General features: G+C 67.6%; 105 protein-coding genes (2 of these 105 cut by a window edge). 49 read left to right on the forward strand and 56 right to left on the reverse strand.

Features of this window, described 5'->3' with window-relative positions:
- The 8 genes from moaA to ACN6PJ_RS14555 all read right to left on the reverse strand — a co-directional run.
- Window positions 1–752, reverse strand: partial view of a GTP 3',8-cyclase MoaA gene (gene moaA, locus ACN6PJ_RS14520; protein WP_427996565.1) — the 5' portion only. 247 nt of this gene lie to the left of the window's left edge; 752 of the gene's 999 nt are visible here — the first part of the coding sequence; its start codon is at window positions 750–752; its stop codon lies beyond the left edge, outside the window.
- Window positions 749–1,510 (reverse strand): peptidylprolyl isomerase, encoded by a 762-nt coding sequence (locus tag ACN6PJ_RS14525; protein ID WP_427996566.1) that lies wholly within the window; start codon window positions 1,508–1,510, stop codon window positions 749–751. Before ACN6PJ_RS14525 ends, moaA begins: the two co-directional genes overlap by 4 nt.
- Before the next feature lie 22 nt (window positions 1,511–1,532).
- Entirely contained in the window at window positions 1,533–2,216 is a 684-nt protein-coding gene (narI, locus tag ACN6PJ_RS14530) for a respiratory nitrate reductase subunit gamma (RefSeq protein WP_427996567.1), read from the reverse strand.
- A gap of 18 nt (window positions 2,217–2,234) precedes the next feature.
- Window positions 2,235–2,876 (reverse strand): nitrate reductase molybdenum cofactor assembly chaperone, encoded by a 642-nt coding sequence (gene narJ / locus ACN6PJ_RS14535; protein ID WP_427996568.1) that lies wholly within the window; start codon window positions 2,874–2,876, stop codon window positions 2,235–2,237.
- A gap of 14 nt (window positions 2,877–2,890) precedes the next feature.
- Entirely contained in the window at window positions 2,891–4,456 is a 1,566-nt protein-coding gene (gene narH / locus ACN6PJ_RS14540; protein ID WP_427996569.1) for a nitrate reductase subunit beta, read from the reverse strand.
- Complete coding sequence (locus ACN6PJ_RS14545; protein ID WP_427996570.1) at window positions 4,453–8,193, reverse strand: nitrate reductase subunit alpha; 3,741 nt, start codon at window positions 8,191–8,193, stop codon at window positions 4,453–4,455. Before ACN6PJ_RS14545 ends, narH begins: the two co-directional genes overlap by 4 nt.
- A gap of 153 nt (window positions 8,194–8,346) precedes the next feature.
- The gene (locus tag ACN6PJ_RS14550; RefSeq protein WP_427996571.1) at window positions 8,347–9,732 is read right to left on the reverse strand and encodes a NarK family nitrate/nitrite MFS transporter; all 1,386 of its coding nucleotides are present in this window, start codon (window positions 9,730–9,732) and stop codon (window positions 8,347–8,349) included.
- A 26-nt stretch (window positions 9,733–9,758) separates the two neighbouring features.
- Window positions 9,759–11,018, reverse strand: a complete 1,260-nt coding sequence (locus tag ACN6PJ_RS14555) for an MFS transporter (RefSeq protein ID WP_427996572.1) — start codon at window positions 11,016–11,018, stop codon at window positions 9,759–9,761.
- A 304-nt stretch (window positions 11,019–11,322) separates the two neighbouring features.
- Between ACN6PJ_RS14555 and ACN6PJ_RS14560 the strand changes: the two genes are divergently transcribed.
- Window positions 11,323–12,573, forward strand: a complete 1,251-nt coding sequence (locus ACN6PJ_RS14560) for an NnrS family protein (protein ID WP_427996573.1) — start codon at window positions 11,323–11,325, stop codon at window positions 12,571–12,573.
- 15 nt (window positions 12,574–12,588) lie between these two features.
- On the opposite strand, the gene ACN6PJ_RS14565 is transcribed toward ACN6PJ_RS14560, so the two are convergent.
- Together ACN6PJ_RS14565 and ACN6PJ_RS14570 are read right to left on the reverse strand one after the other, a co-directional pair.
- Complete coding sequence (locus ACN6PJ_RS14565) at window positions 12,589–13,290, reverse strand: hypothetical protein (protein ID WP_427996574.1); 702 nt, start codon at window positions 13,288–13,290, stop codon at window positions 12,589–12,591.
- Window positions 13,291–13,381: 91 nt separating this feature from the next.
- On the reverse strand, window positions 13,382–14,296 hold the full coding sequence (locus tag ACN6PJ_RS14570; protein ID WP_427996575.1) for a LysR family transcriptional regulator: 915 nt from the start codon (window positions 14,294–14,296) through the stop codon (window positions 13,382–13,384).
- 113 nt (window positions 14,297–14,409) lie between these two features.
- Between ACN6PJ_RS14570 and ACN6PJ_RS14575 the strand changes: the two genes are divergently transcribed.
- Window positions 14,410–15,828 (forward strand): M20 family metallopeptidase, encoded by a 1,419-nt coding sequence (locus ACN6PJ_RS14575; RefSeq protein ID WP_427996576.1) that lies wholly within the window; start codon window positions 14,410–14,412, stop codon window positions 15,826–15,828.
- A 13-nt stretch (window positions 15,829–15,841) separates the two neighbouring features.
- Window positions 15,842–16,822, forward strand: coding sequence for a Bug family tripartite tricarboxylate transporter substrate binding protein (locus ACN6PJ_RS14580; RefSeq protein ID WP_427996577.1), 981 nt, complete (start codon window positions 15,842–15,844; stop codon window positions 16,820–16,822).
- A gap of 39 nt (window positions 16,823–16,861) precedes the next feature.
- On the opposite strand, the gene ACN6PJ_RS14585 is transcribed toward ACN6PJ_RS14580, so the two are convergent.
- From ACN6PJ_RS14585 to ACN6PJ_RS14595, 3 genes are all read right to left on the reverse strand, one after another.
- Entirely contained in the window at window positions 16,862–17,440 is a 579-nt protein-coding gene (locus tag ACN6PJ_RS14585; protein ID WP_427996578.1) for a YSC84-related protein, read from the reverse strand.
- A 112-nt stretch (window positions 17,441–17,552) separates the two neighbouring features.
- The gene (locus ACN6PJ_RS14590; RefSeq protein WP_427996579.1) at window positions 17,553–19,943 is read right to left on the reverse strand and encodes a catalase; all 2,391 of its coding nucleotides are present in this window, start codon (window positions 19,941–19,943) and stop codon (window positions 17,553–17,555) included.
- Window positions 19,944–19,953: 10 nt separating this feature from the next.
- Entirely contained in the window at window positions 19,954–20,568 is a 615-nt protein-coding gene (locus tag ACN6PJ_RS14595) for a hypothetical protein (protein ID WP_427996580.1), read from the reverse strand.
- Between the two features lie 299 nt (window positions 20,569–20,867).
- On the opposite strand from ACN6PJ_RS14595, the gene ACN6PJ_RS14600 reads away from it, so the two are divergent.
- The 5 genes from ACN6PJ_RS14600 (at window position 20,868) to ACN6PJ_RS14620 (ending at window position 25,973) form a co-directional block, all read left to right on the forward strand.
- Window positions 20,868–22,475 carry a PepSY-associated TM helix domain-containing protein gene (locus ACN6PJ_RS14600; RefSeq protein WP_427996581.1) on the forward strand — a complete coding sequence of 536 codons (1,608 nt, stop codon included), beginning with the start codon at window positions 20,868–20,870 and terminating at the stop codon, window positions 22,473–22,475.
- Complete coding sequence (locus ACN6PJ_RS14605; protein WP_427996582.1) at window positions 22,472–22,822, forward strand: DUF3325 domain-containing protein; 351 nt, start codon at window positions 22,472–22,474, stop codon at window positions 22,820–22,822. Before ACN6PJ_RS14600 ends, ACN6PJ_RS14605 begins: the two co-directional genes overlap by 4 nt.
- A 147-nt stretch (window positions 22,823–22,969) precedes the next feature.
- Complete coding sequence (locus ACN6PJ_RS14610) at window positions 22,970–24,964, forward strand: ribonucleoside triphosphate reductase (RefSeq protein ID WP_427996583.1); 1,995 nt, start codon at window positions 22,970–22,972, stop codon at window positions 24,962–24,964.
- 48 nt (window positions 24,965–25,012) lie between these two features.
- A complete protein-coding gene (gene nrdD, locus ACN6PJ_RS14615; RefSeq protein ID WP_427996584.1) occupies window positions 25,013–25,195 on the forward strand; it encodes an anaerobic ribonucleoside-triphosphate reductase in 183 nt (60 codons plus the stop codon).
- Window positions 25,161–25,973 carry an anaerobic ribonucleoside-triphosphate reductase activating protein gene (locus tag ACN6PJ_RS14620; RefSeq protein WP_427996585.1) on the forward strand — a complete coding sequence of 271 codons (813 nt, stop codon included), beginning with the start codon at window positions 25,161–25,163 and terminating at the stop codon, window positions 25,971–25,973. Before nrdD ends, ACN6PJ_RS14620 begins: the two co-directional genes overlap by 35 nt.
- Here the strand turns inward: ACN6PJ_RS14620 and ACN6PJ_RS14625 are convergent.
- On the reverse strand, window positions 25,964–27,382 hold the full coding sequence (locus ACN6PJ_RS14625) for a PLP-dependent aminotransferase family protein (RefSeq protein WP_427996586.1): 1,419 nt from the start codon (window positions 27,380–27,382) through the stop codon (window positions 25,964–25,966). The two genes, ACN6PJ_RS14620 and ACN6PJ_RS14625, sit on opposite strands and share 10 nt — an antisense overlap.
- 129 nt (window positions 27,383–27,511) lie before the next feature.
- On the opposite strand from ACN6PJ_RS14625, the gene ACN6PJ_RS14630 reads away from it, so the two are divergent.
- The 6 genes from ACN6PJ_RS14630 to ACN6PJ_RS14655 all read left to right on the forward strand — a co-directional run bounded on the left by ACN6PJ_RS14630 (window position 27,512) and on the right by ACN6PJ_RS14655 (window position 35,424).
- Entirely contained in the window at window positions 27,512–28,816 is a 1,305-nt protein-coding gene (locus tag ACN6PJ_RS14630; RefSeq protein ID WP_427996726.1) for a hydroxymethylglutaryl-CoA reductase, degradative, read from the forward strand.
- Between the two features lie 141 nt (window positions 28,817–28,957).
- A complete protein-coding gene (locus ACN6PJ_RS14635; RefSeq protein ID WP_427996587.1) occupies window positions 28,958–29,443 on the forward strand; it encodes a hypothetical protein in 486 nt (161 codons plus the stop codon).
- The gene (locus ACN6PJ_RS14640; protein WP_043548319.1) at window positions 29,440–30,828 is read left to right on the forward strand and encodes a tripartite tricarboxylate transporter permease; all 1,389 of its coding nucleotides are present in this window, start codon (window positions 29,440–29,442) and stop codon (window positions 30,826–30,828) included. The genes ACN6PJ_RS14635 and ACN6PJ_RS14640 overlap by 4 nt, the downstream gene beginning before the upstream one ends.
- Window positions 30,829–31,030: 202 nt before the next feature.
- Window positions 31,031–32,188, forward strand: coding sequence for an NAD(P)H-dependent flavin oxidoreductase (locus ACN6PJ_RS14645; protein ID WP_427996588.1), 1,158 nt, complete (start codon window positions 31,031–31,033; stop codon window positions 32,186–32,188).
- A gap of 84 nt (window positions 32,189–32,272) precedes the next feature.
- Window positions 32,273–32,923 carry a TetR/AcrR family transcriptional regulator gene (locus tag ACN6PJ_RS14650; RefSeq protein ID WP_427996589.1) on the forward strand — a complete coding sequence of 217 codons (651 nt, stop codon included), beginning with the start codon at window positions 32,273–32,275 and terminating at the stop codon, window positions 32,921–32,923.
- Window positions 32,920–35,424, forward strand: a complete 2,505-nt coding sequence (locus tag ACN6PJ_RS14655) for a PEP/pyruvate-binding domain-containing protein (RefSeq protein ID WP_427996590.1) — start codon at window positions 32,920–32,922, stop codon at window positions 35,422–35,424. Before ACN6PJ_RS14650 ends, ACN6PJ_RS14655 begins: the two co-directional genes overlap by 4 nt.
- Window positions 35,425–35,448: 24 nt before the next feature.
- Here the strand turns inward: ACN6PJ_RS14655 and ACN6PJ_RS14660 are convergent, their stop codons facing one another.
- Together ACN6PJ_RS14660 and ACN6PJ_RS14665 are read right to left on the reverse strand one after the other, a co-directional pair.
- Window positions 35,449–36,927, reverse strand: a complete 1,479-nt coding sequence (locus ACN6PJ_RS14660) for a sensor histidine kinase (protein WP_427996591.1) — start codon at window positions 36,925–36,927, stop codon at window positions 35,449–35,451.
- Window positions 36,924–37,652, reverse strand: a complete 729-nt coding sequence (locus ACN6PJ_RS14665; RefSeq protein ID WP_427996592.1) for a response regulator transcription factor — start codon at window positions 37,650–37,652, stop codon at window positions 36,924–36,926. Before ACN6PJ_RS14665 ends, ACN6PJ_RS14660 begins: the two co-directional genes overlap by 4 nt.
- A gap of 147 nt (window positions 37,653–37,799) precedes the next feature.
- Here ACN6PJ_RS14665 and ACN6PJ_RS14670 point away from each other — a divergent pair, with 147 nt between their 5' ends.
- The 6 genes from ACN6PJ_RS14670 (at window position 37,800) to glaH (ending at window position 41,884) form a co-directional block, all read left to right on the forward strand.
- Window positions 37,800–38,432 carry a cytochrome b/b6 domain-containing protein gene (locus ACN6PJ_RS14670; protein WP_427996593.1) on the forward strand — a complete coding sequence of 211 codons (633 nt, stop codon included), beginning with the start codon at window positions 37,800–37,802 and terminating at the stop codon, window positions 38,430–38,432.
- 16 nt (window positions 38,433–38,448) lie between these two features.
- Window positions 38,449–39,234 carry a molybdopterin-dependent oxidoreductase gene (locus ACN6PJ_RS14675; protein WP_427996727.1) on the forward strand — a complete coding sequence of 262 codons (786 nt, stop codon included), beginning with the start codon at window positions 38,449–38,451 and terminating at the stop codon, window positions 39,232–39,234.
- Window positions 39,235–39,266: 32 nt separating this feature from the next.
- Entirely contained in the window at window positions 39,267–39,563 is a 297-nt protein-coding gene (locus tag ACN6PJ_RS14680) for a pentapeptide MXKDX repeat protein (RefSeq protein ID WP_427996594.1), read from the forward strand.
- Window positions 39,564–39,596: 33 nt separating this feature from the next.
- A complete protein-coding gene (gene msrB, locus ACN6PJ_RS14685; protein ID WP_427996595.1) occupies window positions 39,597–40,097 on the forward strand; it encodes a peptide-methionine (R)-S-oxide reductase MsrB in 501 nt (166 codons plus the stop codon).
- 33 nt (window positions 40,098–40,130) lie between these two features.
- Window positions 40,131–40,835, forward strand: coding sequence for a peptide-methionine (S)-S-oxide reductase MsrA (msrA, locus tag ACN6PJ_RS14690; RefSeq protein WP_427996596.1), 705 nt, complete (start codon window positions 40,131–40,133; stop codon window positions 40,833–40,835).
- Between the two features lie 125 nt (window positions 40,836–40,960).
- Window positions 40,961–41,884, forward strand: a complete 924-nt coding sequence (glaH, locus tag ACN6PJ_RS14695; protein ID WP_427996597.1) for a glutarate dioxygenase GlaH — start codon at window positions 40,961–40,963, stop codon at window positions 41,882–41,884.
- A gap of 48 nt (window positions 41,885–41,932) precedes the next feature.
- On the opposite strand, the gene ACN6PJ_RS14700 is transcribed toward glaH, so the two are convergent.
- From ACN6PJ_RS14700 to ACN6PJ_RS14725, 6 genes are read right to left on the reverse strand one after another with little or no spacing between them, the layout of a single operon-like run.
- On the reverse strand, window positions 41,933–42,865 hold the full coding sequence (locus ACN6PJ_RS14700; protein WP_427996598.1) for a carbon-nitrogen hydrolase family protein: 933 nt from the start codon (window positions 42,863–42,865) through the stop codon (window positions 41,933–41,935).
- The gene (locus tag ACN6PJ_RS14705) at window positions 42,862–43,533 is read right to left on the reverse strand and encodes an ABC transporter ATP-binding protein (RefSeq protein WP_427996599.1); all 672 of its coding nucleotides are present in this window, start codon (window positions 43,531–43,533) and stop codon (window positions 42,862–42,864) included. The genes ACN6PJ_RS14700 and ACN6PJ_RS14705 overlap by 4 nt, the downstream gene beginning before the upstream one ends.
- The gene (locus ACN6PJ_RS14710; protein WP_427996600.1) at window positions 43,530–44,279 is read right to left on the reverse strand and encodes an ABC transporter ATP-binding protein; all 750 of its coding nucleotides are present in this window, start codon (window positions 44,277–44,279) and stop codon (window positions 43,530–43,532) included. Before ACN6PJ_RS14710 ends, ACN6PJ_RS14705 begins: the two co-directional genes overlap by 4 nt.
- Entirely contained in the window at window positions 44,276–45,226 is a 951-nt protein-coding gene (locus tag ACN6PJ_RS14715) for a branched-chain amino acid ABC transporter permease (protein ID WP_427996601.1), read from the reverse strand. Before ACN6PJ_RS14715 ends, ACN6PJ_RS14710 begins: the two co-directional genes overlap by 4 nt.
- Window positions 45,227–45,228: 2 nt before the next feature.
- Window positions 45,229–46,128 (reverse strand): branched-chain amino acid ABC transporter permease, encoded by a 900-nt coding sequence (locus ACN6PJ_RS14720; protein WP_427996602.1) that lies wholly within the window; start codon window positions 46,126–46,128, stop codon window positions 45,229–45,231.
- Window positions 46,129–46,139: 11 nt separating this feature from the next.
- Window positions 46,140–47,423: an ABC transporter substrate-binding protein gene (locus ACN6PJ_RS14725; RefSeq protein WP_427996603.1), complete on the reverse strand. Its 1,284-nt coding sequence runs from the start codon at window positions 47,421–47,423 to the stop codon at window positions 46,140–46,142.
- 365 nt (window positions 47,424–47,788) lie between these two features.
- Here ACN6PJ_RS14725 and ACN6PJ_RS14730 point away from each other — a divergent pair, with 365 nt between their 5' ends.
- Both ACN6PJ_RS14730 and ACN6PJ_RS14735 read left to right on the forward strand, forming a co-directional pair.
- Entirely contained in the window at window positions 47,789–48,526 is a 738-nt protein-coding gene (locus ACN6PJ_RS14730; protein WP_427996604.1) for a TrmB family transcriptional regulator, read from the forward strand.
- Between the two features lie 64 nt (window positions 48,527–48,590).
- The gene (locus ACN6PJ_RS14735; protein WP_427996605.1) at window positions 48,591–49,490 is read left to right on the forward strand and encodes a LysR family transcriptional regulator; all 900 of its coding nucleotides are present in this window, start codon (window positions 48,591–48,593) and stop codon (window positions 49,488–49,490) included.
- A gap of 10 nt (window positions 49,491–49,500) precedes the next feature.
- On the opposite strand, the gene ACN6PJ_RS14740 is transcribed toward ACN6PJ_RS14735, so the two are convergent.
- The gene (locus tag ACN6PJ_RS14740) at window positions 49,501–50,052 is read right to left on the reverse strand and encodes a Dps family protein (RefSeq protein WP_427996606.1); all 552 of its coding nucleotides are present in this window, start codon (window positions 50,050–50,052) and stop codon (window positions 49,501–49,503) included.
- Between the two features lie 194 nt (window positions 50,053–50,246).
- Between ACN6PJ_RS14740 and ACN6PJ_RS14745 the strand changes: the two genes are divergently transcribed.
- Window positions 50,247–51,437 (forward strand): MFS transporter, encoded by a 1,191-nt coding sequence (locus ACN6PJ_RS14745; protein ID WP_427996607.1) that lies wholly within the window; start codon window positions 50,247–50,249, stop codon window positions 51,435–51,437.
- Window positions 51,438–51,456: 19 nt separating this feature from the next.
- Here ACN6PJ_RS14745 and ACN6PJ_RS14750 read toward each other — a convergent pair whose 3' ends face one another.
- Entirely contained in the window at window positions 51,457–52,074 is a 618-nt protein-coding gene (locus ACN6PJ_RS14750; RefSeq protein ID WP_427996608.1) for a TetR/AcrR family transcriptional regulator, read from the reverse strand.
- 100 nt (window positions 52,075–52,174) lie between these two features.
- Between ACN6PJ_RS14750 and ACN6PJ_RS14755 the strand changes: the two genes are divergently transcribed.
- A complete protein-coding gene (locus ACN6PJ_RS14755) occupies window positions 52,175–53,647 on the forward strand; it encodes an MFS transporter (protein WP_427996609.1) in 1,473 nt (490 codons plus the stop codon).
- Window positions 53,648–53,703: 56 nt separating this feature from the next.
- Here the strand turns inward: ACN6PJ_RS14755 and ACN6PJ_RS14760 are convergent, their stop codons facing one another.
- Both ACN6PJ_RS14760 and ACN6PJ_RS14765 read right to left on the reverse strand, forming a co-directional pair.
- Window positions 53,704–53,916: a YbdD/YjiX family protein gene (locus ACN6PJ_RS14760; RefSeq protein ID WP_427996610.1), complete on the reverse strand. Its 213-nt coding sequence runs from the start codon at window positions 53,914–53,916 to the stop codon at window positions 53,704–53,706.
- A 19-nt stretch (window positions 53,917–53,935) separates the two neighbouring features.
- Window positions 53,936–56,023, reverse strand: coding sequence for a carbon starvation CstA family protein (locus ACN6PJ_RS14765; RefSeq protein WP_427996611.1), 2,088 nt, complete (start codon window positions 56,021–56,023; stop codon window positions 53,936–53,938).
- A 335-nt stretch (window positions 56,024–56,358) separates the two neighbouring features.
- Between ACN6PJ_RS14765 and ACN6PJ_RS14770 the strand changes: the two genes are divergently transcribed.
- The 7 genes from ACN6PJ_RS14770 (at window position 56,359) to ACN6PJ_RS14800 (ending at window position 64,124) form a co-directional block, all read left to right on the forward strand.
- Window positions 56,359–57,777, forward strand: coding sequence for a cache domain-containing protein (locus ACN6PJ_RS14770; protein ID WP_427996612.1), 1,419 nt, complete (start codon window positions 56,359–56,361; stop codon window positions 57,775–57,777).
- A complete protein-coding gene (locus tag ACN6PJ_RS14775; RefSeq protein WP_427996613.1) occupies window positions 57,774–58,430 on the forward strand; it encodes a response regulator in 657 nt (218 codons plus the stop codon). Before ACN6PJ_RS14770 ends, ACN6PJ_RS14775 begins: the two co-directional genes overlap by 4 nt.
- 272 nt (window positions 58,431–58,702) lie before the next feature.
- Window positions 58,703–59,248, forward strand: a complete 546-nt coding sequence (gene folE, locus ACN6PJ_RS14780) for a GTP cyclohydrolase I FolE (protein WP_427996614.1) — start codon at window positions 58,703–58,705, stop codon at window positions 59,246–59,248.
- A gap of 373 nt (window positions 59,249–59,621) precedes the next feature.
- The gene (tauA, locus tag ACN6PJ_RS14785) at window positions 59,622–60,650 is read left to right on the forward strand and encodes a taurine ABC transporter substrate-binding protein (RefSeq protein ID WP_427996615.1); all 1,029 of its coding nucleotides are present in this window, start codon (window positions 59,622–59,624) and stop codon (window positions 60,648–60,650) included.
- Between the two features lie 88 nt (window positions 60,651–60,738).
- Complete coding sequence (locus ACN6PJ_RS14790; RefSeq protein WP_427996616.1) at window positions 60,739–61,578, forward strand: taurine ABC transporter ATP-binding protein; 840 nt, start codon at window positions 60,739–60,741, stop codon at window positions 61,576–61,578.
- The gene (locus ACN6PJ_RS14795; protein WP_427996617.1) at window positions 61,571–62,401 is read left to right on the forward strand and encodes an ABC transporter permease subunit; all 831 of its coding nucleotides are present in this window, start codon (window positions 61,571–61,573) and stop codon (window positions 62,399–62,401) included. Before ACN6PJ_RS14790 ends, ACN6PJ_RS14795 begins: the two co-directional genes overlap by 8 nt.
- Before the next feature lie 145 nt (window positions 62,402–62,546).
- Window positions 62,547–64,124: a PLP-dependent aminotransferase family protein gene (locus tag ACN6PJ_RS14800; protein WP_427996618.1), complete on the forward strand. Its 1,578-nt coding sequence runs from the start codon at window positions 62,547–62,549 to the stop codon at window positions 64,122–64,124.
- Here ACN6PJ_RS14800 and ACN6PJ_RS14805 read toward each other — a convergent pair.
- The 11 genes from ACN6PJ_RS14805 to xsc all read right to left on the reverse strand — a co-directional run bounded on the left by ACN6PJ_RS14805 (window position 64,104) and on the right by xsc (window position 77,162).
- Window positions 64,104–65,519 carry an NAD(P)/FAD-dependent oxidoreductase gene (locus ACN6PJ_RS14805; protein WP_427996619.1) on the reverse strand — a complete coding sequence of 472 codons (1,416 nt, stop codon included), beginning with the start codon at window positions 65,517–65,519 and terminating at the stop codon, window positions 64,104–64,106. The two genes, ACN6PJ_RS14800 and ACN6PJ_RS14805, sit on opposite strands and share 21 nt — an antisense overlap.
- Window positions 65,520–65,553: 34 nt before the next feature.
- A complete protein-coding gene (locus ACN6PJ_RS14810) occupies window positions 65,554–65,946 on the reverse strand; it encodes a nuclear transport factor 2 family protein (protein ID WP_427996620.1) in 393 nt (130 codons plus the stop codon).
- Between the two features lie 135 nt (window positions 65,947–66,081).
- Window positions 66,082–67,059, reverse strand: coding sequence for a CobW family GTP-binding protein (locus tag ACN6PJ_RS14815; protein ID WP_427996621.1), 978 nt, complete (start codon window positions 67,057–67,059; stop codon window positions 66,082–66,084).
- A 1-nt stretch (window position 67,060) separates the two neighbouring features.
- Window positions 67,061–68,710, reverse strand: a complete 1,650-nt coding sequence (locus ACN6PJ_RS14820; protein WP_427996622.1) for an amidohydrolase — start codon at window positions 68,708–68,710, stop codon at window positions 67,061–67,063.
- A 25-nt stretch (window positions 68,711–68,735) separates the two neighbouring features.
- Window positions 68,736–69,758 (reverse strand): ABC transporter ATP-binding protein, encoded by a 1,023-nt coding sequence (locus ACN6PJ_RS14825; RefSeq protein ID WP_427996623.1) that lies wholly within the window; start codon window positions 69,756–69,758, stop codon window positions 68,736–68,738.
- Window positions 69,755–70,756: an ABC transporter ATP-binding protein gene (locus ACN6PJ_RS14830; RefSeq protein WP_427996624.1), complete on the reverse strand. Its 1,002-nt coding sequence runs from the start codon at window positions 70,754–70,756 to the stop codon at window positions 69,755–69,757. The genes ACN6PJ_RS14825 and ACN6PJ_RS14830 overlap by 4 nt, the downstream gene beginning before the upstream one ends.
- Window positions 70,753–71,655: an ABC transporter permease gene (locus tag ACN6PJ_RS14835; RefSeq protein WP_427996625.1), complete on the reverse strand. Its 903-nt coding sequence runs from the start codon at window positions 71,653–71,655 to the stop codon at window positions 70,753–70,755. The genes ACN6PJ_RS14830 and ACN6PJ_RS14835 overlap by 4 nt, the downstream gene beginning before the upstream one ends.
- Window positions 71,652–72,620, reverse strand: coding sequence for an ABC transporter permease (locus tag ACN6PJ_RS14840; protein WP_427996626.1), 969 nt, complete (start codon window positions 72,618–72,620; stop codon window positions 71,652–71,654). The genes ACN6PJ_RS14835 and ACN6PJ_RS14840 overlap by 4 nt, the downstream gene beginning before the upstream one ends.
- 9 nt (window positions 72,621–72,629) lie before the next feature.
- Window positions 72,630–74,207: an ABC transporter substrate-binding protein gene (locus ACN6PJ_RS14845; protein ID WP_427996627.1), complete on the reverse strand. Its 1,578-nt coding sequence runs from the start codon at window positions 74,205–74,207 to the stop codon at window positions 72,630–72,632.
- 138 nt (window positions 74,208–74,345) lie between these two features.
- Window positions 74,346–75,266 carry a bifunctional enoyl-CoA hydratase/phosphate acetyltransferase gene (locus tag ACN6PJ_RS14850; RefSeq protein WP_427996628.1) on the reverse strand — a complete coding sequence of 307 codons (921 nt, stop codon included), beginning with the start codon at window positions 75,264–75,266 and terminating at the stop codon, window positions 74,346–74,348.
- A gap of 84 nt (window positions 75,267–75,350) precedes the next feature.
- Window positions 75,351–77,162, reverse strand: coding sequence for a sulfoacetaldehyde acetyltransferase (gene xsc, locus ACN6PJ_RS14855; RefSeq protein ID WP_427996629.1), 1,812 nt, complete (start codon window positions 77,160–77,162; stop codon window positions 75,351–75,353).
- A 161-nt stretch (window positions 77,163–77,323) separates the two neighbouring features.
- Between xsc and ACN6PJ_RS14860 the strand changes: the two genes are divergently transcribed.
- From ACN6PJ_RS14860 to ACN6PJ_RS14885, 6 genes are all read left to right on the forward strand, one after another.
- Entirely contained in the window at window positions 77,324–78,106 is a 783-nt protein-coding gene (locus ACN6PJ_RS14860) for an IclR family transcriptional regulator (protein ID WP_427996630.1), read from the forward strand.
- Between the two features lie 73 nt (window positions 78,107–78,179).
- Window positions 78,180–79,568: an ATP-dependent RNA helicase DbpA gene (dbpA, locus tag ACN6PJ_RS14865; protein WP_427996631.1), complete on the forward strand. Its 1,389-nt coding sequence runs from the start codon at window positions 78,180–78,182 to the stop codon at window positions 79,566–79,568.
- A 204-nt stretch (window positions 79,569–79,772) separates the two neighbouring features.
- Window positions 79,773–80,180 (forward strand): DoxX family protein, encoded by a 408-nt coding sequence (locus tag ACN6PJ_RS14870; RefSeq protein ID WP_427996632.1) that lies wholly within the window; start codon window positions 79,773–79,775, stop codon window positions 80,178–80,180.
- Window positions 80,181–80,751: 571 nt separating this feature from the next.
- The gene (locus tag ACN6PJ_RS14875; RefSeq protein WP_427996633.1) at window positions 80,752–80,916 is read left to right on the forward strand and encodes a hypothetical protein; all 165 of its coding nucleotides are present in this window, start codon (window positions 80,752–80,754) and stop codon (window positions 80,914–80,916) included.
- Window positions 80,917–80,946: 30 nt separating this feature from the next.
- Window positions 80,947–82,329 carry an adenylate cyclase gene (locus ACN6PJ_RS14880; RefSeq protein WP_427996634.1) on the forward strand — a complete coding sequence of 461 codons (1,383 nt, stop codon included), beginning with the start codon at window positions 80,947–80,949 and terminating at the stop codon, window positions 82,327–82,329.
- 95 nt (window positions 82,330–82,424) lie between these two features.
- Entirely contained in the window at window positions 82,425–82,967 is a 543-nt protein-coding gene (locus ACN6PJ_RS14885; protein WP_427996635.1) for a peroxiredoxin, read from the forward strand.
- Between the two features lie 38 nt (window positions 82,968–83,005).
- Here ACN6PJ_RS14885 and ACN6PJ_RS14890 read toward each other — a convergent pair whose 3' ends face one another.
- Window positions 83,006–84,451: a CoA transferase gene (locus ACN6PJ_RS14890; protein ID WP_427996636.1), complete on the reverse strand. Its 1,446-nt coding sequence runs from the start codon at window positions 84,449–84,451 to the stop codon at window positions 83,006–83,008.
- A gap of 246 nt (window positions 84,452–84,697) precedes the next feature.
- On the opposite strand from ACN6PJ_RS14890, the gene phrB reads away from it, so the two are divergent.
- Window positions 84,698–86,131, forward strand: a complete 1,434-nt coding sequence (gene phrB, locus ACN6PJ_RS14895; RefSeq protein WP_427996637.1) for a deoxyribodipyrimidine photo-lyase — start codon at window positions 84,698–84,700, stop codon at window positions 86,129–86,131.
- Between the two features lie 6 nt (window positions 86,132–86,137).
- Here the strand turns inward: phrB and ACN6PJ_RS14900 are convergent, their stop codons facing one another.
- The gene (locus ACN6PJ_RS14900) at window positions 86,138–86,470 is read right to left on the reverse strand and encodes a hypothetical protein (protein ID WP_427996638.1); all 333 of its coding nucleotides are present in this window, start codon (window positions 86,468–86,470) and stop codon (window positions 86,138–86,140) included.
- A gap of 211 nt (window positions 86,471–86,681) precedes the next feature.
- On the opposite strand from ACN6PJ_RS14900, the gene ACN6PJ_RS14905 reads away from it, so the two are divergent.
- From ACN6PJ_RS14905 to ACN6PJ_RS14920, 4 genes are all read left to right on the forward strand, one after another.
- Complete coding sequence (locus ACN6PJ_RS14905) at window positions 86,682–88,220, forward strand: DUF1800 domain-containing protein (RefSeq protein WP_427996639.1); 1,539 nt, start codon at window positions 86,682–86,684, stop codon at window positions 88,218–88,220.
- Between the two features lie 47 nt (window positions 88,221–88,267).
- Complete coding sequence (locus ACN6PJ_RS14910; RefSeq protein ID WP_427996640.1) at window positions 88,268–89,464, forward strand: DUF1501 domain-containing protein; 1,197 nt, start codon at window positions 88,268–88,270, stop codon at window positions 89,462–89,464.
- 155 nt (window positions 89,465–89,619) lie between these two features.
- A complete protein-coding gene (locus ACN6PJ_RS14915; RefSeq protein ID WP_427996641.1) occupies window positions 89,620–90,822 on the forward strand; it encodes an MFS transporter in 1,203 nt (400 codons plus the stop codon).
- 13 nt (window positions 90,823–90,835) lie between these two features.
- A complete protein-coding gene (locus ACN6PJ_RS14920; RefSeq protein WP_427996642.1) occupies window positions 90,836–91,327 on the forward strand; it encodes a glutathione peroxidase in 492 nt (163 codons plus the stop codon).
- A gap of 19 nt (window positions 91,328–91,346) precedes the next feature.
- Here the strand turns inward: ACN6PJ_RS14920 and ACN6PJ_RS14925 are convergent, their stop codons facing one another.
- On the reverse strand, window positions 91,347–91,814 hold the full coding sequence (locus ACN6PJ_RS14925) for an Lrp/AsnC family transcriptional regulator (RefSeq protein ID WP_427996643.1): 468 nt from the start codon (window positions 91,812–91,814) through the stop codon (window positions 91,347–91,349).
- Window positions 91,815–91,938: 124 nt separating this feature from the next.
- On the opposite strand from ACN6PJ_RS14925, the gene ACN6PJ_RS14930 reads away from it, so the two are divergent.
- The 6 genes from ACN6PJ_RS14930 (at window position 91,939) to ACN6PJ_RS14955 (ending at window position 96,084) form a co-directional block, all read left to right on the forward strand.
- Window positions 91,939–92,844, forward strand: a complete 906-nt coding sequence (locus ACN6PJ_RS14930) for a DMT family transporter (protein ID WP_427996644.1) — start codon at window positions 91,939–91,941, stop codon at window positions 92,842–92,844.
- Window positions 92,845–92,968: 124 nt separating this feature from the next.
- Entirely contained in the window at window positions 92,969–93,670 is a 702-nt protein-coding gene (locus ACN6PJ_RS14935; protein ID WP_427996646.1) for a glutathione binding-like protein, read from the forward strand.
- Window positions 93,671–93,680: 10 nt separating this feature from the next.
- Window positions 93,681–94,145, forward strand: a complete 465-nt coding sequence (locus ACN6PJ_RS14940) for an N-acetyltransferase family protein (RefSeq protein WP_427996647.1) — start codon at window positions 93,681–93,683, stop codon at window positions 94,143–94,145.
- 38 nt (window positions 94,146–94,183) lie between these two features.
- Window positions 94,184–94,459: a lipoate protein ligase C-terminal domain-containing protein gene (locus ACN6PJ_RS14945; RefSeq protein ID WP_043542792.1), complete on the forward strand. Its 276-nt coding sequence runs from the start codon at window positions 94,184–94,186 to the stop codon at window positions 94,457–94,459.
- Window positions 94,456–95,232: a lipoate--protein ligase family protein gene (locus ACN6PJ_RS14950; protein ID WP_427996648.1), complete on the forward strand. Its 777-nt coding sequence runs from the start codon at window positions 94,456–94,458 to the stop codon at window positions 95,230–95,232. Before ACN6PJ_RS14945 ends, ACN6PJ_RS14950 begins: the two co-directional genes overlap by 4 nt.
- A 33-nt stretch (window positions 95,233–95,265) precedes the next feature.
- Window positions 95,266–96,084 carry a DUF3298 domain-containing protein gene (locus ACN6PJ_RS14955; protein ID WP_427996649.1) on the forward strand — a complete coding sequence of 273 codons (819 nt, stop codon included), beginning with the start codon at window positions 95,266–95,268 and terminating at the stop codon, window positions 96,082–96,084.
- A gap of 182 nt (window positions 96,085–96,266) precedes the next feature.
- Here ACN6PJ_RS14955 and ACN6PJ_RS14960 read toward each other — a convergent pair whose 3' ends face one another.
- The 12 genes from ACN6PJ_RS14960 to mltG all read right to left on the reverse strand — a co-directional run bounded on the left by ACN6PJ_RS14960 (window position 96,267) and on the right by mltG (window position 108,042).
- Window positions 96,267–97,376, reverse strand: coding sequence for a porin (locus ACN6PJ_RS14960; protein ID WP_427996650.1), 1,110 nt, complete (start codon window positions 97,374–97,376; stop codon window positions 96,267–96,269).
- A 343-nt stretch (window positions 97,377–97,719) separates the two neighbouring features.
- A complete protein-coding gene (locus tag ACN6PJ_RS14965; RefSeq protein ID WP_427996651.1) occupies window positions 97,720–99,009 on the reverse strand; it encodes a Glu/Leu/Phe/Val family dehydrogenase in 1,290 nt (429 codons plus the stop codon).
- 271 nt (window positions 99,010–99,280) lie between these two features.
- Window positions 99,281–100,228: a formimidoylglutamase gene (gene hutG / locus ACN6PJ_RS14970; RefSeq protein WP_427996652.1), complete on the reverse strand. Its 948-nt coding sequence runs from the start codon at window positions 100,226–100,228 to the stop codon at window positions 99,281–99,283.
- Window positions 100,225–100,986, reverse strand: a complete 762-nt coding sequence (locus ACN6PJ_RS14975) for an amino acid ABC transporter ATP-binding protein (protein ID WP_427996728.1) — start codon at window positions 100,984–100,986, stop codon at window positions 100,225–100,227. The genes hutG and ACN6PJ_RS14975 overlap by 4 nt, the downstream gene beginning before the upstream one ends.
- 35 nt (window positions 100,987–101,021) lie before the next feature.
- Window positions 101,022–101,690 carry an amino acid ABC transporter permease gene (locus ACN6PJ_RS14980; protein WP_427996653.1) on the reverse strand — a complete coding sequence of 223 codons (669 nt, stop codon included), beginning with the start codon at window positions 101,688–101,690 and terminating at the stop codon, window positions 101,022–101,024.
- Window positions 101,687–102,430 (reverse strand): transporter substrate-binding domain-containing protein, encoded by a 744-nt coding sequence (locus tag ACN6PJ_RS14985; protein WP_427996654.1) that lies wholly within the window; start codon window positions 102,428–102,430, stop codon window positions 101,687–101,689. Before ACN6PJ_RS14985 ends, ACN6PJ_RS14980 begins: the two co-directional genes overlap by 4 nt.
- 92 nt (window positions 102,431–102,522) lie before the next feature.
- A complete protein-coding gene (locus tag ACN6PJ_RS14990) occupies window positions 102,523–103,269 on the reverse strand; it encodes an IclR family transcriptional regulator (protein WP_427996729.1) in 747 nt (248 codons plus the stop codon).
- Between the two features lie 181 nt (window positions 103,270–103,450).
- Window positions 103,451–104,314, reverse strand: a complete 864-nt coding sequence (locus ACN6PJ_RS14995) for an ankyrin repeat domain-containing protein (RefSeq protein ID WP_427996655.1) — start codon at window positions 104,312–104,314, stop codon at window positions 103,451–103,453.
- Window positions 104,315–104,352: 38 nt separating this feature from the next.
- Window positions 104,353–105,123 carry a TatD family hydrolase gene (locus tag ACN6PJ_RS15000; RefSeq protein WP_427996656.1) on the reverse strand — a complete coding sequence of 257 codons (771 nt, stop codon included), beginning with the start codon at window positions 105,121–105,123 and terminating at the stop codon, window positions 104,353–104,355.
- A 68-nt stretch (window positions 105,124–105,191) separates the two neighbouring features.
- The gene (gene holB, locus ACN6PJ_RS15005) at window positions 105,192–106,295 is read right to left on the reverse strand and encodes a DNA polymerase III subunit delta' (RefSeq protein ID WP_427996657.1); all 1,104 of its coding nucleotides are present in this window, start codon (window positions 106,293–106,295) and stop codon (window positions 105,192–105,194) included.
- The gene (gene tmk, locus ACN6PJ_RS15010; protein WP_427996658.1) at window positions 106,292–106,915 is read right to left on the reverse strand and encodes a dTMP kinase; all 624 of its coding nucleotides are present in this window, start codon (window positions 106,913–106,915) and stop codon (window positions 106,292–106,294) included. Before tmk ends, holB begins: the two co-directional genes overlap by 4 nt.
- Window positions 106,912–108,042 carry an endolytic transglycosylase MltG gene (gene mltG, locus ACN6PJ_RS15015; RefSeq protein ID WP_427996659.1) on the reverse strand — a complete coding sequence of 377 codons (1,131 nt, stop codon included), beginning with the start codon at window positions 108,040–108,042 and terminating at the stop codon, window positions 106,912–106,914. Before mltG ends, tmk begins: the two co-directional genes overlap by 4 nt.
- A 153-nt stretch (window positions 108,043–108,195) precedes the next feature.
- Between mltG and ACN6PJ_RS15020 the strand changes: the two genes are divergently transcribed.
- Window positions 108,196–109,197 carry a YgfZ/GcvT domain-containing protein gene (locus tag ACN6PJ_RS15020; protein ID WP_427996660.1) on the forward strand — a complete coding sequence of 334 codons (1,002 nt, stop codon included), beginning with the start codon at window positions 108,196–108,198 and terminating at the stop codon, window positions 109,195–109,197.
- 46 nt (window positions 109,198–109,243) lie between these two features.
- Here the strand turns inward: ACN6PJ_RS15020 and ACN6PJ_RS15025 are convergent, their stop codons facing one another.
- From ACN6PJ_RS15025 to ACN6PJ_RS15040, 4 genes are all read right to left on the reverse strand, one after another.
- A complete protein-coding gene (locus ACN6PJ_RS15025) occupies window positions 109,244–109,933 on the reverse strand; it encodes a VIT1/CCC1 transporter family protein (RefSeq protein WP_427996661.1) in 690 nt (229 codons plus the stop codon).
- 77 nt (window positions 109,934–110,010) lie between these two features.
- A complete protein-coding gene (locus ACN6PJ_RS15030; protein ID WP_427996662.1) occupies window positions 110,011–110,448 on the reverse strand; it encodes a PaaI family thioesterase in 438 nt (145 codons plus the stop codon).
- Window position 110,449: 1 nt separating this feature from the next.
- Entirely contained in the window at window positions 110,450–111,340 is an 891-nt protein-coding gene (gene mmsB, locus ACN6PJ_RS15035) for a 3-hydroxyisobutyrate dehydrogenase (RefSeq protein WP_427996663.1), read from the reverse strand.
- An 83-nt stretch (window positions 111,341–111,423) separates the two neighbouring features.
- A protein-coding gene (locus ACN6PJ_RS15040; RefSeq protein WP_427996664.1) for an enoyl-CoA hydratase/isomerase family protein crosses the window boundary here: on the reverse strand, window positions 111,424–111,895 show its 3' portion. Its footprint extends 704 nt past the window's final position; the window shows 472 of its 1,176 coding nt (coding positions 705–1,176); the start codon falls outside the window, past its right edge; the stop codon is at window positions 111,424–111,426.

The following is a 111,895-nucleotide window of genomic DNA, read 5'->3' on the forward strand; positions in this document are numbered from 1 at the left end:
ACGCCCAGCACCGGAATCCCGCGGCCCGTCGTCCAATAGCGGGCGGGACCGCCGCCCGAACCCGCCACCGCGGGCACCAGGCCGGCCTCGGCGGCCAGGGCCGCGCCCATGTCGTTCAGGTCGACATGGGAGAAATTCCTGCCGCAATCGCCCACCGGCATAGGCTCGATCAGGCGCAGCACGAAGCCCTGCGCCAGCGCATAGTCCAACAGCCTTCGCACCCCCGCCCTGGGCGTGGCGGCGTGGACGACGCTGTTGAGCTTGATGGGCGCGAAGCCCGCGCGCCTGGCCGCGGCCAGCCCGGCCAGCACCGACTCCAGGCAATCCCTGCCGGTGATCTTGCCGAAGGCGGCCGCGTCCAGCGTATCCAGGCTGACGTTCAGTCGGTCCACGCCTGCCGCGCGCAGGTCCCCCGCATGGCGGGCGAGTTGCGTGCCGTTGGTGGATACGGACAGGTCCTTCAGCCCCGGCATGGCGGCGATGGCCGCCGCCAAACCGGCAACGCCGCGGCGCAGCAGCGGCTCGCCTCCGGTCAGCCGGACCTTGCTGACCCCCAGCGCCACGAACAGGCCGACGAGCCTGGCCGTCTCCTCGTGGCTCAGCCAGTTGGATGGCGTCTCGAAGCCCTTGAAATCCTTGGGCAGACAATAGCTGCAGCGCAGGTCGCAGCGGTCGGTGACGGAGACGCGCAGATAGTCGATGCGGCGTCCGAAGCCGTCCTTCAGTGGTCCAGCAGCCGGCGCTTCCATCATGCGGCGCTTCCGCTGAAAACGCGCTCGGGTTCGCCGTCCTCCAGATCGATGCCCTGGATCCGGGCGCGGCCGACGAGCACCTTGACATATTGCCGCCACGCGATATCGCGGCTCATGGCGGTCAGCGCCGAGGCGATCTGGCCGGCCACGTGCTCGTACGGCAGCAGGCGCCCTTCGATGCGGCGCGTCACCCGGACGATATGCAGGCCATGGCGGGTCTGCAGCAACTGGGGCAGCAGCCCTCCGGCGGGCAGCGCGAAGACGGCGCTTTCGAATTCCGGCACCGTGTCGCCCCGGCCCAGCTGACCCAGGCTGCCGCCCACCGCGGCGGACGGGCAGTTGGACTGCTCGCGCGCCACCTCGGCGAAGCGCGACGGGTCTTCCAGCAGTTCGGCCAGCACCACGTTGGCGTGCGCCCGCAACATGTCCAGGTTGACGCTGGGGGTCACCTGGAAGAGGATGTGGTCGGCCTCCACCAGTTCGCCCGCCATGAAGCGCTCCGGATGCATCTGGTAGAAGCGGCGGCAGGCGGCCTCGTCGGCCTCCGGCGCGGCCGCCTCCCGGGCCAGCAGGTCGCCGATGGCGCCCTCCTCGTCCGTGGCGTCCAGGCCCTGCCGGCTGGCTTCGTCCAGCAGCACGCGGCGCAGCACCAGCGCCGTGACCGCCTCGCGCATGGGATTGCCGGCCTGCTCATGCAGCGGCAGTTCGCGTTCCAGGTCCGCGTCGCTCAGTTCGACGCCATTGACGATGACAGGCATGTTCGGCTCCTTGGGTCAGCGTTCAGCGCGGGCGGACCAATTGCCAGGCGCGGCCCAGGTAGCCGACCGAGGCGAACCCGCTCCAGACGTGGACCAGGCGGGTGAACGGGAAGATCACGAACAGCGTCAGGCCCATGAACAGGTGCGCCTTGAAGAGCAGCGGCACGTCGGCGACATGGCTGGCGGCGTCGCCCTGGAAGGTGACGATGTGCTGCGCCCAGGTCATCAGGCGCACCATCATTTCACCGTCCATGTGACCGGCCGACAGCGCGATGGTGGACAGCCCCAGCAGCAGCGTCGCCAGGATCCACAACAGCAGCAGCTTGTCGCCCGGCCGCGTGGTGGCGCGGATCCGCGGGTCGCTCAGGCGACGGTGGATCAGGATCAGCAGGCCGATCAGGCACAGGCCGCCCATGACGCCGCCGGCCACCATGGCCACGGTCTGCTTCAGCGTGTGCGACACGCCCAGGGTGTCCCAGACCACCACCGGCGTCAGCAGCCCGGCCAGATGTCCGAAGAAGAGACCCAGGATGCCCACGTGGAACAGGATATTGCCCAGCCGCAGCTGGCCGCGATGCAGCAGCTGCGAACTGTCCGACTTCCAGGTGTATTGCTCGCGCTCGAAGCGCACCAGGCTGCCCAGCAGGAATATCGTCAGCGCGATATAGGGGTAGATGCCGAAGAAGAACTGATTCAGGGAGTTCATGTTGCGTCGTCCTGAAGATTAATGGGCCGCGCGGGGATAGAAGCGCACGGTTTGCGCGCCGTCGCCCGAGAACGGCCGCAGCAGCGGTTCCACGCCGTCCGGGCCGGCGCCGAACGTCTCCATCGCCTCGTCCATGTCGCGCACGGGGGCCTCGGTCTGTTCGCGCGGAACCACCCGCGACTGCGCGCGCAGCGCCGCGAAGATGCAGGCATAGGGGCTGCCGTTGCTGGCCAGGCGCGCGCCGATGGCCGCCAGGACGTGGATGGCGTCGTCCAGCAACTCCTGGGCCTGGCCGGCTTCGATCACGCCCAGGAACTCCAGGAACAGCGGCACGTGGTCGGGCAGCTCCGACACGACCGGCTCGAACCCATGCTGGCGGTACGTGTCCAGCAGGTCCACCATGGCCTGGCCGCGGTCCCGGCTTTCGCCGTGCACATGCTCGAACAGGTGCAGCGAGTGCGAGCGGTTCCGGTCGAACGTGGCCACGTAGTTCTCCTGCAGCGAGATCAGGTCGTGAGTGGCCAGGTACTCCATCAGGGGCTGCAGGGTTTCCTCGGCATCCGGGTAGGCGCCCAGCGCGGTCTCCACCTCGCCCAGCGCATCGAGGAGCTCGGCCTCGGGATAGCACAGCAAGGCGGAAAGCAGGCGGTACGGATTCATGGTTTTCTCCTTTCCTAGACCGAAGCGGCCTTCTTGCGGGATTTCGGCATCTCGATGAAGATCTCGCTGCCCTTGGGCTTGCTTCCGAACAGCGTGCCTTCCGACACCCCGCCCGAGCAGCCGTTGCCGAAGGTGAAGCCGCAGCTGCCCTTCTCGTTGAAGCTGTCCTCGACCACTTCCTTGTGACTGCTGGGCACCACGAAGCGGTCTTCGTAGTCGGCGATGGCCATGATCTTGTACATGTCCTGCACCGTGGCCTCCGACAGCCCGACCTGGTCCAGCAAGGCCGTGTCCCGCTCGCCGTGCACCGATTCCGAACGCTTGAAGGCGCGCATGGCCAGCATCCGCTCCAGGGCCTGCACCACCGGGGCCTCCTTGCCCGCCGTCAGCAGGTTGGCCAGGTAGCGCACGGGAATGCGCAGGCTGGAAACGTCCGGGATCATGGCGCTCTTGCCGACGGTGCGCTGCGGCATCTGGCCCGATTCGGCGGCCGACTGGATGGGCGACAGTGGCGGGATGTACCAGACCATCGGCAGCGTGCGGTACTCCGGATGCAGCGGAAAGGCGACGCGCCACTGCACCGCCATCTTGTAGACGGGCGACTTGCGGGCGGCTTCGAGCCACGATTCCGGGATGCCCTGCTCCCGCGCGGCCGCGATCACCTCGGGCGAATGCGGATCCAGGAAGAGATCCAGCTGCGACTGGTACAGGTCCTGTTCATTGGCGGTGGACGCCGCGGCCTCGATCTGGTCGGCGTCGTACAGCATCACGCCCAGGTAGCGGATGCGGCCCACGCAGGTTTCCGAACACACGGTCGGCTGGCCGGCCTCGATGCGCGGATAGCAGAACGTGCACTTCTCGGCCTTGCCGCTGTTCCAGTTGTAGTAGATCTTCTTGTACGGGCAGCCCGAGATGCACATGCGCCAGCCGCGGCACTTGTCCTGGTCGACCAGCACGATGCCGTCGTCCTCGCGCTTGTAGATCGAGCCCGACGGGCAGCTGGCGACACAGGCCGGGTTCAGGCAGTGTTCGCACAGGCGCGGCAGGTACATCATGAAGGTGTTCTCGAAGGTCGAGTACATCTCTTTCTGCACGCCTTCGAAGAGGGCATCGCGGCTGCGCGAGCTGAATTCGCCGCCCAGGTCGTCTTCCCAGTTCGGGCCCCAATGGATCTTGTCCATCTTCTTGCCCGTCAGCACCGACACCGGACGCGCGGTGGGCGGCGTCTGCGACAGCGGCGCGTTCTTCAGGTGCTCGTAGTCGTAGGTGAACGGCTCGTAGTAGTCGTCGATGGCGGGCAGGTTCGGGTTGGCGAACAGGTTGGCCAGGATGCGCAGCTTGCCGCCTTGACGCGGTTCCAGCTTGCCGGCGGCCGTGCGGCTCCAGCCGCCCTTCCACTTTTCCTGGTTTTCCCATTCCTTCGGATAGCCGATGCCGGGCTTGGTTTCCACGTTGTTGAACCAGGCATACTCGACACCGTCGCGGCTGGTCCAGACGTTCTTGCAGGTGACCGAGCAAGTGTGGCAGCCAATGCACTTGTCCAGGTTCAGCACCATGCCGATTTGCGCGCGTATCCTCATGATTGCTTCTCTTCTTGTTGCGTTTCGACCAGCGGACCTTCGAGCCAGTCCACCTTCTTCATCTTGCGCAGCACCACGAACTCGTCGCGGTTGGCGCCCACCGTGCCGTAATAGTTGAAGCCATAGGCCTGCTGGGCGTAGCCGCCGATCATGTGCGTGGGCTTGAGCACCGTGCGCGTCACCGAGTTGTGGATGCCGCCGCGCTTGCCGCTGGTTTCGGCGCCGGGCACGTTCACGATCTTTTCCTGGGCGTGGTACATCAGGCACATGCCCACCGGAACGCGCTGGCTGACCACCACGCGGGCGGTCAGCGTGCCGTTCACGTTGAACACCTCGACCCAGTCGTTGTCGACCAGCCCGGCCTGCCTGGCCTCGGCTTCCGACACCCAGACGTGGGGGCCGCCGCGGCTCAGCGTCAGCATGCGCAGGTTGTCCGAGTACGTGCTGTGGATGCCCCACTTCTGGTGCGGCGTCAGCCAGTTCAGGACCAGCTCCTTCTCGCCGTTCGGATAGCGTCCCAGCATGGGCGCCACCGTCTTGGTGTCGATGGCCGGCTTGTACACGCAGAAGCCTTCGCCGAAATCCAGCATCCAGCGGTGGTCCTGGTAGAACTGCTGGCGGCCGGTCAGCGTGCGCCATGGGATCAGTTCGTGCACGTTGGTGTAGCCGGCGTTGTAGCTGACCTCTTCGCTTTCCAGCCCCGACCAGGTCGGCGCCGAGATGATCTTGCGCGGCTGCGCCTGGATGTCGCGGAAGCGGATCTTGTCGTGCTCGCGGCCCACCGCCAGGTGGGTATGGTCCCGGCCCGTGATCTTGCCCAACGCTTCCCATGCCTTGACGGACACATGGCCGTTGGTTTCGGGCGCGAAGGTCAGGATCATCTCTGCCGCGTCGATGGCCGTGTCCAGGCGCGGGCGCCCCTGGCTCACGCCGGCGTCCGTCACGCTATCGTTGATCCCGGCAAGCTCATGCACTTCATGCTCGGTGTTCCAGCTGATGCCCTTGCCGCCGTTGCCCAGCTTGTCCAGCAAGGGCCCCACCGAGGTGAACTTGCGGTAGATATCGTTGTAGTCGCGCTCCACCACCGTCATGGACGGAGCGGTCTTGCCCGGAATCAGGTCGCATTCGCCCAGCTTCCAGTCGCGCGGCTCGAAGGCCTGCCCCAGCTCTCCCGGCGTGTCGTGCATCAGCGGCGTCAGCACCAGGTCGCGGCGCTTGCCCAGGTAGGGTCCGCCGATTTCGCTGAAGCGCTTGGCGAGCAGCTTGTAGATCTCCCAGTCGGTCTTGCTCTCCCACAACGGCTGCACCGCTTCGCTCAACGGGTGGATGAACGGGTGCATGTCCGACGTATTGAGGTCGTCCTTCTCGTACCAGGTCGCCGTGGGCAGCACGATATCGCCGTACAGGCAGGTCGTGCTCATGCGGAAGTCCAGCACCGTCAGCAGGTCGAGCTTGCCTTCGGCGGCATCGTCCTCGTACGTGACCTCCGTGGGCTTGATCGCGGCCGCCTCGTCGCCGAACACGGCGTTCTGCGTGCCCAGCAGATACTTCAGGAAATACTCGTGGCCCTTGCCGCTGGAACCCAGGATGTTGGAGCGCCAGACGAACATGTTGCGCGGGAAGTTGGCCGGATCGTCCGGGTTCTCGCACGCCATGCGCACCTCGCCCGACTTCAGCTTTTCGACGGCGTGCGCGATCGGATCCTTGCCGGCGGCGTCCGCCTCGGCGACCAGGTCCAGCGGGTTGGCGCGCAGCTGCGGCGCCGACGGCAGCCAGCCCATGCGCTCGGCGCGGGCGTTCAGGTCGATCATGCTGAGATCGCCGTACTTGGCGCGGTCGGCGGTGGGGCCCAGCACTTCCTGAACGTTCAGCTTTTCATGGCGCCACTGGCTGGTGTGGGCATAGAAGAAGGACGTGCCGTTCATCTGGCGCGGCGGGCGCACCCAGTCGGCGGCAAACGCCAGCGGGGCCCAGCCGAACTGCGGACGCAGCTTCTCCTGGCCCACGTAGTGGGCCCAGCCGCCGCCGCTCTTGCCCACGCAGCCGCACATCATCAGCATATTGATGATGCCGCGGTAGATCATGTCCATGTGGTACCAGTGGTTCAGGCCGGCGCCGACGATGACCATGGACTTGCCTTCGGTGTCGTGGGCGTTCTGCGCGAACTCGCGCGCCACCTGGATGACCTGCGCGCGCGGCACGCCGGTGTGCTTTTCCTGCCAGGCGGGCGTATAGGGCACGTCGTCGTCGTAGGAGCTGGCGACGTTGCCGCCGCCCAGGCCCCGGTCCAGGCCGTAGTTGGCCATCTGCAGGTCGTACACCGTGGCCACCAGGGCCTCGCTGCCGTCGGCCAGGCGGATACGCCGCGCCGGCACGTTGCGCGCCTGCACCTCGCCGTGCTCGCTGCCGAAGTACGGGAAGCCAACGGCCACCACGGCGTCCGACTTGCCCAGCAGGGTCAGCTCGGGCTCGATCTCGCGGCCGCTGCCTCCGTCCTTCGATTCCAGGTTCCAGCGGCCGACCTTTTCGCCGCCGTTGACCGCGCCCTCGCCCCAGCGGAAGCCAATGCTGCCGTTGGGCGCGACCAGGTCGCCGGTCCTGGCGTCCAGCACCAGTGTCTTCCAGTCGGGGTTGTTCTGCTCGCCCAGCGCGCCGTCCAGATGCGATGCGCGCAGGAAGTGATCGGGCGCGTAGAAGCCGTCGCGCGCTTTCAGCTGCACCAGCATCGGCATGTCGGTATAGCGGCGCACGTAGTCGCGGAAGTAGGCCGACGCGCCCGACAGGTGGAATTCCTTCAGGATCACGTGGCCCATCGCCATCGCCAGCGCCGCGTCGGTGCCCTGCTTGGGCGCCAGCCAGATGTCGCCGAACTTGACCATTTCGCCGAAGTCGCTGGACACGGCCACCGTCTTGGTGCCCTTGTAGCGGACCTCGGTATAGAAGTGCGCGTCGGGGGTGCGGGTCTGGGGCACGTTGGAGCCCCACACCATCAGGTAGGTCGAGTTGTACCAGTCGGCCGATTCCGGCACGTCGGTCTGTTCGCCCCACACTTGCGGGCTTGCGGGGGGCAAGTCGCAGTACCAGTCGTAGAAGCTCAGGCAGGCGCCGCCCAGCAGGCTCAGGTAGCGCGCTCCGGCGGCGTAGCTGACCATGGACATGGCTGGGATCGGAGAAAAGCCGATCAGGCGGTCCGGTCCGAATTTCTTGATCGTGAACGCATTGGCCGCGGCGATGATTTCGGTCGCCGTGTCCCAGTCGGCGCGCACGAAGCCGCCCAGGCCGCGCACGGACTTGTAGCGCCTGGCCCGCGCCGGATCCTGGCTGATCCATTCCCAGGCGGCGATCGGGTCCATCGTCTTGCGGGCCTCGCGCCACATCTCGATCAGGCGCCCGCGGATCATCGGATACTTCACGCGCTGCGCCGAATACACGTACCAGCTGTAGGAGGCGCCGCGCGGACAGCCGCGGGGCTCGTGGTTGGGCAGGTCCGGCCGCGTGCGCGGATAATCGGTCTGCTGGGTTTCCCAGGTGATCAGCCCGTTCTTGACATACACCTTCCAGGAGCAGGAGCCCGTGCAGTTCACGCCGTGGGTCGAACGCACCACCTTGTCATGCTGCCAGCGCGCCCGGTAGGCGTTTTCCCACTTGCGGTCCTCGTTGACCGTCTCGCCATGGCCGTCCGCGAAGGTGGACTTCACCCGCGACATGAACTTCAAGCGGTCCAGAAAATGGCTCATTCTCTATTCTCCAAGAGCGCCGGCCCCGCCGGCGCGTACTGCGATCGATGCTGTTGAAACCACTTTAGGCGCGGCCCTCTTCCAGGACCATTCCCCGGTGGCATAGGCCGGGCGCGGCAGAATGACTAGTCACCCCGGCCAGGCCCCGCCGCGTCAGCACGGCACCGGCGCGTTGCGGCGCCCGTAATACCACCAGGTGATCACCAGGCAGGTGGCGTAAAAGCCGATGAAGCAATACAGCGCGGCCTGCACGCTGCCCGTCATCTCCAGCGAAGTGCCGAAGCTGCGCGGAATGAAGAAGCCCCCGTACGCGCCGATCGCGCCCGAAAAGCCCAGCACCGCCGCCGATTCCTTGGCGGCGTCCGCCAGGGCCTGCTTCTGCGCGGCCGCGTCCTTGCCCTTGGCCGCCTGCGTGCGTTCGCGCAGGAAGATCACGGGAATCATCCGGAACGTGGAGCCGTTGCCCAGGCCCGTCAACGCGAACAGCACGATGAACATGGCCAGGAATCCGTTGAAATCGCCCGGCCGGCCGGCGACCGGCAGGAAGGCCATCACGCCCAGCACGGCGGCGATCATGCCCGCGAAGGTGAACAGGGTGACCCGCGCGCCGCCCAGCTTGTCCGAGACCCAGCCGCCCACGGGACGCGTCAGCGAGCCCACCAGCGGCCCCAGGAACGCGTAGGTCATGGGATCGACCTGCGGAAACAGCGTCTTGGTCAGCATGGCGAAGCCCGCCGAGAAGCCGATGAAGGAGCCGAACGTGCCCACGTACAGCCAGCACATCAGCCAGTTGTGCTTGCGCTTGAAGATGACGGCCTGGTCCGCGAAGGAAGCGCGGGCGTCGGCGATGTCGTTCATGCCGAACCACGCGGCGATCGAGGCCACCGCTATCGGTATCACCCAGATGAAGCCAGCGTTCTGCAGCCACAGGTTCTGCTGCGTCCCGTTCACGGTCACCCCCTGCGGCGCGCCGCCCGCGACGCCGAAGACGCCGATGGAGATCACCACGGGCACGACGAACTGCACCAGCGACACCCCCAGGTTGCCGATGCCGGCGTTCAGGCCCGTCGCCAGTCCCTTCTTCTCCTTCGGAAAGAAAAAGCTGATGTTGGCCATGCTGGAACTGAAATTGCCGCCGCCCAGGCCGCAAAGCAGCGCCAGGATCAGCAGGGTCGGAAACGTCGTGGTGGGATCGCGCAGCGCGAAACCCATGCCCAGCGCCGGGATCAGCAGCGAGGCCGTGGAGATGGCCGTCCATTTGCGCCCGCCGAAGACCGGCACCAGGAAGGAATAGAAGATGCGCAGCGTGGCGCCGGACAATGCCGGCAGCGCCGTCAGCCAGAACATCTGGTTCTTGGACAGCATGAAGCCGGCGCGGTCCAGGTTGACCACCACGACGCTCCACAGCATCCAGATGCTGAACGCCAGCATCAGCGCCGGAATGGAGATCCAGAGATTGCGATTGGCGACGCGCGCGCCGGTCTGCTTCCAGAAGCCGGGATTATCCGGTTCCCAGCGCGCAAGGACTTGAGTGGACATAGGATTCTCTCAGGATGTAAGGAGGATCAGGCGGCGTGCTGCCGGGCGATGGCCGCGCTTTCCGGCCGGAAACTGAAGTGCATGAAAATCAGGGAGACGCAGACGGTGCCGTAGAGCAGCATGAAGGCGCTGGACCGGATGCCCGTGATGTCCAGCAGCACCCCGAACAGGATCGGCAGCACGAACCCGCCCAGGCCGCCGGCCAGGCCGACGATGCCGGAGACGGCGCCGATGTTCTCGCCGAACTCGTCGGAGATGAACTTGAAGACGGAGGCCTTGCCGATGGCCATCGCGATACCCACGACGAACAGCAGGATGGTGAAACTGACGGGCCCCAGGGCGATGTCGAAGCTGCGCGGGCCGCCGGCCGTCAACACCGTGAAATGCGTCTGCGGATAGCTGAGGATGAAAAACGCCACCCAGCACACCCACATGACCCACCAGGTCGTCTTGTAGGCGCCGTAGCGGTCCGAGATCCAGCCGCCCAGGGCGCGCAGCACGCCGCCCGGCAACGAGAAGCATGCGGCCAGCAGCGCGGCCAGCTTCATGTCGAATCCGTATTCGCCGATGTAGTACTTGGTCATCCACAACGCCAGCGCCACATAGCCGCCGAACACCACCGAGTAGTACTGGCAATAGCGCCAGACACGAGGATCCTTGAGCATGGCCAACTGCGCGGACAGGCTGGCGCCGCTCTTCACGCGATGCGAGGGATCCGACGCCGAGAACAGCCAGAACAGGATGGCCGTGACCAGCAACGCCACGGCATAGACCTGCGGCACGATGACCCAGGCGCCGCCCGCCGCCGCGATCAGCGCCGGCGCGACGAACTTGGTGATGGCGGAGCCCGAGTTGCCGGCGCCGAACACGCCCATGGCCAGGCCCTGCTTGTTGCGGGGGAACCAGCGCGCCACGTAGGGCGTGCCGACCGAGAACGAACCGCCGGTCAACCCCACGAACAGCGCCAGCACCAGGAACTGCCAGTACTGCGTCGCATACGACATCAGCCAGATGGGCACGACGGCAAGCAGCATCAGGACGAAGAACACCGGGCGGCCGCCGTAGCGGTCCGTCCAGATGCCCAGCGGCACGCGCACCAGCGAACCGGTCAGCACCGGCATGGCGGCCAACAGGCCGAATTGGGTTTCGGACAGGCCCAGCTGCGTCTTGATGGGTATGCCCAGCACGGCGAAGATCATCCACACCGCAAAACAGATGGTGAAGGCGAACGTACTGGATATCAGGACCCGCATCGGCGCGCCGGCCGAGGAATGACTTGCTGCCATGGTTATTCTCGCTTTGCTCACGAAGACATCTCACATGGCGTTAGCCTAGGGACCGCGCGCCCTGGCGGCCATTCGCCGGCCGACCAGAACTCCCATGCCGATGTGACTAGTCACCCCGGTCTTCGGGCCGGGCTTGCGCTGGATCAAGCGCAGGGCGGCCGGCGCTGGCGACGGGCGGCTGGGCGTATTAATATGTATTTGAAATACACCTTTTAAAATCGCGGGCCGCAAACCGCAGGCCCCATGAGCACGCCGGGCCGCCCCAAGGGGCGAATACCGGAATGCGCAGATCAAGGTAATCCCAGTGAGCACGCTGCTGACCATCGAAGAACCTGACGCGGCCTCGCGCCGCGCCCGCCCGCAATGGCGCGCCTTCACCGAAATGGGCTTTCGCCCGCTGTACCTGGCCGGCTGCTTCTGGGCGCTGGCGTCCGTGCTGCTGTGGGTGCACGCCCCGTCCCTGCTGACGGGCGTGCTAGGCGGCATGCCCTGGCATGCGCACGAAATGCTGTGGGGCTTCGTGGCCACTATCGCCGTGGGCTTCCTGCTGACGGCCGGCGCCAACTGGACGGGCAAGAATCCGCTGCGCGGCAACGCCCTGGCCGCGCTGTGCCTGGTGTGGATCGTGGCGCGCGCGGGCTATCTCGTCCCCGGACGGGCGGCATTCCTGGCGGCCGCCGCGGCCGACCTGCTGTTTTTCCTGTGGGCCGCCGCCGCGCTGGGCCGCGCCGTCGCCGTCACGCGCAACCGCCGCAACTATGGCGTTCCGCTGCTTCTGCTGGCGCTGGGCCTCACCAATGCGCTCTATCTCTGGGCCACGGTCCAGGGCGACTATTTCGCGCTGATGCGCTACTTCAACGCGGGCCTGCTGAGCATGGCCGTGCTGACCCTGCTGATCGCCCGCCGCATCATCCCCTTCTTCGCGAAGCGCGCCGTGGCAGGCCTGGACATCCCGCCGCATACCCGCAGCGGCCACTGGCAATTGGGCACGGGCGTCGTCGCCATCGCCTGCCTGCTGGCGGGCCGGCCGCAAGTGGCCGCGGCGGCGCTGGCCGCGACCGGGGCGATCGCGCTGGCGCAATGGATTTCCTGGAAGCCCTGGGCGGTGCGCCGCGTGCCGCTGCTGTGGATTCTGTACGCGGGCTACGGCGGGCTGGGAATCGGCCTGCTCGTCGGCGCGGCGCAGTTGGCCGGCTACGTGCTGCGGACCGCATGGCCCGCGCACGTGATCGGCGTGGCCGGCTTCTCGGGGCTCATCATCGGCATGGTGACGCGCACGGCGCTGGGCCACCTGGGCCGGCCGCTGCAGACGGACCGCAGCATGGTCGCCAGCTATGCGCTGGTGATCGTGGCGGCGCTGCTGCGCCTGGCCGCCCTGCTGCCCACCACGGCCGTGCTCGGGCTGCTGCATGCTTCGGCCACCGCCTGGGCGCTGGCGTTCGCCTTGTACCTGTGGCGCTTTTTCCCCTTGATGATCCGTCCGCGGGCGGACGCGGGCAAGGCGGCGGCGCCTGCGATGCGCGTGGTGCAGGCCGCCCGGCGCCCGGCGCAATAGGCGCCTTCCGCCGCGCTACTGCCGCGCTTCGCGCCGGCGCGTGGCCGCCAGTTGCTGCTTCATGGCCTTGAGCCAGGCCTTGACCTGCTGGATATCCACGAACTGCGACAGCTCGAATTCGAGTTCGCCGATGTACTCCTCGGCATCGGCGATTTCGGCGGCCAGGTCTTCCATCAGATCGGCGGGATCGATCGCTTGGTCCGGATCGAAGTGGTAGCGGGCCATGAAGCGCTGCTCCACCGCCGCCAGCTCCCGCTTGGCCGCGGCCAGTTGTGCGGCCGTATCCGGCCCCGGATCGGGCGCTTCCGGCACGGCGGCGGCACTGGCTGCCGCCATCGCCGCCATCTCCGCGAGTTCATCCGCGACCTCGGCGTCGAAGTCCGATCCGCCGTGCTTGCGGTAAAGCGCTTTCAGACGCTCCACGTCGCATTCCGCCGGCGTGCCGTCAAGCACGAGGGCAAACAGCGTCTCCTGCGCCAGTTGCGCCGCCAGTTCCGACGCCAGTTCGCGCTCCGCCTTCGTCAGCTCCTTTTGCTTGCAGGCGTGGTCGAAACACAGCACCAGCTTCGCCTTCAGCTCGACTTCCATGGTTTCCAGCGGCGCCAGCGCCTCTTCATACCGCTTCTGGTAGACGGGCTCCACTTCGCGCCACAGGCGCAGCCTGGCGCGTTCGGTGTCCAGCTCGCGCGCGAGCGCCTCGTGTGTGTTCTCTTGCATGGATGAAACCTGGTGGAGCGGCGCGGCGCGCTGCGGAAGAATCGGAAGCGCATTTTATCCTTGCCGCGGCGGAGGCCGCCGGGCTTGGCGTCTATTCCTCCGTCTCCGGCGCCTTCGGCGCCATGGTCAGTCTCGCGGCCATGAATTCCAGGAATTCCCTGGCCAGGGGCGGCAGCGTGCGGCCCTGCAGCGTCAGCACCTGGATGCTCCGCTGCCGCATTTCGGGGTTGCTGAATGGCACCGCCACCAGCCTGGCCTCTTCCTGTCCCATCACGGTAAGGTAGCCCGACAGCGCCACGATGGAACTGCCCGGCAGCATGGGCAGGAAGGCCGCCGAATGGTTCGATACGTATGCGGGTTCGATGTGCAGGCCCGCGTTGGCGCAGGCCGCGTCGAACAACTGCCTGACGGTCGTGCCATGATCGCCCACCGACAGCGGCACCTTGGCCAGGTCGCGCATGCCGACGCTCCGCCGGCCGGCCAGCGGATGCATGCGGCACATGACGGCATAGACCGGCGCGCGGACCAGCAGCTCGGTCTTCAGCCGATCGTCCTGCGCCGTGGTGTAGCGTAGCGCCATCTGCGAGAGCCCTTCCAGCACCTGGCGGCTGACCTCCTCGGGCCGCTCCACGCGCAGGTGGAAGCGCGCCTCCGGCCGGATCCGCTTGAAGTCGGCCATGCTCATGGGCAGGAAGCGGTGGGCGAAGCCTTCGGTGCAGGCCAGCCGTATCGTCACGTCGCCCAGTTGTCCGCGCTGGCGGATCTCGGTGGTGACGCGCTCGGCCTCCAGCGCGGCGGCGTTGGCGTAGGCGGCCAGCTGGAGGCCGGCCTCGCTGAGTTCCATGCCGCGCGCCTGCCTTTCGAACAGAACGACGCCAAGCCCGTCCTCCAGCTTCGAGATCTGCCGGCTGACGGCGGAAGCCGCCACGTGCTGCGCGGCGGCCGCGCCGGCGATGGAGCCGCAGCGCGCGACCTCCAGGAAGTACCTCAAGCCCAACGAAATCATGCATGCCCCTCATATCCATGCCTTTTAGGCAATTCTTGGATGCCAATTATCTAATTGTGGCACGCGATGAAGCGTAATAACTTTGTGCCTCTCCACATTCATGCAACCATGACGTGATCCGCGAACAAGCCCTCCTCCTCGCCCTGGACTCCTACGACAGCGGCGCGCTCCAGGCCGCGCTGGCCCGGCGCGTTGCCTACGCGACCGAAAGCGAAGTGCCCGAACAGGCGCCCGCGCAGCATGCCTACCTGAACGAAGAGCTGGTTCCCCGGTTGCGCGAGCTGGGCTTCGCCTGCCGGGTCCATGCCAATCCGGCCGGCGTGGACCTGCCCATCCTGCTGGCGCGCCGCGAAGAGGCCCCGGGGCTGCCCACCGTGCTGATGTATGGGCATGGCGACGTGGTGCGCGGCAACGCCGCCAAGTGGGACGCGGGCCGCGATCCCTGGCGCCTGCAGGTCGAGGGCGACCGCTGGTACGGACGCGGCACCGCCGACAACAAGGGGCAGCACAGCATCAACCTGGAAGCCCTGCGGCAGGTGATCGCCGCGCGCGGCGGCAAGCTGGGTTTCAACACCATCTGGCTCATCGAAACGGGCGAGGAAGCCGGCTCGCCCGGACTGGCGGCCTTCTGCGAGGCCCAGCGCGAAGCATTGTCGGCCGACGTGTTCATCGCCAGCGACGGGCCGCGCCTGAACGCGCAGCGCCCCACGCTTTTCATGGGTTCGCGCGGCGCGGTGAATTTCGAGCTCAAGCTGCGGGCGCGCGAACGCGGCTACCACTCGGGCAACTGGGGCGGCCTGCTGGCCAATCCGGCCATCGTGCTGGCGCACGCGATCGCCACGCTGGTCGACGCGCGCGGCCGCATCGCCGTCCCAGGGCTGCGCCCGCCCCCCATTCCCGAGGCGGTGGCCGCCGCGCTGGCCGACCTGGAAGTGGGCGGCGGCGAGGACGATCCCCGGATCGACGCGCATTGGGGCGAACCCGGACTGACCGCCCCCGAAAAGGTGTTCGGGTGGAACAGCCTGGACGTGTTGACCTTCGGCGCCGGCGATCCGGCCAAGCCCGTCAATGCGATCCCGCCCGACGCCTCGGCCTGGTGCCAACTGCGCTTTGTCGTCGGCACCGACTGGCGGGCGTTGGAAACGCACGTAAGGGAACATCTGCGGGCCGGCGGCTTCGACGGCATCGAGGTCCGCGTGGGGATGCAGGCCGGCGCCACCCGCCTGTCGCCCGACAACCCGTGGGTGCGCTGGGCCGCCGCCTCGCTGGAGCGCACGACCGGCAAGCGGCCCGCGCTGCTGCCCAACCTGGGGGGTTCCCTGCCCAACGATATTTTCGCGGACCTGCTCGGCCTGCCCACTCTGTGGGTGCCGCACTCATACCCCGCCTGCGCCCAGCATGCGCCGAACGAGCACCTGCTGGGCAGCGTCGCGCGCGAGGGCCTGGCGATCATGGCCGGCCTGTTCTGGGATCTGGGCGACCAAGGCGCCGCCCTGCGCCAGGCGGCCGCGCCGGCCTCCACTCCAACCTGACCGGACTCCCGTCATGACCGTCAAATTGCGTGCCGCCGCGGCGGCGTTCTCCCTGTCTCTTGCGACGCTCGCGGGCGCCGCGCAAGCGGCCTATCCGGAGCAGGCGATCAAGATCGTCGTGCCCTTCACGCCAGGCGGGGCGACGGACGCGGTAGCCCGCCTGTTGGCCAACAAGTTGTCGGGCAAGCTGGGCCAGGCCGTCATCGTCGAAAACCGGCCGGGCGCGTCCACCGTGATCGGGGCGGAGGCCGCGGCGCGCGCCCAGCCGGACGGCTACACGCTGATGCTGTCGGGCAGCACGACCTACACCGTGCTGCCGGCCCTCAAGGCCAGCCTGCCCTACGATCCGGAACGCAGCTACGCACACATCGCCATCGTCGCCATGGCGCCCGTGGTGCTGCTGGCAAAAAATGGCCTGGAAGCCGGCACCGTGCAGGAAGCCGCCGCGCTGGCGCGGCAGCGCAGCGCCAAGGGCGAACTGATGTACGGCACCTTCGGCGCCGGATCCGCGCCCCACCTGGCCGGAGAGATGTTCGCCGAGGCCGCGGGCGCCAAGATGATGCCGGTGCCCTACAAGGGCAGCGCCCAGCTGGTCACCGCCATGATCGGCGGCGAAGTCGACCTGGGCGTGGACACGGTGTCGTCCGCCGCGCCGCAGGCCCGCGCCGGCAAAGTGCGCGCGCTGGCGGTAACGGGCGAACGCCGCATGCCGCAATTGCCCGACGTGCCGACGTTCGCGGAAGCCGGCATGCCGGACGTCTCCTTCGTCGGCTGGTACGGCCTGGTCGCCCCGGCGCGCACCCCCGCCCCGGTCGTGCAGACGCTGAGCCGCGCCGTGTCGGAGATCATGGAGGACCCGCAAGTGCGCAAATCGGTCGCGGACCTGGCATTGGATCCCGTCTATCTGCCCGCGCCGGCCTTCCAGGCGCAGATCGCGAAAGAACTGCGCACCTTTGGCGACGTGGCCGCGCGCGCCGGCATCACGCTGGACTGACGCCGGCGCCGGGCCCGCATGCGCCGGGCGCCGCGGGAATCAGCTGGGATCGGCCTGGCTGATCTTGGATCCTTCCAGGCCCACGCCGGCCATCAGCCCCTGCTCGCCGAAGGGCACGGCGTAGACGTCCTGGGTCAGGGTGGTGGTGGTAATGCTGGCCGCATAGCCCTCGTCCACCATGACCAGGGTCGGGCCCGATCCCAGCGACCAGCCGTCGCTCTGGTCCAGGAACGTCAGGGCCGCCTCGTTCATGAAGAAGAGCGCATAGCCGAACTTCTGCGCGCCCGCCTGCAGGCCAAACGACACCGCCGATATCGTGTAGTAGGCGCTGGCCTTGCCGCGCCGCAGGAGCGCGCCGTCGCCATGCTCCGCGCCGACCAGCAGCCCGCCTTTCAGGATGCTGGGAAATACCAGCACCGCGACCGCCTTCTCCCCCAGCATCCGCGTCTTGGGCTCCTGGTGGTACAGCCGTTCCAGCGCGGCCTGGGCTTCGCGGCCGATCTGGGCGGCCGAGTCCGCGCGGGCCTGGGCCGCCAGACCGAACGACGCCGCCCATAAAAAAAGGCTGGCCCACAGCCAACCGTGAATCTTGCATGGCAAAGCGGATACGCGACGCATACAGCCTCCTGGTTTGAGGACGGCAAGCGCCACGCGCGCTCGCCCCGACTTGCCAGGGCAAGTATTGGCACGCGGCCCCGCCTTGTCAATATGCGCAGACGGGCGCCCGCCCCTACACCGCGGGCGGGCTGGACTCCCGTTGGGGATGGCGGTGGCGGGCCAGCGCCTCGATAAACATGGGCGCGCTGTCGCCCGGCGCTCCGTCCACCAGCAAGAGGCCGGCGTCGGCCTCGTCCGGCTCGATGCCGGCCGCGGCGAACAGCTGCTTGCCTTCGCCCATGCCCATCAGCGTCTTGCCGTGGCGGTAAGCATCGCGCAGGAACTCCAGCGCCCGCCCGTCGGCGCGCAAGCGCTCGGCGGCCGGCCCGCCGCCGGGCACGACCGCCCCGTCGAACAATGCCGACGGCTGGTTGTCCAGCGACGCGTCGGCGTCCAGCGTCGAGCCTCCTTCCGCCGCCAGGGGCCCGATCCGCTGGCCCACCAGTCTGACGACCGCGCCCGCGCCGATCAACGCATCGGCAACGGCCGACACGGCCTTGGCGTCCACGCCCTGCGCCACCAGGATGGCGATCTTGCGCGTGGCGACGCCGCCGTCCCCGGGCCTTGCCGTCAGGGACAGGGCGGGAGAAACGTCGACCTCCGGCTTGGGCGGGCGGGCGATCGCGCGCGGCAATGGATCCGGCAACTCCATGCCCAGCCCATCCGCCACGCTCCGCGCCAGCCCGTCGTCCACATTGCGCAGTGAGGCGACCATGCGCCGCCTCACGGCGGGAACGGTCACCTTGCTGAGTTCAAAGGCGAACGCGCTGGCGATGTGGCGCCGCTCCCAATCTGTCTGGCTGGCATAGAACAGGGTGGCCTGGTTGTAGTGCTCGGCGAATTTCTCCGGGTGGCCGCGCAGCTCGTCGCCCGCCACCGGCTCGGGGAAGGACACGAAGCCGTCCGTGCCGGCCTGAAAAGGACAGCCTCCCGCCAACGAGTTCGGCTCGTACGCCACCCGGCCGCGATGGATGGCCTGGCGATGCATGCCGTCGCGCTGGTTGTTCTGCACGGGAGCCAGCGGCGCGTTGATCGGGATCTCGTGGAAATTCGGGCCGCCCAGCCGCGATATCTGCGTGTCCACGTAGGAATGGATGCGTCCGGCCAGCAAGGGGTCGTTGGTGAAATCCAGCCCCGGGATCACGTGCGCCGCGCAGAAGGCGACCTGCTCCGTCTCGGCGAAAAAATTGTCGGGATTGCGGTCCAGCACCATCCTGCCGACGGGCACCACCGGCACCAGTTCCTCCGGCACGATCTTGGTGGGGTCCAGCACGTCGAAGCTGAACCGCTCCGCCTCCTCCTCGGTGAAGACCTGCACGCCCAGCTCCCATTGCGGGCCATTGCCCGCATCGATGGCTTCCCAGAGGTCGCGCCGGTGGAAATCGGGATCGGCGCCGGACACCTTGACCGCCTCGTCCCATACCTGGGAATGCGTCCCCAGCACCGGGTTCCAGTGGAACTTCACCAGCCGCGATTCGCCGGCGGCGTTCACAAACCGGAAAGTATGCACGCCGAAGCCCTGCATCATCCGGAAGCTGCGCGGAATGGCGCGATCCGACATGAGCCACATGAGCATGTGGGTGGATTCCGGCATCAGCGACACGAAATCCCAGAACGTGTCGTGCGCGGAGGCGGCCTGCGGCATGCCATGATGGGGCTCCGGCTTGACGGCGTGCACCAGGTCCGGGAATTTCATCGCATCCTGGATGAAGAACACCGGCATATTGTTGCCGACCAGATCCCAATTGCCCTCTTCGGTATAGAACTTCACGGCGAAGCCGCGGACGTCGCGCGCGGTGTCCTTGGAACCGCGCTCCCCGGCCACGGTCGAGAAGCGCACGAAGACCGGCGTGCGCTTGCCCTTCTCGGCGAACGGCGCCGCAACGGTCAGGTCGGCAAGCGGACGCAGGCATTCGAAATAGCCATGCGCCGCGGAGCCGCGGGCGTGCACGATGCGCTCCGGGATGCGTTCATGGTCGAAGTGGGTGATCTTCTCGCGCAGGACGAAGTCCTTCAGCAGGGCCGGCCCCCGCAAGCCCGCCTTGAGCGTGTGCTGGTTGTCGCTGACCCGCACGCCCTGGTTCGTGGTCAGCGCCTGGCCGGTGGCGTCCGCGCGCACGCGCTCCAACCGGCCGTCCGCGGCATTCACACCGGGCGCCGCGGGGCCGTTGGTCTTCCCGGACGCCTCGCCTTCGGACAGGGAGCTGGCCCCGACGGAAGGATCCGGCGCCGGCGCCACCGTGCCGGCATAGGGGCGGCGGGCGGCTTCCTCGCCATACTCCGCCGCCTTGCCGGCGTTATGCGGGATGGCGCCGGCCGTGGCTTGCACGGACGCGGCCCGCTTCAACGCCGGACGCCGCGCGGCGCCTGCCGGCCCCGAAGCGGGCCCGCTATCGGTATTCAGATAGGCGGTCTCCACGGCGGAAGCCGCGGCAGGCTTTCCTGCGGATTTCTTGCTGGGCATGGCGGGTCTCCTAGTGGCTGAGCATCTTGTCGCGCGCCTGCTCGGCGCGGGACGCGCCGATCGCTGACTCCACCTGCTTGACCTCTTCGGGAGGCGGCAGCACGGCGGGGAAACCCAGGGCGTCGATCCACAGTTCCCGGGACCAGCCTTTCGTGTGATAAAGATGGTGTTCCTCGTCGGTGACGACAGCGTCATAGGCCTGTTTGAGTACCTTGCCCTCCACGCCGCCGTGCTGGTCGGCGATCACGCCGATCAGCGTCCAGTTCGCGTGGTCCTTCGTTTCGGCCAGCACCACGCATTCGGCCGCGACCAGTTGGGCGGCGTTGGCATCGCCCGCGGCGATCGCCATCCTCATCGCCTTGACCAGCGACTCGCCGATATGGCGCACCACTTCCCTGCCTGGCGGCTGGCGCTCCGGATCCAGGCCCAGTTGCTCGAACACGGTCAGCAGAACGCGGCGGTGCGTGCGCGTTTCCTCCAGGTATTCCAGCCATTCCTTCTTCAGGTCCTCGTTGACCGCGCAGGACACCGCGGTCTCGTACACGTTCAATCCCCCTATCTCGGTTTCCAGGGCCTGGTACAGCAATTCCTCGATCTGCGGGGCATTTCCGGCTTTGCGTTTCATTGGGCGCTCCTTCTCCATGGGTCATATCGCGACACCGCCGCCGCGAGCCGGCGGCCTTGCGGCTTGGAACGGCTGCCCAGCAACCCTCGTGCCCGGCCCGGCTCCCGGGCGAGCCGCCCGCGGCGTCGCCGCCAGGCGCCGGCCGGCGCGTGCAGAAAATACAAAGACCGTGTCGCGCCCACCTCCCCGCGCCCATTTAGATTAGAATCAGAACCATTCTCAATAAAACCAGACTGCCCGGCTAACGCGGCGGCATCACAAGAAAGAGGCTCGCCCTGAAATCCGGTTTCCGCCTGTCCATGGCCTGGCTCCACACCTGGGTCGGCCTGTGGTTCTCCTGGCTGCTGTTCGCCGTATTCCTTACCGGTTCGCTCGCCGTTTTTTCCGAACCCATCACGCACTGGATGACGCCCGAGCACCATGAAGCGGAGGCGCTGGCCGCGCAGCAGGAAGGCGCGCCAGTGGACCGGGCGCGGCGCCTGGAGCTGGCGGTGGACTACATGGCCCGCCACCATGCCGGCGAGGGCATGTGGGAAATCTGGCCCGTCAACCGCTCCCACGGCAACGGCCTGACGGCGTACTGGTTCGACAAGAACGGCATGTACGCGGACGCCGAGCTGGATCCGGCCACCGGCGCCGAACTGGACGAACACCACGAGGAGGAAGGCCGGGCCACGCTCGGCGGGCAGCATTTCGTCGACTTCCACTACACCCTGCACGACGCCGGGCTGGGCCTGTGGATCGTCGCCTTCGCCACCATGGCGATGCTGGTCGCCCTGATTACGGGCGTGGTCACGCACAAGCGCATCTTCAAGGATTTCTTCACGTTCCGCGCCGGCAAGGGCCAGCGTTCATGGCTGGACGCGCACAACGCGGTGGCGGTGCTGACCCTGCCCTTCCAGTTCATGATCGCCTACACCGGCATCGTGATCTCCAGTTCCACGCTGATGCCCGCCCCTATCGCCGCGACCTACGGCGCCGGCCCCGAAGCCTTCCGCCACTACCTGATGGAAATGGAAGGCGAGGAAAAGCTCGCGCGCAGCGGGGTGGCGCAGGCGATGCCAGCGCTGGAACCCATCGTGGCGCATGGCGAACGCCTGATGGGGCAGACGGCCCGCGCCATCGTCATCCGCAACCCGGAAGACAGTTCCATGCGGATCGGCGTCTATGGCTGGAACGAAGACGCGGACACCTTCCGCAACATCAGCGCCACCACCGGGATGGCGGAGTTTTCCGCCAGCGGCGAATTGCTGCGCCTGCGGCCGTCCGGCGACGTGCTGGGCGGTGCGCCCGCCCTGACGCGCCAGGTGATGGGCGACCTGCACATGGCGAAGTTCGGCGGACTGGCCATCCAGTGGCTGTACTTCATCTGCGGCCTGGCCGGCGCCGCCATCATGGGCACCGGCGCGGTGCTGTTCATGGTCAAGCGCCGGGCCAAGCTCGGCGGCGAGTTCGGCGGCGCCACGGCGCGGGTCTACCGTCTGATCGAAGGGCTCAACGTGGCCGCGCTGGCCGGGCTCTCCATCGCCTGCATCGGCTACTTCTGGGCCAACCGCCTGCTGCCCGTCGGCCTGGAGAACCGCGCCGCATGGGAACTGCGCTGCTTCTTCCTGGTCTGGGCGCTGACCCTGGCCCATGCCTGGCTGTGCAGCCCGCGCCGGGCGTGGATCACGCAACTGGCCGTGCTGTCCGCGCTGTGCCTGCTGCTGCCGTTGCTGTCGTACGCCACCCTGGGCGACCATCCCTATGCGCAGATCGCGCGCGGCGACTGGGAAAGCGCGGGCGTCGAACTGAGCGCCATCGCTTTCGGCGTACTATCGGGCTGGGCGGCCCTCCGTTTGTGGAAGCGGCCCGCATCGGCGCAGCCCCAGCGCAAATCCCGCTCGAACGAAAGGGCAGCGGCATGAATTCCAACGACCTTTACGCCATTTCCATGGCCCTGCTGCTGACGTATTCGGGCATGGCCTGCCTGAGCCTGGCCATGCCGCGCCACTACGACCAGGTCTGGGGCCGCGACCCGTCCTCGGGCCATACCCGGGTGCTGCGCGGAGGCGGCGTGCTCTTGCTGGCGCTGGCCCTGCTGCCCTGCGTCGCCCTGTGGGGCAATACCGTGGGGGTCGTGGCCTGGCTGGGCTGGCTGTCCGCCGGCGCCCTGCTGTGGGTCGGAATGCTGTCGTGGGCGCCGCGCCCGGCGGCGCGCGCCGCCGCGCTGGCCGTGGCGATATCGCTGGCCGGAATCGGCATCGGCTTCTAGGGCCGGTTGCCGGGCAAGGGCCCGGCACAAGCCCCGCCCGCGAGTTTGACACGCATCAATCCAGGCTGAGATCTCGCCGTCGAGGCGCGTCTGAATCACCATATGTGGTGGTAGAGTTTTCAAACCCTACTACATATGGTGTCAGTCATGCATATCCAGCACATTCTCAAGCGCGACGGCCGCGTCGCGGCGTTCGACCGCGACAAGATCGCCCAGGCCATGGCGGCGGCGGGACAAAGCACCGGGGAACTGGACCTGGCGGGCGCGCGCGCGCTGACCGATGCCGTCATTGCCTCGTTGGCGGACCAGCCTTGCCCAGGCGTGGAAACCATCCAGAACCGCGTCGAGGAAATCCTCGTTCAGGCAGGCCACTGGCGCACCGCGCGCGCCTACATCGTGTACCGCGAGCAGCACGCCCGGCTGCGCTCGCTGCGCCATACGCTGGTCGACGTGGAAAGCGCCATGGAGGAATACCTGGAGCAGCGCGACTGGCGCGTCAACGCCAACGCCAACCAGGGCTACAGCCTGGGCGGCCTGATCCTGAACGTGGCCGGCAAGGTCACCGCCAACTATTGGCTGTCGAACGTGTTCGCGCCCGAGGCCGGGCACGCCCACCGCGAGGGCGACATCCACATCCATGACCTGGACATGCTCAGCGGCTACTGCGCGGGCTGGTCGCTGCGCCAACTGCTGACCGAAGGCTTCAACGGCATTCCCGGCAAGGTGGAAGCCACGCCGCCGCGCCATATGTCCGCCGCCATCGGCCAGATCGTCAACTTCCTGGGCACGCTGCAGAACGAATGGGCCGGCGCGCAGGCCTTCAGTTCCTTCGACACCTACATGGCTCCCTTCATCCGCCGCGACGCGATGACCTACGCGGACGTAAAGCAGGCCATGCAGGAACTCATCTATAACCTGAACGTGCCCAGCCGCTGGGGCACGCAGACGCCCTTCACCAACCTCACCTTCGACTGGACCTGCCCGGCCGACCTCAAAGAACAGATCCCCTATGTGGGCGGCGAGGAAATGCCGTTTTCCTATGGCGAGCTCCAGGCCGAGATGGACATGATCAACCGCGCCTACATCGAGGTCATGATGGCGGGCGATGCGAAGGGCCGCGTCTTCACCTTCCCCATTCCCACCTACAACATCACGCCCGACTTCGATTGGGACCATCCCAACACCGAACGCCTCTTCGAGATGACGGCGCGCTACGGGCTGCCCTACTTCCAGAACTTCCTGAACTCCGACCTGGAGCCGCATATGGTGCGCTCCATGTGCTGCCGCCTGCAGCTGGACCTGCGCGAGCTGCTAAAGCGCGGCAACGGCCTGTTCGGATCGGCCGAGCAGACCGGCTCGGTGGGCGTGGTCACCGTGAATTGCGCCCGCCTGGGCTATACCTGCCGCGGCGACGAGGCCAGGCTGATGCAACGGCTGGACCACCTGCTGGAACTGGGCCGCGACGTGCTGGAAACCAAGCGCAAGGTGGTGCAGCGCTACATCGACCAGGGGCTGTATCCCTACACCCGCCGCTACCTGGGCACGCTGCGCAACCACTTCAGCACCCTGGGCGTGAACGGCATCAACGAAATGATCCGCAACTTCACGGACGACGCCGAAGACATCACCACGGCGGCGGGCCACGCCATGGCGGTCAGGCTGCTCGACCGCGTGCGCGCGCGCATGACCGAATTCCAGGAACAGACGGGTCACCTGTACAACCTGGAGGCCACGCCCGCCGAAGGCACCACCTACCGCTTCGCCCGCGAAGACAGGAAGCGCTATCCCGCCATCCTGCAGGCCGGCAGCGAATCGCAACCCTATTACACGAACTCCAGCCAGCTGCCGGTGGGCCATACCGACGATCCGTTCCATGCGCTGGAACTGCAGGAAACGCTGCAGGGCAAGTACACCGGCGGCACGGTGCTGCACCTGTACATGAACGAAGCCGTGTCGTCCGCCGGCGCCTGCAAGGAGCTGGTGCGCCGCGCGCTGTCGAACTTCCGCCTGCCCTACATCACGATCACGCCCACGTTCTCCATCTGCCCCAACCATGGCTACCTGGCGGGACGCCACGAGTTCTGCCCCAAATGCGATGCCGAGCTGCTCGCCAAGCAATCGGCATGCTGCGCCCCGGCCTAGCGCCGACCCGCCGGGCCTGCGCCCGGCTCCCTCTCAAAAGGAACCTCCATGCAAACCTTGATCGCTCCCGACGTCGCCGCCGCTTCCGCCCCGAAGCTGGACGACAGCCAACGCGTGCGCTGCGAGATCTGGACCCGCGTCATGGGCTACCACCGCCCCGTCGCCTCCTTCAACACCGGCAAACAAGGCGAATTCAATGAACGCCGCTTCTTCGTCGAACGCCGCGCCTGAGGGTGCGCAACCCGCCCCGGCCCCCGGGCCGGGGGCCGCTGCGGCCACGCGCCGGCAGGCCGCCAGGCCCGCCTACGCGGCGCCGCCGCAGCCGGTCGCCCAGCCCCTGCCCCGGCACGCCCACGCCGTGGGCGGGCTGGTGCCCTTTTCCACCGTGGACTGGCCCGGGAAACTGGCCGCCGTCGTCTTCATCGCCGGCTGCCCCTGGCGCTGCCACTACTGCCACAACACCGAACTTCAGACCCGCGCCGCCCGCTACGACTGGCGCGACATGCGCGCCTTCCTGGAAACCCGCAAGGGCCTGCTCGACGCGGTCGTTTTCTCCGGCGGCGAACCCCTGAGCGAGCCGCGCCTGCCGCAAATGATCCGCGACGTCCGGCGCATGGGCTACCGGGTCGGCCTGCATACCGCGGGGATCTACCCCCTGAGACTGGCCGATGTGCTGCGCCACCTGGACTGGGTCGGGCTGGACATCAAGGCCGATTCCCAGGGCTACGACGACATTACCGGCCGCCGCGACTCCGAACGCCCCGCCCAGGCCTGCCTGTCGCAATTGCTGTCCGCGGGCCGGGATTTCGAATGCCGGATCACCTGGCATCCCGACTGGCTGGACGAAACCCGGCTGCTTGCCCTGGCGCGCGAACTCGCCCGCCGCGGCGTGCGCCGCTTCGCCGTGCAGGGCGCGCGCCGCTCGCCCGACTCGCCGCCGGTGCGCAACCTGAGCGCGCAGGCCGAAGCCCTGATGCGGCAATGGTTCGAAGCGTTCGACTATCGCTGAGCCAGGCGCCGCTGCAACGTCGCGTGGAACCGCGGCGATCCGATGGCCCCGACGTTGCACCGCGACCAGGGCGATACCGCCGTCGGGTCCACGTTGAATACCCGGCCGGGCGCCATGATGATCTTCTCCGGCATGAGTTCGGCGGCCAGGGCAAGCGTATCGTCCACTCCCGGGAACGCCGTCCACAGGTACAGCGAACTGGTCGGGCGCGTGAACACCTTGGCGCCCAGCGCATCCAGCACCTGCAGCGCCTGGCCGGTAGCGGCCTCCAGCCGCTGGCGCAGCCTGACCAGGTGCCGCTCGTAATGGCCCTCGCGCAACATCACGTCCACCATGCGTTCGCAGTATTCGGAGCTGCTGACGTGCACCAGCGCCTTGAGGTCGGCCAGGTCGCTCGCCAGCGCGGCGTTGCAGGCGATGAAGCCCACGCGCAGCGCCGCGGAGAATGACTTGGAAAAACTGCCGATGTAGATGGTGCGTTCGAGCTGGTCCAGCGCCGACAGGCGCACGGCGGAAGTCGGCTTGAAATCGGCCAGCGGGTCGTTCTCGACCACCGTCAGATTGTGGCGCTCCGCCAGTTGCAGCACTTTGTAGGCCTTGGCGGGCGAGATGTCCGAGCCCGTGGGATTGTGCGCCAGCGACTGGGTGAAGAACAGGCGCGGCTTTTCCGTTTGCAGCAACGCTTCGAGCGCGGCGATGTCGGGCCCGTCGGACAAACGCGGCACGCCCAGCATGCGCGCCCCCGCCAGCTTCAGCTTGCCGAACAGCGGATAGTAGCCCGGGTTGTCCACGAGCACCGAGGCGCCCGGCGGCACGAAATAGCGGATCACCAGGTCCATGGCCTCGTTCGCGCCATGCGTCAGCACCAGTTGCGGCGGCGCTGCGTTGATCCCCACGTCGCCCAGCTTGCGCACCAGGCTTTCCCGCAACGGCGCATAGCCGAAACGGCTGCCGTAGCGGAACAAGGCCCCCAGGCCCGTGCGCACGACCTTCTGATGGTAGCGATCCATGCGCATGTCGGCCAGCCATTCCACCGGTGGAAAGCCATCGCCGACCGCAACCGCGTCAGGCTGCGTCTTCAACTGCTCGCGCATCAGCCACACGATATCCATGGCCCGGCTCAGTTGCCCAGGCTCCTCTTCCGCCGCCTGGCGCGTCCCGCCCGTCTCCAGCACGAAAAAGCCGGATCCCCGGCGCGGCTCCACCAGGCCCTGCGCGACCAGCATTTCAAACGCAACCACCACCGTGTTCTTCGCGTACCGGTGCAACTGCGCCAATTCGCGCAGGGACGGCAGTTTGTCTCCGGGACGGTAGACGCCGTCGGCGATCTGCTGGCCGATCAGCCTGGCCAGGCTTTCGGCTATCGGGGCGGCGCGTTGCGGCCTGCCGCGAAGTAATGCTTGTTCCATGCGGGAAGTCCTGCCGGGCATCATCGAAATTGGTGCAGTGCAATGGTACTGTTTGCCCAAACTGTACCTCTCAATAGCGGTACAGTTTACCTAGAATCAGGCCACTTGATTCTGATATGGAGACACGCCATCGTGGCCGATTCACGCCTGCCCAACTTCCGCGCCCTCACCCCCGCCCAGCGCCTGTCCGCCATCGCGGACAACGTCGGACTCACCCCCGAGGAACGCCAGCTGCTGGCCGCTCCCGGCGCGCTCGGCATGGACCGGGCGGACGGCATGATCGAGAACGTCATCGGCTCGTTCGAGCTGCCGCTGGGCGTGGCCGGCAACTTCCAGGTGAACGGCCGCGACGTGCTGGTGCCCATGGCGGTCGAAGAACCCTCCGTGGTCGCCGCCGCATCCTATATGGCCAAGCTGGCGCGCGAATGCGGCGGCTTCGAAACGTCCAGCACCCGTCCGTTGATGCGGGCGCAGGTGCAGGTGCTGGGCCTGAGCGATCCGCACGGCGCGCGCCTCGCCCTGCTGCGAGAACGCGAGCGCATCGTCGCGCTGGCCAATGGCCGCGACAAAGTCCTGATCGAACTGGGCGGCGGCTGCCAGGACATCGACGTGCACGTTTTCCCCGACACGCCGCGCGGCCCCATGATCGTGATGCACCTGATCGTGGACGTGCGCGACGCGATGGGCGCCAACACCGTCAACACCATGGCCGAAGCGGTGGCGCCGCTGGTCGAGGAAATCGCCGGCGGGTCCGTGCGCCTGCGCATCCTGTCCAACCTGGCCGACCTGCGCCTGGCCCGGGCCCGCGTGCGCCTGACGCCCCAGGCGCTGGACACCAAGGAGCGCAGCGGCGCCGACATCATCGAGGGCGTGCTGGACGCCTATACTTTCGCCGCCATCGACCCCTATCGCGCCGCAACGCACAACAAGGGCATCATGAACGGCATCGACCCCGTCATCGTCGCCACCGGCAACGATTGGCGCGCGGTGGAAGCGGGAGCCCACGCCTACGCGAGCCGTTCGGGCCGCTACACATCGCTGACTCACTGGGAGAAGGACGGCTCGGGCGCGCTGGTCGGCTCCATCGAGATGCCCATGCCCGTGGGCCTGGTCGGCGGCGCCACCAAAACGCATCCGCTGGCCCGGCTGGCGCTGAAGATCATGGATGTGCGTTCCGCGCAGGAACTGGGTGAGGTCGCCGTGGCCGTCGGCCTGGCGCAGAACCTGGGCGCGCTGCGCGCGCTGGCCACCGAAGGCATACAGCGCGGCCACATGGCGCTGCACGCCCGCAACATCGCATTGGTGGCGGGCGCGACCGGCGCCGAGATCGACACCATCGCCAAGCGCATGGCGGCGGAGCGGGACGTCCGCACCGACCGGGCCCTGGCGCTGCTGCAAGAGCTGCGCGATCCGCGCCAGGCCCCGGCCCGGTAAAGATCGATCCCAAGACCCGGGCCGCGACCGCCGCGCGGCCTGGCTGCCCCAAAGGGGAGCCTTCTGCATCGGACCGGCGGCAAGAAAACCGAGGCGGCGCCTGGATTCCCCGAGCGCCGCCCGACCACAGAGGAGAGAGACATGAACCCGAACACCCCGGCGCCTTCCACGCGCCTGGCGGAGGTCTGGAGCGACACGGTGGACCTGCGCCACCTCGCCTGGGCCATCGGCATCGGCATCGCCATCAGCGTGGCGGGCTTTTATGCCGCCAGCCGCTGGCTGCGCGGCATCGTGGCGTCCCCCGAGCTGGCCCACGCCTACGCCATGCTGGCCGGCCTGGCGGGCTGCGTGCTGGCGGGCATCATCTGCGCCCGGCTGTTCCCGCCCAAGCGCGAAGTCGTCGAGCACAGCTCCACGCACGACCCGGCCTGGCGCGCCGAAGTGCTGGCCGAATTGGCCGAGCAGCCCGGCGGGCTGGGCACGCTCGCCGACCTGCCCGAACCGGTCGTGCGCGAACTGAAGGACCTGGACCTGTACGCGCTCTTCGCGGAACCCGCGGCCGAAGCGTCCCAGCCGTCCGCGCGCGCGCCCTCTCCGCAAGCCGCGGGCAAGGAGGCCCTGGCATGAGCGACCCCATTCTTCTCGAACAGATCATGGTGGCGGCCGCGATGGGCCTGCTGGGCGCGGTGGTATTCGCGGCCATCGGCCTGGTGTCCGGCACCGACGAAACCACCACGCTGGCGCCGCTGACCCTGCTGGTGGTGCTGCTGGGCGTGCCGCCCGCGGGCGTCTTCACCTTCTTCCTCGCCGGCGCCGTCGCCAAGCACATGACCCACGCCGTGCCGACCGCGCTGCTGGGCATCCCCGGCGACACCCTCGCCACGCCGCTGCTGCAGGACGCGAACATGCTGCGCAAGCTGGGCGTGCCGCACATCGCGCTGCGAAAAATGGTGTCGGGCGCCATCGTCGCCGCCTTCGTCGCGGTCCCGCTAGCCGTGCTGTTCGCGGTGCTGCTGGCGCCATTCGGCGCGGCCATCACCAAGTCCGCGCCCTGGATCTTCCTGGCCGCAGCGGTCCTCATCGCCTATTTCTCGGCCGGACGCTGGGCGGCGGTGGCGCTGCTGGTGCCGTTCGTCGTGGTCATCATCGCGCTGCAAAGCCTCACGGCCAAGTACGGCGTGAAACTGAGCATCAGCTACTTCCTGGGCATCGCCATCGGGCCGCTGATCGCGGACCTGTTTACCGTGGTCTCGCCGCAAGGCCGCTCGCGGATGCTGAGGGACAAGGTCCGCACGTTCTCGCTGGCGCCCGACGTCAAGGGCTGGTCGGGCTACTTCCCCAACCCGCTGAAGGTCATGGACCGCACGCAGACGCGCTGGACCCTGGCCACCGCCGCGGTCTCGAGCGCAACCTTCGTGTTCAGTCCCGTGGCCATGACGGTGGTGCTGGGCGAGCTGGTGGGCTCGCGCATCAAGCACGCCTATCATCGCCTGACCACCGTGCTGAGCGCGCGCAACGGCGTCACCGAGGCTACCTATATCGCCGAGGCGCTCATTCCCCTGATCGCCTTCGGCCTGCCGTTGAGTCCGGTGGCCGCGGGCCCCGCCGCGCCGCTGTTCAATGCGCCGCCGCGCTTCACGGTGGACGCCGCCACCGGCCAGACGCACAACCTGCACAATCTGCTGAGTCACTGGGAGTTCCTGGGCTACGGCATGCTGGCCGTGCTGCTGGCGGCGGTGGTGTCGTACCCCTTCGCCATGAACTTCGCGCGCCGCGCCGCCCTGTTCGTATCGCGCAAGGTCAGCCACGAAGCCATCATCGCCACCTTCGTGGGCCTGATCATCGTGATCAGCGTCTGGGAAGGCCAGTTCCTGGGCCTGCTCGTGATCCTCACCATGGGCCTGTTCGGCGGGCTGCTGTCGCGCCTGTTCGGCTTCAACACCGGGGTCCAGTTCATGGGCTACTACACCGCTGTGCTCTCGGTACCCGCCATCGTCAAGCTGCTGGCGTAGGGAGCTCAGTCCGGCAACGGCGCCTCCAGGATCGCCCCCGTCGCGGACTCCGTCATCACGACGGAGCCGCCGCCGGGGCGCACCGCCACATTGGTCACGGTGCTCGCCTCGATGGGGCTTTTCAGGAAGCTTGATCCCGCGCAAGGCGATGCGCGGGTCCTTGCTCTAGCCTCTGTCCACTTGACCTGAGGAAAGACTCGATATGACGTGGTTCAAATCACTCACCCTCGCCGGACGCGAATTGCTGCCCATCATCCAGGGCGGCATGGGCGTCGGCGTATCCGCCCATCGCCTGGCCGGCGCCGTCGCCAGCCAGAACGCCGTGGGCACCATCGCCAGCGTCGATTTGCGCCATCATCACCCCGATCTGCTCGAAAAGACCGAACGGTGCCATGACCGCGAGCTGATAGACAGCGCCAACCTGGAAGCGCTGGACCGCGAAGTGCGCGCGGCCCTGGAAACCGCCCAGGGCCGCGGCCTGGTCGCCGTGAACGTCATGAAGGCCGTGCGCGACCATCCCGGCCTGGTGCGCCAGGCCTGCGAAAGCGGCGCGCAGGCCATCGTGATGGGCGCCGGCCTGCCGCTGGACCTGCCCGAGATGACCGCCGACTTTCCCAAGGTCGCGCTGGTGCCCATTCTGTCGGAAGCCCGCGGCGTGGCGGCCGTGCTGAAAAAGTGGATGAAGAAGGGCCGGCTGGCCGACGCCGTCGTGATCGAGCACCCCGGCCATGCCGGCGGCCACCTGGGAGCCGCCCGCCTGGACGACATCCATGACGAACGCTTCGATTTCAAGCGCGTGCTGGCCGACTGCCACAAGCTCTTCGACGAACTGCAACTGGGCAAGGACACGCCCAGGCTCATCGTGGCGGGCGGCGTGGGCAGCCATGAACAGGTGCGCCACTGGCTGAGCCATGGCGCCGACGGCGTGCAGGTCGGCACGGCCTTCGCCGTCACGCAGGAAGGCGACGCGCACGAGAACTTCAAGCGCGTGCTGATCGATGCCGACCCCGACCGCCTCACCGAATTCACCAGCGTGGCCGGCCTGCCCGCCCGCGCCGTGCCCACGCCCTGGCTGACGCGGTACCTGCGCCAGGAAAAGACGCTGCAGGCCAATACCCGCTGCGACGCGCGCCGTTGCAGCCAGCGCATGGACTGCCTGACGCAATGCGGGCTGCGCGACGGGATCTCGCGCTTCGGACAGTTCTGCATCGACCTGAAGCTCGCGGCGGCCATGCGCGGCGAAGTCAGCCGCGGCCTGTTCTTCCGTGGCGCTTCCAAGCTGCCTTTCGGCAATGCCATGCGCTCGGTGCGCGAACTGCTGGATTACCTGCTGCACGGCCAGATGCCCGCGGCCGCCTGATCTCCCGGCGCCTCCCGGGAGGGCTGGCCGCCAAATAAATAGACGACGTATAATATTATCCATCGTCTATTTATTTGGACTGCCATGCCCCGCCCCGACCCCTCCCTGCCCGACGCTTCCGTGCCGGACGCCGGACGCCGCGAACGCAAACGCCAGCAGACACTGGATCACCTGGCGCAGACCGCCTACCGCCTGTTCGAGACGCTCGGATACGACGCGGTCACGATGGAACAGATCGCCGCGCAGGCCGACGTCGCCAAGGGCACGCTGTACAACCATTTCCCGGTCAAGGAAGCCTTGCTCGCGCACCGCTTCCACGGCGAACTCGCCGCCACTCTCGCCGAACTCCGGCCCGCGCTGCGCGCATTGCCCTCGTTCGCGCAACGATTGGCGCGGATCCTGCATGCGTCGGCCCACTGGTCCGAATCCCATCGCGCCTACCTCGGCCCCTATCTGCGCTACCGCCTGGCCACGCTGCAGCCCGGCGCGCGCGACGGCGGCCGCTATCCGCGCAGCGGGCTGCATGAACTGTTCGCATCGATGATCGCCGAGGCGCAATCCAGCGGCCAGCTTAGGTCCGACCTGCCGGCCGAACGGCTGGCGCACCAGTTGCAGTTCCTCCACCTGGGCGCGATGCTGCGCTGGCTGGACCGGCCCGGCACAACCCTCAGGGCCGAATTCGACGCGGCGATCGCCCTCTTCCTCCACGGCGCCGCGTCCGGAGACGAGGCATGAACGCCGTCGTGCTGGACTGGGCCTCGGCCAACCGCGCCGGCTCCCGACAAGCGGGCGGCAAGGGTTGGCAGCTGGCCCGCATGGCGGAGCTGGGCGTGCCCGTGCCGGAAGGCATCGTGCTTGCCGCCCGGGCCAGCCTGGACAGGGAGCCCGGGCAGGACGTTCCGCCCGCCATCGCTCAAGCCCTGCTGGAGGCCTTGCGCGAGCGCGGCTGGCTGGAGCGGCCGCTGGCGCTGCGCTCGTCCGCGCCGCAAGAGGATTCAGCCGGCGCCTCGTTCGCCGGCATCCACCTGTCCTGCCTGAACGTGCTCGGCGCGCAAGCCGCGCTCGACGCGGTCAGGCGGATCTGGGATTCCCAATGGACGCCCCAGGCCCGGGCCTACCGGGAACGGCTGGGCCTGGACGCTGGCGCCGGCATGGCGGTCGTCGTCATGCCCCTGGTCCCCGCCGTCTCATCCGGCATCGTCTTCACGGTGGACCCGGTCTCGGGCCGCCGCGACGACATGCTCGTCCATGCCAACTGGGGGCTGGGCGAGTCGTTGGTAGGCGGGCAGGCCGAGGGAGACGAATACCGGCTCCGCGAAGATTATCTACGCCAGGCATGGCCCTTGGCCCAGCGGCGCGTAGGCGCGAAGCGCCAGTCCAGCCTGGCCGGGCAACCCGGCCACGGCACCCGCCTGGCCGACACACCGGCCGATCGCGCCGCCCAGGCCGTGCTCACGGACGCGCAGGCCGAGACGCTGGGCGATATGGCGCGCGATGCCGCCCGGGCGCTGGACTACTCGGGCGCCGGCTACGACATCGAATGGGACTGGGACGGCGCCCGGTTCTGGATCCTGCAGGCGCGCCCCGTCACCGCGCAGGCGCGCCACACCTATCCCGCGCTGCGCTCGCAGCCCTCGTACTGGTCTCGCGGCAACACGCGCGAGGTCCTGCCCCACGCCATGTCTGCCCTGGAATGGGACACCGGCCGGGTCATGGCGCAACGCATGCTGACCTGCGGTTTCGAGCTCAGCGGCTATGCCACCCTGCCCGGCGTGCCGCTGGCGGCGCTGTTCCAGGGCCGCGTGTACCTGGACGCGTCCGTCATCCAATGGGTCGGCTACGACGCGCTGGGCGTGCCGCCGCAAGCCATGAACGCGCTTTTGGGCGGGCCGCAGCCCGCCATCGACGCGCCGCCGCCCACGGCCGCGCAACGCTTGCGCCACGCCGCGCGCATCGTCCGCTACCTGCGCCGCGCCGCGCCTTTGCGCCGGCGCGCCGCGACCGACCTGCCGCGGCTGCTGGCGCGCGCACAGGCCTGGCTGGAAGAACCTTTGCCCGATTCGAGCGCCGGGCTGGGCGCGCGCTTGCGCGAACAGTTCCTGACCGTGCTGGCGGCGGACGAGTTGTTCTTCCTCCAAGGGTCGGGCGGCGGAGCGCTGTCCAAGCTCCTGGAGCTCGTCGAAAAGGCGCGGCCCGGCGAGGGGCACGCGCTCACGGCCGCGCTGATGGCGGGCGGAGAACCCAGCGTGACCGCACAACAGAGCTACGCCCTGATGGATCTGGCCGCCATCGCCGAGGCCGACGCCCCCGCGCTGGCCTGGCTGCGCGATCCGCGGCGAGACAGCGCCGCCTGGGGCGCCGCGCTGCCTGAAAGCAGCCCCTTCAAGCAGGCGTTCGCGGAATTCCTGGCCCGCTACGGCCACCGCGCCGTGTACGAAACCTATCTGCGCAACCCGCGCTGGCGCGAGGCTCCCGCCTATCTGCTGGACAGCGTCCTGAACCTGATCGGCGCCGACGCCGGCGCGCTGCGCGCGCGACAGGAAAGCGCCGCCCGCGACGCCTGGCAACGCGTTCGCGCCGCGCTGCCGTTCTGGCAGCGCCCGCTGGCCGCCAAGCTGCTGGCCGCGTCGCGCCTCGAAGGCAGGCAGCGGGAAGCCGCCCGCAGCGGCCTGGACGCCGCCGACGATGCCTTCCACCTGACGGCCGCCGAGTTGTTCGCGCTTGCCGACGGCCGGCTGGCGGCCCCGGCCGCCGGGCGCCGCGCGGCCCTGCGCCGGGCTCAGATGGCAGCCTGGGCCGCGACGCCGGACCTGGACGTCATCGTGGAACACGCCCAGGACGGCGTCCTTGCGCCGGCCGCCCCAAGTCCGCGGCGCCCGCAGAACGAAGACGGCGCCCCCGGGACCTGGCGCGGCACGCCCGTCGCAGGCGGCCGGGCGCGAGGCGCCGCCTTCGTCGCCCGAACGCCCGCCGAAGGGCTTGGCATGCCCGCTGGCGGCATCCTCGTCGCGCCCTCGACGGATCCCGCGTGGACGCCGCTGTTCCTGCGCGCTGGCGCGCTGGTCATGGAGGCCGGCGGCTATCTTTCGCACGGCGCCATCGTGGCGCGCGAATTCGGCATTCCCGCCGTCGTCAACGTGCAAGGCATCCTGGATCACGTCGTTACCGGCGACCTGCTGGAAGTGGACGCCGCGAGCGGCACCGTGCGGCGCCAGCAACCTGCTGCCGGCGGATGAAGGCGCATGAACGGGCCGGCCGCGCTATGCCGGGCGCGCGGCCGCCAGATCGAACTGGAATACGGCGCCCGTTCCGGCGCGGTCCACCAGCCGGATCTCGCTGTGGTGCAGCTGCAGGATGCGCTGCACGATCACCAGCCCCAGGCCGCCGCTTTCACCCGGCCCCCGGTTCAACGCGCTGGCCCGGGTAAACAACCCGGCGCGCAATGCCTCGGGAATGCCCGCGCCGGAATCGCTGACCTGCACCTGCACCAGATCCTGCGCCACGCCCAGCCGCAGTTCGATGCGCCCGCCCGGCGGGCTGTGGCGGATCGCGTTGTCCAGCAGATTCGTGAGCACCCGTTCGATGAGCCCCAGGTCCGCCCGCACCGGCGGCAGTTCGCGCGGGATCTCGGTCGTCAGCCGCTGCTGGCGGGCCTCGGCAGCCAGTTCGAATTTCTGGATCACGTCCTGCACCAGTTCGGGCAGGGAAAAGGTCTCGGGCTCCAGCCTCACCAGGCCGGATTCCAGCCGCGCCAGTTCGAAGAGCTCCTGCGCCAGGCGGCCCACCTTGCGGCTTTGCGCCAGCGCGATGTCCAGGTAGCGCCGGCGCTCCTCGGGGTCCAGCGTCCCGTCCTTCAGGCGCAGGGTTTCCAGATAGCCGTGCAGCGAGGTCAGCGGCGTGCGCAGATCGTGCGAAATATTGGCGACGAGGTCGCGCCGCTGCTGGTCCTGCCGCGTCAGTTCGCGCCATTGTTCGGAGATCCGCCCGCCCATCTGCACGAAACTGCGCCGCAGCACCGCGATCTCGTCGCCGCGGTCATCCCGCGCGTCCTCCGGCCGTTCCAGCGCGGCCAGGGCGGAGCCGTCGTCTCCGCCGAACGCGCGCACCGCGCGCGTCAGGCCGCGCAAGGGCCGCGTGATCAGCGCAAACGCCGCCAGGCCCGCGGCCAGCCCCAGCAGCGCCACCAGCGCGATCGACCATAGGGTCGTGCGCAGCACCGAGCTGCGCGACACCGCCATCGCCAGCGCGTCGTGCGCCTGCCCTTGCAGCACCACGTACACATAGCCCTTTTCCTGCCCGCCCACGCGCACCGGGGCCACGCTGAAGACCTTTTGCGCGTCCTGGCTGCGCGGATCGTCGCCCACGATGGGCAGCATCCCTCCGGCCAGCAGGCGCTTCACGGGCTCCAGGTCGACGCGGTCGCGCTTGATCTGGCCCGCGGGCGCGGCGTCGCCCACGATGCGGCCGTCGTTGGACAGCAGGTACACCTCCACGGCGGGATTCACCGCCATCAGCATGTCGAACAGAGAACGCACCGCCTGCGGCCGCCAGCCGTTGGTGTCCATCAATTCGTTGGCGCCCGCGATGTGCTGGGCCAGGCCGCTGGACAGGCGCTGGACCACCTCCTGCTCGTAGCGGGAATTGGCCGCGATCTGCAGCCAGGCCGATGCGCCGCAGCATGCCAGCAGGAGCAGCGCGAACACGCCCGACAGGCGTTGGGTCAGGGTGAACCGCTTCATGGCGCGCCTCCCTCGCCGGCCGGCGCCGCCGCGAATTTGTAGCCCCGGCCCCATACGGTCAGGATGCGCCGCGGATTGGACGAGTCCGACTCGATCTTGGCGCGCAGCCGGTTGATGTGGGTATTGACCGTGTGTTCATAGCCTTCGTGCTGGTAGCCCCACACCTGGTTCAGCAGGTCCAGCCGGGAAAACACCTTGTCGGGATGGCGCGCGAAGAAATGCAGCAGGTCGAACTCCCGGGGCGTCAGGTCCAGCCGGCGGCCGTCCACGTCGGCCGTCCGCGCGACCGGGTCGATCGACAGCCCATGCAGGACCAGGCTGCCGGCGTCGAGCCGCGCATTGCGTTCCAGGGCCTCGCTGCGGCGCAACAGCGCGCGCACGCGGGCCACCAGTTCCAGCATGGAAAAAGGCTTGGCCAGGTAGTCGTCCGCGCCCAGTTCCAGGCCCAGGATGCGATGCACCTCGCTGGAACGCGCGCTGGTGATGATGATGGGCGTATAGCGCGCCATCGCGCGGGCCCGCTTGCATATTTCCAGGCCATCGATGCCCGGCAGCATCAAGTCCAGCACCAGAGCGTCCCAACTGCCCTCTTCCAGGCGGCGCATGCCCTCGTTGCCATCGGCGGCATGTTCGACCGCGTAGCCTTCCTCCCGAAGATGCAGCCGCAGCAATTCCGCGATATGGGCGTCGTCTTCAACTATCAGTACTCGGCGGGGCGTGTCCATGCGGGCGCTCGGAATTTGGGCGATGGGCCTATTGTCGCCAATCCTCGCCGCGCGAGTTATCACATTTAATTTAAGTTTGCGTGAGGACTTCGGTATCGGCGCGGGGAAAGAATGGCGCCATCGATCACGAACGCCCGGAGCCCCGCCATGTTCGCCCCCCCCGCCAGCCACGACGCCCATGCCGCCCCGCCCGCGGCCGGCCCCGTCCACCCGGGCTGGCTGCGCGCCATGCACTGGCTGAATGCGCTGGCCGTGGCGGTCATGGTCGCCAGCGGCTGGCGCATCTACAACGCTTCCCCGCTCTTCGACTTCGTCTTTCCGGCGGGCATCACGCTGGGAGGCTGGCTGGGCGGCGCCCTACAGTGGCACTTCGCAGGCATGTGGCTGCTGTTCGTCAACGGCGTCCTGTACCTGGCGATGAACATCGCCACCGGCCGTCTCTGGCGCAAGTTCTTCCCGCTGAGCGCCCGCGGCGTGGCCGCCGACCTGGCCGCGGCCCTGCGCGGCAGGCTCGCCCACGCCGATCCGCGCCGCTACAACCAGGTGCAGCGCCTGGCCTATCTGTTCGTCATGGCCGACATCGCGGTGCTGGTGCTGTCCGGACTGGTGTTGTGGAAATCGGTGCAGTTCGACCTGCTGCGGGAGCTGCTGGGGGGGTACGAGGCCGCGCGCCGCGTGCACTTCGCCGCCATGGCCCTGCTGGCGGCTTTCGTGGCCGTCCACCTGGCGATGGCGGCCCTGGTGCCGCGCAGCCTGGCCGCCATGATCCGTGGCCAATAAGGAGCCTGCCGTGAGCATGAGAAAACGTCCCTCCCCGGCCGGCCTGGACGGCCCGGCCATCCTCAAGGAAGCCGGCAGGATCCTGGAAAAACGGGTGGAGCAGCCCTCGCGCCGGGCCTTTCTGCGCAACAGCCTGACCCTGGGAGGGCTGGCCATGCTGTCGGGGTGCTCGCTGTCCGATGACGAGAACGTGGAAAAGGCCTTGGCCGCCGTCTCCCGGTTCAACGATAGGGTTCAGGGCTGGATCTTCGATCCCGCCAGGCTCGCGCCCACGTATCCCGACTCCATGATCACCCGGCCATTCCCGTTCAACGCCTATTACGGCATCGACGAGGTCCCTCGCGTGGACGAAGCATCCTTCCGGCTGGAAGTGGCCGGCCTGGTCGCCGACCGGCGCCGCTGGCGGCTCGATGAACTGCGCGCCATGGCGCAGATCGACCAGGTGACGCGCCATATCTGCGTGGAAGGCTGGAGCGCCATCGGGAAATGGGGCGGAGTGCCCTTCTCCAGCTTTCTCCGGCGCGTGGGCGCGGACCTGAACGCCAAATATGTGGGCTTCAAGTGCGCGGATGACTACTACACCAGCATCGACATGCCCACCGCGCTGCATCCCCAGACCATTCTGGCGCTGACCTACGACGGGCAGACGCTCCCCCCAGAGTACGGCTTCCCCATGAAGCTGCGCATGCCTACCAAGCTTGGCTACAAGAACCCCAAGCACATACAGGCGATTTTCGTCACCAACACCTACCCGGGCGGTTACTGGGAGGACCAGGGCTACAACTGGTTCGGCGGCAGCTAGGTGCAACTACTTTTCCAAGAAAGGAACACATCATGAAGACCCTCACTACCGCTGCGCTGTCCCTGTGCCTGGCGTTCGGCGCCACCGCCGTCCACGCCGCCGACACCATGGGCAAGGACGCCATGGGCAAAAGCCCCATGTCGAAGGAAGGCATGGCGAAGGAAGGAATGGCGAAAAGCGGCATGTCCAAGGACGGCATGTCCAAGGATTCCATGTCCAAGGACGGCATGTCGAAGGACGGCATGTCGAAACATGGGATGTCCAAGGGGGGCATGTCGAAGGACGCCATGGAAAAAGCCCCGATGTCCAAGGACGGCATGAAGCAATAGCCGACGCGCCAGCACTCCCACCAGGAGCATGCCATGAAACTTGACCGCAGGCACTTTCTGGGCCTGGGCGGCGCGGCGGCCATTGCCGCCGGGCTCGCTCCCGCCCTGGCCGCGCGGGCCGGCCAGCCGGCCCGCGCCGCGTCCTTTCCCTATGCGCTGAGCGACGCCCAGTGGCGCGAACGGCTGACGCGCGAACAGTACCAGGTGCTGCGCCGCGAAGGGACTGAGCGCCCCTACTCCAGCCCGTTGGACAAGGAGCATCGCAAGGGCATCTACGCCTGCGCGGGCTGCGCCCACCGGCTGTTTTCCTCGTCCGCCAAGTTCGACAGCGGCACCGGATGGCCCAGCTTCTGGCAACCGCTGGCCGATGCCGTGGGCGAAACCAGCGACCGCAGTTTCGGCATGACCCGCATCGCCGTGCATTGCGCCAACTGCGGCGGCCATCTGGGCCATGTCTTCGATGACGGCCCGCGCCCGACCGGACTGCGCTATTGCATGAATGGCGTGGCTCTGGCGTTCACCCCGCAAGCCTGAACCTCGGCCGCCCCCCCTCGCCCTGGAGACACCATGTCCACCACTCACCTGCCCCGCAAGCTCTGCGCCATGCTGGCCGCCGCCGGCGGCCTGCTGGGGGCCGCCTCGGCCGTCGCCGCCGAATCCGCCGTCATCATTCCTCCACCCGCCCTGGACCAGCCGGCCGGTGCCTCCGCGCCGCAGAAAGCGGTGCTTGCCGGCGGCTGCTTCTGGGGCGTGCAAGCCGTGTTCCAGCACGTCAAGGGCGTAACCGCGGCCGTCTCCGGCTACGCCGGCGGCCAGGCGGACACCGCCCACTACGATACGGTCAGCAGCGGCCGCAGCGGCCATGCCGAAGCGGTCGAAATCACCTACGATCCCGCGCAGGTGAGCTACGGCCAGTTACTGCAGATCTACTTCTCGGTGGCCCACGATCCCACCCAGCTCGATCGGCAAGGTCCGGACAGCGGCCCCCAGTACCGCTCCGCCGTTTTCCCCACGGACGACAGCCAGCGCAAGGTGGCCGAGGCCTACATCGCGCAACTGAACAAGGCCGGCGCCTACCCCAAGGCCCTGGCCACCCGGATAGAGCCCCTGCAGGCCTTCTACCCGGCCGAGGGCTACCACCAGGACTACCTCGTGCGCCATCCGTACAGCATGTACATCATGGTGAACGACATCCCCAAGGTGGAAAACCTGGCCAAGACCTTTCCCGATCGTTACCGCGACAAACCGGTGCTGGTCAATCCCGCGGGTTGAGACCGACGCCGCGGCGCCGCGCTTTGATCGCTCCTGCCGAATAAAGTATCGGCGCCCGCCGGTTTAATGCCGCGACCATGTCACGTCTAATGAGCTCCAGAGCCGCATTCATACAGGAGATCAGCATGAACGACATGAGCGACGCGCGCCGTCTGTCCCCGGACACCGTCAAGGTGCGGAATCATCGGACCCACACCCGGATCCAGCAGGTGACGGTAGCTCCGGAGGCGCTGCAACGCTTCCTGGGCGCCGTCCGGGACGTCGACGTCCAGAACCTGGAATACGTGCCTTTCATGCGGTTCAAGGTCGCGCAGGCCTTGACGCAGGCCTGCGGCCCCGGATTGCGCGACACCCTCAATACGATCGTCGAAACCCGGGCGCACGGCGGATTCACCATCGGCCTGCAAGGCCTGTCTTCCGACCCCGACGATTTCGTGAGGTTCGGCACCGCCATCGCCTATCTGCTCGGACCGGCCAATCATGACGCCATGTCCGGCAAATACTATGCGCGATTCCTGGTGAAGCACACGGACCAGAGCGACTCCTATCTGCGCCAGGCCTATCGCCTGTTCACGATGCATACCGACGGCACCTATGTCTCCGAGGCGACGGACTGGCTGCTGATGATGAAATTCGACGAGCGCCATGCGGTGGGCGGCGAGTCGCGCTTCCTGCATCTCGACGACTGGCAGGATATCGGCGACTTTCTGGACCATCCGCTGGCGACCAAGCCCCTGCTGTACAAGTCCCCGGCCTCGAAGAACGTCGCGGAACAGGTCGAAAGGCCTCTTTTCTTCCAGAATCGCTACGGCCTGGCGATCTGCTTCATCGATCAGTTCGTCCAGCCGGCCACGCTGGAAGAGGCCCTGTATCTGCACGACCTGTCGGCGTCGATGGAGGCCAGTTCCGGCGTGCAGGAAGTCATGCTGCCCCCGGGCGAACTGGTCGTGCTCAACAACTATTTCTACCTGCACGGCCGCGCGCCATTCGAGAAGAATGAATCGTTGCACCGCGAACTGATGCGTATCCGGGGAGGGTTCGCGCGCTGACCTCCCCGCGCCGTCGCGGCGGCTCCCGCCCGGGGAGCCGCCGCCCGCTCATGCCTGCCCGATCGTCACCACGGGCGGCTTGGGCGTTTCATCCACGACCAGCTTGAAGATGTCCGGGCGGGCGTAGTGCCCGACCACATCGAAGTCATACTTGCCGCGCGTGACGTCGTCCAGATCGATGTCCGCCGTGAGGATGCATTCGCCTTCGTAGTCCGGGCCGGCCAGCAACTGCCCGGCGGGGCCGATGATGGCGCTGCCGCCGCGCATCAGCACGGTATCGGCCGCATTGCCCTGGATGGCATCGTAGTCCTCGGGAAAATCGCCCCGGGTGATGTACTGGCACGCCGAAAAGACGAAGCACCGCCCTTCCATGGCGATGTGCCGCATGCTGGTGATCCACTCATCGCGGTCGTCCGCCGTCGGCGCGCAATAGAGCTGGATGCCTTTGCCGTACATCGCCATGCGCAGCAGGGGCATGTAGTTTTCCCAGCAGATCACGGTGCCCATTTTCCCGTGCGGCGTGTCGAACACGGGCATCGTCGAACCGTCGCCGTAGCCCCAGATCAGCCGCTCCACGGCGGTCGGCATCAGCTTGCGGTGCTTGCCTATCATTTCGCCGTTGGGCGAAAAATGCAGCGCGGTGCAGTAGAGCGTGCCGATCTCGCGCTCCATGACGCCGACCACGACGTAGGCCTGGGCCTCGCGGGCGGCTGCGCCGATTTCGTCCACTTCCGGCCCCGGCACGGTAATCGCGCCATTGAAATAGCGCAGGAACTCCTCGCGCCCCCGCGGCAGCCGGCCGCCCACGCGCGCGCCGAAATCGCTGCCCTTCGGATAGCCGGAGATCGTGGCTTCCGGAAACACGATCAGCTTGGCGCCCAGCTCAGCAGCCTCGCGGATCTTGGCGACGACTTTTTCCACCGTGGCCTGCTTGTTGAACGGGATCGATGCGGTCTGGACGACCGCCGCCTTGAATGTCATTGCGAGGACTCCTCAGAGATGATTTCGCCGCGTTCAATGGTGACGATACGGTCGGCCATCGGCTGCAGCAGCTTGGGATTGGATTCGGTAATGAGCACGGCAAGATCGGGCTTGCGCGCGCGCAGGGTCTTCAGGCTGTCGGCGTAGCGCAGCGCCAGCGCCGGCGCCAGGCCCTGGAAAGGCTCGTCCAGCAGCACCAGGTTCTCGCCCGCCATCAGCGCGCGGCCCAGCGCCACCATCTTCTGCTGTCCGCCCGACAGCAGGCCTCCCAGGCGGTGATTGAGCGGTTCGAGCTCCGGCGCCACGGAATAGATCAGGTCCAGCCTCTCTCGTATCTGCCGCGCGCCGAGCTTGCAGGCCCAGGCGGGCACCATCATGTTCTCGATCACGGTGAACTTGCCGATCAGACGGCGCTCTTCCGGCGCAAACCCGATCCCCAGGCCGGCGCGCGCATGGGCTTCGCGCGCGGCCAGGCTCCGCCCCTGGTACAGGAGGCTGCCCTGGGCCAGCGGCAGCGTACCCATGATGCCGCGCAGCAGCGAGGTCTTTCCCGCCCCATTGCGCCCGATCAGGGCCACGGTTTCTCCGGCGCGGATATCGAGATCGACCTCGCGCAACACCTTCGCGCCTTCGATGTACGCGACCAGCTTGCTTGCCTGCAACATCATTGGACGCCTCCAATCACGTTGCGCAAGACCTCTTCGTTCTGGAGAATCTCGGCGGGCGGGCCATCGGCGGCGACCTGGCCGGCGTTCCAGACGATGACGCGATCCATGTAGCGCTCGACCAATTCCATATCGTGTTCGACCAGCAAGGCCGCGATATTCCGTTGCCGCAAGACCGGCATCAGCATGTCCATGATCTCGAACTTCTCCTGGGAACTGACCCCGCTGGTGGGCTCGTCCATCAACAACAGGCTCGGCGACAGGGCCAGCGCCACGGCGATGTCCACCAGTTTGCGCACGCCCTCGGGCAGGGAGCCGATCTGCCGCCGCGCCTGGCCGAGCAGGCCGAAAATGGCCAGCAATGCTTCGGCCTCGTCGCGCGCCGCCTTGCGGTACAGGGAAGACGGCGTCCAGAAGCCGTCGCGGGCCGCCAGCGCCAGCAGCAGGTTCTCGAGCACGGACTGCTCGGAGAACAGCTGCGGCAGCTGGAAAGTCCGGGCGATGCCCAGGCGCGTGATGGCGCGCGGCTTGAGCCGGGTAAGGTCCTTGTCGCCGAAGCGCACGCTGCCTTGCGTCGGCCGCACATAACCCGTGCACAGGTTCAGGAATGTGGTCTTGCCCGAGCCATTGGGCCCGATGATGGACGCGATCTGCCCGCGATAGATATGCAGGTTCACGCCGTTGGCCGCCTTGACGCCGCCAAACTCCACATGCAGATCCTTGGAACTGATGATGACCTGTCCTTTCATTGCCGGGCCTCCTTGCGGGCGAACAGGCGCAGGCCCAGGCCGAACAATCCCGTCGGCGCAAACAACACGATCGCCACCAGCACCACCCCCATGATCAGCTGCCAGGAATTGGCCGCATAGGCGCTCGCAGTGCTGCGCACTGCCTCGAAGGAAACCGCGCCCAGCAAGGCACCGAGCACATTGCCGATGCCGCCCAGCACCGCGATGAAGACGAACTCGGCCGAACGGCTCCAGTAGGCCATTTCCGGCGTCACGTGGCCCGTTCCCATCGCCGCGATGGCGCCGCCCAGACCCGCGAGCGCGGCGGAGAAGACGTGCCCGACGTAAAGCACCTGGCGCCCCGAGACGCCCAGGTATTCCAGGCGCGTCTCGTTGGTCTTGAGGGCCGCCAGCGCCTGGCCCGGCGGCGAATTCAGGTAGCGCGTCACCGCAAGCAGCGCACCGGCCAGCATGGCCAGCGCGGTGTAGAACAAGACCCAGCCGAAAACCCCGACGTCTAGAGGCACGCCAGCCAGGGACAGTATCCGCACCGGCATGCCGTCGCTTCCCCCGGTCAGGTCATACAGCTTGAGCACCAGCGTGAATCCCACCATGGAAAAGGCCAGATTCAGCATGGCGTAGAAAATGTCCCGATAGCGCGACAGGATCAGGCCCAGGATGGCCCCCAGCGCCGCGCTCGACAGCACCGCCATGGCGATGACGGCCAGCGCGTCCGCGCTCACGTGGCGCGCGCCGAAGGCGGTGGCATAGGCGCCGCAGGCGAAATACAGCGCGTGGCCAAAAGAGACCTGGCCGGCGCGCAACAGCAGCAACAGCCCCAGCGCGCAGAACGATATCGCCATGGCCATGGTGGCCAGCGGCCGCAGCGACGGCGCGATCAGCGGCAAGGCAGCAAGCAAGAGCAACGGCACGCAGGCGAGCGCCGTCGTTTTGGAATAGGTTTTCATCTTCAGATCCGACGGACTTGTGGCTTGCCGAAAAGGCCATAAGGCTTGACGAGGAGAATCGCGGTCATGACCAGATACGGCGCGACGGAGGATAAGGGGGGCAACAGGTGCACGCACAAGGCCTGCACCAGCCCGACGATCACGGCGGTCACCGCCGTCCCCTGGAAGTGGCCGAGCCCGGCAGTGGCCACGATGGCGAAGGAAAGCACGATGGAGTCGGCGCCTATGCCCGGCACCAGCGAAGTCGTGGGCGAGGCCAACGCCCCGCCCAGGGCGGCCAGCGCCGTGCCCAGCATGAAAGTGATCGTGTAGACCCGCTTGGCATTGATGCCCAGCACGCGCGCCACCTCGTAGTCTTCGATGACCGTCGCGATCAGCTTGCCTTGCCGCGTCTTGTTGAAATAGAAAGTCAGGGCGAGCATCACGACGATGGCCGACAGCGGCAGCACGAACAGCTGATAGGCGGTGTAGTAGATGCCGCCTACTTCGACCATTCCCAGCAGGGCGAGCGGCGCGTCGTTGAACAGCGGCTCCACGCCGAACATCATCTTCTGCACGTCCTCCAGGATCATGAAGATCCCGAAGGTGAGCAGGAGCTGGAGCGCGTGCTCCTTGCCGTAGATGCGGCGCAGCAGAAAGCGCTCGATGAGCGGCCCCAGGGTCGCGCCGATGGCGACCGCCGCCAGCAACAGGGCCGGATAGGTCCAGATGCCGCCGTCGGGGCCCGCCAGCCAGAGCCCCAGGGTCACGGCGCCATAGGCGCCAAGCGCATAGAAGCTGCCGTGGGCGACGTTCAGGATGCGCATGATGCCGAAGATCAGGCTCAGGCCCACCGCCACCATGAACAGCACCGAGGCGTGCGCCAACCCATCCAGCGTGGCCAGTAATAGCGTTTGTTGCATGATGAGGCCGCTTATTCCGTGGGAGTGCCGACTTTCTGCAGCACTTCCGGCGAGAGCGTCTTGAACCAGTCATCGCTCTTCACGCCCACGGGCGGAGAGGTCAGCTCCGGAGGAATCACCAGCAGCTGCCTGAGCGTCTTGAAGTTCTGCCCGCTTTTTTCCGTGGCTACGCCCAGCAGCTGGCCCTCCATCGCCTGATGGTCTTCGCGGATCTTGAGCCGGCCCGTGAAATCATTGAGCTCCAGTCCGTTCCAGCCCTTGAGCAGCGCGGCTTGCAGCGTCTTGCGATCGCCATCCCAGGACGTCTCCAGCGCCTGCTGAACGGCGCGCACGGCCTGTGCCATGTGGTACGACGGGAAACTCGGATAGGCGCCCGTGCGTTTTTCGAAATCGGTCACGAAGGCCTGGTGCTCGGCGTGGCCGGCCATGGCGGGATTGAATGCCCAGCTGTCGCCTCGCATGCCCACGATGGCGCCTTCCGGAAAGGCCTTGCCCAGCTGCTGCATGGAGCTCTCGCCATTGGCGGCCACCAGCCGGGAGTTTCGGAACAGCGCCCGCGACGAAGCCTGCTTGACGAACGTATTCATGTCCCCGCCCCACAGCGTCGTGAAGATCACGTCCGGACGCAGGGCCGACAGGCGGGAAATCTCGGTTGAGTAGTCCGAGGTGCCGAGCTTGGGGAACATTTCGGCGACGATCTTCACGTCCGGACGCATGGCCTGGACGGCGCCCCGGAAAGCGGCCCAGTTATCGCGGCCGAACGCGTAATCCTGATTGATGCCGGCGATCGTCTTGATCTCCGGCATCAGCTTGAGCATGTACAGGGCCGTCGCGACGTTATTCGACGGCGTGTAGTCGGACGTACGGAACACATACTCGTACCTGGCATCCGTATAGATCCGCTCCGTGCCGCAGTCCCAGAGCATGGTGGGCATCTTCAATTGTTCGGCAACCGGCGCGACCGCCAGGCAGATCGAGCTCGACAGGCCGATGATCATCGCATCCACCTTGCCCGACTCGACCAGGCTGCGGTATTCCACGACGACGTTGTCCACGCCGTGGTTTTCATCGATGAAGACCAGTTCGATGGGCGCGCCCTTGATGCCGCCGGCGCCGTTGATTTTTTCCACCTGCAAACGGGCTGCCTGCTGGGCAGGCACCCCGAAAACGGCCCCGGCGCCCGACAGATAGGTAGACACGCCGATACGGATGGGCTCCGCCGCCTGCGCCGGTTGCCACAACGCGAAAGCCGCGCCCAGGACAGCTGAAAACAAGCCCTTGTCTATCAATTTCATTGCTTCCCCTCGTTCGTATACACAAGTTTCGTCGGTAGGCGAGCGGCCGGCGCCTTGCGCTTGCCGCTTCCCGGCACAGGCCTGCCCAGCGCAGCGGAAAGTGTATTTTCAACGGTTTTAACCGTCAATGAAATGGAACAGTGGGTTAACCCTATAACAACCATAAATCGTTGTTTTTATTTGATTTTTTGACTTTCCATTTTCCGATCGAACTTGGAATCATAGAATTTTCATTCTTTATGTCGGCAATTTCCGACATCAAAAAACATGGACACCGGTAGCACCGTTTGATACTGTCTAGCCGCTTCAGACATACCGCCAACGGGCCGCGCACCCGCGGCCTACCAAAGGGAGACGAGTAAAGGATGGATCTGGAAGAGAAGCTTGGGCGGCTGGGCATTAGCGGCAATCTCTACCGGGTGTACAGGGCCGCGATTGAATTGGGCGAAGTCCCCGTATCCGAACTGGCCGCGAGCGCGGGCCTGGCGCGCACCACGACCTACGACGCCGTGCTGAGGCTGGAAGAAGAAGGCTTGGTAAGGATCGAAGGCGCCGACCGCAAGCGCCACGTCGTGGCGCACGATCCTTCCGTGCTGCTCGAATACGTGGCGGCCAGGCGCGTCATGGTTACGGAAATGATGCCGGAGCTGCGATCCATGTATAACCAGGCCAAGGGCAAGCCCAAGACGCGCTTCTACGAAGGCGCCGAAGGCATCCGCACGGTATTGTGGGACAGCCTGAACGCCTCTCTTTCCCTGCGGGCCACCTTCTCGATGTCCGAACTGCGTGAGGTTCCGGGGCTGGAAGAGATCAATCGCTACCGTGACGCCCGCATCGCCAAAGGCATCAGCATGCGCGTGATCCGTTCGCGCAGCCGCGACACCGACGACATCTGGCCCGCCAGCCAGGCCGAACTGCGCGAATTGCGATGGGCGCCGGCCGAGACCACCGTGGCAATGACCACCCTGATCTACGGCAATTGCGTCGCCATGATTTCATCCAAGCGCGAAAACTACGGCCTCATCATCGAAAGCGAAGAGCATGCCCAGCACCAGAGCATGCTCTTCGACGCCTTCTGGGCATCGTGCCTGCCGGCGGCCTGAACCAGGCCGGCCCCGCCCCCTCTTTCGCCCGACGAGCACGCGGGCTAGCGACACGGCGCTTCGCATGAACGATAAAAGCGTTGAGACACGCACTCTCCGGTACTTTGTGGCAGTGGTCGAGAGCCTGCACTTCTCCAAGGCGGCGGACCGCCTGGGCGTCTCCCAATCGGTCCTGAGCGTAGCCATCCAGAAGCTGGAATCCCAGCTTGGGGTCAAACTGCTTCACCGCAACAAGCGACAGCCGGTCACGCTGACGGACGCAGGCAGAACGTTCCACGCGCACGCCGTCATTGCGCTCCAGCACATAGACCAGGCGGTGCAGATAGGCCTGCTTGCGGCGCGAGGGCTCGTCGGCGTCGTGAAGGCGGGCTTCGTCGCCTCCGCGGTTACGAGCGGCGCCATGCCTCGGCTGTTGAGGGAGTTCCGCTCGGAGCATCCCGCCGTCAAGCTGGAGCTTGCCCCCATGGATACCCCGACGCAGCTGGACAGCCTGAAAAGCGGCGCGATAGACATCGGCGTGCTACGGGCCCGCCGGGAATACCCTCAAGGCGTGGATGCCGTAGTCATGCATGTCGAGCATCTCGCCGTCGCAATGGCCGACAACCATTTTCTGTGCTTGAAGGATGAGCTTTTCCCCCAGGATCTGTCTGGCGAATCCTTCGTCATCCCCCAGTTCGACGAACAGGAAGGCTTCTCCGAAATCCTGGCGGATTTAGCCCGTCAGGGCGGCTTTCCCGACCGGCCGTATCAGCGCGTCAAGGATTTCATGTCCGCCGTCGCCCTGGCCGCGGCCGGCTACGGGGTGGTTCTGGCGCCGGACTCGATCCTGAGCCTGTCGCCGCCGGGGATAACGTATCGCCGCATCGCCGGCTTCGACCGCGACGTGAAACTCGCCCTGGCTTTCCGCACCCGGGGCAACCCGCCCGCGGTCGAGGCCTTGATCGGGAAAGTGCGGGCCGGGTAGCCCGGCCGCTTCAGTGCCCCGTCGAATCCCCCGCCCGGCTCGCCTCGAACAGGAACCAGGTGCGCCGTTCGGTTTCGTCGATCCAGTTCTCGATCAGGCTGGAACTGGCGATATCGCGATGCTCGTCCGTGATGTTGTGCGCCTCGCGCAGCGCCGCCGCCAGAGCCTTGTTGTCTTCGCGCAACTCGGCCAGCATGTCCAACGGCTGCACGTAGTCGGCGTCGTTGTCCGCGATGCGCTGCGAGCGCGCGATGTGCCCTATCGAACGCAAGGTCGTGCCGCCGATCTTGCGGATGCGCTCGGCGATCGGGTCCGTCATGGCGAACAGTTGGTCGCCCTGCTCGTCCAGCAGCAGGTGGTAATCGCGGAAATGGGGCCCGCTGACGTGCCAGTGGAAGTTCTTGGTCTTGAGATACAGCGCGAACACGTCGGCCAGTATCTGGTTCAGGGCGGCGGAAATGTCCCGGGTCGCCGAGCCTTCCAGGTCGGTCGGCGTCGCCAAAGGGCGCTTGCGCCGCTCTTTCAGCGTTTTGGTGGTCTTTTCATCCAGTTTCTTGGCCATGGGTCGTAGCTCCTAACCGATCAGGGGAAAAAACGCGGGCGCGACGCGGGACGTTCCGCGCCGCGATTGCCTAGGGCCTGTGCGAGGCCCGATGTAGTATGGACAGGCCCTAGCGTAAGCCCGCCCGGGCCCTTTGCCAATGGCCGGAAGGAGTATGCTACGGCGCTTCCAACCAGCCGGATTCACTCATCGCTATGCGCGGCAATCCCGACGCCAGGCAAGGCGTCATCGCGTTGCACGGGTTCTACTTCCTGTATTACGGCCTGCAGGGCGTCAGCATCCCCTTCCTGCCCCTGTGGTTTGCCAGCCGCGGCCTGGACCCCGCCATCATCGGGCTCATCGTGGCCACGTCCTTCCTGCCCAAGATCCTGTCCACGCCGGTCGCGGCCCACGTGGCCGACCGGACCGGCCAGGCGCACGCCTTGATCGCCTCGGCGCTGGCCGCCTCTCTGCTGCTGTTCATCTGCTATCCGTTCAGCGCGGCGCCCGCCTGGCTGCTTGCCGTTACCCTGCTGTTGAACGCAGTCTTCCCGGCCGTCCTGCCCCTGATGGACCGCATGGCCATCGCCAGCGGACGCGGACGCGGCTCCTACACCGTCATGCGGGCCTGCGGCTCGATGGGCTTCGCGGCCGTCACCGTGGCCGGCGGCTACCTGATCAAGGCTTTCGACGCCGGCTGGGTGATCTGGCTGTCCATCCTGCTGATCGTCGCCTGCCTGGCCTGCGTCCGGCTGCTGCCGCAGGCCGCCCGCCCGGCCCCCGGGGAAACGCCCGTGGAGCGCCCGCGCCTGCCCATGCGCGAAGTGCTGCGCGACCGCCCCCTGCTGCTATGCATCGGCGCGGCCTCGCTGGTCCAGGCCAGCAACGGCTTCCTGTATTCCTACTCCACGCTCTATTGGACCGACGCCGGCCTTTCCACGGCCTTGATCTCCCTGCTCTGGGTCGTCGGCGTCGCCAGCGAGGTGCTTTTCTTCTTCCTGGCCCCGGGCATTCTCGCCCGCACCGGCGCCCAATGGCTCATCCTGGCCTCGGCCGCCATGACCGCGATCCGCTGGGCGGGGCTGTCCGCCACCACGGATCCCGCGCTCATCGCGGCGCTGCAGCTGCTCCAGTGCTTCACCCTGGCCGGCAACAACGCCGCGATCATGTGGTACATCGCCCGCCACGTGCCCGCCGCCTTCAAGACCTCCGCCATCGCCCTCTATGCCTTGCTCTCGGGCGGCGTCTTCATGTTCGGCAGCATCCAGCTGGGCGGCGCGCTGTACCGCGGCTACGCCCCCGGCGGGTTCCTGGCGATGGCCTTCTGCGCGCTGTGCGCGATTCCGCTGATCGTGTATTCGGACAGGTTGCGCCGCCGGGCCGGCGAAGGCCGGGCAACGCCTTAGCCCCGCCCGCTCCGGCGGGTCATTTGCCGCGCCTGACCATGGCCAGGATCGTCTCCAGCAGCTCGTCCCGGGCCTGCGCTTCGCTGATGTCTCCTGCCACGGCGGCATGCGACAAGGCGTCGGCCGCGCCCAGCATCGCCCACATGCCCGCCAGCGAAATGCCCTGCGGACCGGCGAAGGGCGCCAGGATCGCCTGGCATTTCCCGATAAAGGCCTGCTGATACTGACGCTTGACCGTCGCCAGTTCCGGCGAGCCGCTGAGCGCGGCCAACACCCCCGGAATCTCGCGCCCCTGGGTCAGCACGCAATCGACGTAGCTTGCGGCGATGACGGCGGCCTTGTCCTTCAGGGCAGGCTTGCTGGCGGCGATGGCGGCGTCGATCACCGCCGTCTGGCGCGCATCGAAATCCTGGTAGAGCGCGGCCAACAGCCCGTTGCGCGTGCCGAAGTGGTCGTAGACGACCGGCTTGGTGACGCCTGCCTCTTCGGCCAGCCTGCCCAAGGTCAGCGCATCGGTGCCTTCGGCGCTCACCAGCTTCCATGCCACGTCCAGCAATTGGCGCAGGCGCTCTTCCCTGGACAGGCGGCGGCGCCGGACGTCCTTGGACACGGCGGAATTCTCTCGGGAGCTTGACATTGCTATATACCAACAGTAACTTACGAATAGTAGGTTACCTTAAGTATATTAAATCGCGGCCCCGATCGCAATCGGGGCGCGCTCCACAGGACGTGCAAACATGAACACCCACGCGCTCTCGATTCCCCAGCCCGCCGGCCGCAAGGCATGGCTCGGGCTTCTCGCCATCCTCGCCCTGGTCGTGCTGGTGGCCATGGACGGCTCCGTGCTCTACCTTGCGATGCCTCGCGTCACGTCCGCGCTACTGCCGACGGCCGACGAGGCGCTCTGGATCCTCGATATCTACGGCTTCGTCGTCGGTTCCCTCCTGATCGCCTTCGGCAATATCGGCGACCGCTACGGACGCCTGAGGCTCGTCATGGCCGGCGCCGTCATTTTCGGGCTCGGTTCCCTGGGCGTGGCGCACTCGACGACGCCCGCGGGCATGATCGGCTTCCGGGCGCTGATGGGGTTGGGCGGCGCCACGCTCCTGCCTTCCGGGCTGGCGATCGTCAGCGCCCTGTTTCCCGACCCGCGCCAGCGGGCGCAGGCCATCGGCATCTTCGCCGCGACATTCGCCGCGGGCTTCGCCATCGGACCGGTCATCGGCGGGCTGCTGCTGCGGCGCTACGACTGGGGCGCGGTCTTCCTGATCAACGTGCCGGTGGTGCTGGCTTTCCTGCTGGCCGCGCCCGTGCTGCTGCGCGAAGTGCGCGCCACGCGCCACGGGCGCATCGACGTCCCCAGCCTGCTGCTGTCCTTTGCCGGCATTCTACTGTTCATCTATTCGATCAAAAGCGCGGCCGCCTCGGGTTTCTCGTTGCGGCAAGCCATCGCCGGGGCGGCCGGCCTGATCGCCCTGGCCGCCTTCGTGCGCCGGCAGGCGCGGATCGCGTACCCGTTGCTGGACCTCGGCCTGTTCAAGGACCGCATCTTCGCCATCGCCATCCTGACGGGATTGGTATCGCTGGTGGTCTGGTCGGCGGCGGGCTATCTGTCCGGCATCTACCTGCAATCGGTGCTGGAGCATGACGTTTTCACCGCGGCGCTGCTGGCGCTGCCAGGGGCCGCGGTGCTCACCGCGACCTGTGTCGGAACGAGCCGCATCGTCGAGCGGATCGGACGCAAGGCCGCGTTGGTGGCCACGCACGCGCTGATCGGCCTGGGCGTGCTCGCGCTCTTGTTCACGACCACCGAATCGGGCGCCGCCGCCTTCGTCGCCTCCACGCTGATCGCGGGCGTCGGCTACGGCCTGTCCTTCAGCCTCGTGGCCGAAGTCGCCGTGTCCGCGGTGCCGGAGGAACGCGCCGGCGCCGCGGGCTCGATAGCCGAAACCAGCAACGAAATCGGCAATGCATTGGGCATTGCGCTGCTGGGATCCCTGGCGGCGCTGATCTTCCGCCTTGCCGGCCCGGGCGTGGCGGGCACGCTGAACGAAACCCTGGCGCACCCTGACATCGCCGAATCCGTCGCGCAACAGGCCAGGGAGGCGTTCCTGTCGGGGCTGCACGTGGCGGCGGGCGCCGGCGGGCTGCTGATACTGCTGGTGGGGCTCGCCGCCTGGATCTGGCTGCCGCGCAAACTGCCGGGTTGAGACCCGCTCGCGCCGCCCTGAATGGGAAAGGCCCCGCTTGCGCGAGGCCTTTCCGGTCAGCAGCAGCCGATGCGCTTCTTCCCCCCGTAGCGCGCGTCCTGGCGCTCACGGAAGAATTCCTCGTAGCTCATCGGCTCCCGGTCGGGATGCGTGCGCCGCACGTGCTCGACATACGTCTCGTAGTCGGGCACGCCCACCATCAGCCGGAGCGTCTGCCCCAGGTAGCGGCCGGCCGCGCCGGCCGCCGAACTCATGTTGGAAAACAGCATGCGGCGTCTCCTTGAGCGATCAATCCGCGCCCGCCGCGGCCGCGGCGGGCAGCGTTTCGTAAGGGGTTTCGCGCGCCGTGGGCTTGTTCTCGTTGCGCGCGCGCTGCACGGAACGCAGCCCGAACACCACGATGCTCACCACGACGAAAATGAAGATCGCGCACAGGCCGGCGTTGATGTAGTCGTTCAGCACCACGCGCGACATCTCGGCCAGCGATTTGGCCGGAGCCAGGACCTTGCCCTCGGCGATCGCCGCGTTGTACTTGTCGGCATGCGCCAGGAAGCTCACGCGCGGGTCGGCGTGGAACAGCTTCTGCCAGCCGGCCGTCAGCGTGCACGCCAGCAGCCACAGCGTGGGCAGCACCGTGACCCAGGCGTAGCGGTCGCGCTTCATCTTGAACAGCACCACGGTGCCCAGGGTCAGCGCGATGGCGGCAAGCATCTGGTTGGCGATGCCGAACAGCGGCCACAGGGTATTGATGCCGCCCAGCGGATCCACCACGCCCTGGTACAGGAAGTAGCCCCAGGCCAGCACGCACAGGCCGGTCGCGATCAGGTTGGCAGGCAGCGAATCCGTGCGCTTGAGCGACGGCGCGAACGTGCCCAGCAGATCCTGCAGCATGAAGCGGCCCGCGCGCGTTCCGGCGTCGACCGCCGTCAGGATGAACAGGGCTTCGAACAGGATGGCGAAGTGGTACCAGAAGGCCATCATGCCCGCGCCGCCGATGGCCTGGTGCAGGATGTGCGCCATGCCGACGGCCAGCGTCGGCGCGCCGCCCGCGCGCGAAATAATGGTGCTTTCGCCCACGTCCTTGGCCGTCTGGACCAGGTCGGCCGGCGTCACCACAAAGCCCCAGCTCGACACCACCTGGGCGACGTGCTCGGGCGTCGTGCCGATCACGGCCGCCGGGCTGTTCATCGCGTAGTAGATGCCCGGCTCGATCACGCAAGCCGCGACCAGCGCCATGATGGCCACGAACGACTCCATCAGCATGCCGCCGTAGCCGATGTAGCGGGCCTGGGTTTCGTTCTCGATCAGCTTGGGCGTGGTGCCCGAGGAGATCAGGGCGTGGAAGCCCGACACGGCGCCGCAGGCGATCGTGATGAAGAGGAACGGGAACAGGTTGCCGGACCACACCGGGCCGGTGCCGTCGACGAACTTCGTCAGCGCGGGCATTTTCAGCTCGGGCGCCACGACCACGATGCCGATCGCCAGGCCGACGATGGTGCCGATCTTCAGGAAGGTCGACAGGTAGTCGCGCGGCGCCAGCAGCAGCCACACCGGCAGCACCGATGCGATGAAACCGTAGATGATCAGAATCCAGGTCAGGCCCTTGCCGTCGAAGTCGAACATGGGGCCGAGCACGGGATGCGCGGCCACGTCCTGCCCGAAGGTGATGGCCGCCATCAGGCCCAGGAACCCGATGATCGAGACCTCTCCGATCTTGCCCGGACGGATGTAGCGCAGGTACACGCCCATGAACAGCGCGATGGGAATGGTCGCCGCCACGGTGAAGGTGCCCCAGGGCGAGTGCGTCAGCGCCTTGACGACGATGAGCGCCAGCACGGCCAGGATGATCACCATGATCATGAACGCGCCGAACAGCGCGATCACGCCCGGAATCCGGCCCAGTTCGGACTTGACCAGATCGCCCAGCGAGCGGCCGTCGCGGCGGGTCGAGATGAACAGGATCGTGAAATCCTGCACGGCGCCCGCGAACACGACGCCCGCCAGGATCCACAGCATGCCCGGCAGATAACCCATCTGCGCGGCCAGCACCGGGCCCACCAAGGGGCCGGCGCCGGCGATGGCGGCGAAGTGGTGGCCGAACAGCACGTGCTTGTTGGTGGGCACGTAATCCAGGCCATCGTTGTACTTCCACGCCGGCGTCATGCGCGTGGGGTCCAGCTGGAAGACCTTGTTGGCGATGAATCGGCTGTAGTACCGATAGGCGATCAAATAGACGCATACGGCGGCGATCACCACCCATAGCGCGTTGATGGTCTCCCCTCTGGCAAGCGCCACGGTACCCAGCGCGAACGCGCCCAATACCGCTACCGCCAGCCAGACCAGGTGCTGACCCAGTCCCTTACTGCTGGTTTGCATAAGTGCTCCTCTTGCCTCCCGCCATGCTTTTGGCGCGCGCCATGTGGTCTGGCGTGGAAACGCTTTTATCGTCCCGCGGAAGGCAGACTCATTGTTGTGGGGTGGCGGACGCGCACGCCCGCTCTGCGCCCTGTCGACGCGGACGCTAGTATTTCGTTTTGCCCCGGCAGCAACAAGCGCGAAACTACGCAAGCGGGCTACGTGTTACTACGCAATGCGCCGCAGCATAATTCCTTGAAAACCGTAAAATCCGCGGCACGTCCTTCCCTTTTTACCTGGGAGGATTGCTGATTGATGCATCGCAACAGACAAACCCGCGCTGATACAAATCCCCTATGAAGCTGCGCCTGAAAATCCTGCTGCTGGCGGCAGTGCCCCTGCTGGTGGCGCTCGCCGCCATCACGGTCGCCGTCTACGTGCAGGGCCTGCAACTGGCCCAGCGCGAAAAGCAGGTGGTGGAAAATGCCTGGCTGGCCAGCAAGGAAGGCGAGCTGCGCCATTACGTGAGCCTGGCCTACAGCGCCATCGCGCCGCTGCAGGCCTCGGCCGACGACGACGCCACCCGCCAGCGCGCGCTGGACCTCCTGGCGCAGATGGAATTCGGGCACGACGGCTACTTTTTCGTCTACGACCTGAAGGGCAGGAACCTCATGCATCCGCGCCAGCCCGAACTGGTCGGGCAGGATCTCTGGGAACTGCGCGATACCAAGGGCCAACCCGTCATCCAGAACCTGCTGACGGCCGCCCGGCGCGGCGGCCAGCAAGGCGAGGCCGTTCACTATCTATGGGAGAAACCTTCCACCCACCAGACCGAGGAAAAGCTCGGTTACGTCGTGGTGATGGAACGCTGGGGCTGGATGCTGGGTACCGGCATCTACCTGGACGACGTGGAGCAGGCGCTGGAACGCATCGACGCGGCGGCACAGGCCAATATCCGCAAGATGTTCGCCTGGGTGGCCGGCATCGCCGTCGTGTCCATCCTGGGGGTCGCCGCCTGCGGCCTCGCCCTGAACATCAGCGACCACCGCCAGTCCGATGCCAAGCTGCGGCTGATGGCCCGGCAACTGGTGCGCTCCCAGGAGGACGAACGGGCCCGCCTGTCGCGCGAACTGCACGATGGCATCAGCCAGGTGCTGGTGTCCATCAAGCTGTCGCTGGAGGCTGCCCGCGAACGGCTGCGGCAGTCGGTGCCCGCGGACACCCCCGCGCTGGCCCGGATCGATACTCCGCTGGGCGGCGCGCTGGACCGGCTGAACACGGCCGTGGGCGAAGTCCGGCGCATTTCGCACAACCTGCGCCCCACCCTGCTGGACGACCTGGGCCTGCCCGCCGCGCTCGAGCACCTGGGCCGCGAATTCGCCATCCCCACGCCGGACGGCTCGCCGCCGCTGGCCGTGCGCCTGCATACCACCGGGCGGCCGGTCAAGCTGCCCGACGCCTATGCCACCGCGCTATTCCGCGTGACGCAGGAAGCCCTGACCAATGTGATCCGCCACGCCGGCGCCACCCGCGCCGACATGACGCTGGCGTACTCCGCGCGCGACCTGCGCCTGACCATCGCCGACGACGGCGGCGGCTTCGACTACGACGAGGTGCAGCAAGATCCCCGGCGCGGTATCGGCCTGCGCAATATGCGGGAACGCATGAACGCGCTATCGGGTAACCTGACCTTCCACTCCAGCGCGCAAGGCACGGTCCTGCAGGCCTGGCTCCCTCTGCCGGCCGCCGCGCCGCCCGCGAGTTCCCAAGCATGAACGACAAGCCCGACGCCACCCGACTGCTCCTGATCGACGACCACCCCCTGGTGCGCGACGGCTTGCGGCTGCGCCTTGAAACCGTGCCCCAACTGCACGTGGTGGGCGAAGCCGGCAACGCCGCTGCGGCCCTCGCCTTCCTGGCGGGCTGCCTGGCCGAGGATCCCCAGGGCGGAACCCTGCCCCATCTGGCGCTGATGGACCTGAACATGCCTGGCGTGGGCGGGCTGGACCTGACCGCGCAACTGCACGAGCGCTATCCGCAGATCGCGGTGCTGGTCCTGTCGATGCACGACAATCCGGAATATATGGTGCAGGCCGTCAAGGCCGGCGCCCGCGGCTACCTGTTGAAGGACGAGCCCGCGCAAGAGATCGTCACGGCCATCGACGCCGTCATGGCCGGCCGCAGCTATTTCAGCGCGGCCGTGGCCTTGCGGCTGTCGCAGGCCAGCGCCCCGGCCACGCTGCTGACGCAGCGCGAGCGCGACGTGCTGCGCCACATCGCCAGCGGCCATGCGAACAAGCAGATCGCCCAGGCCCTGGGTCTGTCGGTGCGCACGGTGGAGACCCACCGCCTCAACATCAAGCGCAAGCTGGGCATAGACGGCCAGGCGGAACTCATCAAGTACGCCGTCGAGAACCGCGGAATATAGAGGCCCCACGCTGTGCACGCGTTGCGTGCTTGCTGCCCCCTCGAGGGGGCTGGCTGTATGGACGGGGGACATGGGTGACACTTTTCCGGCATGGGTGCCCCGGATAGATCCATGCCTTGCAGTCCTGTTGCCGTGGAAGACCGGAAGATTGAGTTTGTGGCGTTGGCCGCCTGGACGGCTGCGCCCTGCGCATGCGTTGCCGCCTGGGGTAGACTTGCGTCACTACGCAATAGCAAATTGCCGCCCAAGCGCGCACCCCCCAGGAGTCCCCGATGTCATTGGAAACGCACTACACCGCCATTCTCGAACAATTGGGGGAGGATCCGTCTCGCGAAGGGCTGGCGGATACGCCTGCCCGCGCGGCCAAGGCCATGCGGCATCTGTGCCGCGGGTACGGACAGAACCTGGACGAAATCGTCAACGGGGCGCTCTTCACGTCGGATACCCGTGAAATCGTCCTGGTCAAGAACATCGAGCTCTACTCGCTGTGCGAACACCACATGCTGCCGTTCATCGGCAAGGCGCACGTGGCCTACCTGCCCAATGGCAAGGTCCTGGGCCTGTCCAAGGTAGCCCGCATCGTCGAAATGTACGCGCGCCGCCTGCAGATCCAGGAGAACCTCAGCCGCCAGGTGGCCGAGGCCGTCCAGTCGGTCACCGGCGCCGCCGGCGTGGCGGTCGTCATCGAAGCCCAGCACATGTGCATGATGATGCGCGGCGTCGAAAAACAGAACTCGTCCATGGTCACCTCCGTCATGCTGGGGGAATTCCACGACAACCCCTCCACCCGCGCCGAATTCCTCAGTCTCATCCGTTAGCACGACCCCTAACCCTTCTTTGGGCGCATAAGCAGGCCCGCCTGGTAAAACCGGCGGGCCTGCTTCCTTCTGCAAAGCCCGACGAAGACACGCCCGCCCTCGGGGGCAGCCCCCCACGCGCGCGCAGCGCTGGAGCCCTCGTCACCCTCCGCAAAAATAGCCGGCCCGCCGCCGGGCCGCCCCAAGGCGGGCCAGCCCCCTTGGGGGGCAGCAAGCGCGCAAGGCGCGCGCAGCGTGGGGGCTCCCTCCCGGGGCCCTCACTTGGCTCCTACTGATCCGGACATCTGGCCCTAGCGTTCTAGTCCCATCCGGGCAAACTGCTATCAGCATCCCGGTCGCGCCGGAGCGCGGCCGTTTCCACCCGGAGATCACCATGAACGCGATATACCGCCTCATCCGCCGCTGCACCCTGGCCGGCCTGGCCGCCGCGCTGCTGGCCGCTCCCGCTTACGCGCAGACCAAGCTGGTGGTCGGCTACCAGCTCATCGTGGGTCCCTTCCTGTCCGCCATCGCGGACGGCAGTTTCGACGCCGCGCTCAAGGAGGCAGGCTACAAGGTGGACTGGCGCCAGTTCACTTCCGGCGGCGACATTTCCACCGCGCTCGCATCGGGCAACGTGCCGGTCGGCGTGCTGGGCTCCACCGGCATCACCGCCGCGGCCACGCGCGGCGTGGACATGGAGCTGTTCTGGATCCTCGACAACATCGGCAAGTCCGAGGCGCTGGTGGCGCGCAACGGCTCCGGCATCAACAGCACGGCGGACCTGAAGGGCAAGCGCGTCGCGACCCCGTTCGTATCCACCTCGCACTTTCACCTGCTGGTGGGCCTGGAACAGGTCTGGAAGATCAACCCGCGCGACGTGCGCATCCTGAACATGCAGCCGCCCCAGATCGTCGCCGCCTGGCAGCGCGGCGACATCGACGCCGCCTACGTCTGGCCGCCCGCCCTGACCGAAATCACCAAGACGGGCAAGATCATCGCCGATTCCGAACAGATCGGCGCGGCCAGCGTTCCCACCTTCGACGGCATCGTGGTCGACCGGGCCTGGGCCGCTAAGCATCCCAAGTTCATGGCAGCCTTCACCTCCGTGCTGGCCAAGTCCTATGCCGACTACCGGGCCAACGGCGCCAAGTGGACGGCGGACTCTCCGCAGGTCAAGGGCATGGTCAAACTGATCGGCGGCAAGCCCGAGGACATGGTCGAGGCCTTGAAGCTGCTGGTCTTCCCCACCGTGCAGGAGCAGGCGTCGAACGAATGGCTGGGCGGCGGCAAGGAATCGGGCGCCGCGCGCGCGTTCACGGCCAGCGCCAAGTTCCTCAAGGACCAGAAGCAGATCGACCGCGCCCTGGGCGACTACAGCGCCCACGTCACGGACAAGTACGCCAAGGCGGCGGCGAAGTAGACGTCCCGCCGGCCCGGCGGCCTGCCCGTGCCGCCGGTCACCTGCCACGGCGGCGCCCCGCGGACGCCGCCCCATACAGGGAGCACGCATGACCATGCAGCCATCCTCGCCCGCCGCGCAGCGCCTGTGCGCGGAGAAAGTCAGCGTCACCTATCCCGGCCTGCACGACAGCGGCCCGGTGATCGCCTTGCAGAACGTCAACCTGACCATCCAGCCGGGCGAGTTCGTCGTCGCGCTGGGCGCCTCCGGCTGCGGCAAGACCACCTTGCTGAGCCTGCTGGCCGGGTTCCTGTCCCCCACCGAAGGCGAGATCACGCTGGGCGGCAAGCCCATCGTCGGCCCGGGCGCCGACCGCGGCGTGGTGTTCCAGAAGCATGCCCTGCTGCCCTGGCTGAACGTGCTGGAAAACACCGAGTTCGGCCTGATGCTGCAAGGCGTGGACAAGGAAACGCGCCGCGCCCGCGCCCGCCGCAACCTGGAACTGGTGGGCCTGCAGGACTTCCACCGCCACATGATCTACCAGTTGTCCGGCGGCATGCAGCAGCGCGTGGGCATCGCGCGCGCCCTGACCTGCGACCCGGCCATGCTGCTGATGGACGAACCCATGGCGGCACTGGACGCGCTGACCCGCGAAACCATCCAGGAGCTGCTGCTGGACATCTGGCGACAGACCGACAAGATGTTCTTCTTCATCACGCACAGCGTGGAAGAAGCCCTGTTCCTGGGGTCGCGGCTGATCGTCATGTCGCCCCGGCCTGGCCGGATCACGCACACCTTCACGCCGGATTTCAACCGGCGCTACCTGGAGACCCGCGATGGCCGCAGCATCAAATCCAGTCCCGACTTCATCGACATGCGGGAACAAGTCCTTGGCATCATCTATGGCGACGAGCGCGCCTCCGCCTCGCCCCAAGGCGTCCATGTCTAGGAGCCGCTCTCCGGGGCACAAGCCCGCAAGGCCCGGCATGGTGTACGGCGCGCCGGGCGCGGGCTACAGCGGGCACATCAGCCTGATCACCAGCCTGGCGCTGATCGCGCTGTGGTTCCTGGTAACGGGAGCGGGCTGGGTGCGGCCGCTGTTCCTGCCCTCGCCCTTCGCGGTCTACGACAAGTTCGTCTTCGCCATGACCGAGGGCGTGGCCAACTCCACCCTCGCCGAGCACGCGCTGGCCAGCCTTTCCCGCGTCTTCGGCGCCTTCTTCCTGGCCTGCCTGACCGCCATACCGGTGGGCATTCTGATGGGCGTGAACCGCTACGCGCGCGGCATCTTCGATCCGCCCATCGAGTTCTACCGCCCGCTGCCGCCCCTGGCCTACCTGCCCCTGATCATCATCTGGTTCGGCATCGGCGAATTTCCCAAGATCCTGCTGATCTACCTGGCGATCTTCGCTCCCATGGCGATCGCGGCGCGCGCCGGCGTGCGTTCCGTCTCCATCGAGCAGATCCATGCGGCCTATGCCATGGGCGGCTCGCGCGCCCAGATCGTCTGGCACGTGATCCTGAAAGCCGCCATGCCGGAAATCTTCACCGGCATGCGCATCGGCATCGGGGTCGGATGGACGACGCTGGTCGCCGCGGAGATGGTCGCCGCCGACCGGGGCCTGGGCTTCATGGTGCTCAATGCCGCCCAGTTCCTGGCCAGCGACACCGTCATCATGGGCATCATCGTGATCGGGGTGTTCGCCTTCGCCTTCGACCTGCTCGTGCGGTACCTGGAGAAATTCGTGATCCCCTGGAAGGGACGGGTCTAGGACCCTGGCCCGCCCTGCCCGCCGGCAGGGCAATCCCTCATTCCTTCCCCCATCCGGCTCCTCTATCCTGAGTGGCGGAACCCGGAACGGAGACGGCGCGCTGCGCGCCGTTTTCGCCCGCGCGGTCGTCACAAGGGGAGCCTTCATGTCCAGCCAGGCCTCGATGCTCAAGCCTGTGTTGTGGGAGCGTCTGTTCGAACGGGAAAGCGCGCCCAACCTCAGCCTGCAAGGATGCGTGCGGCAGATGCTGGTGTCCGCCATCCTCAGCGGCCATCTGCCGCCCGGCACGCCGGTGCCGTCCAGCCGCCACCTTGCCGACCAACTGCGCATTGCGCGCAATACGGTCGTGTTCGCCTACCAGCAGCTGGTCAGCGAGGGATACCTGGTGTCCCGGGAGCGCAGCGGCCACTTCGTCAGCGACACGGTCATGCTCGGGCATTCGGGCCCCTCGGCCGACGCGCCCCCCGCCGGGGGTGAAGGCGCGCCCACGGTGCGCTGGGAAGAACGGCTACGCTTCCGGCCATCCCGGCAGCGCAACATCACCAAGCCGCGCGATTGGCAAAAACAGCCCTATCCCTTCGTCTACGCGCAGTTCGACCAGGACCTGTTCCCCACCGCCGAATGGCGCGAGTGCTGCATCAAGGCGCTGTCGGTGCTGGACATCCGCAGCTGGGCCCCGGATCTCATCACCCACGACGATCCCGCGCTGATCGAGCAGATCCGCACCCAGGTCCTGCCGCGCCGCGGCGTATGGGCGGACGCCGAGGAAATCGTCATCACCGTGGGCGCCCAGCACGCGCTCTACCTGCTTGCCGATCTGCTGGTCAATGAGGACACGGTCGTGGGCATGGAAGACCCCGGCTACCCCGATGCCCGCAACATCTTCGCCAGCCATACGCGCCATCTGCTGCCCATGCCCGTCGACGAACAGGGCCTGTGCACCGGCACGCACCTGCTGGGCTGCGACTATCTTTTCGTCACCCCCGGCCACCAGTGCCCCACCACGGTCACGCTCTCGATGGAACGGCGCCAGAGCCTGCTGGCGCTGGCGCGCCAGGCCGACAGCATGATCATCGAGGACGACTTCGAAAGCGAAAGCCGCTGGGGCGAAGGCGCCATACCCGCGCTCAAGAGCCTGGATCGCGACGGGCGCGTAATCTACGTCGGCAGCCTGGCCAAATCCTTCGCGCCCGGCCTGCGCATCGGCTACATCGTGGCGCCGCGCGAACTCACGGGCGAACTGCGCGCCCTGCGCCGGCTCATGCTGCGCCATCCGTCCGCCTATATCCAGCGCGCTTTTTCGCTCTTCATTTCGCTGGGCCATCACCACGCGCTGCTGCGCCGGCAGTCCCAGGCCTACCAGAAGCGCGGCAACGAACTTGCGCGCGCGCTGGCGCAACACCTGCCCGACTTCAAGGTCATCCCCATTACCGGATCGTCCTCGTGCTGGCTACAGGGTCCGCCGTGGCTCGATGCCGTCGAATTGTCCGAGGCAGCGCTGGCCGAGGGCGTGGTCGTCGAGCCGGGCGACGTCTTTTTCATGAACGGCGCCGACGCGCCCCGCAATTTCCTGCGGGTGGGCTTCACCTCCATCCGCCCCGAGCACATCGAGCCGGGCATCGTCAGGCTGGCCAGGGTCGTCGACCGCTACCGCGCCCGCGCCGAAGGGCGGCGCGACACGGAAGGCCCGGATCTCAGCGCCCTAGAGCAGTTCGTCTCGTAAGTAGTACCAGCGGTACAGCAGGCCCTGGCCCAGCCGGCGGAACGGGGCGAACGGATGCCCGGGCAAGGGAGAATCGTAGATGGGAAGATTCCAGGCCACGCCGTCCTTGCCCATCATCCGCTGCGCCAGCCGCCTGCCGGCATGGGCCGAGAACGCGACGCCATTGCCGCCGTAGCCGAACGCGTAATACACCGGCAGCGCCGTGTCGGGCTGCGTCACGCGCGGCATCATGTCGTGGCTGACGTCCACCCAGCCCCACCACGAGTAGGCCACCTCCACTCCTTTCAGGGCGGGAAATTTGCGCGCCAACCCGTCGCGCAGCAACGCCAGGTGGCGGGGGTTCTGCGCATCGGCGCCACGCAGCGCGCTGCGGCTGCCGATCTGCATGCTGCCGTCGGGCAACAGCCGGTAGTAGAAACGCAGCGTCCGCGTATCGGTGATGAACACCGTGCTCTTCAAGCCCGCGGCCTCGCGCTCCGCGGGCGACAGCACGCGCGTCACCAGCGAATTCGACAGCACGGGCATGATGCGGTTGTCCAGCAGGCGGTTGACGCCTTGCGCGGTGTAGCCGCCGGTGGCGAAGGCAACCCGGCGCGCGCGCACCACGCCTCCCGGCGTTTCCAGCAGTATCCTGCCGTTCTCCGCGCGCCAGCGCAGCACCGGGCTGCCCGGATGAACCCGCGCGCCCAGCGCGCGCGCCTGCCTCAGGTAGCCATAAGCGAGCTTCAGCGGGTGCACGCCCACGCCATCGGGTTCATGCATCGCGCCCACCGCCTCGCGGTCGTCGACGTAGCGTTCGCGCAGCGCTTCCTTGCTGAGCATCTTCGCGTCGTAGCCGAAGATCTCGCGCATCACGCGCGCCTCGCTCTGCAGGAACGCCATCTTCTTCTGGCGGTGCGCCGTATACAGGTGCCCGCCCGGCTGCGCGTCGCAGTCCACCTGCGCGACCAGGCTTTTCCAATATTCGAACCCTTCGCGGATTTCCGCATCGAGGCGCTTGGCCGTGTCCAGGCCCCAGCGCTCGATCCATTGCGAACGGTACAGCCGTCCCGAGGCGTTCTGCCCCTGCCCGCCATTGCGGCTGGTGCAGCCCCATACCGCGCGGTTGGCCTCCAGCACCACCGCCTTGACGCCAAAGTCCCGCGCCAGGGTCAGCGCGGCCGACAGGCCGGTGAAGCCGGATCCGACGATCACCACGTCGGCATCGATATCGCCATTGACCGGCCCGTCGTCCTCGGGCGGCGCGCCCGCGGTCGCGACCCAATAGGTAGGCGCGTAGTCCTGCCCGCGGCCGGGCGGCGACACCAGCGGATCGTAGGCTGGGTTGTATGCGCTGATCGGTGCCCCGCCCGAGCGGGCCGGGCCTTCTGGTTGGAAGGACATTTGGGTATCCATGCTGCGGTTCCGGTTCCTCAGTGCGCGGCGGGCGTCACGACCGCGCCGGCAAGGCCGGCCGCTGCTTGCGGAATGCGTTCTTCACGCGGATCTTCCCGTCATGGAAAGTGAACACATCCACCATGTCCGCCTCCACGCGCGAGCCGTCCGCCGCGGTGCCCGTGAACGTGGATTCGGATACGCCCCGGTCTCCCGCCACCCAGTGCCTGCCGTTGCGCCATTGCGCGTCGGGAAAGGACGCCCAGGCCGCCGCGAAGGCCGCGCGCACGGCGTCGGGCCCCGCGTGCCGCGTGCCCCATTGCTCGGGTCCCCCCACGGTTTCGAATACGCAGTCGTCGCTCATGAAAGACATCAGGGCTTCGATGTCGTGGCGGTTCCAGGCCGCCGCGAATTCGGCCAGCATGTCCGCGGTGACGGTCTTGTGCATTGCGTGCCTCCGGTGGAAGCCGGCGCGACATGCGCCAGCGTTCAGGATCCAAGGTAAGTGAGCGGCCTGGCAGGGTCTAGAACCAGAAGCGGGAAATCGCTTGCACCAGAACGGCCGTTCGATGCGCGCGCGCAGCTATGCCTCGGCGGGCGCGAGCCACGCCGCCACCGCGTCCGGATCGACGGCGCCGCGCAGGCCGATCAACACGAGCGCGGGCTCGTCCATGCCGGCGGGCGGCCGCGCCTGCGTGTCGTAACGCACCCGGCGCCCCGCCAGCTGCACCAGCACGAGACCATGCCGGTCCGTGCGCACCCAGCCCTTCGCGCGCAGCAGCTGTCGCGGCGTCTGCCTGAGCCGTTCAGCCAGCCTGTCGGCGTTCAGCACCGCCGGCGCGCGCCACAGCCAGCTTTCGAAAGGGTGGTCCGGCTCCCCGAGCCGATGGCCGGCATGATCGCAACCTGCCGCGCGGCAATCGTGGTGCCCGTGGCGCTCGTGATGCGCGGCCCCGGCCTCCCCCATCAGATAGCGCAGGTCCACCCGCCCTTCGCAGGCCTCGATGCGCGGCGCGCCCCGGGTGAGGTCGTCGAGCCAAGCGTGCAGCGCCGCGAGCTGCCGCGGCGGCGCCAGGTCCGTCTTGTTGAGCACGAGCAGATCGGCGGCGCGGAGCTGGCGCTCCAGCGTATCGGCGAGCAACGGATCCGCGGCCTGGGCACGCACGTTCGCGGCGTCGGCCACGACCACTACGCCTTCCAACTGCAGCAATGGGTCCGACATGCCTACCTGCGCGATGCGGGCCGGGTCGGAAACGCCGCTGGCCTCGATCACGATCCATTCCGGCAACGGGTCCAGCGCCAGCACGCGCGCCAGCGCATCGTCCAGGCCGCCGGCCATCGAGCAGCAGACGCAGCCGTTGGCCAGCCGGATCACGTCATCCGCGCGCCGCGCGATCAGACCGGCGTCGATATCGACCGGCCCGAAATCGTTCACCAGGACCGCCGCGCGGCGCTGGCTCGTGGCGAGCACATGATTGAGCAAGGTCGTCTTGCCGGCGCCCAGGAAGCCGCCCACCACCGTCAGCGCGATGCGCGCCGGCGCCCCGCCTTGCGATGCCATGTCAGCCCTCCCGCAGCGCCAGGGGCCTGCCGCCGATGACCGTGCCCGCCACCGGCACGTCCTTCAGTTTGTCCGCCGGCACGGCCAGGGGGTCTTCCTCCAGCACGCAGAAGTCCGCGTACTTGCCGACTTCGATCGAACCCACCAGGTGGTCCATATGCAGCGTATAGGCCGCGCCCAGGGTCACGGCGTGCAGGGCGGCATCCACGCCGATCCGCTCCGACTCCCCCAGCACCCTGCCGCTGGCGGTCTGCCGGTTCACCGCGCACCATGCGGTGAACAGCGGCCCCAGGGGGGTGATCGGCGCATCCGAGTGAATCGAAAACGGCACCCCCGCGCGCGTTGCCGTGGCGCAGGCGTCCATGCGGTTGGCGCGGTCCGGCCCCATGGTCAGCGCATGATGCGCATCGCCCCAGTAGAAAATGTGGTTGGCGAACAGGTTCGCGCACATGCCCAGGCCGGCCATGCGGCGGAATTGCGCCGCATCCGCCATCTGGCAGTGCTGCAGCGTGTGGCGATGGTCGCGCCGCGGACTGCGCCGCAGGGCCCGGTCCACGGCCTCGATCGCCAGTTGGGTCGCCTCGTCGCCATTCGTATGGATGTGCATCTGCACGCCGGCTTCGTGGTAGGTCTGGACCAGCGTGTCCAGCTCCGCCGGCGCGATGACCCAGATGCCGTTGGGCGCCCCGTTGTAATAGCCGGGCCAGCGCACCCTGGCCGTGAAGCCCTGGATCGACCCGTCCACGACCAACTTGACCATCCCGAAATGCAGCTTGCCATGATTCAGCCGCCGCGCCTCTTCCAGCTTCGCCAGGCAACGCCCCGGATCGCCGGCGTAGGTCAGGGCCGAGGCGGCCGGCACGATGCGAACGGGATAGTCCGGCTCGGCGGTCACGCGGGCCAGCGCCGCCAGCCCCTCGTCGCCCAGCTCGTTGACCAGGTCCGTGGCCGTGGTGACGCCGGCCCACGTCGCCACCTTCCCGAACATGCGCAGGCCCTCTTCCGACACGCCCACCGTGCGGAAAGGACTGCCGATCAACCGCAACACCGGGAACATGGCCGCGAATTCGCAGAGCTCTCCGCTGGGCTGCCCGTTCTCCATCCGGGTCACGCCTTCGATGTCGGTGTCGCGGTCTATGCCGGCCTTGGCCAGCATCGGCGTGTTCACGTTCATCAGGTGCATGCTGGCATGCATCACCACGACCGGCCGGCGCGGGGACACGGCGTCGAGGTCGCGGACATCCATTCTGCGTCCATCGAAGAAGATCGGATCGAAGCCCCAGCCGATGAGCGTCGCGTCCGGCGCCAGGGCGCCTTCGGCCTCGCGCAGCCTGGCGGCGACGGCCTCGAAGCTCTTCAGCCCCTCCCAGAGCCGGCCGTCGGGCCCGCGCCGGTCGTAGAAACCGACATAGACGAACTTCCACATGCCGCCCTCGGGCAGATGGCAGTGCCCTTCCACCAGGCCCGGCATGAGCACCTTGTCCGCGTAGCGATCGTCGACCTCGGCGGGGCCCCAGCCGGCCAGCGATTCCTTGCTGCCCACCCCCAGGATGCGGCCGTCGCGCACGGCGACGTGCGTGGCCCGCGGCTGGGCCGGATTCATGGTCAGGATGCTGCGCGCGGCGAAGATGGTCGTGGCTGGCTGGGTCATCGGGCTCTCCTCTGGATATCCGGGTTCAGGCCCGCAGCGGCGACTCCGGGACGCCATTGCGGGATTCGACGAAGTGGCAGGCCACGCGGTGGCCCGGCGCGGCTTCGCGCAGCGCGGGCTCGCGCGTGGAGCACAGTTGCTGCGCGGCGGGGCAGCGACCGGCGAAGCGGCAGCCCGGCGGCGGGTCCACCGGGCTCGGAGGGTCGCCCGCCAGCCGCACCCGCCGGGCGGCGAGCTCGCGCCCGCCCTTGACCGTCGGCACCGCCGACATCAGGGCCACGCTATAGGGATGCAGCGGCCGCGAGAAGAAGGCTTGGCGCGACGTCTGCTCGATGATCTTGCCCAGGTACATGACGGCGATGTCGTCGCAGATGTGCTCGACCACGGCCATGTCGTGGGAAATGAACAGGAAGGACTGTCCCTGCTCGCGCTGGATCCGGCGCAGCAGGTTCAGGATCTGCGCCCGGATCGCGATGTCCAGCGCGGACACCGGTTCGTCGCACACGATCAGGTCGGGCGCGCTGGCCAGCGCCCGGGCGACGTTCAGGCGCTGCCGCTGCCCTCCGGAAAACTGGTGCGGGAACAGCTGGCGCTGCTCGGGCCGCAATCCGACCAGCTCGAACATCCGCGCCACGCGCGCCTCGCGGCCGCCGGGCGGATCGATGCCCATCAGGTCCAGCGGCGAACGCACGATATCGCCCGCCCGCTGGCGCGGATTCAGCGACGAGTACGGATCCTGGAACACCAGTTGCAGGCGCCGCCGCATGCGGCGCAGGTCCGCGCCGCGCAGCGCGGTGAGGTCCGTGCCGTCGAAATGGATGGAACCCGCGGTCGGGTCGGCCAGGCGCAGCACCGAAAGCGCGGTGGTGGTCTTGCCCGAGCCGGACTCTCCCACGATAGCCAGCGTGCGCCCGCGCTCCAGGTCGAACGACACGCCGTCCACGGCCTTGACGACCGCCGGCTTGCCGTCGCGCCCGCGCCCGCCGATGGGGAAATGCACGGCCAGGTCCCGCACCGACAGCAAGGCGGGGGAATTCGGCTGCGTCATGGCGTCGCCTCCGGGTAAAGCCAACAGGCCACTTCCTGCGCGTCGCCCACGCGGGTCAGCGGCGGAAAGGTATCGCGGCAGCGGGGCATCGCCTGGCCGCAGCGCTCCAGGAACGGACAGCCCAGGCCGCGCTCCCAGACCGAAGGCACCACGCCGGGGATCTCCGGCAGGTCCGGCCGGATGTCGCTGGGTTCGCGGTCCAGTTCGGGCAGGCAGGCGATCAGCCCGCGCGTATAGGGATGGCGGGGATGCGCCAGGATCTCGCGCACGCCGCCCTGTTCCACCACCCGCCCGCCGTACATGACCACGACGCGATCGGCCATTTCCGACACGGCGCCCATGTCGTGCGTGATCAACAGCACGGCCGTGCCGCGCCGCGCCTGCTGCTCGCGCAGCAGATCGAAGATCTGCGCCTGCACGGTGACGTCCAGCGCCGTGGTGGGCTCGTCGGCGATGAGCACGTCGGGATCGCAGGCCAGCGCGATGGCGATCATCACCCGTTGCCGCATGCCGCCCGACATCTGGTGCGGATAGTCGTCCACGCGCCTCTCCGGCAGGGGTATGCCGACGGACTTCAGCATATCGATGGCGCGCTCACGCGCCTGCGCCTTGCCCATGCCCTGGTGCAGCCGCAGGGGCTCCGCGATCTGGTCGCCCACCGTGTACACCGGATTCAGCGCAGTCATGGGCTCCTGGAAGATCATGGAGATCTTGTTGCCCCGCACCTGGCGCATGGCCGCTTCGTCGTGGTCCGCCAGGTTGTCTCCGCGCAGGCGCACGCTGCCGGCGCCGATGCGGCCCAGCGGTGGAATCAGCCGCATGATGGCCAGCGCGGTCATGCTCTTGCCGCAGCCGGATTCCCCCACGAGGCACAGCGTTTCGCCCGGGCGCAGGTCGAAGCTCACCGCGCTCAGCACCTCCGCCACCCTCCCCCGCGCGCGGAATTCCAGGCTCAGGCGGTCCACTTCCAGTACGGGAACCTGCTCCATCGCGTTCATGAGCGCCCCCGCGAGTTGGGATTGAGCGCGTCGTTCAGGCCGTCGCCGATCAGGCTGACCGCCAGCACCGTCACGAAGATGGCGGCTCCCGGCAGCGTGACGGCCCACCAGGCGGTCAGGATGTAGGGCCGGTTGCTGCCTATCATCAGCCCCCAGCTCATGATGTTCGGATCGCCCAGCCCCAGGAACGACAGGCCCGCCTCGAACAGGATCGCCATGCCGATGGCCAGCGTGGCCGACACGATCAGCGGCGCCAGCGCATTGGGCAGGATCACGCGCCAGATGATGCGGGCGTCGCCCGCGCCGATCACCCTCTCGGCCAGCACGTACTCGCGTCGCTTCAGGCGCAGGAATTCGCCGCGGGCCAGCCGCGCCGTCCCCGTCCAGCTGACCACGCCAATAGCGACCGCGATGGTGGCCAGCGAAGGCGAGAACAGCGTTACCAGCACCATGGCGAACAGCAAGGTGGGGAGCACCTGGAAGAACTCGGTGATGCGCATCAGGGTTTCGTCCACCCAGCCGCCGTAATAGCCCGCCAGCGCGCCCACGGTCAGGCCGATGGCCATGGACAGCACGGCCGCCACCACGCCCACCAGCAAGGTGGCGCGTCCGCCATAGACCATGCCGGTCAGCACGTCGCGGCCCAGGTAGTCCGTGCCCAGCAGCGCGTCCTCTCCGGGCGGGGTCATCGGCGCCCCCGCGATCTCGAAGGGATCCGCCTGCATCAGCATGGGCCCGAAGACCGTCACGGCCAGCACGGCCGCCAGCAGCAGCACGCCGACCACCGCCGAGGGATTGCGCACGAACACCCGCAGGGCCTCGTAGGATTGCCGCGCCGGCGGCCGGGCCGCCGCGGCGGTCGGCGCGGCGATGGGAACGGCGGAAGGAACTTGGCTCATGTCGTCTTGATCCTGGGATCGATCAGGCGGTAGGCCAGATCGGTGAGCTGGTTCATCACCACCACGAGCAGCGATGCGAACAGCAGAATCCCCAACAGCGTGGGGTAGTCGCGCCTGAGCACGGAATCGAATGCCAGCCGCCCCAGCCCCGGCCAGTTGAAAACCGTCTCGACCAGGATGGCGCCCGCCAGCACGTTGCCGAACTGCAGGCCCAGCATGGTCACCACCGGCAGGACGCCGTTGCGCAACGCATGCTTGTACAGGACCGAGCGTTCCGACAGCCCCTTGGCCCGCGCGGTGCGGATGTAGTCGGCGGACAGGGCCTCCATGACGCTGGCGCGCGCCAGCCGGCTGTATTGCGCCAGGTACACGAATGCCAGCGTGAAGGCCGGCAACACCAGATGGTGCAGCACGTCCAGCACGCCCGCCCAGCCGGCCTCCGGCCCCCCCGCGGAACGCATGTCCGAGACCGGGAAGATCGGCAGGACGGAGGCGAACAGCAGGATCAGGATGATGCCCGTCCAGAACACCGGCGCCGAATACCCCACCACCGACAGCAGCGTGATGCCTTGCGACAGCGGCCCGTTGGGCTTGCGCGCGGCCAGCGTGCCCAGCAGCGTGCCGACCAGGAAGGCGCCCAGCACCGACGTCACCACCAGCAGCAGCGTGGCCGGCACGCGTTCCCAGATCAACTGGGCCACCGACACGTTGAAAAAATAGGAATAGCCCAGGTCGCCGCGCAGCACCTGGGACAGGTACATGCCCAGCTGCACCAGGAAGGGCTTGTCCAGGCCGTACTGCGTGCGCAGTTGCGCGCGCAGCTCCTCGCTGATGCCTCCCATCGAACCGGCGATCGTCTCGACGGGGTCCCCCGGCGAAATGTGAATCAGCAGGAAGTTCAGCGTCACCACGGCCAGCAGCAGCACCAGCGCGTAGGCCAGGCGGCGCAAGAGATAGCGCGTCATGGCGGCCTCCTACTGCAGGTAGGTCTCGTCCATCGGCGACATGACGCCCCAGATCCCCGCGGGCAAGGCGTGCACCTTCTTGGACGTCAGGGTGTGGTACGGAATGACGGTCAGGAAGTCGATGGGCAGGTCCTCGGTGACGATCCGCTGGAATTCGCCGTACAGCGCGCGGCGCTTGTCGGCGTCGGTCTCGGTGCCGGCCTGCTCCAGCAGCGTGTCGACCTTCGGATTGGAGTAGGACTGCGTATTGGTCCAGATGATGTCGCGGATGTTGCTGGACAGATAGGTGCGGTGCACGCCGATGACGGGATCGCCCCAGTTGAAGACGATGTCGGTGGTCATGTCGAAATCATGGCTGGCGATGCGCTTGGCCCAGGTCGGGAAATCCGGCGACGCGCGCACCTGCACGGCGATTCCCACCTTCTTCAGCTGGCTGCGCAGGTACTCCGCCACGTTCTTGCCCTGCACGTCGGACCCCGGCATGTAGTCCACGGTGAGCGACATGCGCTCGCCCTTGTCGTTCTTCTTGAAGCCGGCCTCGTCCAGCAACTGCTCGGACTTCTTCAGGTCCAGCGGATACTTCTTGACGTCCTGCGCCGCGAACGGGCTCGTGCCGATGATGGGGCCGTCGGCCGGCTTGGCGAAGCCCGCGTTCAGCGCCTTGGTGATGAAGCCCTTGTCGACCGCGTACGCGATGGCCTGGCGCACCCGCACGTCGTTCAACGGCTTGCGCGCGGTATTGAAGGCCAGCCAGCTCAGCGCCCCGATGCCTTCATAGCCCTTGCTGGTCATCGCGATCGCCGGATTGTCCTTGGCGCGCCGCAGGATGGTCGGCTCGGTCATGAACGGCAAGGCCGCGATGTCTCCGCGTTCCAGCCCGATGAGCAGATTGGTGGCGTCCGGGTTGATCTTCACGACGATCCGGTCCAGGTAGGGCTTGCCCGGCAGGAAGAACTTGTCGAACTTCTCGAGAACGATCTCCTGGCCGGGCTTGAACTCCTTGAACACGAACGGGCCCGAGCCGACCACGTTGGCCGAGTTGCGGGGGTGCGTCTTCAGGTCCTGGCCGTCGTCATAGATGTGCTTGGGCAGCACGGGCATCAAGGCCGGCGACAAGGCCAGCAGAATCGCCGGGTGCGGCTTGCTCATGCGCAGCACGGCCGTATAGGGATCCGGCGTATCGACGGCCTCCACCGGCGCGAACATGGTCTGGAACGGATGGTTCTTCTTGACCGCCATGACCGAGAACGCCACGTCCGCCGACGTCACGGGCTTGCCGTCGTGGAACAGCGCGTCCTTGCGCAGGTGCAGCGTCAGCGACTTGCCGTCGGGCGCGAGCTCCCAGGACTGCGCCAGGTAGGGTTGCGGCTTCCAGTCGGCGTCGTAGCGCAGCGGGCTGGCGAACAGCTGCGCGCTGGGCAAGGCGGTCGCCGTGCCCGACTGCACCGCGCCGTTCAGGTGCCGCGGCACTTGCGTCGAACCGATAACCAGCGTGCCTCCCGGCTTGGGCGTTTCCGCCGCCATGGCGCCGCCGGCCATGGCCAGCACGGCCAGCATCGTGGTCAAGCATTTTTTTGCGCTGCGCATGTTCAACCCCTTTATGTTCTGTCTCACGAACCATTCAACGGGATGGTCTTGCAGGTAGCGTAGCCAGCCTGCGGGTCCGGGCTTAGTACCAAACCGCCAGACTTTTTGGAGCCAGGCTCGATATCGGACGCATGGGGGTCAGCCGGCGAGCGCGCGCGCGTACAGGGCGGCCACCGCGCAGCTGTTCACGCGGGCCGACATGGCGTCGGAACGGCTCGTCAGCAGCACCGGCACGCGCGTTCCCAGCACCAGCCCCGCGGTGCCCGCGCCCGCCAGCCAGGTCAGCTCCTTGTAGAGCATGTTGCCGGCCTCGATGTCCGGCACGAGCAGGATGTCCGCATCCCCGGCCACGCTCGACACGATGCCCTTCTGGTCGGCGGCCGCGCGCGAGATGGCGTTGTCGAAGGCCAGCGGGCCGTCGATCTCGCCGCCCTGGATCTGATGCCGGTCGGCCATCTTCGAGAGGGCCGCCGCGTCCAGCGTCGCCGGCATCGACGGGTTGACCGACTCGGTGGCGCACAGCACCGCGAGCTTGGGCCGCTCCACGCCCAGGGCGCGCGCGAGGTCGATGGCGTTCTGCGCGATATCCGCCTTCTCCGGCAGGGTGGGCGCGATGTTGACGGCCGCATCGGTCAGGATGAACAGCTTGGGATAGGCCGCGACCGCCATCACGAAGGCATGGCTGATGCGCCTTTCGGTGCGCAATCCGGCATCGCGCGCCACCACGGCCGACATGAAATGGTCGGTGTGCAGGCTGCCCTTCATGAGCATGCGCACGGCGCCGTCGCGCGCGAGCGCGGCGGCCGCGCAGGCCGCCTGCTTTTCGTCGTCCGGCGTATCGACCACCTCCAGTTCGCCCGTGGCCAGGCCCATCTCCGCCATCAGGGGCCGCAACCGGCTTGCGGGCCCTACCAGCACCGGCTCGATATAGCCGGCGTCGCGCGCCTGGACCGCGGCGCCGAGGCTCGTGGGGCACAGCGGATAGGCCACCGCCGTGCGCAGGCGTCCCGCCGATAGCGCAGCGCTGCGCAGCGGCTCGAACAATCGATCGCTTTCCATGCTTCCGTGCTCCTGCCGCGGACGATCCGCGGAGCCAAGCGGGAGAAACCCGGCGCGGACGGCGCCGCGCCGGGCGCGTCTCGATCAGCCCCGGATGGGATCGATCGGCAGCGGCACTTCGCCCGGCGCAAACGGCTGGTTCACGTACGGCTTGTACTTGTCCAGGAAGCGCACCGGCTGCTTCAGGGCATCACGTCGGAACGGGTCGCCGAGTTCCTGGCTGACCATCATCTCCAGCACGGTGGTCTTGCCCTCGGACTGCGCCTTGCAGGCGGCCTGCAACGCAGCGCCCACCTGATCGGCGTGCTCCACTCGTATGCCTTCGGCGCCCATGGCGCGCGCCAGCTCGGAGAAGTTCGGGTTCTTCAGGTCGCTGCCGACGAAGCGGCGCCCGTAGAAATCCACCTGGTTCTTCTTCTCGGCGCCCCACTGGCCGTTGTGGAACACCACGGCGGTGACCGGGATCTGTTCGCGCACGCAGGTCAGCAGCTCCTGGAAGCTCATGCACCAGGCGCCATCGCCCACGTAGGCCACGGCCGGCCTGTCGGGCCGCCCCAGCTTGGCGCCGATCAGCGCCGGCAAGGCGTAGCCGCAATTGCCGAAACTCATCGCGGCCAGCATCGAATTCGGCTCTTCGAAGCGCAGATAGCTGTTGGACACCGAGCAGATGTTGCCGATGTCCGTGGACACCATTACGTGCCTGGGCATGGCGCGTTCGAGTTCGCGCAACATGCGGCGCGGATGCATGCGGCCGCCGCCATGCTCGATGATGTCCAGGCTCCAGTCGTCGCGCTCGTGCGACCAGCTGTCCAGCTCCTTTTCCCACTCCGCCTTCTGCGCGGCGATCTGTTCGCCGCGCGCCGCCTTGGTGCGCGCGCAAGCCACCTCCCGCCCCTGCAGCCTGGCGGCCAGGGCGGCGGCGGCGGGCTTGGCGTCGCCGCAGATGCCCACCGATATCGGGCGCACCAGTCCCAGCATGCGATGGTCCGCGTCCACCTGGATGATGCGCGCGCCCTGGGGCCAGTAATCCAGCCCGTGCTGCGGCAAGGTGCCGAAAGGCCCCAGCCGCGTGCCCAACGCCAGCACCACGTCGGCCTGCGACAGCAGCGTCATGCCCGCCTTGGCGCCCTGGTAGCCCAGCGGACCGCACCAGAGCGGATGGCTGGCCGGGAAGGCGTCGTTGTGCAGATAGCTGGTCACCACCGGCGCGCCCAGCAACTCCGCCAGCGCCACGCATTCGGCCTGCCCGTCCGAGAACAACACGCCGCCGCCCGCGACGATGACCGGGAACTTGGCCTGGGCCAGCAGCGCCGCCGCCGCCTCCAGGTCCTCTTCGGCGCCCGGGCCGCGGCGCACCCGGCGCGGCTCGGGAATGGCCACGTCGATCTCGCCGTAGAAATAGTCGCGCGGGATGTTCAGCTGCGTCGGCCCGCGTTCCGCCAGGGCGTTGTCGAAGGCCTTGGCGGTGAATTCGGCCATGCGGTCCGGGCGGTTCACGTGCGCCTGGTACTTGGTGATGCGCGAGAAGATCGGCAACTGCTCGGTTTCCTGGAAGCCGCCCAGGCCCATGCCCGAGGTGCCGGTCTCGGGGGTGATGGCCACGACCGGGCTGTGCGCCCAATAGGCGGCGGCCACGCCCGTCACGAAATTGGTGATGCCAGGCCCGTTCTGCGCGATGCAGACGCCGTGGCGGCCGGTCACGCGGGAATAGCCGTCGGCCATGTGCGCGGCGCCCTGCTCGTGCACCGTCGGCACGAAGCGGATGCCCGCCGCCGGAAACAGGTCCAGCGCGTCCATGAAGGCCGAACCGACGATGCCGAATACGTCCTTGACGCCCTGGGCGACCAGCGTTTCGACGAACGCTTCGCTGGGGGTCATGTGTTGCTTGCTGCTCATGGTCTCTCTCCTGGCAGGCCGGCGCGTGCCGGATTGCATATTGGCCGGTGTGATCCGATACTGCAGCAGAACGCGCGCCGATCCCACCCCATGGCGTTTCATTTTCTGCAAAATCCGTGCGAGGATAGGGCTCTCGCCGCTGAATCTTCAATTATTGAAAGATGAAAGACGAATCCTCCGCCGCGCTGCGCGCGCTGGCCCTGCTGGAACAGGTCGCCCGGGCCGGGCACCCGGTGTCGCTGGCTGCGCTCACCGACGTCACGGGCCTGCCCAAGCCTTCCGTCCTGCGCATCCTGTCGCGGCTGGTCGACGCGGGCATGTTGCTGCGCGAACCCGCCGGCAAGAGCTACGTCAGCGGCCCGCGGCTCAGCGCCCTGGCCCGCGACACCCTGCTGAATTCACCGTTGCGGGGCGAACGCCATCGCATCCTGGACAGCCTGGTCGATGAAATCGGCGAAACCTGCAACTGCACCATGCTGGACGGAGACGAGGTCATCTACCTGGACCGGGTCGAGACCGCCTGGCCGCTGCGCGTCAACCTGCAATCCGGCTCCCGCGTCCCCCTGCATTGCTCGGCCAGCGGCAAGCTGTTCCTGGCCCACATGCGGCGAGAAGCGCGCGAGCGCCTGCTCGCCGCCGCGCCGCTGCCCCGCTACACACCCAACACGCTGTGCGACGTGGCCGCGCTGGAACGCGAACTGCGCGCCATCAAGAAGGAAGGCGCCAGTTTCGACCGCGAGGAGTTCCTGCTGGGCATCGTATGCATGGCGGTGCCCATCCTGCACGGTTCGCGCGCCATCGCGGCCGTGGCGCTGCACGCGCCCGTGGCCCGGCTGTCCATCGAGGGCGCGCGCGCCTGGCTGCCGCGCATGCAGGAGGCCGCCCGCAAGCTCGCCCGCACCTACCAGCCACAATCCGAGGCGCGCGGGCCGGACGAACCCTGAGCGCTCCGCGGCCGGCAGGCCTTACACTCTCGGTTGATTTCCCTACAGGCGCCCTTTCCTGGCGCCCCTCGACGTGACGAACACCGCCTTTTCCTCCCTGCCCCTCGCGCCCGCCCTGCTCTCCAACCTGCAAAGCCTGGGCTTCGAACAGATGACGCCCATCCAGGCGCAAAGCCTGCCGCTGATCCTGGAAGGCCGCGACCTCATCGCGCAGGCCAAGACCGGCAGCGGCAAGACCGCGGCCTTCGGGCTGGGTGTGCTGCAGAAGGTCAATCCGCCCTGGCTGGCGCCCCAGTCCCTGGTGCTCTGTCCCACCCGCGAACTGGCTGACCAGGTCGCCCAGGAGCTGCGCCGGCTGGCGCGCCAGATCCCCAACATCAAAATACTGACGCTGTGCGGCGGCGCCGCCACGCGCCCGCAGGCCGAATCCCTGGCTCGCGGCGCGCATATCGTGGTCGGCACGCCCGGCCGCATCCAGGACCACCTGGCGCGCGGCAACCTGGATCTGGCCGGCCTGAACACCCTGGTGCTCGACGAAGCCGACCGGATGGTGGACATGGGCTTCTACGACGACATCGTCGCCATCGCCTCGCATTGCCCCGCCAAGCGCCAGACGCTGTTGTTCTCGGCCACCTACCCCGACAACATCCGCAAGCTCGCCGCCCGCTTTCTGCGCAATCCCGCCGAGGTCAAGGTCGAGGCGCAGCATGATGCCAGCCGCATCGAACAGATCTTCTACGAGATCGACGACCGCGACCGGCTCGACGCAGTGGCCCGCCTGCTGGCGCACTTCCGCCCGGCGTCCACGCTGGCGTTCTGCAATACCAAGGTGCGCAGCCACGACCTGGTCGAACGCCTGCAGGCCGAGGGCATCAGCGCCCAGGCCCTCAACGGCGACCTGGAACAGCGCGAGCGCGACGAAATCCTGATCCAGTTCGCCAACCAGAGCTGCGCCGTGCTGGTCGCCACCGACGTGGCCGCGCGCGGCCTGGACATCCAGAACCTGGGCGCCGTCATCAACGTGGACGTGACCAAGGACACCGAAGTCCACGTGCACCGCGTCGGCCGCAGCGGCCGCGGCGAACAGAAAGGCCTGGCGCTCAGCCTGTGCTCGCCCGACGAAATGCGCTGGGCCAATTTGATCGAGCAATACCAGGGCTCGCCCCTCGTCTGGGGAGACATCAAATCGCTGCGGCCCAAGGCGGACCGCCCGCTGCGCGCGCCGATGATCACCCTGTGCATCCAGGGCGGCAAGAAAGACAAGTTGCGTCCCGGCGACCTGCTGGGCGCCCTGACGGGCGATGGCGGCCTGGCGTTCGAGCAGGTCGGCAAGATCAATATTTCCGAATTCGTGTCCTATGTGGCGCTGGACCGCCAGATCGCCAAGCAGGCGTTCTCCCGCCTGTCCAACAGCAACATCAAGGGCCGCCGCTTCCGCATGCGCTTCCTGGAAGAATTCTGAGCGCATCGCCGGCAGGTAAGCATTTGTTGAAAAGCGTCGCGAGGCCACGACAAATGCTTGATGATTTTGATCGGGTTTTGCAATAATGGCCCGGCCCGTCCCCGGTTCGCATCCCCGCCTGGCGGGAGCGCCGGACGTGGAACCAAAGGCTCGCAACGCGCTCCAACGCCCGCCGTCCCTTTCAACCAATAGAAGAGAACCACCATGATCAAGTCCGACGACACCGGCAAACTGATCTTGCGCCTGACCCTAGGCATTCTGATACTCCTGCACGGCCTGTTCAAACTGACCGGCGGCGGCGTCGGCGGCATCAGCGGCATGCTGTCCTCGCACGGTTTGCCCGGCTTCCTGGCCTATGGCGCGTACGTCGGCGAAATCCTCGCCCCCGTCCTGATCATCGTCGGCATCTACACCCGCCTCGGCGGCCTGCTGATCGCCATCAATATGGTCGTCGCCATCATGCTGGCCCACACCGGCCAGCTCAGCAGCCTGACCAACAACGGCGGCTGGGCGCTGGAATTGCAAGGCATGTTCCTCTTCACCGGCCTGGCCATCGCCTTCATGGGCGCCGGCCGTTTCAGCCTCGCCGGCAACGGAGGCCGCTGGAACTAACGCCCGCCACACACGGCTAGCATCGGATAGGGGTCGCTCAGGCGGCCCCTATTTTTTGCCAAACGCCGAAATACGCGGCGTAAAGATTCTCAGCAAGCAAACGCAGCAAGTGCGTTCGAGCGGCCACTACTTTGCATCGCAGCGCACGCCTTGAAGAGCAGACTGTTTTGCGGCTCCTCGCAAAAATAGCCGCGCCGCCGCCGGGCTGCTCCCCTCGGGCACCAAGCAAACGCAGCAAGTGCGTTCAAGCGGCCACTACTTTGCATCGCAACGCATGCCTTGAAGAGCAGACTGTTTTGCGGCTCCTCGCAAAAATAGCCGCGCCGCCGCCGGGCCGCCCCAAGGCGGCGCAGCCCCCTCGGGGGGCAGCAAGCACGCAAAGCGTGCGCAGCGTGGGGGCCCACCATCTTGATACGAACGACATCGACGGTCACGAGAACGCAAACATCCGTCACCCGAAAGCTGTTTCGGAATGATTACAGTCCAGAACTCCAGGCAAAACCCTGTGGCCTAATCCTTACGAGCGCAACCAGGGCGCAAGCCGCGCCTGGCGCTCGGCAGGAGTTGCAAGATGAAGAAGAGCCTGTTGCTGATGCTGGCGATGACCAGCGCCTTGACCGGATGTGTCGTGGTTCCCGCCCGGCCGGCCTATTACCGCCCGGCCCCGGCCTATTACACGCCGCATTACTACTATCCGGCCTACCCCGCCCCGCATTACTACTATCGTGGCTACTGATCCGCGCGCCCGTTGCGCAAAGGAATAACCATGACTCCCCATTCCCGGATTCTCCGCGCGCGGCCTCTCGCCGCCGCCATCCTGCTGGCCGCCTGTGCCAGCGCCGCGGCGCAGACCTACGAACCGCCGCCGGCCCCCGCGGCCCCTGGCTATGACGGCGGCGACCCCGCGGATGCCAATCTGGCGCTGGTGGACCGAAGCCCCGAACCGCCGCCGCCCTTGCCCGTCTATGTGCAGCCGCCCGCCCCGGCGGATGGCTATATCTGGGTGCCAGGCTACTGGAGCCGCAATCGCTACGGCTTCTTCTGGGTGCCTGGCGCCTGGGTGCTCGCGCCCTACACGGGCGCGCTCTGGACCCCCGGCTACTGGGGCTTCGTGAACGGGCTGTATATCTGGAATGCCGGCTACTGGGGCCCCCACGTGGGCTTCTATGGCGGCATCAACTATGGTTTCGGCTACACGGGCCTGGGCTACGTCGGCGGCTACTGGAAGCGCGACCGCTTCTATTACAACCGTTCGGTCACGAATGTGAACATCACGCGCGTCACCAACGTCTACAACCACACCGTGGTCGTGAACAACGTGGACAACCGCCGCGTCAGCTACCACGGCGGCCCTTCGGGCATCCAGCGCCGGGCCGACCCCCGCGAACTCGCCGCGCGCAATGAACGCCATGCTCCGCCCACCCAGGCGCAGCGCGGCTATGTCCGCGATGCCGGCAGGGACCGCAACCAGTTCTATGAACACAACAAGGGCCGTCCGCCCCAGGCCTACCTGGATCACAGGGACGACGACGGCAGGCGGCCCGCGGACCGCCGTCCGGACCACGATGTCCGGCAAGGCAACGGACCCGACAATGGACGCGGCGGCCAGGACCGCGGCCAAGCCGGCCGCAGGGACGCCCCTCAGGCTCAACAGCAGGGGCGGGACCCGCGCGCCCAGGACCAGGCTCGCCAACAACGGCAACACGACGACCAGGACCGGCAGCAACAGGTCCGCCAGCAACAGCAGCGCGACCAGCAGGCCCAGCAACAGGCCCGCCAGCAACAGCAGCGCGACCAGCAGGCCCAGCAGCAGGCCCGCCAGCAACAGCAGCGCGAGCAACAGGCCCAGCAGCGGGCGCGCCAGCAACAGCAGCGCGACCAGCAGGCCCAGCAGCAGGCGCGCCAGCAACAGCAGCGCGACCAGCAGGCCCAGCAGCAGGCGCGCCAGCAACAGCAGCGCGAGCAGCAGGCCCAGCAGCGGGCGCGCCAGCAACAGCAGCGCGAGCAACAGGCCCAGCAGCAGGCGCGCCAGCAACAGCAGCGCGAGCAGCAGGCCCAGCAGCAGGCGCGCCAGCAAGGCGGGGAAGGCCGTGGCCGCGATCAACCGCGCGGGGACGGCAACGGCCGGGGCTCGCCCGGACGCGACTGACGGAACCAGGAAGCGCGCCCCTGGACCCTCGCAAGCCACGGGACTACATTAGGAAGACTGCGCCGAACGGCGCGAGAAACCGAAGGAGATTACCGATGAAGCGCATTGCCAATTGCCTGTTGCTATGCGGTCTGCTGGCCGGCGCGCCGGCCCATGCCGCGCTGCAAGTGGGCGCCCCGGCTCCGGACTTCAGCGCTCAGGCTTCGCTGGGCGGCAATGTCTTCACGTTCAAGCTGAATGAAGCGCTCAAGCAAGGCCCGGTCGTCCTGTACTTCTTTCCCGCCGCCTTCACCCAGGGCTGCACGATCGAGGCGCACAACTTCGCCGAAGCCACGGACGAATACAAATCGCTGGGCGCCACCGTCATCGGCGTGTCGACGGACAACATAGATACCCTGAACAAATTTTCAGTCAGCGAGTGCCGCAGCAAGTTCGCGGTGGCCGCCGACGGCGACGGCAGGATCATGAAAGCCTATGACGCCGTGCACGACAAGCGTCCGGAATATGCGCAGCGCGTCTCGTACGTCATCTCGCCGCAGGGCAGGATCCTGTACGAATTCACTGACATGAGCCCCGAATCCCACGTCGCCAATACCATGCGCGCCTTGCGCGAATGGAAAAAAGCGGGCAACAGATAGGCAAGCAGCCGGCCCCACGAACAGGCAGCCGGCTTCTCTCAGTGGAACGGCCAGACCGTGGGATGCGTGCCCGGCGGGCTGGAAGGACGGGTCCAGCGAGCCGGCGTTTCCGAGAATTGCGCGGCATGGCGAACCGCGATCAGTTCGCCAAAGCCCGAAGGCTCGGTTTCCAGCAAGCCGTCGAAACCGGGCATCGGACAGGCCAGGCCGCCTTCCACCCGCCCCAGGCTGCGCAGCCAGTGGGCAGTCTGCGCCAGCGATACCTGCACATGCCAGCTGCCGCCCTCCGTTGCCTGGCGCGCCAGCGCGGCCTGCGCGCCGAACGCCATCAAGTAACCGGACGCATGGTCCAGGATCTGCATCGGCAACGCCTTGGGCGCTTCTTGGCCCGCGGCCTGCGCTTCGGCATGATTGAACCCGGTAGCCGTCTGCACGAGGGAATCGAAACCCCGGCGGTTGGACCAGGGCCCCGCGTTGCCGTAGGCGGACAGGGAAACATAGACGATGCCCGGGCGGATGCGGGCCGCGTCCCGAGGTCCGAAGCCCAGCGCAGCCAGGCCGCCCGGCCGGTAGCCTTGCACGAACACGTGCGCGCTGCGCAGCAGGTTGCCCAGGGCGATGCGGCCATCGGCCGTGTCCAGGTCCGCCAGGACCGACAGCTTGCCACGGCTGGTGTCGATGATGTTGTCGATATTGGGCAGTTGCGGTGAATTGACCAGCATCACGTCGGCGCCATAGGCGGCCAGGGCCCTGCCGCAGACCGGCCCGGCAATGATGCGGGTGAGATCGAGGACGCGGATGTCCTGGAGCGGCCGGGCGTCATGCCGGTACTTGGGCAAGGGCCGCGGGTCGGCTTCCCCGATGCGTTCGATCGTCAGCAGGGGCTGCGCGGCCACCGCCTGCCCCTGGGGATGGCGATCCCATTCGTCGAAGCTGCGCATGGCAGCCACCGCCAGCCCCGCGTCGGCGGCCACCTGCTCGAAATCGAACGCGTTCCAGCGCCCCAGGGCGCGTTCGACGGCCGCGCGCGTCGCGCCGTCGCCGGGCGGACAGCCCAGCAACGCCAGCGCGCCATCGCGGTGGTGGGCGAAATTGGCATGGATGCGGACCCAGCTGCCGTCGCCGCAACGGTACAGGCCCGTGACGGGATCCCAGGGATTGGGCGTAATGCCATTGATCTTGAAATGGCTGCGGCATTCCTGCGCGGCGTGCAGCATGTCGACGCTCACCTGCTGCCTGGCGCCGCCGCGCAAGTGCCAGATCTCGGCGGCAGCCAGGGCGGCCGCGGCCATGCTGGTCTGCGCCGCCGCGCCGACGGCGAACGATGAGGGAAGGACGGGATCGGCGCCTGTGAGCACGACGTGGCTCAGCGATTCGTCCGGCAGGTCGACCGAACGCCAGAGTTTCTGCAGCACGTCGAGCGGTGTCTTGGCAGGTGCGCGGCCTTTCAGAAAGGACGGGCGTAGGTCCATCAGATTTCCCATAGCGTTCACTTGCTCTAGTCGTTTACTTGGATTACAGGCCGGCCCCCCTGCCGCGTCAATACTTGCGAAACGCCAGCGTGTTTCATGGTTTGACGGCTGCGCGGCCCGGCCGCGCCCGACCGGACACATCTACTCTTAGTTTTTACATCATCTTCCAAGCCTCGCGGGCCGCTGCGCGGACTCCCGAGCAATATAGAATGCCAGCCGTGCCGGCCCGCGCCGCGGCCCGCCTCGCCCTGGATCTCCATGAACACGCTGCTCTGGCTGCGCACCGACCTGCGCGCGCATGACAATCCCGCTCTTGCGGCCGCCGCCCGGGACGGCACCGTGACGGCGCTGTTTCTGGCCGCGCCGGGCCAATGGCGCATGCACGGCGACGCGCCGGCCAAGGTGGATTTCTGGCTGCGCAATCTGCGCGAGCTTTCCGGCGAACTGGGCCGGCTGGGCATACCGCTCAAACTGCTGACGGTGCGGGATTGGAGCGAGGCGCCCGATGCGCTGGCAGCGTTTTGCCGCGCCCATACGATCGGCCACGTGCATGCCAATGCCGAGTGGGCCGTCAATGAACGCCGCCGCGATGCCGCGGTCGCCGACCGCCTGCGGGCCATGGAAGTGGACTGGACCCTGCACCATGGCGCGTCGCTCCTGCGTCCCGGCACGGTACTTACCGGCAAGGGCGAGTGCTATCGCGTCTATACCCCTTACGCGCGCGCCTGCCGCGAGCGGCTGCGCGAAGCGCCGCCCCGCGCCATGCCGGCGCCTCGCCCGCAATCGCCCCCGGCCTGGCCGGCCGATCCCTTGCCCGAGGCCTTCGAAGGATTCGGCGCGCCGGGCGATGCCGTGCAGGCCCTTTGGCCGGCGGGCGAAGCCGCCGCCGCCGAGCGCCTGGAGGCCTTCGCCGACGGCGTGATCGATGCTTACCAGGAGCAGCGCGACTTCCCCTGCCTGCCCGCCACCAGTTGCCTGTCGCCCTATCTGGCCGCGGGCGTGCTGTCGCCCGGCCAGGCCTTGCGCGCCGCGCTGCGGGCCAACCACGGCGAACTGGACAGCGGCAAGGCAGGCGCGTCCGCCTGGATCAATGAACTGCTGTGGCGCGAGTTCTACCAGCATCTTCTGGCCGCGCATCCCGCGCTGTCCATGCACCGGCCCATGAAACCGGAAACCGCCGCCGTGCCCTGGCGTCATGCGCCCGAGGACCTGCGCGCCTGGCAACAGGGGCGCACCGGCATTCCCATCGTGGATGCGGCCATGCGCCAATTGCTGGCGCTGGGCTGGATGCACAACCGCCTGCGCATGGTGGCGGCCATGTTCCTGTCGAAGAACCTGCTAATCGACTGGCGCGAAGGCGAGGCCTGGTTCATGTCGCAACTGGTGGACGGCGACCTCGCCTCCAACAACGGCGGCTGGCAATGGAGCGCCTCCACCGGCGCCGACGCGGTGCCGTACTTCCGCGTCTTCAATCCGCTGTCGCAATCGCGGCGGTTCGATCCGGAGGGTGCGTTCCTGCGCGAATGGCTGCCGGAACTGGCGCACCTGGACGGACCAGCCATCCACGATCCCAGCCCGATGGAACGCGCTGCCGCCGCCTACCCCGCGCCCATCGTCGATCTGGCGCAAAGCCGCTTGCGGGCGCTGGAGGCGTTCGGCGGGCTGCCCCGCCCGTCCGTCGCCGGCGCCTGACTCCCCTCAGGCGCCGGCCGCGGCGTCCTTGTCCAGGCGCTTGAGGAATACCTGCAGTTCCTTCACCACCTGCTGGTCGCCGCGCGCATGCGCCGCCTGCAGGCCGGATTCCCAGGCGGTGCGCGCGCCGGCCTTGTCTCCTCGCCCCAGGCAGGCCTTGCCCAGCCATTTCCAGGCGACGGAATAGGCCGGGTCGAACGCCAGCGCCGCCCGCAGATGTTCCTCGGCTTCCCGAAAACAATCCTGCTCCGCATAGGCCTTGCCCAAGGAAAATCGCAACAGCATGTTGTCCGTTCCCTTGGCCAGCATCGCTTCAAGACGCTCGATCATTCCTTCCATTGCCGCCCTCCTTCTGGCGCTTGCGCATCTCTGCCATGCGCCATGATAGGACGGCTGCCGGCTGGCGCCGGCAATGGCCCCGCGCGGCGTCCGGGCATGGGCGATAACCGGATGCGATCCGTTTCCTTGCGTTTCAAGACGCGCCTGGCCGGGAAACTTGCCGCGATTATCCTGTCACACCCCGAGTTGCCTTACGGAAGGTATCCGTCACATGCTGCTGTCGAGTATCCGGCTTCGCCACGCCGCGCTGTTGCTGTTGCTCCCCTTGTCCGCCGGCGCCCTGGCGCAGTCGAACGCCGATGCCCAGGCGCGCGAGGCCGCGCTGGTCAACCGCATCACCTGGGGAGCAACGCCCGCGGAACTTGCCCGCATCCGGAAAATGGGCGTCGAGCGCTACCTGCAGGCTCAATTGCATCCCTCCGCGCAAGGCGGGCTGCCGGCCGAGGTGCAGAAGCGCATCGACGCGCTCTCCATCTCGCAGGCATCCGACGAGGCAGCCAGGGCCACGCAACTCGCCATGCGGGAAAAAGCGAGCAAACTGCCTCCGGACGAAAAACTGAAGGGCATGCGGGCGGCCCGGCAATTCTCGATCCGGCGGGCCGCCGAGGTCAGCGACCGGGCCCTGTGGCGGGCGGTCTATTCGACCAACCAGTTGCAGGACCAGATGGCCTGGTTCTGGATGAACCATTTCAATGTCGATCTCGGCAAGGGAGACGCGGGCATCTTCCTGTCGCAATACGAGGACCGCGCCATCCGTCCGCATGCCTTGGGCAAGTTCCGCGACCTGCTGTCCGCCACGATGCGCGCCCCGGCGATGCTGATCTACCTGGACAACACGCGCAACGGCGTCGGCAAGATCAACGAGAACTACGCGCGCGAGCTGATGGAACTGCACACGCTGGGCGTCGACGGCGGCTATTCGCAGTCCGACGTCCAGGAACTGGCCCGCATCCTTACCGGGCTGGGCATCAGCAAGCAGCCCGAACCGCCGAAGGTCAGGCGTGAATGGCGCGACAAGGTCGTGCAGGAGGGGCTGTTCGTTTTCAATCCGGCGCGCCACGATTTCGGTGAAAAGAAATTCCTCGGCCAGCGCATCGCCGGAACCGGCATGCAGGAGGTCGAAAAGGCCGCCGACCTGCTGGCGCGCAATCCCGCGACCGCGAAGCACATCAGCGGCAAACTCGCCGTGTACTTCATGGGCGATGCGCCCCCCGCCTCGATCGTCGACAAGATGAGCAAGACGTTCCTGGCGTCGGACGGCGACATCGCGGCCACGCTCAAGACGCTGTTCGATTCGCCGGAATTCTCGGAATCCCTGCGCAAAGGCGTGTTCAAGGACCCGGTGCACTACGTCTATTCCTCGTTGCGGCTTGCCTATGACGGCCTGCCGCCCATCGTGAATCCCAAGCCGGGCGTCGCCATGTTGAAGCAGCTGGGCCAACCGTTGAACCAGCGCCTGACGCCCGACGGCTATCCCATGAGCAAGTCCGACTGGGCCGGTTCCGGCCAGATGACGACGCGCTTCGAAGTCGCCAGCGTCATCGCCGGCGCGCCCCAGCGCTTCTACAAGGAGGATGGCGACAGCGGCCCGGCGGACCTGCCTCCGCTGCCCGACCTGCTGAAAGCGAATGCCGACAGCGGTCTGTTCGCGGGGCTCTCGCCCGCCACGCGGGAAGCGATCGGGCAGGCCAGGTCGCCCAGGAGCGCCAACACTTATCTGCTGGCCTCCCCGGAATTCATGCTCCGCTAGGACCGGGGCGAGGCCTTTTATCAATCCACAGGTCCCAGGAGAACATCATGGATCGCCGCCGCCTGCTTCAACTGATGGCTGCCGCCCCGCTGGCGCTGGGAGGCAGCCGCCTCTACGCCGCTCCCGCCGCTTCCGGCAACCGCCTGCTGGTCGTCTTCATGCGCGGCGCCTATGACGCCGCCAGCCTGCTGGTGCCCGCGGACAGCGAGTTCTATTACGAATCCCGGCCCAATATCGCGCTCGCGCGGCCGGGCAGCGGGCCAGGCGCCGCCCTGCCCCTGAGCGAGGGCTGGGCCCTGCATCCCGCGCTGGAGGAAAGCCTGCTGCCCTTCTACGAACGGCGCCAGCTTGCGTTCGTGCCCTTCGCCGGCACCGAGGACACCAGCCGCAGCCATTTCGAAACCCAGAACGGCATCGAACTGGGGCGCGGCGCGGCCACGGGCGGCAACTACCGCACGGGCTTTCTCAACCGCCTCGCGGCCAACCTGGGCGCCAAGGAAGCGCTGCCGGCCGCGTTCACCTCGGAAGTGCCGCAGATATTCCGCGGCGACACGCGCGTGCCCAACATCGACCTGATCGGCGCGGGCCGCAAGTCGCGCCTGAGCGCCGACGACAACCGGGCCATCGAATCCATGTACCAGGACACCGATCTGCACGCGTCGGTCGCCGAAGGGCAACGCATCATGGGCGCCGCGCGCGAAGAGATCGAGGCCGAGATGAAGGCGGCCAGCGGCAACGCCGTGTCCGCCGACAAGCTGGAACAGGAAGTGCGCCGCATCGCGCGCTTCATGGTGGACCGCTACAACCTGGGCTTCGTCGACGTCGGCGGCTGGGACACGCACGTCGGCCAGGGCGCCGCCAGCGGCCTGCTGTCGAACCGGCTGGGCCAACTCGCCCGGGCCCTGGCCGCCTATGCCGACGCCATGGGGCCGGCATGGAAGCACACTACCGTAGTGGTCATCAGCGAGTTCGGCCGCACCTTCCGCGAAAACGGCAACAAGGGCACGGACCATGGGCACGGCACGGTCTATTGGGTGATGGGCGGCAACGTACAAGGCGGACGCATCGCCGGGCGCCAGGTGGCGGTCAAGCGCGACACGCTCTTCCAGGACCGCGACTATCCCGTGCTCAATGAATACCGCTCGGTGTTCGCCGGCTTGTTCGCGACGCTGTACGGGCTCGACAAGGACCGGCTCGCCCGCGTGTTTCCCGGCGTGGCCCCGGTCGATCTGAAGCTGGTGTAGCGGTCCGGCCCGCCACTGCGGATCAGGGTATACCCTTAACACCAGCAGGGCCATCCCGGCGCTCCGCTGCCGGACTGCCCTAGAATCCCGCCCTTGCCTTCTACCCTCGCATGCCGGCGCGGCGTTCCCCCGCCGTCCGGCCGATTCTCCCTCCCATGCCCCTGCATCTCATTGCGCTGGCCGCCGCCGCTTTCGGCATCGGCACCAGCGAGTTCGTCATCATGGGCCTGCTGCCCAACGTCGCCGAAGACCTCCATGTCGGGATCGACATCGCGGGCCTGCTGATCACCGGCTACGCGATGGGCGTGGTCATCGGCGCCCCCATCATGGCCATCGTCACCGCGAAATTGCCGCGCAAGGCCGCGTTGATCGGGCTGGCCAGCACTTTCGTGCTGGGCAATCTGCTCTGCGCGCTGGCGCCCAGCTACGGCCTGCTCATGGCGGCGCGTGTCTTCACCGCCTTCTGCCACGGCGCATTCTTCGGCCTGGGCGCGGTGGTGGCCGCCGACCTGGTGCCGCGCAACCAGCGCGCCAGCGCCATCGCGCTGATGTTCACCGGGCTGACGCTCGCCAACGTGCTGGGCGTGCCCCTGGGGACGGCCCTGGGCCAGGTGGCGGGCTGGCGCTCCACCTTCTGGGTGGTCAGCGGCATCGGGCTGGCGGCCGTCGCCGCGCTGGCGGCCTGGCTGCCCTCCCGCATCCCGATGCAACCCGGCAACATCCTGCGCGAATTCAGAGTATTGCGCGACGTGCGCGTCGTATGGCCGCTGGCCGCCAGCGTGCTCGCGTCCGCCGCGCTGTTCTGCGTGCTGACCTACATCGCCCCCTTGCTGCGCGACGTGACCGGCGTGTCCGAACGCGGCGTCACCGGCGTGTTGCTCCTGTTCGGCGTGGCGCTCACCGTCGGCAGCACCCTGGGCGGCAAACTGGGCGACCGCAATCTCGAGGTGTCGCTGCGCCGCATTTTCATCGGCCTGCTGCTGGTCTTCCTGGCGCTGAGCCAGGCCATCCACTCCCTTGCGCCCATGCTTCTCACGGTCTTCGTCTGGGGCGTGCTGGGCTTTGCCGTGGTGCCGCTGCTGCAGACGCTGATCGTGGACCAGGCTGCCGAGGCTCCCAACCTGGCGTCCACGCTCAACCAGGGCGCATTCAACCTGGGCAATGCGGGCGGCGCGTGGCTGGGCAGCCTGGCGCTGGGCAAGGGACTGCCCCTGACGGACCTGCCCTGGATGTCGGCGGCCATCACCCTCTGCGTGCTGCTGCTGACGCTGTGGGGCACGCGCTACTACGGCCGCCATGCCGGGACTACACTCGTGGAACACGCCGGCGCGCTGGCGCCCTCGCGTTCCGACGCCTGACCCTGGAGCCCTCATGAGCACGATCTACGATTTCTCCGCCCGCGGTATCGATGGCGCGGAACAATCCCTGGACACCTATCGCGGCCGCGTGCTGCTGGTGGTGAACGTGGCCTCCAAGTGCGGCTTCACGCCGCAGTACGCCGGCCTCGAGGAGTTGTACCGCTCGTACCGCGACGCTGGGCTGGCCGTGCTGGGTTTTCCGTGCGACCAGTTCGGCCACCAGGAGCCGGGCGACGAAGCCGAGATCCGCAACTTCTGCAGCACCCAGTACGACATCACCTTCCCCATGTACGCCAAGATCGAGGTCAACGGCAGCGGCGCCCATCCGCTGTACCGTTGGCTCAAGGGCGAAAAGCCCGGCGTGTTCGGCACCGAGGGCATCAAATGGAACTTCACCAAGTTCCTGGTCGGCCGCGACGGCCGAGTCATCAGGCGCTATGCGCCCACCGACACGCCCGCGGGCCTCAAGGACGACATCGAGAAGGCACTGTCGGCGCCGGTCTGAGACCCTGCTTGCGCGCCGCCTAGCGCAGCGGCGGCAGGCGCCGGCGCACGGTGTGCGCCTTGACGATCGCGGTATTGGTTTCGGCGAATTCGGTCACGCGCTCCAGGATGCCGTCCAGGTGCGAGATCGAGCGCAGCACCACCCGGGCGATGAAGCAATCGTCGCCCGTCACCTTGTCGCATTCCACGAATTCCGGGATCTCCTGGATCAGGCCCTCCACGTGGCGCAACTGCCCGGGCAAGGGCCGGATGCGCACGATGGCCTCCAGCGTGTATCCCAGCGCAACCGGATCCACGTTCACGGTATAGGCCCGGATCACCCCCGACTCCTCCAGACGCCGCAGGCGGTCCGCCACGCTGGGCGCGGACATGCCCACCTGGCGCGCAAGATCGGCCGTGGTGGTGCGCGCATTGGTGGAAAGCATCTCTACCAGGCGGCGGTCGATGCCGTCCAGAACCGGATTTTCATTTTTTAGGTCGTTTTGCATAAATTCCACCCAAACAAAGGTTCTACTGCCGATTCACCGCCTCAATATCATATAACCTGCTTGGTCTGCCTGGGATAATTTCTCCATCGAACATCAAGGCCACCGCGCCTCCTGGAGCCTCCTCATGAATCCCTCATCAGAACGTACCGGCCTGGCCCAAATGGCGGCCGCGATGACCCTGTCGGGCACGCTGGGCGTCTTCGTGCTGGAATCCGGCCAAAGCGCCTGGAACGTCGTCTTCTTCCGCTGCGTCTTCGGCGCCTTGTCGCTCTTCCTGTATTGCTGGATGCGCGGCCTGCTCAAGCCTGGCCTGTTCACGGCCAGGACGCTGGCGCTGGCGCTGGCCGCGGGCGCGGCCCTGGTGATGAACTGGGTCCTGCTGTTTTCCGCCTACCGCCTGGCCTCGATCTCGCTGGCGACGGCGGTCTACAACGTCCAGCCCTTCTTTCTCATCGGCCTGGGCGTCCTGTTCCTGGGCGAGCGCCCGACTCGGGGCAAGCTGGCCTGGTCCGTCATCGCGTTCGCCGGGCTGATGCTGGTGCTGCGCCTGTCCGAGAGCGGCGGCGCCGGCGGCAGCGCCTATCTTTCGGGCCTCCTGCTGGGCCTGGGCGCCGCCGCGCTCTATGGCGTGACCGCCATCATCGTCAAGCGGCTGAAGCAGATCCCGCCCCAGGTGCTGGCGCTCGTGCAGGTCTCGCTCGGCGCGGTCATGCTTCTGCCCATGGCGGACTTCGGCGCCTTGCCGGCCGCGCCTCTGCAATGGAGCTATCTGGTCGCCCTCGGCCTGGTTCACACCTGCCTCATGTACATCCTGATGTACTCGGCCATCCAGAAGCTGCCCACGACCTCCACCGCCGCGCTCAGCTTCATCTATCCCGCCGTCGCCATCATGCTGGACTTCGTGGTCTACGGGCACCGCATGGATGCCTCGCAGATCGTGGGCGTGGCCATGATCTTCCTGGCGGCCGCCGGCGTCAGCCTGAATTGGACCTGGAGGCTGCCGGGCCGAGCCCGCCCGGGCGCGGCGTGACGCCCGCGACCGGGGGGCAAACCCGCACCCGCCCCCCGGTTATTCGGGCCGCCGCCCGCGGCGCCCCGCTATCATGGCCGTTCCATCCGCTGGCCCCCGCCGGCGCCATGACCAGGACACCCCCATGATCGATCTCTACTACTGGACCACCCCCAACGGCCACAAGATCACGCTGTTCCTCGAAGAAACCGGCCTGCCCTACAAGATCCACCCGGTGAACATCAGCCGCGGCGATCAGTTCAAACCCGAATTCCTTGCCATCGCGCCGAACAACCGCATCCCGGCCATCGTGGACCAGGCGCCGTCCGACGGCGGCGCGCCGGTCCCGCTGTTCGAATCGGGCGCCATCCTGCTCTATCTCGCCGAAAAGACGGGCCGCTTCCTGCCCGCCGACCTGCGGGGCCGCGCCGAAGTCTCGCAATGGCTCTTCTGGCAGATGGGCGGCCTGGGCCCCATGGCCGGCCAGAATCACCATTTCTCGGCCTATGCCCCCGAACGCATTCCCTACGCCATCGAGCGCTACGTCAAGGAAACCAACCGGCTCTACGGCGTGTTGAACAAGCGCCTGGCGGACCGCGAATTCGTCGCGGGCGATTACTCGATCGCGGACATGGCGGCCTATCCCTGGATCGTGCCGCACGCCAGGCAGGGCCAGGACCTGAACGATTTTCCCCACCTGAAGCGCTGGTTCGATGCCATCGCCGCCCGGCCCGCAACCCAGCGCGCCTATGCGCTGGCCGACACCATCAACACGGCTCCGTCCGTCAACGACGAAGCCTCGCGCCGCATCCTGTTCGGCCAGACCGCCCAGAACGTCGCCCGCTGAAGGAGCCGCAATGCCCGATCCGCACCTGGAGTTCCGCCGCGCGCGCCTGGGAGACCTGCCTGACATCGTCGCGCTGCTGGCCGACGACGAACTGGGCGCGACGCGCGAAAATCCTTCCCTTCCCCTCGATCCGCGCTACGCCGCCGCCTTCGCCGCCATCGCCCAGGATTCCAACCAGTTCCTGGCCGTGGTCGAGCAGGATTCGCGCCTGGTGGGCTGTTTGCAGTTATCGTTCATACCCGGCCTGTCGCGGCTGGGCCAGTGGCGCGGGCAGATCGAGAGCGTGCGCATCGCTTCGTCGTCGCGCGGCGCCGGCCTGGGCCGCGCCATGTTCGAGTGGGCGATCGAGCAATGCCGCATCCAGGGTTGCGGACTGGTGCAGCTGACCACGGACCGCGCCCGTCCCGACGCCCGCCGGTTCTACGAAAGCCTGGGTTTCAAGGCCAGCCACGACGGCATGAAACTCAGCCTGTAGGGCCTGTTTACACTAATTGGATTTAGCAAGGAGCGCCCATGCATGGCGAATACAAAGTCCCCGGCGGCAAACTGGTCGTCGCGGATCTGGAAGTGCGCGACGGCCGCCTGGCCGACGTGCGCATCAGCGGCGACTTCTTTCTCGAGCCTCCGGAAGCGCTCGAAGCCATCAATCGCGGCTTGAACGGCATGCCCGCCGACGCCGGCGAGCTCGAGCTGGCGGTGGCCGTGCAATCGGCCCTGCCCGCCGACGCGGAGATGTTCGGCTTCACGGCGGAAGCCGTCGCCGTGGTGCTGAGGAGAGCGCTGGCATGACGCGCACCGACTGGAATGACTACGGCTGGGAACTGATCCACGAAGGCCCGCAACCGCCCGCGCTGCACATGGCCCTGGATGCCGTCATCACCGACGAAGTCGGCGCCGGCCAGCGCGCCCCGACCCTGCGGATCTGGGAATGGTCCGCGCCGGCAGTGGTGATCGGAAGATTCCAATCCCTGAAGAACGAAGTCGATCCCGAGGGCGCGCGCCGCCACGGCATCGAGGTCGTGCGCCGCGTCAGCGGCGGCGGCGCCATGTTCATCGAACCCGGCAACTCCATCACCTATTCGCTCAGCGTGCCGCAGGCGCTGGTGCACGGCATGAGCTTCCAGGAATCCTACGCCTTCCTGGACGCCTGGGTGCTGGCCGCGCTGCAGGGCCTGGGCATCAAGGCCTGGTACCAGCCGCTGAACGATATCGCCTCGGACATCGGCAAGATCGGCGGCGCGGCGCAGGCCCGCCGCTCCGGCGCCGTCCTGCACCACGTGACGATGTCCTATGACATCGACGCCGATAAAATGGTGGAAGTGCTGCGCATCGGCCGCGAGAAGCTGTCGGACAAGGGCACCACCAGCGCGAAGAAGCGCGTCGATCCGCTGCGCACGCAGACCGGGCTGGCGCGCGAGGTCATCATCGAGCGCATGGTGGAAACTTTTGCCGGGCTGCATCGTCTCACTCCGGGGCAGTTGGGCAGCAGCACGCTGGCGCTCGCGCAGGCGCAGGCGGCCGAGAAGTTCTCAACGCCGGAGTGGACGGGCGTCGTCCCCTGACCGGCCATGCCCTGATTCTCTGGAGGTAGTTCAATGCGTCGCACGTTCACGCCGCGAGGCGCGATTAGCGGTTTCATCCTGGGCGCGGCCGTCATGGCGCTTGCCGGCTGTGGCAGCACGCCGCCCGCCGACATCACCCTCGCCCCGCAATCATCGCCGGCCGCCTCCACGCCGGAGAAGGTTGGCGACCTGGCCACCGAACGCATCAAATGGGCCTCGAACAAGCCCGGCTGCGAGGGCGATTGCCCCCGCATCGAGATCGACAGCGTGGCCTTTCCCGGCATCCCCAAGCTGACGGCCCTGGTGGACCACGTGCTGGCCTACATGACCGGCACCGACGCCAATCGCCGCGGGCCCTACGACACGCTGTCCGAATACACACAGTACTTCTGGTCCACCGCCCGCCCGCGCGACGCCACCTACTTCAAGGCGAGCGTGAAGGACACGGTAGGCGACGTGGTCTCCATCGAGCTGCACACCGAACAATTCCTGACCGGCGCCGCGCACGGCATCCCGGCCACCCAGTACCTGAACTGGGAGCGTAGCCGCGGCCGCGTGATGAGCCTGGACGAAGCCCTGATCCCGGGCCGGCGAGGCCAATACGTCGCCGCGCTGCAGCGCGCGCACGCCAAGTGGCTGGAGCAGAATCCCGATGCCCGCCGCGATCCGGCGGCCTACGGCAAGATGTGGCCATTCCAGGAAAGCGACAATTTCGCGCTGACGCGGGACGGCATCGTGGTCAAGTACGACGCCTACTCCATCGCGCCGTACTCGCACGGCGAACCCGAACTGAGCATTCCCTACGCGGATCTGCGCGGGATACTCAAGCCGGAGCTGCTGCCCCAGCCTTGAGCATCCACGGCAGGCGCCAGGCCCCGTCGGGGCCGGGGTTCGGGTGAGCGGACTGGGAGTGGAGCTAGGGAGGTGGCCGCCTTTTTCGCGTCTGTGGCCGGGTAAGACGCCCAATCCGCTCAGTGCAACCGCGGCTCGGCGCAAGGGGCGGCGCTTGCGCGCCGCCCGCTCATGCCCGCGCTTTAGAAGCGGTGGCGGATACCCACCATCGCCACGGTGCTCTTCACGCCGTCGACGAACGCGAAGTTGGTGGCATACGAACCCAGGGCGTACAGGTTGGTGCGCTTGGACAGGTTGTAGGTGTAGCCCAGGCTGTAGACGTTCATGGTGGCGTCGTCGCCGGTCAGGGCGTCGCTGTCCGGATCGGCGCGCTGCCACGAGGCCAGGATGTTGCTGGCGCCGCCCAGCGGCACGCTCAGGCCGACCAGGTAGGAGCTGGCCTTGAAGCCCGAAACGGCCACGTTGGTGCCGAAGCCCTTGGCTTCGGGGCTGCCGCTGCCGAAGGCGTTGGCGCCCTGGCCCGTGAACCAGCCGTCGCGCGTCTGGCCATAGGCCAGCGCAAGCTTCAGCACTTCGAAGTCGTACGAACCGCCCACCATCCAGGACTTGGGGGTAGCGTCCGTATCCAGCTGGCTGGCCGGGTTGAGTTGGTCGTACGTCACGGCCAGGTTCAAGGGGCCGTTCACGTAGCGCAGGCCAGTCGTGATGGCGCGCGTGTTGTCGGCCGTCTTGAAGCCGGTCTGCGCGGAGGTCGTGTCCGACGCGTTGAACGAGTAGCCGACGCCGAACTGCACGCCGCCGAACGACGGCGTCGAGTACTGCACCATGTTGTCGTAGCGGACCGTGTTGGCGGCGCTGAAGGCGACACCCACGTTGGCCTGGCCGTAGCTGCCGCCGAACGGATCGATCGCGGCGAAGTACTTCGACGCGATGTTGGTCTGGCGGCCCAGCTCGAGCAAGCCCCACGAATTGCTCTTCAGGCCGATCGTGGCCTGGCGGCCGAACAGGCGGCTGCTCTGGCCCGATTGGCCGTTGCCCGAATTGAAGCCGCTTTCCAGCGTGAACACGGCGCTCAGGCCGTCGCCCAGATCCTCGGCGCCGCGCAGGCCCCAGCGCGAACCGCTGGACACGCCGTTGACCATGCCAACCTTGGATTCATGGTAGTTGTCGCCCTTGATGCGCTGGTAGCCCACGCCGGTGTCGATCAGGCCATACAGCGTCACCGAGGTTTCCGCCTGCGCCGCTGCGCCGAACGTGGCCAGGATGGCGGTGGCGAACAAAGTCTTTTTCATTGCAAATTCCCGTTGATTGAACAGACATGGGCCGGTGGGCTCGAATCGCGAACGGCGCGCCCGGCACATGGCAGGAACGGATTCTAGGGATGCAATGTTTCAATTCGTGAAAAGCAAGACGGGATTTTCCCTGGTCGGGAAAACCGGGGCGCGTTGTGGCGCCGGCCGACACGCGCATGAAAAATGGCCGCGCCCGCATCGCTGCAATATTGGCATGCCGGCGGCCCGGCCGGCCCCGGCCCCTTTGCGGCGGCCCATGAAAATCGCCCCTTGCGGGGCGATTTTCGTTTTTGTCTCCTTGCCTCCTCGGCGGCGCGTCCAAGACCCGCCGCCGAATCGGATATCAGGGATACAGGCCGCGCACCTGGCGCGCTTGCAGGATCCGCGTGCAAGCGACGATGAACGCCGCCGTGCGCAGCGTGACCTTGTGCTCGCGGGCCACCTGCGACACCGCCGCGTAGGCTTCGCGCATGAGACGTTCCAAGCGCTGGTTGATTTCGTCCTCGCTCCAGAAGAAGCTGGAGAAATCCTGCACCCACTCGAAGTAGCTGACCGTCACGCCGCCGGCGTTGGCCAGCACGTCGGGCACCACATAGACGCCGTGTTCGGCCAGGATATCGTCCGCTTCCGGAGTCGTCGGGCCGTTGGCGCCTTCCACCACGATCTTCGCGCGCACCTTGGGCGCGTTTTCCGCGGTGATCTGGCTTTCCAAGGCGGCCGGAATCAGGAATTCGGTCTCCAGCGTCCAGAACTCGCTCTTGTCCATGGCCTGGCCGCCGGAGAAACCGCCCACGCCGCCGTGCTGCGACACGTGCGAGATGAGCTTGTGCACGTCCAGGCCTTCGGCGTTGTGCACGGTGCCGGTGTGGTCCTGCGCGGCGATGACCTTGGCGCCCGCTTCATGGAACAGGCGGGCGGCGGTGCCGCCCACGTTGCCGAAGCCCTGCACGACCACGCGCGCCTTCGACACGTCGATGTTGAGGTCGCGGGCGGCCTCGCAGCCCACGACGAACACGCCGCGGCCCGTGGCTTCGACCCGTCCCAGGCTGCCGCCCAGCGCGATCGGCTTGCCCGTGACCACGCCGGTGGCGGTGGCGCCTTCGTTCATGGAGTACGTGTCCATCATCCAGGCCATGGTCTGGGCGTTGGTGTTCACGTCAGGAGCGGGAATGTCCTTGGACGGGCCGATGATGACGCCGATCTCCGAGGTGTAGCGGCGCGTCATGCGCTCGATCTCGGATTGCGACAGCTTGCGCGGATCGACGCGCACGCCGCCCTTGGCGCCGCCGTAGGGCAGGTTCACCGCGGCGTTCTTGATCGACATCCAGGCCGCCAGCGCCATCACTTCGGAGAGCGTGACGTCCTGGTGGAAACGCACGCCGCCCTTGCCGGGGCCGCGCGAGGTGTTGTGCTGGACGCGATAGCCCTCGAAGTGCGCGATGCTGCCGTTGTCGAGTTCGATCGGCACGTCGACGATCAGCGAACGCTTCGGACGCTTCAGGGTTTCGACCCACCGCGCCAAAGAACCGAGATACGGGGTGACCCGATCGACTTGTTGCAGGTAATTACCCCAGGGGCCGAGATCATCGGCGTTCAGATACGACGGCAAGGCGTGGGTGGGAGTTTGAGACATGAGCATGCTCTCCTGACTAAGTTGCGCCATTTTATCCGTGAAAAATATAGCGTCCCCAATTTAAAATAAAAATATTTAAATGGGGACGTATAAATGTTGCGGGCACCTGACGGGTCGCAAGCCGGCCCTACTGCTGGCCCTATCCTAAGCCGGGGCCCGGCAAGCGTCCAGCCCATCGCCCATAAGCGGGACTCGTCCTTCCAGGCATGAAAAAGGGCGGCTTCCCCCAAGGAAAGCCGCCCTTTTTCGCCCCGCCCCGAGCCGTCGCCGGTCAGGGGGAAAGCAATTGCCAGGCCAGGCGCGCCGCCGCGCGGGCGCCATGGCCATCCACGTCGAAGCGCGGGTTGTACTCCGCCATGTCGGCCAGGCGCAGCTTGCCGCTGGCCTTTACCCGCAGGACGATGTCTTCGATCACCGCCAGCGGCACCCCGTAAGGCGCGGGCGCCGAGACGCCGGGCATGACCGCCGCGGGCAGCACATCCAGGTCTATCGTCAGGTAAACGTGGGCCGCCCCCGCCAGCAGGACGTCCACGTCGGCCAGCCGGGCCTCCAGGTGGCGCTCCTGCATATCGCGGTCCTCGACCCAGAACGCCCCGATCTCGGCCGCCCGGGCGTACAGCGCGGGGGTATTTGCCAGGCGCGACACGCCCAGGCAGGCGTATTGCAGGGCCTGGCCGCGCTCTTCGCAATGGCGGGCGATCTGGTCGAACGGCGTGCCGGAGCTGCCGGGCCGCCCGGTGCGCAGGTCGAAATGCGCGTCCAGGTTCAGCACCAGCACGGGGCCGGCGCCGCCGCCCGCCTGCAGCCAGCGGGCCAGGCCCTGGAAGCTGCCCCAGGCGATCTCGTGTCCGCCGCCCAGCACGACCGGACGGGCGCCCTGCTCCATCAGCTCGGCCAGGCGCAGGCCCAAGCGTTCCTGGGCATCCTCGAGCAGGTCGCCGTCGCATGCGACGTCGCCCGCGTCCAGCAGGCGCGTCAGGCCATGGGCGGGCAATCCCGCCAGGAATTTCCGGATGCCCGCGGGGCCGCCGGCGGCCCCGACGCGACCCTGGTTGCGCGCCACGCCGGCATCGCAGGCAAAGCCCAGCAGCACCGCCTCGCCCGCCTGGACCTGTCCGGCGGCCGCCTCGACGATATGCGCCAGGCGACGCGTATCGCCCTGCTCCGCGCTGTCGTCGCGCGCCTTCCACAGGCCCCTGTCCAATTGCCCCGCGCTCATGCCGCCGCTCCCGGCGTTGCGCTCAGCACCGCCTGCAGGAATTCGCGGGTGCGCGGCTCGCGCGGCTGGCTGAAGATCACCTCGGGCGAGCCGGACTCCAGGATCACGCCGCCGTCCATCACGGCGACCACGTCGGCCACGTCGCGGGCGAAGCCCATTTCGTGCGTCACCACCATCATGGTCATGCCTTCGCGGGCCAGCAGCTTCATGACCTGCAGCACTTCGCCCACCAGTTCCGGATCCAGCGCCGAGGTCGGCTCGTCGAACAGCATGACCTTGGGCTGCATGGCCAAGGCGCGGGCGATCGCCACGCGCTGCTTCTGGCCGCCGGACAGGCTGGCCGGCATGGCCGACATCTTCTGGCCCAGGCCGACCTTGGCCAGGAGATCGGCCGCCAGCGCATTGGCCTCGTCGCGGCCCATGCCGCGCAGCTTGCGCGGACCGATCGTGACGTTGTCCAGCACCGACAGGTGCGGGAACAGATTGAAGCCCTGGAACACCATGCCCACCTGCATGCGCAGTTGGTTCAATTCGGCCTCGGGCAGCAGTTGGCCGTGGTCCAGCAAGGTCTGGCCGCAGATGTCCACGGTGCCCGCCTGGGCCACTTCCAGCCCGTTGCAGCAGCGCAGCAAGGTGCTCTTGCCCGAGCCGCTGGGCCCGATCACCACCACCACCTGCGAAGGCAGCACGTCGAAATCGATCCCGCGCAGCACGGCATGGTCGCCGTAGGATTTCTGCAGGCCGCGGATGCGGATCATTTCTTGCGGGCCCGCGGCCCGGTTCGTCGCGGCGTTCATTGCACCATCCCTCCCGCGCGCAGGCGATGTTCCACCTTGCGCAACACCAACATCGTGACCGTGGTCAGGACCAGATAGATCAGCGCCACCACCAGATACGTTTCCAGCGAGCGATACGACACGCTGATGATTTTCTGCCCTTCGTGCATCAGGTCATGGATGGTCAAGAGCGACACCAGGGCCGAATTCTTGATCAGCGCGATGAACTCGTTGCCCAACGGCGGGATCATGCGCACGATGGCCTGCGGCAGCACGATGATGCGCATGGCCTGGCCCGAGGACATGCCCAGCGAGCGGGCCGCCTCCGTCTGGCCGCGGTCCACCGACTGGATTGCCCCCCGCACGATTTCCGACACGTAGGCGCCCGAATACATGCCCAGGCCCAGCACGCCGCAGGCGAACGCCGGCAGCGTGATCCCGAAATGCGGCAGGCCGAAGAACCAGATAAAGAGCTGCACCAGCAGCGGCGTGCCGCGGAACAGCAGCAGATAGAGGCTGCACAGGTTGTAGATGACGTAGCGGCGCGGATTGAGCCGGCCCACGCCGACCAGCAGGCCGATGACGCAGGCCAGCAGCAACGCCCCGGCGGTCACTTCCACGGTGACCGCCGCGCCGTTCATCAGCGCGCCGAAGTCGGCGAAGACGGGGGAAAAATCCAGGTTCATTTCGCGGGCGCCTCGAACCACTTGTTCACGATGGCCTGGTAGCTGCCGTCGGCCTTCAGCTTCTGAAGCGCGGCGTTCAGCTCACGGGTCAGTTCGGGCTTGTTCTTGGGCACGGCGATGCCATAGTCCTCGGTGGTGATCTGCTCGCTCAGCACGGTCAGGTCCTGCGTGCTTTGCGCGAACAGCTTGGCGGCGGGCTTGCCCGTCACGGCGGCTTCGGCGCGGCCGATCTGCACCAGGTTGAACATCTCCTGGTTCTTCTCGACTTCCACGCGCTGCACCGACGGGTAGTGCTCTTTCAGGTAGTTGACCGACTTCGTGCCGACCTGCACCGACACCTTGCGGCCGTCCAGGTCCTTCAGCGTCTTGACCGGACCATCCTTCTTCGTCATGACGACCAAGCCGCCCGCGTAGTAGGGATCGGTGAAATCCACCACCTTGGCGCGCTCGGGCGTGATGTAGATGGCGGACACCGCAATATCGGCGCGGCCGGCCTGCAGGGCGGGAATCAGGCCCTTGAAGTCGATATCGATCCATTCGACCTTCTTGCCCATCGCGCCGGCGAGGGCTTCGACCAGCTCGATGTCGAAGCCGGTGCGCTTGCCGTCCTTGACGAACTCCATCGGCGGGAAGGTGGCGTCGGTGACGGCGCGGATGGTTTCCTGGGCGTGCGCGGAACCGGCGGTCCAGGCCAGGCCCAGCGTGAGGGCGGCGGTCAGCAGTGTGCGGCGAGTGGTCATGATGGATCCTATGGAAAAGGGATACTGCGATCGGTTGGGTGCGGATACAGCGTGGAATTCTGGGAAAACGTGAACGGCCGGGGCCTGCGGAATCAATGCACCTGCAGTTTCGACGAGATGCGCCGGGCGGCCGCCACGGTCATCTCGATCAAGGCGTCGGGCCGCTGGGCCGCCCGCGTGGAGGGAGCCATCAAGGTGATCGAGGCCACGGCCTGGTTGGCGCGCTGGAAGATCGGCACGCTGACGCCCCAGACGCCGGCGTCGACCTCGCTGTCGGTCACGGCATAGCCCTGCTCGCGGATCGCATCCAGTTCCTTGCCCAGCCTGGCCGGGTCCACCCCGGCTTCGGACGCGAGATAGGCCAGCGCGGCCTGCAACCGGGCCAGCGGCATGAAGGCGAGCAGCGATTTGGCGGAGGCCCCGCGCGCCAGCGGCAGGCCGCGGCCCTTGGTGAAGGAGCAGCGCAGCGGATGCTGGCTTTCGACCATATCCAGGCACACGGCCTGGTCCTTGACCGCCACCAGCAGCCCGATGGTTTCTCCCGAGGCCATGGCGAGCGCGGCCATGTCTGGCTGGGCTTCGTGGATCAGGAACGAAGATTGGTCGAATCCCCAGGCCAGTTGCACGCAAAGCGGACCGGGCCCGTACTCGCCGTCGTGCTCGGCGACGAATCCCCAGCGCTTGAGCAAGGCCACCTGCCTGTACAGCGTGCTTTGCGCCAGCCCGGTCTCTTCAGCCAACGCGGCGATGCTGAGCGGGCCGTCATGCCGGGCCAGGGTGGCCAGCACGTACAGCACGCGGTCTGCGCCCGCCCCGACTGATTGATCCGCTTTCAATATTGGCTCCCAATTTACGGAGCGCAGATTATCAATTTATGGTGTTGTTCAAGCTTTTTATTCCCGAATATTGAGAATAACTGGGGAAAACCCCAAAAAGCGGGCATAAAAAAAGCGCCCGAAGGCGCGGAACCATGGATCGGCGGCAGGCGGGGCGCCCGGGCGGGCGCCCCGCCCTCCGCCCTCACGGGGCGGCGGGCTCGTCGTAATCGTTCAGTTTCAGGCCGGACACTCCCTTCACGGACGAGGACGGCGCCGCGGCGGGAGCCTGGGCCTCGGCCGCCGGAACCGTCGCGGGCACGGCCGCCGGCTCCGCGGCTCCCGTGGCCGAATCGGCGGGAGCCCCCGCCCGGCGCTTGCGATGGGCTTCTTCCTGCCGGGCGATCAGCGTGTCCAGTTCGGCCGCCAGCGCCACCGACTTGCCGGTGCGCGCCCAGTCCGCGGCGGTCTGGCCCTTGGTATCGCGCGTGCCCACGTCCGCGCCGGCCTTCAGCAACAGCTCCACCATGGGCTTGCGGCCCGACAACGCCGCCATCATCAGGGGCGTCTCGCCGTGGGGCGCGGGCGCGTTGGGCATGGCATGCTGCGCCAGCAGCAGGCGCGCCATCTCCACCTGCCCCTTCGAGGCGGCATAGTGCAGCGGCGTCCACCCCAGCCGATTGACCTGCGCGCCGCGCGCAATCAGTTTTTTCGCCCTTTCCGTCTGGCCCGCGATCGCCAGATACATCAGCGGCGTCTCGCCGGCGGGGTTCTCCGCGTTCACATCGGTGCGCTTGTCGGCCGCGATCACGTCGAACACTTTCCAGGCGCCGTCGGCCACCGCGCGCATCAACGCGGGCTGGCCGTTCTTGTAGCGCACGTTGGGGTCCGCCCCCTGCTTGAGCAGATCCTGGATGTCGTCCGGATAGTCGTTGGCCACATAGACCCACCAATCGGCGGGGTTGGCGGCCTGCGAGACGGGCGCGGCCAGCCCGACGGCGGCTGCCACGAGCGCGCCCCGGCAACACGACAACACGGCCCTGCGGGCGGTAGCGAGACGGAAAGCCATGAGCATTCTAGAATTCACTTTAAATAAATTACTTTCGATTATTTCTTTATCTTATTGAAAAGACGGAAGAAATTATCAGTTGAAGCGCGTGCGACTTCCGCCACCGGAATGCCGCGGAGGTCCGCGATCTTCTCGGCCACGTGTATCACCTTGGACGGATCGTTCAGCTTGCCGCGGTATGGCACGGGCGCGAGGTACGGCGAATCGGTTTCGATCAACAGCCGGTCCAGCGGCACCTTCGCGGCCACTTCGTGCACCACCTGCGCGTTCTTGAACGTGACGATGCCCGACAGCGAAATATAGAAATTCTGATCCAGCGCGGCCTGCGCCACGTCCCAGTTCTCGGTGAAACAGTGCATCACGCCGCCGACCTCGGCCGCCTTCTCTTCCCGCAGCATGCGGACCGTGTCTTCGGCGGAGGCGCGCGTATGCACGATCAGCGGCAGGCCCGTGTCGCGCGCGACGCCGATATGGCGGCGGAAACGCTCCCGCTGCCAGTCCAGCGGCTCCGACAGGCGGTAGTAGTCCAGCCCGGTTTCGCCGATGGCCACGACCTTCGGATGCGCGGACAGGCGGGTCAGCTCCTGCGCCGTGGGATCAGGCGTATCTTCGTAGTCGGGGTGGACGCCCACCGAGGCCCACAGGTTCGCCTGCGGCTCGACCAGCGACATTAGCGAGGGCCATTCCGGCATGTTGACGCTGACGACCAGCGCGTGCGTTACCTGGTTGGCGGCCATCCGGTCGAAAATCGCCGGCAGATCGGCGGCAAGCTCCGGGAAGTTCAAATGGCAGTGGGAATCGACGTACATATTGAATCGGGATGAAAGTGCCGCGGCGCCCTGCCCGCCCGCGGGCAGAGCGCCGTCGGATCAAGGGCTTACGCTTGGCAGGATAGCACCACGCGTTGCAGGGCAGCGTGGGCGAACAGCTTCGCATTCAGGGGGTGCGTGGCCAGCGCGCGCTGCTTGGTGAGCCAGCGCGCGGACTCGGCCACCCGCGCCGCGTTCATGCGCGCGGCGATTTGCGCGACACCGCCGGCCAGGGACGGGAAATAGCGCGCGGGCGCCCCGGCGCCGGCCAGCATCAGGTCGGTGTACAGCCGTTGCAGAGCATCGATCCATTCGCCGGCCGCGACTTTCTCCAGCGCCTCGGCCAGGGTGCCCACGTCGGGCGCCTGCCCGTTCGCGAGCGGCCCCACCAGTTGCGACAGCCAGGGCGGGCACGCGGCTTCGCCCGACTGCGCCAGACGCAGCGCGGCCAGCGGGGCCCCGCCCGCCGCCGCGAGCCATTCCCGGGCGGGCTCGACGTTCTGCTCCCGCAGCCATCGCAAGGCGGTGTCCGGATCCGGGGCGGGCAGCGGCAGACGCCGGCAGCGCGACACCAAGGTCGGCAACAGACGGTCCGGGGCATCGGCCACCAACAGGAAGACCGTGTGGGGCGGCGGTTCTTCCAGCACCTTGAGCAAAGCGTTGGACGACACCACGTTCAGGGCATGGGCCGGATATAGCAGCGCCACGCGCCAGCCGCCACGGTGCGTGGCGGTGTTGAACCAGGATTCCAGCGAACGGATCTGGTCGATGCGGATTTCCTTGGACGGCGCGCGCTTGGTCGTGCCGGCCGCCGGCTCGGCATCTTCGGCGGACTCGGCGGCGTCCGCCCCCTCTTCCAGCGCCACGGCCTCCGGCCGGATGCGGCGCAGGTCGGGATGGTTGCCGCTGGCGAACCAGGCGCATGCGGCGCAGTGTCCGCAGGCCAGGCCGTTCTCGGGGGTTTCGCACAGCAGGCTTGCCGCCGCCGCGATGGCGAAATCCAGCTTGCCGATGCCGGCCAGGCCATGCACCAGCCAGGCGTGGGCGAAACGGTCGCGGTTGCCCAGCCACGCGCGCGCGGTCTCCCTCTGCCACGGAAGAAATTGCGGCGCGCCGGACGAACCGCCGGGCGCGGCCGGCTGGGCGCTCTCGGAGGAACGGGCCGCGTTCATGCGCCCTGCCCCAGGAGTTCGCGCAGCCCCGCCTCGAGCCCGGCGCGCACCTCGGCGATGGAGCGCGTGGAATCGACGATGCGGATCCGGTCCGGATTGGCGGCGGCGCGCGCATGATAGGCCGCGCGGGTGCGTTCGAAGAAGGCCGCGCCTTCGCGTTCGAAGCGGTCGGGCTCGCGCGCGTCGGCCAGCCGCGCCCTGGCCACTTCGAGCGGCACGTCGAAGAGCCAGGTGCGGTCGGGCTGGCCCGCCTGCATCCAGTCTTCCAGCACGGCGACGCGCTCGGCGCCCAGACCGCGGCCGCCGCCCTGGTAGGCGTAGGAAGCGTCGGTATAGCGGTCGCACACGACCCAGGCTCCGCGCGCCAGCGCCGGTTCGATCACTTGGCGGAGGTGTTCGCAGCGGGCCGCGAACATCAGCAGGGTTTCGGTATCCAGCCCCATCGGGTCCGTCAGCAGCAAGGCGCGCAGCTTTTCGCCCAGCGGCGTGCCGCCGGGCTCGCGGGTAGAAACCACGTCCAGGCCCCGCGCGCGCAGGAAGTCGGCGATCCAGACGGTGTGCGTGCTCTTGCCCGCGCCGTCGACGCCCTCCAGCGTAATGAAACGTCCACGCGAGGTCATTGGTCTTGTCCTTGTGCTTGTGCCGGCGATGGGCCCTGCTCGTCGGCCGGCGCCGGAGGCGAGACGGGCGCCGGGGCGGGAGCCGCGGGACTGCGGCCCTGCGCCGCGCCCGAACTCTGCCCCTGCCCGAGGATGTAGCGGGATACGTTGCGATTGTGCTCGGACAGGCTGACCGAGAACTCGCTGGTGCCGTTGCCTCGGGAAACAAAGAAGAGGAACTTGTGCTGTTCCGGCTGCACCGCGGCCAGCAGCGCCGCCCTGCCGGCCGCCGCGATGGGTGTGGGAGGCAGGCCCGGCCGCGTATAGGTATTCCAGGGGGTATCCGTCTGCAGGTCGCGCTTGCGGATCCGCCCCTGATAGGCCTCGCCCATGCCGTAGATCACCGTCGGGTCCGTCTGCAACAGCATTCCGACCTTCAGGCGGTTGGTGAACACGCCGGACACGCGGCGGCGGTCCGGCCCATGGCCCGTCTCCTTTTCGATGATCGAGGCCAGCACCAGCGCTTCGTAAGGCGTGCTCACGGGCAGATCCGGCTGGCGCTTGGCCCAGGTATCGTCCAGGATGCGCTGGCCTTCCTCGTACGCGCGCCGCAACAGGTCGAAATCGGTGCTGCCCGGCGTGAAGATGTACGTATCGGGAAAGAACAGCCCTTCGGGATGCTTGATGCTGGAGCCCAGGCGCTCCATGAGTTCCTCGTCCGTGACGTCACCCAGCGTCTGCTTGACGTCGGGATTGGCGCGCAGCGCCTGGCGGATCTGCCGGTAGGTCCAGCCCTCCAGGAAGGTGATCTGCCGCTGCGTCATGTCGCCGCGGGCCAGCCGCTCCAGCAGACGCCAGGGCGTATCCCCATTGATCGCCTGGTAACCGCCGGCCTTCATCTGCTTGTCCAGCTCGGACAACCGCGCCATCCACACGAAACCAGGCTCCCACACCGGCACGCCGGCCTCGTTCAGCACGCGCGCGACCGTGCGCGGACTGCTGCCCGGCTCCACCACGAAATCGATCTTGTCGGCCGACAGCTGCATGGGCCTGTGCATCCAGTGCCAGGCGGCGCCCACGGCCGCGGCGGCAGCCAGCACGATGAGCAGGACAAACCACAAGACGTAAAAACTGAGTCGCTTCTTCATAAGTGGTGGAAGTTTAATTGATCGCGCGGGCCTGTCGCGCCAAAAGAGGGGTCGGAGCGCGCCGCCCGCCCCTTTGCCCGGCGGGGGCATGGCCCTGCGCGCAGGGGAACGCGGCTATCATCTGCACTTTGATGACGCGATAACACCGCCGCCATGCATGCTTTCCATTCTTCGATCCCCGCGCGCGCCGAAGGTTGCGCGCAATGCGCTCCGCTGGACGATTTTCTGGTCTTCGCCGCTTCCGGCGCCGATGCCCTGACCTTCCTGCATGGCCAGCTGACGCAGGACGTCACCGGCCTGCCCGCCGACGCCGCCCGGCTGGCCGGCTACTGCACGGCCAAGGGCCGCCTGCTGGCCACTCTCGTGATGTGGCGCGCGGCGCCGGCAGATGCGGACGACGCGCCCCGCCTCTATGGCCTGGTCCGCCAGGACCTGGCCCAGGCCCTGATCAAGCGCCTGTCGATGTTCGTGCTGCGCGCCAAGGTCAAGCTGGCGGCCACGCCGCTGCACGTGGCCGGCGTGCTGGCCACCGCCGAACAGGCCGCCGCGCTGGACGCCGCGGCCGGCCCCCTGCCTCGCAAGCCTTGGCAACGCGCCGACCTGCCTTCGGGCACCTGGATCGCCGCGCCGTCCGCCGATGCGCGCCTGCGCTGGTGGTGGATCGCCTCGGACGCACAGCTGGAAAACGCGGCCCCGCTGGCCGGCGCGCTCGGGCTCGCGCCCGCCGCGCAATGGCATGCCGCCGATCTGGCCGCGGGCATTCCGTGGATCACCACGGCCACCCAGGACGTCTTCATCCCTCAAACGGTCAACCTGGACCTGATCGAGGGCGTCAGTTTCACCAAGGGCTGTTATCCCGGCCAGGAAGTCGTGGCGCGCAGCCACTACCGCGGCACCGTGAAACGGCGCATGGCGTACGGCACCATCGCCGACGCGGCCACCGAGGGCGCGCCCCTGGCCGGCGTCGACGTGTACGATGCCTCGCAGCCCGGCGAGCCCACCGGCCGCATCGTGGATGCCGCCAGCGAACAAGGCGTGGTGTCGGTGCTGTTCGAAACCGCGTTGGCCGCGCTGCCGGAAGGCGACCTGCGGCTGGGCGCCGCCGACGGGCCGCGCATTTCGGCCGCCCCGCTGCCCTACTCCATCACGCCCTGAACTTGCCTGCGGCTCCTGCACGCGGCCGCGTGCAGGCCGGCTCATCCTAGACCGCCACCCCAAACAGCGCGCCCACGGCGGTGGTCGCCGCCATCGCCAGGGCGCCCAGGATCGTCACGCGCAGCGCGGCGGGCCCCTTGGGCGCGCCGCCGGCCCCCGCGGCCAGGGCGCCCAGCCCTGCCAGACAGACCACCGACGCGCCGATGACCCAGCCGATCAGTTGCGGCACGGGCGCCAGCGCGGCCACCAGCAGCGGCAGCGCCGCGCCGCCTGCGAACGATGCGGCCGACGCCACCGCGGCCTGCACCGGCCGCGCGCGGTTGTGTATGGAAATGCCCAGCTCATCGCGGGCATGCGCATCGAGCGCGTCGTGGCTGGTCAACTGGCTCGCCACCTGCGTCGCCAGGTCCCGAGTGAGGCCCCGCCCCACGTAGATATCGATCAGTTCGGCCAGTTCCTCGGTGGAATTGCGCTTCAGCGACCGCTGCTCCAGCCGCAGGTCCGCGGCCTCGGTATCGGCCTGCGACCGCACCGACACGTACTCCCCGGCCGCCATCGACAGCGCCCCGGCCACCAGCCCCGCCAGCCCCGAGGTAAGGATGGCGCCATGCGTGGCCTGCGCGGCCGCGACGCCGGTGATCAGGCTGGCCGTCGATACGATGCCGTCGTTTGCGCCGAGCACGGCCGCGCGCAGCCAGTTGCTGCGGAAAATCCGATGATGTTCTCTAGGAGGCATTGCCAGCTACCCATGCTACGCGCGACAAACCGCGCGGCGGGCCCGCCCCGGTGGACGGACCCGCCGCGCGGCGGGGTTCAGCGCGGCGTCACGCGCACCGCGGTAAGCAAGCCTATCACGCAAAGGGTGGCCTGCTCTCCTTCATAGGCGTGCACCTCGACCTGGCAGATCGACAGGCGCTTGCCGGGCTTGACCACGCGGCCGCTGGCGACGTAGCGCTCGCCCTTGGCGGGCGCCAGGAAATTCATCTTGAATTCCGAGGTCAGCACGTCCTCGCCCGGCTCGAACAGCGTGTAGGCGGCATAGCCGCCCGCGCTGTCCGCGATGGTGGTGGAAATGCCGGCATGCAGGAAGCCGTTCTGCTGACAGAGGTCGGCGCGGTACGGCAGGACGATGTCCACGCGCCCCGGCTCCACCACGTCCAGCCCCGCCCCCAGCAGGGCCATGATGCTTTGCCGGTCGAAACTGCTCTTGACCCGCGAGGCCGCGTCCTCCGATGCCAGGATGGGCGCCATGTCAGTCCTGCTCGCGCTTGACGAGGTTGACGATGCTGGAAAAATCCAGCCTGCCCGACCCGCCCGCGCTATGCAGGGAATAGAGGTTGCGCGCCAGCTCGCCCAGCGGGATCGAGGCCCGGGTCGACAGCGCCGCTTCGGCCGCCAGGCCCAGGTCCTTGAGCATCAGATCCACGCCGAAGCCGCCCGCGTAGCCCTTGGACGCCGGCGCATGGTCCATCACGCCGGGCCAGGGGTTGTAGAGCTCGGTCGCCCAGTTGCGGCCGGAACTCTTGGCGATGATGTCCGACAGCACCTTGGGATCCAGGCCGTTGGCCACGCCCAGCGCCAAAGCCTCGGACGTGCCGGCCATCAGAATACCCAACAGCATGTTGTTGCAGATCTTGGCGACCTGGCCGGCGCCCGCCGGGCCGGCGTGGAAGATGTTCTTGCCCATTTTTTCCAACACCGGGCGGGCGCGTTCCAGCGCCGCGGCCTGGCCGCCGACAATGAACGTCAGCGTGCCGGCGGCCGCCCCGCCCGTGCCGCCCGAGACGGGCGCGTCGATCATGGAGATGCCCCGCGACTCGGCGGCCTGGGCCACCTTGCGCGCCGAATCCGGCGCGATGGTGCTGCATTCGATGACCAGCGCGGAGGACGGGATCTTGCCCAGCAGGTCTTCGCCCAGGTACAGCCCTTCGACGTGCTTGCTGGCCGGAAGCATGGAAATCACCACCTCGGCGCCCTTGACCGCCTCGGCGGCGGAGGCGGCGGCCTTGGCGCCAGCGTCGGTCAGCCCTTTCACGGCCGCCGGCACGAGGTCGAAGACCGTCAGGCTATGGCCGGCCTTGACCAGGTTCAATGCCATGGGCGCGCCCATGTTGCCCAATCCGATAAACGCGATACTGCTCATGATGTCTTGTCTCCTGTTGCCAATGCTGTAGGTATGGAATCATCGTGTACTGCGTAATGGGCGCCGGCGCCGCCCCGGACGGGCTAACGCCCTTCCTTGCCCAGGTCCGCGAGCGGATGGGGCTCGCCTTCGGGCCAGGGTTCGTCGAAGAACTTCTGCACCCAGGCGTCGGTGGCCATGTCCATCACCGCGGGATTCCAGCGCGGCTTTTTGTCCTTGTCGATCAGCAGCGCGCGGATGCCCTCCGCGAAATCGCCATGCGCGGTGCAGGCCAGCGCCGCGATGTATTCGGCGCGGAACACGTCGTCCAGCGAACGCAGGCGCATGCGCTGCTGCAGCGCGAACGACAGCCGCACCGAACCCGGCGAGCCCGCCAGCATCGTCGACGCCGCGCGCGCCAGCCAGGGATCCTCGTGGTCTTTCAACGCGGCCAGCTCTTCGTAGATGTCGTCCAGCCGGTTGCCGCTGCACAGGCTGTTGATCAGGAAGGAGTGCTGGCGCAGGTTGCCGCCTTCGAGCGGGGTCTGCGGTTCCAGCGCCGCCAGCGCGCGGCGC

This window comes from Achromobacter sp. (genome assembly GCF_050285585.1).
Lineage (GTDB): Bacteria > Pseudomonadota > Gammaproteobacteria > Burkholderiales > Burkholderiaceae_B > Achromobacter.

Coding starts and splice junctions, on each gene's coding strand:
- ACN6PJ_RS14590 (WP_427996579.1), bottom strand. CDS start 19,943: ATGCCCAGCAAGAAATCCGCAGGAAAGCCTGCCGCGGCTTCCGCCGTG.
- ACN6PJ_RS14770 (WP_427996612.1), top strand. CDS start 56,359: ATGAAGCTGCGCCTGAAAATCCTGCTGCTGGCGGCAGTGCCCCTGCTG.
- ACN6PJ_RS14610 (WP_427996583.1), top strand. CDS start 22,970: ATGCATATCCAGCACATTCTCAAGCGCGACGGCCGCGTCGCGGCGTTC.
- ACN6PJ_RS14910 (WP_427996640.1), top strand. CDS start 88,268: ATGGATCGCCGCCGCCTGCTTCAACTGATGGCTGCCGCCCCGCTGGCG.
- ACN6PJ_RS14715 (WP_427996601.1), bottom strand. CDS start 45,226: ATGAAAACCTATTCCAAAACGACGGCGCTCGCCTGCGTGCCGTTGCTC.
- ACN6PJ_RS14800 (WP_427996618.1), top strand. CDS start 62,547: ATGTCCAGCCAGGCCTCGATGCTCAAGCCTGTGTTGTGGGAGCGTCTG.
- ACN6PJ_RS14980 (WP_427996653.1), bottom strand. CDS start 101,690: ATGAACCTGGATTTTTCCCCCGTCTTCGCCGACTTCGGCGCGCTGATG.
- ACN6PJ_RS14995 (WP_427996655.1), bottom strand. CDS start 104,314: ATGGCTTTCCGTCTCGCTACCGCCCGCAGGGCCGTGTTGTCGTGTTGC.
- ACN6PJ_RS14965 (WP_427996651.1), bottom strand. CDS start 99,009: ATGTCTCAAACTCCCACCCACGCCTTGCCGTCGTATCTGAACGCCGAT.
- tmk (WP_427996658.1), bottom strand. CDS start 106,915: ATGACCTCGCGTGGACGTTTCATTACGCTGGAGGGCGTCGACGGCGCG.
- ACN6PJ_RS14635 (WP_427996587.1), top strand. CDS start 28,958: ATGAACCCGAACACCCCGGCGCCTTCCACGCGCCTGGCGGAGGTCTGG.
- holB (WP_427996657.1), bottom strand. CDS start 106,295: ATGAACGCGGCCCGTTCCTCCGAGAGCGCCCAGCCGGCCGCGCCCGGC.
- glaH (WP_427996597.1), top strand. CDS start 40,961: ATGAACGACATGAGCGACGCGCGCCGTCTGTCCCCGGACACCGTCAAG.
- ACN6PJ_RS14765 (WP_427996611.1), bottom strand. CDS start 56,023: ATGCAAACCAGCAGTAAGGGACTGGGTCAGCACCTGGTCTGGCTGGCG.
- ACN6PJ_RS14900 (WP_427996638.1), bottom strand. CDS start 86,470: ATGGAAGGAATGATCGAGCGTCTTGAAGCGATGCTGGCCAAGGGAACG.
- mmsB (WP_427996663.1), bottom strand. CDS start 111,340: ATGAGCAGTATCGCGTTTATCGGATTGGGCAACATGGGCGCGCCCATG.
- ACN6PJ_RS14710 (WP_427996600.1), bottom strand. CDS start 44,279: ATGAAAGGACAGGTCATCATCAGTTCCAAGGATCTGCATGTGGAGTTT.
- ACN6PJ_RS14760 (WP_427996610.1), bottom strand. CDS start 53,916: ATGCTGTTTTCCAACATGAGTTCGGCGGCCGGCGCGGCCGGCCGCTAC.
- ACN6PJ_RS14820 (WP_427996622.1), bottom strand. CDS start 68,710: ATGACCCAGCCAGCCACGACCATCTTCGCCGCGCGCAGCATCCTGACC.
- ACN6PJ_RS14940 (WP_427996647.1), top strand. CDS start 93,681: ATGCCCGATCCGCACCTGGAGTTCCGCCGCGCGCGCCTGGGAGACCTG.
- ACN6PJ_RS14740 (WP_427996606.1), bottom strand. CDS start 50,052: ATGGCCAAGAAACTGGATGAAAAGACCACCAAAACGCTGAAAGAGCGG.
- narJ (WP_427996568.1), bottom strand. CDS start 2,876: ATGAATCCGTACCGCCTGCTTTCCGCCTTGCTGTGCTATCCCGAGGCC.
- ACN6PJ_RS14735 (WP_427996605.1), top strand. CDS start 48,591: ATGAACGATAAAAGCGTTGAGACACGCACTCTCCGGTACTTTGTGGCA.
- ACN6PJ_RS14905 (WP_427996639.1), top strand. CDS start 86,682: ATGCTGCTGTCGAGTATCCGGCTTCGCCACGCCGCGCTGTTGCTGTTG.
- ACN6PJ_RS14795 (WP_427996617.1), top strand. CDS start 61,571: ATGTCTAGGAGCCGCTCTCCGGGGCACAAGCCCGCAAGGCCCGGCATG.
- ACN6PJ_RS14920 (WP_427996642.1), top strand. CDS start 90,836: ATGAGCACGATCTACGATTTCTCCGCCCGCGGTATCGATGGCGCGGAA.
- ACN6PJ_RS14700 (WP_427996598.1), bottom strand. CDS start 42,865: ATGACATTCAAGGCGGCGGTCGTCCAGACCGCATCGATCCCGTTCAAC.
- tauA (WP_427996615.1), top strand. CDS start 59,622: ATGAACGCGATATACCGCCTCATCCGCCGCTGCACCCTGGCCGGCCTG.
- ACN6PJ_RS14880 (WP_427996634.1), top strand. CDS start 80,947: ATGACTCCCCATTCCCGGATTCTCCGCGCGCGGCCTCTCGCCGCCGCC.
- ACN6PJ_RS14570 (WP_427996575.1), bottom strand. CDS start 14,296: ATGATTTCGTTGGGCTTGAGGTACTTCCTGGAGGTCGCGCGCTGCGGC.
- hutG (WP_427996652.1), bottom strand. CDS start 100,228: ATGAGCGCGGGGCAATTGGACAGGGGCCTGTGGAAGGCGCGCGACGAC.
- ACN6PJ_RS14960 (WP_427996650.1), bottom strand. CDS start 97,376: ATGAAAAAGACTTTGTTCGCCACCGCCATCCTGGCCACGTTCGGCGCA.
- ACN6PJ_RS14645 (WP_427996588.1), top strand. CDS start 31,031: ATGACGTGGTTCAAATCACTCACCCTCGCCGGACGCGAATTGCTGCCC.
- ACN6PJ_RS15020 (WP_427996660.1), top strand. CDS start 108,196: ATGCATGCTTTCCATTCTTCGATCCCCGCGCGCGCCGAAGGTTGCGCG.
- ACN6PJ_RS14600 (WP_427996581.1), top strand. CDS start 20,868: ATGGCCTGGCTCCACACCTGGGTCGGCCTGTGGTTCTCCTGGCTGCTG.
- phrB (WP_427996637.1), top strand. CDS start 84,698: ATGAACACGCTGCTCTGGCTGCGCACCGACCTGCGCGCGCATGACAAT.
- ACN6PJ_RS14950 (WP_427996648.1), top strand. CDS start 94,456: ATGACGCGCACCGACTGGAATGACTACGGCTGGGAACTGATCCACGAA.
- ACN6PJ_RS14660 (WP_427996591.1), bottom strand. CDS start 36,927: ATGAAGCGGTTCACCCTGACCCAACGCCTGTCGGGCGTGTTCGCGCTG.
- ACN6PJ_RS14745 (WP_427996607.1), top strand. CDS start 50,247: ATGCGCGGCAATCCCGACGCCAGGCAAGGCGTCATCGCGTTGCACGGG.
- msrA (WP_427996596.1), top strand. CDS start 40,131: ATGTCCACCACTCACCTGCCCCGCAAGCTCTGCGCCATGCTGGCCGCC.
- ACN6PJ_RS14805 (WP_427996619.1), bottom strand. CDS start 65,519: ATGGATACCCAAATGTCCTTCCAACCAGAAGGCCCGGCCCGCTCGGGC.
- ACN6PJ_RS14830 (WP_427996624.1), bottom strand. CDS start 70,756: ATGAACGCGATGGAGCAGGTTCCCGTACTGGAAGTGGACCGCCTGAGC.
- ACN6PJ_RS14755 (WP_427996609.1), top strand. CDS start 52,175: ATGAACACCCACGCGCTCTCGATTCCCCAGCCCGCCGGCCGCAAGGCA.
- ACN6PJ_RS14680 (WP_427996594.1), top strand. CDS start 39,267: ATGAAGACCCTCACTACCGCTGCGCTGTCCCTGTGCCTGGCGTTCGGC.
- narI (WP_427996567.1), bottom strand. CDS start 2,216: ATGAACTCCCTGAATCAGTTCTTCTTCGGCATCTACCCCTATATCGCG.
- ACN6PJ_RS14670 (WP_427996593.1), top strand. CDS start 37,800: ATGTTCGCCCCCCCCGCCAGCCACGACGCCCATGCCGCCCCGCCCGCG.
- ACN6PJ_RS14675 (WP_427996727.1), top strand. CDS start 38,449: ATGAGAAAACGTCCCTCCCCGGCCGGCCTGGACGGCCCGGCCATCCTC.
- ACN6PJ_RS14720 (WP_427996602.1), bottom strand. CDS start 46,128: ATGCAACAAACGCTATTACTGGCCACGCTGGATGGGTTGGCGCACGCC.
- ACN6PJ_RS14835 (WP_427996625.1), bottom strand. CDS start 71,655: ATGAGCCAAGTTCCTTCCGCCGTTCCCATCGCCGCGCCGACCGCCGCG.
- narH (WP_427996569.1), bottom strand. CDS start 4,456: ATGAGGATACGCGCGCAAATCGGCATGGTGCTGAACCTGGACAAGTGC.
- ACN6PJ_RS15000 (WP_427996656.1), bottom strand. CDS start 105,123: ATGTACGTCGATTCCCACTGCCATTTGAACTTCCCGGAGCTTGCCGCC.
- ACN6PJ_RS14975 (WP_427996728.1), bottom strand. CDS start 100,986: ATGATCCGCATCCGCGGCCTGCAGAAATCCTACGGCGACCATGCCGTG.
- folE (WP_427996614.1), top strand. CDS start 58,703: ATGTCATTGGAAACGCACTACACCGCCATTCTCGAACAATTGGGGGAG.
- ACN6PJ_RS14925 (WP_427996643.1), bottom strand. CDS start 91,814: ATGCAAAACGACCTAAAAAATGAAAATCCGGTTCTGGACGGCATCGAC.
- ACN6PJ_RS14915 (WP_427996641.1), top strand. CDS start 89,620: ATGCCCCTGCATCTCATTGCGCTGGCCGCCGCCGCTTTCGGCATCGGC.
- ACN6PJ_RS14850 (WP_427996628.1), bottom strand. CDS start 75,266: ATGGAAAGCGATCGATTGTTCGAGCCGCTGCGCAGCGCTGCGCTATCG.
- ACN6PJ_RS14945 (WP_043542792.1), top strand. CDS start 94,184: ATGCATGGCGAATACAAAGTCCCCGGCGGCAAACTGGTCGTCGCGGAT.
- ACN6PJ_RS14810 (WP_427996620.1), bottom strand. CDS start 65,946: ATGCACAAGACCGTCACCGCGGACATGCTGGCCGAATTCGCGGCGGCC.
- ACN6PJ_RS14545 (WP_427996570.1), bottom strand. CDS start 8,193: ATGAGCCATTTTCTGGACCGCTTGAAGTTCATGTCGCGGGTGAAGTCC.
- msrB (WP_427996595.1), top strand. CDS start 39,597: ATGAAACTTGACCGCAGGCACTTTCTGGGCCTGGGCGGCGCGGCGGCC.
- ACN6PJ_RS14845 (WP_427996627.1), bottom strand. CDS start 74,207: ATGCGCAGCGCAAAAAAATGCTTGACCACGATGCTGGCCGTGCTGGCC.
- ACN6PJ_RS14605 (WP_427996582.1), top strand. CDS start 22,472: ATGAATTCCAACGACCTTTACGCCATTTCCATGGCCCTGCTGCTGACG.
- ACN6PJ_RS14555 (WP_427996572.1), bottom strand. CDS start 11,018: ATGGCAGCAAGTCATTCCTCGGCCGGCGCGCCGATGCGGGTCCTGATA.
- ACN6PJ_RS14930 (WP_427996644.1), top strand. CDS start 91,939: ATGAATCCCTCATCAGAACGTACCGGCCTGGCCCAAATGGCGGCCGCG.
- mltG (WP_427996659.1), bottom strand. CDS start 108,042: ATGAAGAAGCGACTCAGTTTTTACGTCTTGTGGTTTGTCCTGCTCATC.
- xsc (WP_427996629.1), bottom strand. CDS start 77,162: ATGAGCAGCAAGCAACACATGACCCCCAGCGAAGCGTTCGTCGAAACG.
- ACN6PJ_RS14565 (WP_427996574.1), bottom strand. CDS start 13,290: ATGCAAGAGAACACACACGAGGCGCTCGCGCGCGAGCTGGACACCGAA.
- ACN6PJ_RS15030 (WP_427996662.1), bottom strand. CDS start 110,448: ATGGCGCCCATCCTGGCATCGGAGGACGCGGCCTCGCGGGTCAAGAGC.
- ACN6PJ_RS14640 (WP_043548319.1), top strand. CDS start 29,440: ATGAGCGACCCCATTCTTCTCGAACAGATCATGGTGGCGGCCGCGATG.
- ACN6PJ_RS14525 (WP_427996566.1), bottom strand. CDS start 1,510: ATGCCTGTCATCGTCAATGGCGTCGAACTGAGCGACGCGGACCTGGAA.
- ACN6PJ_RS14650 (WP_427996589.1), top strand. CDS start 32,273: ATGCCCCGCCCCGACCCCTCCCTGCCCGACGCTTCCGTGCCGGACGCC.
- ACN6PJ_RS14875 (WP_427996633.1), top strand. CDS start 80,752: ATGAAGAAGAGCCTGTTGCTGATGCTGGCGATGACCAGCGCCTTGACC.
- ACN6PJ_RS14790 (WP_427996616.1), top strand. CDS start 60,739: ATGACCATGCAGCCATCCTCGCCCGCCGCGCAGCGCCTGTGCGCGGAG.
- ACN6PJ_RS15025 (WP_427996661.1), bottom strand. CDS start 109,933: ATGCCTCCTAGAGAACATCATCGGATTTTCCGCAGCAACTGGCTGCGC.
- ACN6PJ_RS14705 (WP_427996599.1), bottom strand. CDS start 43,533: ATGATGTTGCAGGCAAGCAAGCTGGTCGCGTACATCGAAGGCGCGAAG.
- ACN6PJ_RS14955 (WP_427996649.1), top strand. CDS start 95,266: ATGCGTCGCACGTTCACGCCGCGAGGCGCGATTAGCGGTTTCATCCTG.
- ACN6PJ_RS14585 (WP_427996578.1), bottom strand. CDS start 17,440: ATGCGTCGCGTATCCGCTTTGCCATGCAAGATTCACGGTTGGCTGTGG.
- ACN6PJ_RS14885 (WP_427996635.1), top strand. CDS start 82,425: ATGAAGCGCATTGCCAATTGCCTGTTGCTATGCGGTCTGCTGGCCGGC.
- ACN6PJ_RS14665 (WP_427996592.1), bottom strand. CDS start 37,652: ATGGACACGCCCCGCCGAGTACTGATAGTTGAAGACGACGCCCATATC.
- ACN6PJ_RS14860 (WP_427996630.1), top strand. CDS start 77,324: ATGAAAGACGAATCCTCCGCCGCGCTGCGCGCGCTGGCCCTGCTGGAA.
- ACN6PJ_RS14840 (WP_427996626.1), bottom strand. CDS start 72,620: ATGACGCGCTATCTCTTGCGCCGCCTGGCCTACGCGCTGGTGCTGCTG.
- ACN6PJ_RS14620 (WP_427996585.1), top strand. CDS start 25,161: ATGAACGCCGCTTCTTCGTCGAACGCCGCGCCTGAGGGTGCGCAACCC.
- ACN6PJ_RS14750 (WP_427996608.1), bottom strand. CDS start 52,074: ATGTCAAGCTCCCGAGAGAATTCCGCCGTGTCCAAGGACGTCCGGCGC.
- ACN6PJ_RS14595 (WP_427996580.1), bottom strand. CDS start 20,568: ATGAAACGCAAAGCCGGAAATGCCCCGCAGATCGAGGAATTGCTGTAC.
- ACN6PJ_RS14725 (WP_427996603.1), bottom strand. CDS start 47,423: ATGAAATTGATAGACAAGGGCTTGTTTTCAGCTGTCCTGGGCGCGGCT.
- ACN6PJ_RS14815 (WP_427996621.1), bottom strand. CDS start 67,059: ATGGCATCGCAAGGCGGGGCGCCGGCGCGCATCGCGCTGACGGTGGTG.
- ACN6PJ_RS14775 (WP_427996613.1), top strand. CDS start 57,774: ATGAACGACAAGCCCGACGCCACCCGACTGCTCCTGATCGACGACCAC.
- ACN6PJ_RS14890 (WP_427996636.1), bottom strand. CDS start 84,451: ATGGGAAATCTGATGGACCTACGCCCGTCCTTTCTGAAAGGCCGCGCA.
- ACN6PJ_RS14730 (WP_427996604.1), top strand. CDS start 47,789: ATGGATCTGGAAGAGAAGCTTGGGCGGCTGGGCATTAGCGGCAATCTC.
- ACN6PJ_RS14655 (WP_427996590.1), top strand. CDS start 32,920: ATGAACGCCGTCGTGCTGGACTGGGCCTCGGCCAACCGCGCCGGCTCC.
- ACN6PJ_RS14825 (WP_427996623.1), bottom strand. CDS start 69,758: ATGACGCAGCCGAATTCCCCCGCCTTGCTGTCGGTGCGGGACCTGGCC.
- ACN6PJ_RS14550 (WP_427996571.1), bottom strand. CDS start 9,732: ATGTCCACTCAAGTCCTTGCGCGCTGGGAACCGGATAATCCCGGCTTC.
- ACN6PJ_RS14870 (WP_427996632.1), top strand. CDS start 79,773: ATGATCAAGTCCGACGACACCGGCAAACTGATCTTGCGCCTGACCCTA.
- nrdD (WP_427996584.1), top strand. CDS start 25,013: ATGCAAACCTTGATCGCTCCCGACGTCGCCGCCGCTTCCGCCCCGAAG.
- ACN6PJ_RS14580 (WP_427996577.1), top strand. CDS start 15,842: ATGACCGTCAAATTGCGTGCCGCCGCGGCGGCGTTCTCCCTGTCTCTT.
- ACN6PJ_RS14625 (WP_427996586.1), bottom strand. CDS start 27,382: ATGGAACAAGCATTACTTCGCGGCAGGCCGCAACGCGCCGCCCCGATA.
- ACN6PJ_RS14935 (WP_427996646.1), top strand. CDS start 92,969: ATGATCGATCTCTACTACTGGACCACCCCCAACGGCCACAAGATCACG.
- ACN6PJ_RS14985 (WP_427996654.1), bottom strand. CDS start 102,430: ATGACCACTCGCCGCACACTGCTGACCGCCGCCCTCACGCTGGGCCTG.